Below are 94,576 nucleotides of genomic sequence, written 5' to 3' on the forward strand. Positions count from 1 at the left end.
GCCCGGTCCCATTCCGAACCCGGAAGCTAAGCCTGACAGCGCCGATGGTACTGCAACCGAAGGGTTGTGGGAGAGTAGGACACCGCCGGACTAACTTCAGGACAGGGTCCTGACCAGGGTTGAGAACCCCAACAGGTTCTCCCCGGTCAGGGCCCTGTCTCTTTTCATGTCCATGGACCGACTAGAATGGTCCGTTGGCTCACCTGACGGGTGGGCGCAAGTGTCGAAACTTTTCAATAGTGGCAGGAGGCCAGGTGTCCGAGTTCGGTCGACGTGACTCAGATGATGGCGCGTCCGGCCGGTCGGGTCGCCGGGACGACAGTCCCCGCGGAGGCCGGTCTGACGCGCAGCGAGGTGACCGGCGCGGTTCCGCCGGCGGCAGGCAGGACCGGGGCGGCCGCGATGGCGGCTACCAGGGCCGCCCGCGCAGGGACGATCGCGGCGCCCGCGGTTCCGGTGGCAGCTACGCCGGCAAGCCCGCGCGCGGCGGCGACGGCTCCCGTGACCAGCGCTCCGGTGGCAGCCGGTTCACAGGTCAGGGACGCGACGAGAGCCGTCCGCGCTACAACAACGACGACCGTCGTGGCCCTGGTGCCGGCGACCGTCGTGACGACCGGTCCGGTGGCCGCGACAACGATCGTCGCGGCGGCTTCCGCACCGACGACCGGCGCGACAGCCGCGACTACAAGGGCGGCGACCGCGGCGGTTACCGCTCGGACAACCGTGGTGGCGACAACCGTGGCGGTTACCGCTCGGACAACCGGGGTAGCGACAACCGTGGCGGTTACCGGTCCGACAACCGCGACAGCCGTGGCGGCGACCGCGGTGGATACCGCGGCGGCGACAACCGTGACAACCGCGGCAGTGACAATCGCGGCGGTGACCGTGGGGGCTACCGGTCCGAGAACCGGGGTGGCGACCGCGGTGGTTACCGCTCGTCCGACAACCGCTCCGACAATCGGTCGGACAGCCGTTCGGACAACCGTTCCGAGGGCCGGTACGAGAAGCGCTCCGACAGCCGCCCGGCTCGTTCCGGCTACGGCTCGGACAACCGCGGCCGTTCCGACGACCGCCCGTCCGGCAACCGTTACGAAGGACGCCCCCAGGGAAAGTCCTACGGCGACCGTGACAATCGGGGTGGCGGTGACGACCGGCGTCCGTCCTATCGCGATGACCGCGGTGGCTCCCGTTCCGGCGGCTACAGCGGCGACCGCCGTCCCAGCGGTGGTGGCTACGAGCGCAAGAGCTTCGGCGACCGCGACAAGCGCGGTGACGACAAGCGCGGTGCCTACCGTCCGTCCGGCGACCGTCCCGACCGCCGCTCGTCCGACCGGCCGGAGAAGCGGTACGACGACAAGCGCGGCGGCTTCGACCGCAAGCGCGACGACCGTCCCCAGCGTGACCGTTCCGAAGGCCGCAAGGACTTCCGTTCGTCTCCGCGCACCGAGGACAGGCCTGTCGACGACGAGACCTTGGCGCGTGAGCTGCTCGAGGCTCCCGAGCTGCCCGAAGGCATCGAGTTCTCCGACCTCGACGAAGAAGTCCGCCGGGAACTCCGCACCCTGCCCAAGGCACTCGCGGAAACCGTCGGCAAGCACCTGGTCGCGGCCGGTGGCCTCGTCGACGAGGATCCCGAAGCCGCCATGGAGCACGCCAAGTACGCGAAGGCCAAGGCGTCGCGGGTCCCGATCGTCCGTGAGGCGCTCGGCCTGGTCGCCTACCACGCGGGCAACTGGTCCGAGGCGCTGTCCGAGCTGCGGGCCGTCCGCCGGATGACCCGGGCCGACGACCACATCGCGATCATCGCCGACGCCGAGCGTGCCATCGGTCGCCCGGAGCGGGCCCTCGACCTCGCGAAGGAGGTCGACAAGGAGCGCCTGTCCAAGGCGACCCAGATCGAGCTCGCGATCGTCGCGGCCGGCGCGCGGCGTGACCTCGGTCAGCTGGACGCCGCCGTCGTCTCCCTGCAGGGTGACGACCTCAAGGCGGAGAAGCGCGACCCGTGGAGCGCCCGGCTGTTCTACGCCTACGCCGACAACCTCGCCGCCGCAGACCGCAAGGACGAGGCGATCCGCTGGTTCCTGAACGCGGCAGAGGCCGACGAGGAGGACGAGACCGACGCCGCCGAGCGCGCCGCGGAGCTCACGAATGGCTGACGCCCTGTCGGCCGGGTACGACGCGGTCCTGTTCGACCTCGACGGCACGGTCTATCACGGCAGCACCGTGGTCCCGGGCGCACCGGAAGCGCTCCGGGCGCTTCGGGACCACGGCACGGCCGTCCGTTGGGTGACCAACAACGCCTCCAAGGCACCCGCGGAGGTCTCCGCACACCTGGAGGCACTCGGACTGCCCGCCACCCCCGAAGAGGTCCACACGAGCTCTCAGGCCGCCGCCGCCCTGCTGGGTGAGCGGCTGCCTCAGGGCGCGGTGGTTCTCGTCGTGGGCACGGACTCGCTGGCAGCCCAGATCGAGTCCGTCGGCCTGAAGACGATCCGGGAAGCCGGTCCGGACGTGGCCGCTGTGGTGCAAGGGCACTCGCCGCAGAACACCTGGGCCGCTCTCGCGGAGGCGTGCCTCGCCATCCGCGCGGGCGCGCTGTGGGTGGCGACCAACGTCGACGCGACCCTGCCCAGCGAACGCGGACTGCTCCCGGGCAACGGGTCGATGGTGGCCGCGTTGCGCACCGCCACCGGCGTCGAACCGCTGGTGGCCGGCAAGCCCGCGCCGGGGCTGTTCACGACGGCGGCGCGGGACGCGGGTGCGGAGCGTGCCCTCGTCGTGGGCGACAGGCTGGACACCGACATCGAGGGCGCCGTCGCGGCGGGGATCGACGCGCTCTGCGTCCTGACCGGCGTCGCCGACGCGGCATCCCTGATCTCGGCGAGGCCCGAGGAGCGTCCGCGCTACCTCGCGTGGGATCTGTCCGGATTGGGTAGCCGCGCGGACCTTCTCGAAATCGGGCACAAGGACGGCTGGCGCGTCACCGCACAGGGTGACGTGCTCGAAGCCGACGGTGAAGGCGACTCCCTCGACCTGTTGCGCGCGTTGTGCGCGGCGGCCTGGGACTCGGGGATCACCGAGGTCCGTGGTGTGGGCGACACCGCCCGCGCCGCGCTCGCCGAGCTGCGCCTCGGCTGACCAGCGCTGCTAACTTGGTGGGGTGCAAGACCACTTCCACCCCGTGCCGCGACCGCCGGTGCCGGGCCCTCCGCCGGTGCCCGGGCCACCGGCGGTCCAGGCCGATCAGTTCGCGCAGCAGGACACGGATCCCCGAGCCGGGATCGACGAAGCCGTGGCGGGTCTCGACGACCTCGCCGCGCTTCCGCTCTCGGAGCACGTCGACCGGTTCGAGGCCGTGCACACCGAGCTGACGGTGGCGCTGTCCACCATCGACAAGGTCTGACCGCGTGCCCAAACGCGCCCGCCTGGACGCGGAGCTCGTCCGGCGGGGACTCGCCCGTTCCCGGGAGCAGGCGTCGGCGTTGATCGCCGAAGGCAAGGTCACCGTGCGCGGCATGGTGGCCACCAAACCCGCGACTGGGGTCGAGTCCGGCGCGCCGATCGTGGTGCGCGACGGCGACGACCCCGGCTGGGCCTCGCGCGGCGCGCACAAGTTGCTCGGCGCGCTCGAAGCTTTCACCCCGCAAGGTCTTTCCACCGAGGGAAAACGCTGTCTCGACGCGGGCGCCTCGACCGGTGGCTTCACCGATGTCCTGCTGCGCAACGGCGCCGCCACGGTGATCGCCGCCGACGTCGGCCGCGGCCTGCTGGACTGGCGCCTGCGCACCGACGACCGCGTGGTCGTCCTGGACAAGACGAACGTGCGCAACCTGACCCCGGAAGACCTCGGCGGGCAGGTCGACCTCGTGGTCGGGGATCTCTCGTTCATCTCGCTCAAACTCGTGCTGCCCGCGCTGGCCGCCTGCGCGCGGGACGGCGCGGATCTGGTGCCGATGGTGAAACCGCAGTTCGAGGTGGGCAAGGACCGGCTCGGCAGCGGCGGCGTCGTCCGGGACCCGGAGCTGCGCGCCGAATCGGTGCTCGGTGTGCTCGCCGAGGCCGAAAAACTGGATCTGAGCCTGCGCGGCGTCGTGGCGAGCCCGCTTCCCGGGCCGTCGGGGAACGTCGAATACTTCGTCTGGCTTACCCGTGGGGCGGGGGAGACCGACGGCACCGACGCCGAGCGGCTCGTCCGGACCGCAGTCCTGGAGGGACCCCAATGAGCGATCGCGAGGTGCTGCTAGTCGTGCACCCGGACCGGGACGCGACCCGGGACGCGGCACGCGAGGTTTCGGCCCGTTTCGCCAAGGCGGGTGTGCGGCTCCGGGTACTCGACGAAGACGTCCGGGAGATGCTGGAAGCCGACGGCGGGATCGGCGCGCCCTGCACGGTCATGGCGCCGGAGCAGGACCCGGCCGCCGGCACCGAGCTGGTGTTCGTGCTCGGCGGCGACGGCACCCTGCTGCGGGCAGCGGAACTGGCGAGGCCGAACGGCGTTCCGGTCCTCGGCGTGAACCTCGGCCGGGTCGGCTTCCTGGCGGAGGCCGATTCGGACAAGCTCGCCGACACCGTCCAGCGTGCCGTCGACGGCGACTACCAGGTCGAAGAGCGGATGACCGTCGATGTCGTCGTGACCGTCGACGGTGAGGAGACCGTCAACACCTGGGCGCTCAACGAGGCCAGCGTCGAGAAGAGCTCGCGTGAGCGCGTGCTGGACGCCCTCATCGAGGTCGACGGAAGGCCCGTGTCGTCCTTCGGCTGCGACGGCGTCCTGTGCGCCACCCCGACCGGCTCGACGGCGTACGCGTTCTCCGCGGGCGGGCCGATCATCTGGCCGGACGTCCAGGCCCTGCTGGTGGTCCCGAGCAACGCGCACGCGATGTTCTCCCGGCCGCTGGTCGTCTCGCGGGACTCGGAGATCACCGTCGCCATCGATCCGGACGGTTCGCCCGCCGTCCTGACCTGCGACGGATCGCGGACCTTCGATCTTCCCGCCGGTGCGGCCGTGCGGGTCACCTGCGGCCGGGTGCCGGTGCGCCTGGTCCGGTTGTGGGAAGGCCCGTTCACCGACCGGTTGGTGCACAAGTTCTCATTGCCGATCAAGGGCTGGCGGGAGCGGCACGCTCGCTGACGGATGTCATGAAAGGGTCGTTCAGGACTTTTTTGTCTTGAACGACCCTTTCCTGACGTGCCGGGTGCGGGAATGGTCGGGGTGGGCCGCTACGGTGGGCGTCGTGCTGGCCGAGATGCGCATCCAGGGCCTCGGAGTCATCGAGGACGCCCTGCTGGAACTGCACGCGGGCTTCACCGTCGTCACCGGTGAGACGGGTGCGGGCAAGACCATGGTCGTCAGCGGGTTGCACCTGCTCTCCGGCGGCCGAGCCGAAGTGTCCAAGGTGCGGACGGGAATGCTGAAGGCCTTCGTGGAAGGCCGCTTCGAGCTGGGCGGTGCCGAGGGCGCCACCCGGATCGTCACCGACGCCGGGGCGGAGGTCGACGAGGACGGCAGTGTCATCGCGCTGCGCGCGGTCTCGGTCGACGGCCGGTCCCGTGCCCACCTCGGCGGCCGTTCGGTGCCGGTCGGGGTACTGGCCGATCTGTCCGAGCAGCTGATCGCCGTCCACGGGCAGAACGATCAGCTGCGGCTGCTGCGGCCCGCCGAGCAGCGGGCGGTGATCGACCGGTTCGCCGGTGAAGCCGTCACCGAACCGCTCGAGCGGTACCGCGCGGTCCGGGACGAGTGGCTCGCCGTCGTCGCCGAACTGACCGAGCGTTCCACCCGCTCCCGCGAGATGGCGCAGCAGGCCGACCTGTTGCGCCACGGCCTCGCCGAGATCGACGCCGTCGCGCCGGAACCGGGCGAGGACACGGAACTCACCGAGCAGATCAAGCGGCTCGCCGCGGTCGACGAACTGCGGGCGGCGGCCAGCGCGGCGCACGCCGCCGTCGCCGGTTCGGCGGACGGGGATCCGGACGCGCCCGGCGCGCTGGGGCTGATCGGCGAGGCGAGCCGCCATCTGACCGGTTCCGAAGACGCCGTGCTGCGTGAACTCGGGCCCCGGTTGGACGAGGCGTCGGTGCTGCTGTCCGAAGTGGGCACCGAGCTGGGCAGCTACCTCGAAACGCTCGACGCCGACCCGGCGTTGCTGGAGAAGGTGCTCGCGCGCCAGGCGGACCTGAAGCGGCTCACGCGCAAATACGCGGCAGACGTGGACGGCGTGCTCGCCTGGGCCGACGACGCCCGCCGCCGGATGTCCACGATGGACACCTCCGAAGAGGCGTTGGCCGAGCTGGCCAAGCGCCGCGACGAACTCGCCGTCACGCTGGCGGAACACGCGCTCACGCTGTCGGAGGCGCGGGTCGAGGCCGCCGCCGAACTCGCCGAGGCGATCACCGCCGAGATGTCCGGGCTCGCCATGGGGCAGGCCGAGATCGAGATCACCGTCGAGCGGCGCGCGGTCGACGAGAGCGACGCGCACGCGGTGAAGGTCGGCGGCAGGCTCGTGCACGCCGGGGCCGACGGCGTCGACGACGTCGAGTTGCTGCTGCGGGCGCACAACGGCGCCCCGCCGCTCCCGGTGCACAAGGCCGCTTCCGGTGGTGAGCTTTCCCGCGTGATGCTGGCGATCGAGGTCGTCCTCGCGCACGCGGACACCGTGCAGACACTGGTGTTCGACGAGGTCGACGCCGGGGTCGGCGGCCGGGCCGCGGTCGAGATCGGCAGGCGGCTCGCGCGGCTGGCGCGCAGTCACCAGGTCCTGGTGGTCACGCATCTGCCGCAGGTGGCCGCGTTCGCCGATCAGCATCTGGTGGTGGACAAGGGCACCAGCGGCGGAGTGACCCGCAGCGGCGTGCGCGTGCTCGAACAGTCGGAGCGTGTCGTCGAGCTCGCCCGCATGCTCGCCGGAATGGAAAGCACCGAGACCGGCCGGGCACACGCGGAAGAACTGCTCGCCGTCGCCGAGGCCGACAAGAGCACGCCGGACAAGCCCAAGGCCCGTCGCGGTGGGAAGCGAAAGAAGACGAAGTAGCCTCTGCCTGAGCGAGTCCGTGAAGGCCTCCTTCCCTACCTTCAGGGTGGGGAAGGAGGCCTTCACTACCACTGGGCTTGAACCACTCAGGTGCGGTTGCGAAAGCCACTTTCGCAACGCGCCTCCGTGAGGCCGTAGCCGAACCAGTGTGGGTTAATCGGCGTGTTTCCATCGGCGTGGCGGACGCAGAAGGCCGCGCGAATTTGTCACTATCGGTCGCATGAAGCTCACCGGCTTGCTCTCGCGTAACCAAGAGACCCTCCCCGGGATCACCGGCGTCGCCAGGGTCGACCGGCGTACGCGCGAGCTGCTCCGCCGGCTGAGCCCCGGCGACATCGTCGTCCTCGACCAGCTCGACCTCGACCGGTCGACGGCCGATGCCTTGGTGGAGGCCGAAGTCGCGGCGGTGGTGAACGCCTCGCCCTCGATCTCCGGCCGTTTCCCCAACCTGGGCCCGGAGATCCTGCTCGAGGCCGGGATCCCGCTCGTCGATTCGGTCGGCGGTGAACTGCTGCGCAAGGTGAAGGACGGCACGAAACTCCGCCTGCACGAAGGCGTCGTCTACATCGGAGAGCGGCAGCTCGGCTCGGGTGTCCAGCAGACGCGGGAAAGCGTCGCGGACCAGATGATCGAGGCCAAGGCCGGGATGTCCACCCAGCTCGAGGCGTTCTCCGCGAACACGATCGAATTCCTCCGCCGGGAACGCAGCCTCATCCTCGACGGTGTCGGTGTCCCGGAGATCCGGGTGCCGCTCAAGGACCGGCACGCCCTCGTGGTCGCGGGCGGCAACGGGCACGCCGAAGACCTCAAGAAGCTGAAGAAGTACATCGCCGAGCACCGGCCGGTGCTGATCGGTGTCGACGCCGGGGCCGACACGCTGCGCGCGCAGGGATATCAGCCGGACGTCATCGTCGGCGACCCGCACGGGATCGGCGCCGAGACCCTGCGCAGCGGTGGCGAGGTCGTGGTCCCGGCGCAGCCGGACGGGCACGCGCCGGGTGTCGAGCGCATCCAGGACCTCGGGATCGGCGCGGTCACCTTCCCTGCGACGGGTAACGCCGAGGATCTGGCTCTGCTGCTGGCCGACGCGCACGAGGCGAGCCTGGTGGTCACCGTCGGTTTCCAGGCGACGCTGCGGGAGTTCCTCGACCACGGCCGGTCCGGCTCGAACCCGTCGACGTTCCTCACCCGGCTCAAACTCGGCACGAAACTGGTCGACGGCAAGGCGGTCGCGACCCTGCACCGCAGCCGGGTGTCCATCGGCGCCATCGTCCTGCTGGTCGTCGCGACCCTGGTGGCCGTCGCGGCCGCACTGCTGGTGTCCGACGTGGGTTCGGTCTACCTCGACTGGATCCGCGACACCTGGAACTCGTTCATCGCCTGGGGCAAGGGACTCTTCACGTGATTTCACTGCGGTACCACATCGTTTCCATCGCCGCCTGCTTCCTGGCGCTCGCCCTCGGGGTGGTGCTCGGGTCCACGGCGCTGAACGGTGCCCTGCTTTCGGGTCTCGCCGGCCAGAAGGAGGATCTGGGTTCCCAGGTCGCGGATCTGGAGGCGCAGCGCAACACGCTCAACGCCAGGCTCGGCGACGCGGACGCGTTCGCCGGCGCGATGGGGCCGAAGGTCGTCGCCGGGCAGCTGGACAAGCGTTCGGTGGTGCTGGTGACCACAGAGGACGCGAAGCCCGCGGACCGCGACGCGCTCAAGCAGCTCGTCGGCCAGGCGGGTGCCGCCGTCACCGGGGAGATCCAGCTGACCGAGGCGTTCTCCGACCCGATGCGCTCCGATCAGCTGCGTGACGTCGTCTCGCGGCTCCAGCCCGCCGGTGTCCAGTTCCCGACCGCGGGCGACCCCGGCACCCTCGCCGGCGCTCTGCTCGGCTCGGTCGCGTTGCTGAACAAGGACAACGCGCAGCCGCAGTCCACGCCGGTGGAGCTGGCGGCCGCGCTTGGCGGGCTCACCGACGGCGGTTTCCTCAAGACCGGCGGAGACGTGAAGCCCGCGCAGCTCGCGATCGTGCTCACCGGTTCCAAGTACACCGGGGACGGCGCCGGTGACCGTGCGTCGACCATCGCGCGGTTCGCCGCGCAGCTGGACCGTTCCGGCGCGGGCACCGTCTTGGCGGGCGACGCGGGATCCGCCGACGGCACCGGCGCGATCGGCGTCGTCCGCGCCGACACCTCGTCGACCTCGATCCTGTCCACTGTGGACAACGCGGAGACCGCGGCCGGCCGGGTCACCACGATCTTGGCGCTGCGCGAGCAGCTCGAAGGCGGCGCGGGCCGCTACGGCATCGCGGGCAATGCCCAGGCTCCGGCCCCCGGTATCGCGGCCGACGGCAACTAGTCCCCCTTTCGCATTTCGTCCTCTGAATGCGGTACTTGCGTGTGCAACTACCGCATTCAGAGGACTAAACGCGGGGCCAGAGGCGGGTTTTCGGGAGTGGGCGGGCGTAGGAGCCGGCCCGGCTGGTCTTGAGGTTCAGCGCCACCAGGGATTCGGCCAGCCGGACCGCGGCCGCGACGCCGTCGATCACCGGGATGTCCAGCATCGCCGAGATCCGGCGATCGAGGCCGGTCATCCCCGCGCAGCCGAGGACGAGGACCTCCGCACCCGCGTCGCGGGCGCGCCGTCCGGCGGTCAGCAGTGCCGATTCCGTCCGGCGTTCGTCGGTCAGTTCGAGCACCCCGAGCCCGGCACCGAGGACGCCGACGCAGTTCTGCGCGACGCCCGCGGCGTGCAGGCTGTCTTCGATGAGCCCGCACGTCCGGTCCAATGTGGTCACGACGCCGTAGCGTCTTCCCAGCAGGCAGGCCAGATGCGCGGCGGCCTCGGTGATGTCGACGACGGGGACGTCGAGCAGCTCCCGCGCGCCTTCCCTGCCGTGCTCACCGAAACCGGCCATCACGAGCGCGTCGAACGGCTCGTCCAGCCCGTTGAGAAGGTCGAGGACGGCTGCGGCGCTCAGGAAGCTGTCCAGCCAGCCCTCGGCGGATTCAGGGCCCCACAACGGGGTTCTGGCCAGGATCTCGGTGCCGGGACTCGCCGCGGCGCGGGCGCCCGCCTCGATCTCCTTGGTCATCGCCTCGGTGGTGTTGCAGTTGGTGACCAGGATCCGCATCACGCGACCCGTTGCTTGCGCGACACCACGAAGTAGAGGGCCGCGGCGGAAGCGGTACCGATGAACCACGAGTACGGCGCGGCCGGGGCGAAGAACGGCACCAGGGCGATGATCGCGGACAGCGCCGCGGTGGGCAGGAAGGTGACCATCGCGCGTGGGTTGAATCCGCGCTTGTAGTGGTACGGCGAACCGGGTCCGGCCACGAACAGCTTGTCCACGTCGATCCGGCCGCGTTTCACCAGGTAGTAGTCGACGATCATGATGCCGAACAGCGGGCCGAGGAAGGCGCCGAGACCGCCGAGGAAGTAGTTGACCACCGCGGGCGACGAGTACAGCTTCCACGGCAGCACGCACAACGCCGCGACCGCGCTGATCATCCCGCCGATGGTGAAGGTGATCCGTTTCGGCCAGATGTTGGCCAGGTCGTAGGCGGGCGAGACGAAGTTCGCGACGATGTTCACGCCCATGGTGGCGATCGCGAAGGTCAGCGCGCCGATGATCAGCACGGGGGTGTTGTCGATACGGGCCAGTAGTTCGGCAGGGTCGGTGATGGCTTCGCCGAACACCTGGAGGCTGCCGGCGGTCACCAGCACCGACAGCAGCGCGAACGCCGTCGAGTTGATCGGCAGTCCCCAGAAGTTGCCGCGCCGTACCGTTTTCTGGTTCGGGGCGAACCGCGAGAAGTCGCAGAAGTTGAGCATCAGGGTGCCGTAGATGGACAGGATCAGGCCGACGGCGCCGAACCACTGCCGTACTTGCTCCCCTGTGGACAGTGCCTTCGGGTTACTCGTCAAGGAGATGTTCCAGTCGGCGGCGGCCAGGATCCACACCGCGAGCGCGATCATCACGACCCAGATGCCGGGACCGCACCAGTCCTGGAACTTGCGCACGGCCTCCATGCCGCGGGTGAGCACGAGCGCCTGCGCGAGCCACAGCGCGATGAAACAGATCCAGCCGAGGGCGTGCAGGCCGAGGAAACCCACCTCGGTCAACGGTTTCAGACCCGGATCGATCGCGAGCACGAGCAGCGTGATGGCCACGGACGCGAGGTAGGTCTGGATGCCGTACCAGAAGATCGCGATGATCGCGCGGATGAGCGCGGGCAGGTTCGCGCCGAAGGTGCCGAAACTGATGCGGGCGACCACGGGGAAGGGGACGCCGGTCTTCTGGCCGATCCGGCCCATCAGGTTCATGCCGAAGTAGATGAGCACGAAACCGGTCAGCAGCGCGGTGAACACCTGCCAGGCCGAGAGCCCGAGGACGAACAGGCCCGCCGCGAAGGTGTAATTGCCGAGGTTGTGCACGTCCGACATCCACAGCGCGAAGATGTCGTAGACCTTCCAGCGGCGTTCTTTCGCCGGGGCGAGATCTTCGTTCCAGAGCCGGGGATCGGCGTTCTCGGTGGTAGGCGCTTCGGACCGGGTTGCTGGGGCGGCGGTCATGCGGGCCTCCGATCGACGGGGACATCCGGTCGATTTGGTATCCCAAAATTTGGCATCCCAAATATCACCCCGCGGTGGCCCGCCGTCAAGGTTTCTGCCGATAAACTCGGGTTACGAGCTGTTACGGCAGTATTGAACGAGGGGGTCGGGTGGCCGAGGAAGGACCGCGTCAGCCGCTGGCCGCGACCCGGCAGCGGGTCCGCGACGAGCTGCGTGAACGTATCCTCGCCGGACGGCTGAAGCCGGGGGACAGGCTGGTCGAACGCGAGCTCGCCGAGGACCTCGGAGTTTCGCGGGTCCCCGTGCGCGAGGCCATCCGCAGCCTGGAGGCCGAGGGCTTCCTCGCCGTCCAGTCGCCGCGGCGCATCGTCGTGCGCCAGCTGGCCAAGGCCGACGTCGAGGAGCTGTTCGACGTCCGTGAGGCACTCGAAGGACTCGCCGCCGGACTGGCCGCCGAACGGGCGGGCAAAGCGGAACTCCGCGCGCTCGAACGGCTGCTCACCGACGCCGCCCGCGCGACCGAAAGTGGTGACCCGGCCCGGATCACTCTGCTCAACACCCGCTTCCACGACCAGATCGTCGCGCTCGCCGGCAACGGGCTCCTGCACGAGATCCTCCGCCCGCTCGAGGGCAGGCTGCGCTGGCTGACCAGCCAGAACGAGCACTGGGGTGAACTGCTCGACGAGCACCGCCGCCTCTACGACGCGATCGCTTCGGGCGACGCCGACCGCGCGCGGGCCCACGCCGTCGAACATGTGCGGGTGAACCGGGCGGTCACGCTGAAGGCGTTGTTCCCCGAAGATGACGGAGAACGCTCCGCCGGGTGAACCGGGAATGTCAGACTCGCGGCATGATCACCGACGAACAACGGGCCGCCCGCACCGCGCGGGCGGTGGCCGCCGCGGTTTCCGCGGGACGTGACCTCGGCATCGCCATCACCGGACCCGAGGTCCTGTACGACGTTTTCTCCGTCATCGTGCGGCTGGCGCCTTCTCCGGTCGTCGTGCGCGTGCCGACCGTGCTGCCGCGCACGACCACGCTGGAGACACAGCTGACCGACCAGCGGCGCGAACTCGCCGTCGCCACCTGGCTCGGCGAGAAGGGGCTTCCGGTCGTCAAGCCGAGCCCGCTGGTACCGGCGGAACCCGTGCAGCGCGACGGTTTCTCGATGACTTTTTGGGAACTGATCGAGTTCGTCGAGGACGCGAACCTTGCCGTGGAGCACTCGGCCAAGCTCGTCGCGAAGCTGCACGCCACGCTCCGTGACTATCCCGGCGACCTGGCGTTCCTGAACGGGCTCGACCCGTTCATCCCCGACGGCCTCGCCCAGCTCGAAGGCAGGCCGGAGCTGCTCGACCCCGCCGACCTCGACCGCGCCCGCCGCGAATGGGAGGTCTTCCGGTCGCTGCTGGAATCGGAGGAGGCCTTCGCCAAGGCGTTCCCCGGTGCCACCGTGCAACCGGTGCACGGTGACTCGCCGGGCTACAACCTGATCGTCACCACCGAAGGCGAGCTCTACTCCGACTTCGAACTGGTGAACCGCGGCCCGATCGAACGCGACCTCGCGTTCAACGGTCCCGAAGGCATCGAGGCCTACAACGCCGCCGCCGTCGGACTCGGCCTGCGCGAGGTCGACGAAGGCGCGCTGCGAACCTTCGAGGCGGTGGGCCTGCTTCAGGTGGTCGCGTGCCTGTCGATGGCGCCCGAGCTGCCGATGCTGGTGGACGGTCTCAAGCCGATGATCGACCAGTGGCGGGGAACCCCCTTCGCCGGAGGGCTCGGCTAGCCGAGCATCGAAGTCCAGGCTTCGGCGAATCCGGGGAAGGTCTTCCCGACCGTCCCCGGGTTCTCCACTTCGACCCCTTCGACCTTCAGGCCGAGCACCGCCGCCGCCATCACCAGCCGGTGGTCGTCGTAGGTGCGGAACTTCCCTCCGTGCAGCGGCGCCGGCGTGATCCGCAGCCCGTCCTCGGTCTCGCGGACGTCGGCGCCGAGCGACGACAGTTCGGTGGCGAGCGCGGTCAGCCGGTCGGTCTCGTGGCCGCGAAGATGCGCCACCCCGGAGATGACCGACGGTCCCTCGGCGAAGCACAGCAGCGCCGCGATCACCGGCGTCAGCTCGCCGACGTCGTGCAGGTCCAGTTCGACGCCGGGAATCGCGCCGCTGCCGGTGACCGTCAGGCCCGCCGCGTCGAGTTCGGCGGTGGCGCCGAGAACGGGCGCCAGGCTGCGCAGCCAGTCCCCGGGTTGCGTCGTCCGCTGCGGCCAGCCCGCGATGCGCACTGTGCCGCCGGTCGCGATCGCGGCGGCGACGAACGGCGCCGCCGTCGAGAGGTCCGGCTCGACGATGTACTCGGGGCAGGAAAGCCGTGTCGGCGCGACGTGGAACTCGGCGCCCTCGCGGTCCACAGTGGCCCCGAACCGGCGGAGCATCTCGACGGTCATCGCGATATGCGGCTCGCTCGGCACCTGGCCGCCCACGAGGCGCACGGTGACACCCTGCTGGAACGACGGCCCAGCGAGCAGCAGTGCGGACAGGAACTGGCTCGACGCCGAGGCGTCCAGGTCGACCCTGCCGCCCCGCAAGCCGCCTTCGCCGTGGACGGTGAAGGGCGGCGCCTCGCGGTGGTCGTCGTCGATGCGGGCGCCGAGGTCGCGAAGTGCCTTCAGCAGCGGCCCGATGGGACGGCGGCGGATGGCCTCGTCGCCGTCGAACAGCGCCGGGCCGGTTCCCAGCGCGGCGAGCGCGGGGGTGAACCTGGCGACCGTGCCCGCGTTGCCGAGCTCCACCCGGACGGTCTCGTCGGGATGGACGCGGCCGGGGCCGAGCGGGTGCACGAGGTAGCCGCCGATGCTGCCCTGCGAGTGGGCGCCGAGTGCGTAGATGGCGCCGAGCATCAGGCGCGCGTCCCGGGAGTCGAGCGGGGTCCGCACCCGCGTCGGCGCGCTGGCGAGCGCGGCGAGGACGTAGGCCCGGTTGGTGATCGACTTCGAACCGGGGACACGGATGTCCGCGTCGAGCGGGCCTTCCGCGACCGGTGCGGTCCAGGTGTCGTGCGCGTCTGTCACGCCGCGAGAGTAGCGGTTTTCCACTCCAACGGACGCTTGCGGCGTGGCCGGTGAGCGCTTCGGCGGGCGTGCGATAAGGTGGAAGCCCGTGGGACTTCAGTCGCGGGCTACCAAGTATGTCTTTGTCACCGGAGGCGTTGCCTCCTCTCTGGGTAAGGGACTCACGGCTTCCAGCCTGGGTCAGCTCCTTACCGCACGTGGGCTCCGGGTCACGATGCAGAAGCTGGATCCGTACCTCAACGTCGATCCGGGCACGATGAACCCGTTCCAGCACGGTGAGGTGTTCGTCACCGACGACGGCGCCGAGACCGATCTGGACATCGGGCACTACGAGCGTTTTCTCGACCGGGCTCTCGACGGCAAGGCGAACGTCACCACCGGGCAGGTGTACTCCGAGGTCATCGCCAAGGAGCGCCGCGGTGAGTACCTCGGCGACACCGTGCAGGTCATCCCGCACATCACCGACGAGATCAAGGCGAGGATCACCGCCGCGGCGGGCGCCGACGAGGACGGGAACAGCCCGGACGTCGTGATCACCGAGGTCGGCGGCACCGTGGGCGACATCGAGTCGCTGCCGTTCCTGGAGGCCTGCCGTCAGGTCCGCCACGACGTCGGCCGCGACCAGTGCTTCTTCCTCCACGTCTCCCTGGTCCCGTACCTCGCCCCCTCGGGCGAGCTGAAGACCAAGCCGACCCAGCACTCGGTCGCCGCATTGCGCAACATCGGTATCCAGCCCGACGCGCTCGTCTGCCGCGCCGACCGTGAGCTGCCGGAGGACCTCAAGCGCAAGATCGGCCTGATGTGCGACGTCGACACCGAAGCCGTCATCGCCTGCCCCGACGCGCCGTCGATCTACGACATCCCGAAGGTGTTGCACCGTGAGGCGCTCGACGCCTACGTGGTGCGCCGCCTCGGGCTGCCGTTCCGCGACGTCGACTGGACCGTGTGGGGCGACCTGCTCGACCGCGTGCACAACCCGTCGGAGACGGTGCGGGTCGCGCTCGTCGGCAAGTACATCGACCTGCCGGACGCGTATCTGTCGGTCACCGAGGCGCTGCGCGCGGGCGGGTTCGCCCACCGCGCCAAGGTCCAGATCTCCTGGGTCCCCTCGGACTCCTGCGAGACCCCGGCCGGCGCGGCCGCGGCGCTGTCCGATGTGGACGGCGTGCTGGTGCCGGGCGGCTTCGGCGTCCGTGGCATCGAGGGCAAGGTCGGCGCCATCGCCTACGCCCGCACCCACGGGCTGCCGCTGCTGGGCCTGTGCCTCGGCCTGCAGTGCATGGTGATCGACGCGGCGCGGAACCTGGCGGGTATCAAGGACGCGAACTCGGCCGAGTTCGAGGACGGCCCGAACCCGGTCATCTCGACGATGGCCGACCAGCGTGACGTCGTCGCCGGCGAGCGCGACATGGGCGGCACCATGCGGCTCGGCGCCTACGTCGCCAAGCTCAAGCCGGGCTCGCAGGTCGCGAAGGCGTACGGCAGCACCGAGGTCTCCGAGCGGCATCGTCACCGCTACGAGGTCAACAACGCTTACCGCAAGCGCCTTTCCGACGCCGGTCTGGTGTTCTCGGGTACCTCGCCCGACGACCACCTGGTCGAGTTCGTGGAGCTGCCCGCCGACAAGCACCCGTTCTTCGTCGGCACCCAGGCGCACCCGGAGCTCAAGAGCCGCCCGACCCGTCCGCACCCGCTGTTCAGCGCGTTCGTGAAGGCCGTCGTCGACCGCAAGGTCGCCGAGCGGCTGCCGGTCGAGCTGCCCGAGGCCGCTCAGACGGTGGCCCGGTGAGCGAGCCCGGTAAGCACGAGTTCACCGTCGCGTCCACAAAGGACGTCCACATCGGACGTGTCGTGGGGCTGCGGGTCGACGAGGTCGTGATGCCCGGCGGCGGCACCGCCCGTCGTGAGGTCGTCGAGCACCTCGGCGCGGTCGCCGTCGTCGCGCTCGACGAGGACGGCGCGGTCACGCTGATCCACCAGTACCGTCATCCGATCGGGCGGCGGCTGTGGGAACTGCCCGCCGGGCTGATCGACAAGGCGGGGGAGGACCCCGTCGGCGCGGCCCAACGCGAGCTGGTCGAGGAGGTCGGGCTCAGCGCCGAGCGCTGGGAGACCCTGATCGACGTCGCGGCGTCGCCCGGCTTCACCGACGAGGTCGTCCGCGTCTACCTCGCCCGCGACCTGTCCGAAGTGGACAGGGAGGTCCTTGGCGACGAGGAGGCGGACCTCGTCATGCGGAAGTTCCCGCTCGCCGAGGCGGTCCGGATGGCGCTGGCCGGTGAGCTGGTGAACGGGTCGACCGTCGGTGGCGTGCTCGCCGCGCACGCGGTGCTTTCGGGGGCGGCTTCGTCGCGGCCCGCCGACGCGCCTTGGGAGGACAGGCCGACGAAGTTCGCTTCGCGCGGTCTCTAGCCGCTCGCTCGTGACATGAAAGGCCCCTTCATTGCAAATTTTGCAATGAAGGGGCCTTTCATGTCAGTTCCGAGGCGTTCAGTCCCGGAGACGGCGGCCCTGCGCGTCGGTGCCGCCGTTCGCCAGCAGCACGATCCCGTCGACCAACGGCCAGACCGCGCCGATGCCGCAGGTGACCACCACGACCGCCAGTTGCCCCAGCGCGAGCCCGACATGGCCGGTGTAGAAGCGCCCGATCCCGAACGGCAGCACGATCTGCAGTACCCCGGCGGCGACCTTCGACTTCGGTGAGTACGGCGCGACCGCGGCGGGCTGCTGGTACACGGGCACGAACGGCGGCGGGTCGAACCGCGGCGCCAGGTACGCCGGATGCGGCGCGGGAAGGTCCTGGAACAGCGGCCGGAGTTCGCCGAACGTCACGGCCTCGTACGCGGCGAGGACGCGGCCCTCGTACTCGTCCGGCGTGATCCTTCCCTGGCTGTAGTGGTCGGCGAGCAGCCGCGCCGCCTCCTCGCGCTCGGCGGTGCCGGCGCGCATTTCGTCCGGGTCCGGTTGCTGGGACATGCTCCCAAGGTAGCCCGTTTCACACCCGCGACGCGGTACGCGCGGCGAACCCCCGAACGGGTCGCGGTCGTCCTAGAGTGTCCGTGTGTCACGGGCCGGCGGTACCGGAGTCGCCCAGGTGGTCGCCGCTTACCTCGACCATCTGGTGGTCGAGCGCGGAACCGCGAGGAACACCCTCGACAGCTACTCCCGCGACCTGCGCCGGTACACCGCGTACCTCGGCGATGCCGACGTCGAGTGCTTCGACGATGTCACCTCGGCGCACATCACCTCGTTCGGCGCGGCGCTGCGCGAAGGCGACGAAGAGCATCGGCCGCTCGCCGCGTCCTCGGCGGCCCGAGCGCTGGTCGCGGTGCGAGGGCTGCACAAGTTCGCGCACGCCGACGGCATCACCGAGCACGATCCGGCTCGCGAGGTCCGCCCGCCCGCCGCGGCCAAACGGCTGCCCAAGGCGCTGCCGGTGGCCGACGTGCTGAAACTGCTGGAAACCCCGCCGCCCGAGGGCGAACGCCCGCTGCGGGACCGGGCGCTGCTGGAGCTGCTCTACTCCACCGGCGCGCGGATCTCGGAGGCCGTGGGGCTCGACGTCGACGACATCGACGACACCGAACGGACCGTGCTGCTCGACGGCAAGGGCGGCAAGCAGCGCATCGTGCCGATCGGCCGTCCCGCGCTGGAAGCGGTGCACGCGTACCTCGTCCGCGCGCGGCCGGCGCTCGCCACCCACGGCAGGGGGACGCCGGCGATGTTCCTGAATGCCCGCGGTTCCAGGCTTTCCCGGCAGAGCGCGTGGCAGGTTCTCAAGGACACCGCGGAATCCGCGGGGGTCACGGCGGGCGTCTCTCCGCACACGCTGCGCCATTCCTTCGCCACGCATCTTCTCGAGGGCGGCGCCGACGTCCGCGTCGTGCAGGAACTCCTCGGCCACGCTTCGGTGACCACCACCCAGGTGTACACGCTGGTCACGGTCAACACGCTCCGCGAGGTTTACGCGACGGCACATCCCCGCGCGCTCGGCTAGGCACTTTCCGGTAAGTCATGTTCGCGGTCTTTCAGGACAGCCTGGACAGCGCCTAAACGACCCGGTCAGTCCCGGCGTGCCTCGTTGGCTCGACTCCCGGATCGCGCATAGGCTGCCGAGGATCCTGCCGAAGAGGAGCTTTCGCGTTATGTCGACACCGAACGAGCCGGCGAAGCCGTCCGCGTCCGCCGGTTCGGCTGCCGCGAGCCTCAGCCAGGTGACCATCGCAACCCCCGCCGAACACGACGGCGACGAACCGTCGGAGGACACGATCTCTTCCCGCGGCCGCAAGGCCAAGCGCGCCAAAGAAACCAAGCAGCAAGAACTCGAGAGGGACGCTATCGGCCCCACGGGCCGTCCGTTCCGCGAGATCCCCGATCCGCCGCCGCTGGACCGGCATGGTCCCGCACTGGTGATGGCCATGTGCAACCAGAAGGGCGGGGTCGGCAAGACCACCTCGACCATCAACCTCGGCGCGGCGCTGGCCGAATGCGGCCGCCGGGTACTGCTGGTCGACTTCGATCCCCAGGGCGCGCTCTCGGTCGGCCTCGGCATTCAGCCGCACGAGCTGGACCAGACGGTCTACAACGTCATCATGGAGCGCTCGGTCAGCATCGCCGACGTCATCCGGAAGACCCGGGTGGACGGTGTCGACCTGCTGCCGAGCAACATCGACCTGTCCGCGGCCGAGGTCCAGTTGGTCGCAGAGGTAGGGCGCGAACACACTTTGTTACGGGTCCTTCGTCCGGTCATGAACGACTACGACTATGTTCTTGTCGACTGCCAGCCCTCGCTAGGCCTGCTGACGGTGAACGCACTGACCGCCGCGGACGGTGTGATCATCCCGCTGGAGTGCGAGTTCTTCAGTCTGCGAGGCGTAGCGCTCCTGATCGACACCATCGAGAAGGTGCAGGAACGCCTCAACCCCAAACTGGACATCACCGGGATTCTCGCCACCATGTACGACCCGAGAACCCTGCACTCGAAGGAGGTCATGGCGAGAGTGGTGGAGGCATTCGGCGACACCGTGTTCGACACGGTGATCAACCGCACCGTGCGGTTCCCCGAGACGACGGTCGCGGGCGAGCCGATCACGACCTGGGCTCCCAAATCAGCGGGCGCGGCGGCCTATCGCGCGCTTGCCCGTGAGGTGATCGCTCGGTGAGCAGGCGAGCTTCCCTGCCCGGAGCGTCCGAACTTTTCAGGATCACCTCCAGCCCCGCGCTCGATCTGCCGCCCGCGCCCGAACAGCCCGCCCCCGCGCAGGGGAACGGCAACGGGAACGAGACGGGGAACGCGCACAAGGAACAGCTGACCCGTGCCGCGCGCAGCGGGTCCGGGCGGACCAAGCACGACGCGAAGATCACCGTCTACGTCTCCGGCGACGAACTGCTGGCGATGGAGCAGGCCAGGCTGAACCTCCGGGCGAAGCACGGCCTCGTACTCGATCGCGGCAGGCTGGTCCGCGAGGCGGTGGCCGTGCTGCTGGCCGACTTCGACGCGGCGGGCGAGGACTCGGTCCTCGTCCAGCGTCTGCGGGCGGGCAGCGAGGACGGGAAAGAGACCGAGAGCTGATGGACGACCCGGCTGCGGCTGCTCCCAGCGGCTCAGAGCCGGTCGAGCGGACAGAGGCAGACGAGACCCCCGCCGTGCACGAGACCGTGCACGGCGGGATGGTCCCCGAAGGACTGGCCAGTGAAGAGCTGAGCACGTCCAAGTTCAAGGTGAACCTGTCGAACTTCCAGGGCCCCTTCGATCTGCTGCTCCAGCTGATCTCGCAGCACCAGCTCGACGTCACCGAAGTCGCGTTGCACCAGGTCACGGACGATTTCATCGCCTACACCCGTGCGCTCGGCACGGAGTGGAACCTCGACGAGACGACCGAGTTCCTGGTCATCGCGGCGACCCTGCTCGACCTCAAGGCGGCACGGCTGCTGCCCGCCGCCGAGGTGGAGAGCGAAGACGACCTCGCCCTGCTCGAAGCACGGGACCTGCTGTTCGCGCGCGTGTTGCAGTATCGGGCGTACAAGCAGGTCGCGGCGCTGTTCGGTGAGCTGGAGGCCGGCGCGCTGCGGCGGTATCCGCGGTCGGTCGCGCTCGAAGACCGGTACATGGGGCTGCTGCCCGAGGTGATGCTCGGCGTCGACCCGGCGAAGTTCGCCGAGATCGCCGTCGCGGTCTTCCGGCCGAAGCCGCCGCCGACGGTGTCGATCGCGCACATCCACATGGGCCGGGTCTCGGTGCGCGAACACGCCGCGCTGCTGCGGCTCAAGCTGGCGGAACGAGGCGAAGCGACCTTCGGTGAGCTGGTCGAAGACTGCGAGCACACCGTCGAGATCGTGGCGCGGTTCCTCGCGCTGCTGGAGCTGTACCGGGAGGCCTCGGTCCAGTTCGAACAGCTGGAGGCGCTCGCCGAACTGCACGTGCGCTGGACCGGCGGGTCCGTGGAGGAGGCGTCGGTGGCGGCCGAGCACGATCGCGCCGCCGCTGAGGACGAGGAGTACGGGTGAGCCCCGAAGAGACCGAGAAGACCGAAGAGACCCCGGAGGCCGAAGCGACCCCGGAGACGGCCGAGGCCCCTGCCGTCGAGCCGGAGGCCGAGACGGAGCCGCCTGCCGACGAAGGGCTCGTCGCGGCGGGCGACGGCGACTACCCCGACGTCACCTCCGACGAGGCGCTCGAAGCGGCGCTCGAGGCGTTGCTCCTGGTCGTCGACTCGCCGATCAACGAGGAATCGCTCGCCGACACCGTCGGGCAACCCGTGTCGCGGGTGACCGTGGCGCTGCGCACGATGGCGCAGAAGTTCACCGAGCGGACCAGCGGAATCGACCTGCGCCGAGTCGGCGAAGGGTGGCGGTTCTACACTAGGGACGTCTATGCCCCGTTCGTGGAGAAGCTTCTGCTCGACGGCCAGCGTTCCAAGCTGACGCGAGCCGCACTGGAGAGCCTCGCCGTGATCGCCTATCGGCAGCCGGTGACCAGGGCCAGGGTCGCCGCCGTCCGAGGGGTGAACGTGGACGGGGTGATCAGGACGCTGCTGGCGCGCGGCCTGATCGAGGAGATGGGGACCGACCCCGAAACCACAGGCACGCTGTACGTGACGACCGAGCTGTTCCTGGAGCGACTGGGCCTCTCGTCCCTGGCCGACCTTCCGCCCATCGCTCCATTGCTACCCGAAGTGGACACCATCGATGACATCTGACCCACATCCCGACGGCATTCGGCTGCAGAAGGTCCTTTCGCAGGCAGGCGTCGCCTCGCGGCGCGCGGCCGAGGACCTGATCGTGCGCGGTCGCGTGAGCGTGGACGGCAAGGTGGTCACCGAACTCGGCCGCCGGGTCGATCCGGACAACTCCGTGATCCACGTCGACGGCACCCGCGTCCAGGTCCGCGAGGACCTCGTCTACCTCCTGCTGAACAAGCCCAAGGGCGTGCACAGCACGATGAACGACGACCGCGGCCGTCCGTGCGTCGGCGACTACCTGCGCGGCCGGTACGAGGAGACGCCCGGCATCGTGCACGTCGGCAGGCTCGACGAGAACACCGAAGGACTCCTGCTGCTCACCAACGACGGCGACCTCGGCCACCGGCTGATGCACCCGTCGTTCCGCGTGCTGAAGACCTACTTCGCCGAGGTCGAGGGCATCGTCCCGCGCGGGCTCGGCAAGGAACTGCGGGCGGGTTTCGAGCTGCCGGACGGCATCGTCAAGGTCGACCAGTTCCGGGTCAAGGACATGCTGGCCGGGCGCACCCAGATCGAGCTGGTCATCCACGAAGGACGCAAGCACATCGTGCGGCGGCTGATGGCGGCCACCGGGCACCCCGTGCGCAAACTGGTCCGGACCGCGCTGGGCGACGTCCAGCTCGGTGCCCAGCGGTCGGGTTCGATCCGGCGGCTGAACCGCGGTGAGGTCGGCTCGCTGTACCGGGCTGTCGATCTGTAGAACTTTCCGCTCTACTGCACAAGTGATCTCCGCGTTTAGCTCTTCCTGATGGGCTTTCAGCCGACGGGGAAGGGCTCAACCGTGAAAACAGTTGTGCTGGCAGGGATCTTGGCGGTCGCCGCGGCCGTGGTCGCGGCACCGCAGGCCGCGGCGAAACCGCGGAGCAGCGAACCGGTCTACGACTTCGCCCAGGCCGTCCGCGAGACGGCCTGGGTGGACATCGGGCTCGACGGGGACGGCGACGGCCGTTCGGACCGGGTCGCCGCGGACATCATCCGGCCGAAGGAACCGGCGGCGCAGGGCAAGAAGGTCCCGGTCATCATGGACGCGAGCCCGTACTACTCGTGCTGCGGGCGGGGCAACGAGAGCGAGCTCAAGACCTACGACTCGGCGGGCAGGCCGGTCGGCTTCCCGCTCTACTACGACAACTTCTTCGTCCCGCGCGGGTACGCCGTGGTCCTGGTGGATCTGGCCGGTACCAACAAGTCCCGCGGCTGCACCGACATCGGCGGGCCGTCGGACGTCAATTCGGCGCGCAAGGTCGTCGACTGGTTGAACGGCCGCGCGAACGGCTACACGACGGCCACCGGTCCGGCCAGGACGAACGCGACCTGGTCGACGGGCGCGGTCGGCATGATCGGGAAGTCCTACGACGGCACGGTGGCCAACGGCGTCGCCGCGACCGGCGTCGACGGGCTCAAGACCATCGTGCCGATCGGCGCCATCAGCTCCTGGTACGACTATTACCGCTCCGACGGCGCGAACCTGCGCCAGGGCAGCCCGGCGGGGTTGGCGCAGACCGTGTCCCGGCGCAACGGTGGGCAGAACTGCGGTGCGGCGAACCAGAAGCTCACCGCGGGAGCGACCTCGAACGGCGACTACAACGCGTTCTGGCTCGACCGGGACTACGTGCAGAGCGCTTCGAAGGTGAAGGCGAGCGTGCTCGCTTCGCACGGCCTTGGTGACTTGAACGTCAAGACGATCAACTTCGGGCAGTGGTGGGAAGCGCTGAACGTCGAGCGCAAGATCTGGCTGACGCAGGCCGGCCACGTCGATCCATTCGACTACCGGCGGTCGGCGTGGGTCGACACCCTGCACAAGTGGTTCGACCACTATCTGCTCGGCGTGGACAACGGTATCGAGAAGGCACCGGGCGCGAGCGTGGAACGCGAGCCCGACGTCTGGGTGGACCAGCCGGCATGGCCCGCGGGCAGCGCCGTCACCCTGCGCCCCGCGTCCGGCAGCACCCCGGGGGTCGGCACGCTCGGCACGACCGCGGGGACGGGAACGGTGTCGTTCACGGACTCCTCCGGTCAGTCCTCGAACACCTGGGCCGCGAAGCCGACGGAGACTTCGACCGGGCGCGTGCTTTTCAGCACCGGCGCGCTGGCGAAGGACCTTCACGTGTCCGGAACGGCGAAGGTGACTGTGACCGCGACGCCGTCGACGTCCACGGCGCGGCTCTCGGCGGTCCTCGTCGACTACGGCCCGGCGACGATCCGGAACTACACGGGACCGAAGGAAGGCATCAAGAACGAGCTGACCCAGTCGTGCTGGGGCGCGAGCGCGCCCGGTAACGACGCCTGCTACCTGAACACGAGCACCGACGCCGTCTCGGTGGGGCTGAACATCATCAGCCGGGGGTGGGCGGATCTGGCCAACCACCGTTCGCTGAGTCAGGAATCGCCGCTGACGCCGGGGCAGCCGTACACGATGACGTTCCGGCTGGCGAGTACGGATCACGTCGTCCCGCAAGGACATCAGCTCGCGCTGATCATCGGCGGGACGGACGGCTCGTTCATCTCGGGACCGGCGCAGTACCCGAAGATCACGGTGGATCTGGGCAAGACCTCGCTGGCGCTGCCTGTCGTGGGCTCGGGTCCGTCGGCGGTTCCGGCGGCGCTTCCGGTGGCTCCGGTGGGGATCGCTCCCGCCACCATTTCGGGGCTTGAGCGCGGCTAGGCGAATGCCATGAAAGGTCCTTTCCTTGCGAAATTTGCAAGGAAAGGACCTTTCATGGCATCAGCGTGCGGCGGTCACGACCCATACGCCGCCGGGGATCCGCACCCCCTGCGGGGTCTCGAACTCGCCGAGTGCGCCCCGCACGCCGTCGCGGAGGCCGGCGAGTGTGGCCTCGTCCACGCCCCGCAGGTTGTGCTGGGTCGGGGCCATCGAGAAGACGAAGTCCGTCGCGTCGTCGGCGTCCACCCCGAAGCCCATGTCCGCGTCCACCGGCCTGATCTCGATGTCGCGGAAGCCCGCCGCCGTGAGCACTTCGGTGATCCGCTCGGGCGTCAGCAGCGAACCCATCCCGCGTGCGGCGGGGGAGGGCTCGCGGAGGTAGGGCGCGAGCGCCGCCGTCGCCCGTGCGTAGGCGCTGTCGACGTCGCCTGACCGTGGCCCCACGAAGGCCAGCCGCCCGGCCGGAGCCATCGCTTCGCGAAGATGCTCGAACGCCGCGACCAGGTCGGAGAAGAACATCACGCCACCCCGGCTGATGACGACGTCGAAGCCGGGCCCGTCGAACGGGTGCACCTGCGCGTCTCCCTGCTCGAACGCGACGTTGGTGATTCCTTCGGCCGCCGCGTCCAGGCGAGCCCTTTCCAGCTGTGGCGCCGAAAGGTCGATGCCCAGCGCGTGCCCGCTGCCCGCTTTTCTCGCGGCCAGCCGGGTGGTGAGTCCGGCGCCGCAGCCCACATCCAGGACGGCGTGACCGTCACCGATGTCCGCCGCGTCGAAGAGCGGCGCGTCGAAGGCTTCCATCATCCCGTTGTAGCGATCCGGGCGATCCGCCCAGAGCCTGCCCTCCCAGCCGTTCCACGCTTCGGCCTGTTGCTGATTGACGATCGCCGTCATCCCTGGCACCCCATCCGCGTCGTTACTAGAGTTGGACTCTAGTGATTGACTCTAGAGATAGACTCCAGTCATGAGTGGTGTCAAGGGCGCCCGATCCGAACGGGCGGCGGAAACCCGGCGGCGGATCATCACGGCCGCCACGGAGCTCTTCCTCGCCGACGGGTACGGCGCGACCACGCTTCAGCAGGTCGCGGACCGTGCGGGCGTGGCGGTCCAGACCATTTACTTCACCTTCCGCAACAAGCCGACGCTGCTGAAGGAACTGGTCGACGTCGCGATCGCCGGCGACGACGGTCCACTGGCGACGATGGAGCGGCCGTGGTTCGCGCGGGTGACGGACGCGCCGGACGCGCGTGGGGCGCTCAACGCGCTCGTCACCGGCAGCCGCGCCGTGCTCGAACGGGTCGCCGCCGTCACCGACATGGTCCGCACCGCGACCGCGGCTCATCCCGAGCTGCGCGAATTATGGCCGGATCAAGAGGATCCGCGCCACGTCGTGCACGCGACGGCGGCGAAGGCTCTGATGGGGAAGCCGGGTGCTGTCACCGGTCTCGCCGTCGACAGGGTGGCGGATGTCCTCTACGCGCTCCTCAGTCCGGAGATGTTCCTGATCCTCACCCGTGACCGTGCTTGGCCGCTGGACGTGTGGGAGCGCTGGGTGGAGGACACGCTGGCCGCGCAGTTGCTCGAGCGGGCCTAGACGAATGCCATGAAAGGTCCTTTCCTTGCAAAATTTGCAAGGAAAGGACCTTTCATGGCGCGTGGGGGCGGGGTCAGCCGGTCTGCGAGGCCGGGCTCTTCGAACCGAAGGGCTTCCGCTGCAGTGCCCGCGCCACCGGTTCGACGATGCGCGCGGCCGTCGGGCCGAGGATCGCCATCAGGAGCACGTACGCCGTCGCGAGGGCCGCGAGCTCGCCGGTCACCGCGCCCGCCGCCACCGCCAGCCCGGCGATGACGATCGAGAACTCGCCTCGGGCGACCAACGCGGCTCCGGCACGAGCCCGGCCCATCTTCCCGATGCCTTGCCTCCGCGCGGCCCACCAGCCGGTGCCGACCTTCGTGAGCGTGGTCGCGACCGCCAGGACGACCGCCCAGCCGAGCACGGGCGGGATCGAAGCCGGGTTCGTGTTGAGCCCGAACACGACGAAGAACACGGCGGCGAAGAGATCTCGCAGCGGTTCGAGCATGTGCGTCGCGTTCTCCGCCGTCGACCCCGAGATCGCGATGCCGAGCAGGAACGCGCCGACCGCGGCCGACACCTGCATCGCCGAAGCCAGGCCGGCGACCAGCAGGGCCGCGCCGAGGACCTTGAGGAGGAACACCTCGCGGTCCGGGCTGTCCACCGCCGCGGAGACGTACCGGCCGAATTTCAGCGCGATCACCAGGACGACCGTGATCACCATCAGCGAGATCCCGACAGCCTTCAATCCGCCGAGGAAGCTCACCCCGCCGAGCACCGCGGTGAGGATCGGCAGGTACAGCGCCATCACCAGGTCCTCGAACACCAGGATCGACAGCACCACCGGGGTTTCCCGGTTACCGAGCCTGCCGAGGTCGCCGAGCACCTTCGCGATGATCCCGGACGACGAGATGTAGGTGACGCCCGCCATGACGATCGCGCCGATCGGCCCCCAGCCGAGGATGAGCGCGACGATCGCGCCCGGCGCGGCGTTCAGCACGATGTCCACGAGACCCGCCACCCACGAGCGTTTCAGCCCGGTGAACAGCTCGGCCGCCGAGTACTCCAGGCCCAGTAGGAGCAGCAGCAGGACGACCCCGATCTCGCTGGCGAGGTGGGTGAAGTCGCCGATGTCGCCGAGCGGGATCAGCCCGCCCTGCCCGAAGCACAGGCCACCGATCAGGTACAGCGGGATCGGGGACATCCCGATCTTCCCGGCGAGGCGGCCCAACGCGCCCAGCCCGAAGAAGACCGCCCCGAGTTCGATCAAGGACAGTGCGGTGTGATCCATCGGCGATCAGCCGTACTTCAAGATCTTGACGGCGGCCTCGAGACCTTCGGACGTGCCGACCGCGACGAGGACGTCGCCCGCGGTGAGGTTGAAGTCCGGCGTGGGGGAGGGGTGGACCTGCCCGGCCCGCATCACCGCGACCACCGAGACGCTCGTGCGTGTCCGCATGGCGGTGTCGCCCAGCGTCCGGCCGTCGAACGGCGAGGACGCCTTGATCGGCAGCTGCTTGGTGTTGATACCGGGCAGGTCCCGGTGCTCTTCGGTCAGCTGGGCGACCAGCTGGGGCGCGCCGAGCAGGTTCGCCAGCGCGCCCGCTTCGTCGGTGGTGAGCGGAAGTGAGGCCAGGCAGGCGTCGGGATCGTCCGTTTTGGACACGATCAGCTCGACGTGTCCATCGCGATGGGTCACCACGCCGACGCGGCGGCCGTTGCGGGTGGCGAAGTCCTTGCGGACGCCTATTCCGGGGAGCGGGGTCACTTCGACGTTCACGTGAACAACAGTAACTCACCGTTCGTTTCGCGCGGGACGGATCAGGAACAGCGCCGAGATCCCGAGCATCAAGGCGCACGTCGCGCCGTGGATGCCGAGGGCGGCGCCCATGGATCCGTTGTGGGTCAACACGATCAGCATGTCGCCGAACGGGATGAACGCCAGCGCGAGCATCGCCCAGCCCAGTGCGCGGGCGTTCCGGAACAGGAGCAGCGCGAGCACCACGAGCGCCGTGCCGATGTCGCGGACCCCCTTGACCGCGAGGATCGGGTCACCCTCGGACGGCATCACCGGCAGTCCGAATCCGCCCGTCTGGGACGCCGGGAAGAACACGTAACCGCTCCCGAAGTAGAGGACGAAGAGCACGAGGGCGGCGGACAGGACGTAAGCGATCTTGATTCTGGTCATGATCTCCGACTCCAAAAGCTAGCAGTGCTAGGAACGAGACGGACTTTAGCGCTAGCGCTGCTAGCTTGTCTAGCGGTGCTAGCATGTTCGTATGGTCACCACCCCCCGGCGCGAGCGGGACCGCTCGCAACGCGAACAGCTGATCGTCACCACCGCCCGCGAGATCGCCGAAGAAGAAGGCTGGGACGCGGTCACCACACGTCGGCTGGCGGCGAAGATCGAGTACAGCCAGCCCGTGCTCTACAGCCATTTCTCCGGCAAGGGGGCGATCATGGCGGCCGCGGCGCTCGAGGGATGCACCGAAATGGCCGCCGACATGCGGAAGGGGGCAGGGGCGGCGGAGGGCTCGCGGGACGCGCTGCTGCGGCTGGCCGAGAACTACTTCGACTTCGCCGACCGCAAACCCGCGCTCTACGACGCGATCTTCACCCTCGCCAGCGAACTGAACTTCGCCAGCCCGGACAGTCCAGCGCCGTTGAAGGACGCGTTCGGCGCGCTGCTCGAAGTCGTGGGCCCGGTCTCCGGCGAATACGACCCCGGCCTCTACACCGAGACCTTTTGGGCGGCTTTGCACGGCCTGGTCACCCTCGAACGCAGCCGGCGGCTCCCGGCGCCCGCGCGCGCGGAGCGGATCGGCATGCTTGTCGACCGGTTCGCCGTGGGCGGCTGAGGCGTGTCGCGTGCCACCAGGCAGAATGGTCGTCGATCAGGTGAGCGACGAATGAGCTGAGGAGAGTTTCGGTGACGGGAGCCCTGCGTGGTGTGGTCGCGATGGACGGCCCGTCCGGAACCGGGAAATCCACGGTTTCGCGGAAGCTCGCGACGAAGCTCGGCGCCGGTTACCTCGACACGGGCGCGATGTACCGCATGGTCACCCTCGCCGTCCTGCGCGCCGGGGTCGACCCGGCCGACGCGGACGCGGTCGCCGACGTCGCCGTGAAGGCCGAACTCGGCATCGGGACCAGCCCCGACGAGGCGACCGTGACCCTGGCGGGCGAGGACGTCGCCGCCGAGATCCGCGGCGCGGACGTCACCACCGCGGTGTCGCCGGTTTCGGCCGTCCCGGCGGTCCGCGAACTGCTGGTCACCCGGCAGCGCGAGATCATCGCCGAGGTGCTCGGCCGCGTCGGCGGCATCGTGGTCGAGGGGCGCGACATCGGCACGGTCGTCTCGCCCGACGCCCCGCTCAAGATCTTCCTCACCGCTTCGGCCGAGGTCCGCGCCGCGCGGCGCAGCGCGCAGGACTCCGCGGCCGGTCGCGAGTCCACCGTGGATGTCGCGAAGGCGGCGGTGGAGCGGCGCGACCATCTCGACTCCACGCGGGCGGCGTCGCCCCTGCGCGCGGCCGAAGACGCCGTCGAGGTGGACACTTCGGCGCTCAACATCGACCAGGTGATCGTCGCGCTGGCCGAACTCGCCCTGCACCGTGGTCTTCTCGAAGGGTGCCCCGCCGAGGCCGCCAGATGAGCGCGAAGGGACTGCCCGAAGGCGCGAGCGGCCCGATCCACACCTTCGGCAGGGGGATCTCGAAGTTCATCGTCCGGCCCGCTTTCCGGGTCCGGGTCCACGGTGGCGAGCGGGTGCCGGCGTCGGGTCCGGTGGTGTTCATCGCCAACCACAGCTCGATGGTGGAACCGCAGCTGCTGTTCGGAATGTTGTCGCGCCGCACGGCGTTCCTGGTCAAGGAGGAACTCTTCCGGGGGTTCGTCGGCTGGTTCTTCCCGAAGCTGGGCCAGATCCCGGTGAAACGGGGGGCGGTGGACCGCAAACCGCTGATGATGGCGGTCAAGGTGCTCGAGGACGGCGGTGCGGTGGGGATCTTCCCCGAGGGCACCCGCGGCCTCGGTGACGCCGAGAACTTCGAGCGCGGCGCGGCCTTCCTGGTCCGCGCCGGGAACGCGACCGTGGTTCCGGTCGCCACTCGGGGGACGTACAAACCCGCCGGCGCCAAGAGGCGTTGGCGGCCACGCGTCGACATCATGGTCGGCGAACCTTTCACTCCCGCGATCGGGAAGGGAAGGACAGGGCTGGAGGAGGGAACCGAGCGGCTTCGCATCGCGCTCGCGGACCTCGTGAAGGCACTGGACGAATGGCGCTTGGAGCACGGGCTCCGAGACACGCGACAGGATTGAGTACATGACAGAGCTAGACGGAGTCGGCGAGATCGACGGCTCCTGGTCCGACGAATCCGAATTCACCGCGCTCGACGCCCAGATCGCCGCGGGCGAGGCCGAGGAGGAGGCGCAGCTCGCGCAGCCGGTCCTCGCCGTCGTCGGCAGGCCGAACGTGGGCAAGTCGACCCTGGTCAACCGCATCCTCGGCCGCCGCGAGGCGGTCGTGCAGGACGTCCCCGGCGTGACCAGGGACCGCGTCGCCTACGACGCCTTCTGGGCGGGCCGCCGGTTCACGCTGGTGGACACGGGCGGCTGGGAGCCGGACGCGACCGGGCTCCAGGCCTCGGTCGCCGCGCAGGCCGAGATGGCGATGGCCACCGCCGACGCGGTCCTGCTGGTCATCGACGCCAGCGTCGGCGCGACGGCCACCGACGAGGCCGTCTCCAAGGTGCTGCGCAGGTCGAAGAAGCCGGTGCTGCTCGCCGCCAACAAGGTCGACGACGACCGTCTGCTCGCCGACACCGCGTCCCTGTGGTCGCTCGGCCTCGGCGAGCCGTACCCGGTCAGCGCGCTGCACGGCCGCAGCTCGGGCGACCTGCTCGACGCCATCGTCAAGGCGCTGCCGGAGATGCCGCGCGACGGTGACCGCGCCACCACCGGCCCGCGCCGGGTCGCGCTGGTCGGCAAGCCGAACGTGGGCAAGTCGAGCCTGCTCAACAAGCTGTCCGGCGAGGAGCGGTCCGTCGTGGACTCGGTCGCGGGCACCACTGTCGACCCGGTCGACTCGCTGGTCGAGCTGGACGGCGAGACCTGGCGGTTCGTCGACACGGCGGGCCTGCGCAAGCGGGTCAACTCGGCCAACGGGGCGGAGTACTACGCGTCGCTGCGGACCAAGACCGCGATCGACGCGGCCGAGGTCGCGATCGTGCTGCTGGACGCCGCCGAACCGCTTTCCGAGCAGGACCTGCGGGTGCTGACGATGGTCGTCGAGGCGGGCCGCGCCTGTGTGCTCGCCTTCAACAAATGGGACCTCGTCGACGAGGACCGCCGCCACGCCATGGTCCGTGAACTGGACCGCGGCCTGGTGCGGGTGCCGTGGGCGGACAAGGTCAACATCTCGGCGCTCACCGGCCGGTCCGTGCGCAAGCTCGCGCCCGCGCTGCGGACCGCGCTGAAGTCCTGGGACCAGCGGGTTCCCACCGGTCAGCTGAACGGCTGGCTCGCCGACCTCATCGCCGCGACCCCGCCGCCGGTGCGCGGTGGCAAGCAGCCGAAGGTGCTGTTCGCGACCCAGGCCGGTATCCGGCCGCCGACGCTGGTCCTGTTCACCACCGGCTTCCTCGAGGCGGGCTACCGGCGGTTCATCGAACGGAAGTTCCGTGAGCGTTTCGGTTTCGAAGGCAGCCCCGTACGGGTGAATGTCCGGGTACGGGAAAAGAAGCAAAGGCCCAAGGCAGGCGGAAAAGCGGCCGGAAAACCAGCGGGCAAACCAAAAGCGCGCTGATTTCTCACGATGTAGGTGAATATTTCACTGGGTGGACACGCCGATGACCTCGGGTTTCGGCGTGTCCCCCGGTGAGGTTCGACACTCTGCCGAGACCCTCCCGAGATATGCCGTTCACCTGCGGTAAAGTGAACGGTCTGCTAGCGGGCGCCTCATTCGGAGAGCGAGCCCGAATGACGCACTTCGCGAAAGGTGTGTGATGGGCTTGAGCGCCCATGGTTCTTTTCTGCCCAGCTCCGTCCTGCCCGTGGTGACTCGATGACCCTGACCGCCGATTCCCGTCCGATCGCCTGCGTCGCCGAAGTCACCGTCGCCCCGTCCCCGGCTCCCGTCGCCGACCGAGCCCTGTTCTGGTCCGGTCTCGGAGCCGGTGAGCGCACCCTGCTCGACATCCTCGCCGAGACCGCCGCCCGCCACCCCAACGCGGGCGCGATCGACGACGGCGAGACCACGCTGTCCTACCGCAAGCTCGTCGAGGAGATCGACGCCTACGGCCGCAAGCTGACCGCCAACGGTGTCGGCGTCGGCGACCGGGTGGGCGTCCGGATCTCTTCCGGCACCGCGGAGCTCTACGTCGCGATCCTCGCCATCCTGTCCGTCGGCGCCGCCTACGTGCCGGTCGACGCGGACGACCCGGACGAGCGCGCGGAACTGGTCTTCGGTGAGGCCGATGTCGCCGCCGTCGTCTCCGATGGCGGCGCGATCACCGTGCTCGGCTCGCCCGGTGGGGTCGAGGGCACTCCCGCACCGGCCGACGACGCTTGGATCATCTTCACCTCCGGCTCGACCGGGAAGCCGAAGGGCGTCGCCGTCTCGCACGCCTCGGCCGCCGCCTTCGTCGACGCCGAAGCGCGGCTGTTCCTCACCGAGGAGCCGATCGGCCCCGGCGACCGCGTGCTCGCCGGCCTGTCGGTCGCGTTCGACGCGTCGTGCGAAGAGATGTGGCTCGCCTGGCGCCACGGCGCCTGCCTGGTCCCGGCGCCGCGTTCGCTCGTGCGGACCGGCGTCGACCTCGGCCCGTGGCTGGTCGCGCAGGGCATCACCGTCGTCTCGACCGTGCCGACGCTGGCCGCGCTATGGCCCGCCGACGCGCTCGAGGACGTCCGCCTGCTGATCTTCGGCGGCGAGGCCTGCCCGCCGGAACTGGCCGAACGCGTCGCCGTCGAAGGGCGCGAAGTCTGGAACACCTACGGCCCGACCGAGGCCACCGTCGTCGCCTGCGCCGCGCAGATGACCGGAGAGGGGCCGGTCCGGATCGGCCTGCCGCTGGTGGGCTGGCAGCTCGCCGTCGTCAACGAGGCGGGCGAGCCGGTCGCGATGGGGGAGACCGGCGAACTGGTCATCGGCGGCGTCGGCCTGGCCCGGTATCTGGATCCGGAGAAGGACGCCGAGAAGTTCGCGCCGTTGCCCTCGCTGGGCTGGCGGCGCGCGTACCGCAGCGGTGACATGGTCCGCGCGGAGGCCGAGGGCCTGCTGTTCCTCGGCCGTCTCGACGAGCAGGTCAAGCTCGGCGGCCGCCGGATCGAACTCGGCGAGGTCGACGCCGCGCTCCAGGCGCTGCCCGGCGTGCAGGGCGCCGCGGCCGCGGTCCGCCGCACCAAGGCGGGAAACCAGGTGCTCGTCGGGTACGTCGTGCCCGCCGAAGGAGTCGAGTTCGACCACGACGAGGCGGCGACCCGGCTGCGTGAGCAGCTGCCCGCCGCGCTCGTGCCACTGCTGGCACTGATCGACGACCTGCCGACGCGTACTTCCGGCAAGGTCGACCGCAACGCGCTGCCCTGGCCGCTGTCCACTGTGGACGCCGCGAAATCCGGTCTGTCGCCGACGGAGAGCTGGCTCGCCGAAGGCTGGGCGGAGATCCTGGGCGTCTCGGTCGACAACCCGAAGGCCGACTTCTTCACCAACGGCGGCGGAAGCCTGACCGCCGCGCAGCTGATCGCGCGGATCCGCACCCGGCATCCGCAGGTGTCGGTGAGCGACATCTACGCCAACCCGAAGCTCGGCGCGCTCGCGTCGATGCTGGACGCGCTGAGCGGGGAGAAGACCGAGCGCCGTGACATCGCGCCGACCCCGCGCAAGGCCGGGATCATCCAGTCGCTGCTGATGATCCCGCTGATGGGCCTGGTCGGCCTGCGCTGGACGACCATCGCCGCGACGCTGTCGAACGTGCTGTCGCTGGCCGGTTTCGCCTGGGCGCCGACGCTGCACTGGGCCTGGATCGCGGCCGCTTGGATCGCGCTGTTCAGCCCGGCCGGGAGGATCGCGATCTCGGCGACCGGCTCGCGGCTGCTGCTGCGCGGAGTCCGTCCCGGCAGCTACCCGCGCGGTGGGAGTGTCCACTTGCGCCTGTGGACCGCCGAGAAGCTCGCCGAGTTCAGCGGCGCGGACAGTGTCGCGGGCGCTTCCTGGATGACGACGTACGCCAAGGCCCTCGGCGCGCGGATCGGCAAGGACGTCGACCTGCATTCCCCGCCGCCGGTCACCGGCATGCTGAAACTCGGCCGCGGTGCCGCCATCGAACCCGAGGTCGACCTGACCGGGCACTGGGTGGACGGCGATCTCGTGCACATCGGCAAGATCCGAATCGGCGCCGACGCGCGGATCGGCGCGCGCAGCACGCTGTTCCCCGGCGCCCGGATCGGCAAGGGCGCGGAGATCGCGGCCGGGTCGACCGTCCGCGGCAACGTGCCCACCGGGCAGCGCTGGGCCGGTGCCCCCGCCGCCCGTGCCACGAAGGATTCGCTGAAGTGGCCGTCGAGCCGCCCGCCGCGCTCGCGGTTCTGGGCTTCGGTCTACGGCGCGACCTCGGTCGCTCTCGGTCTTCTGCCCGCTGTCGCCGCGCTTCCGGCGGTCGCGGTGCTCGGCTACGCGATAGCGGGGACGGCTTCGCTCGGCGCCGCCCTCGGGCAGGCGCTGCTGTTCACGCCGCTCGCGACCATCGCGTACTTCCTGTCCTACGCCCTACTCGTGCTCGTCGGCGTCCGTTCGCTGAGCATCGGCATGGTCGAGGGTTACCACCCGGTGCACGGGCGTGCCGCGTGGCAGGTCTGGGCGACCGAACGGCTGATGGGCATGGCGCGGGAGGGACTGTTCCCCTTGTACGCCAGCCTGTTCACTCCGGTGTGGCTCCGGATGCTCGGGGCGAAGGTCGGCCGCAACGTCGAGGCGTCCACCGTCCTCGCGCTGCCGAAGATGACCCAGGTGGACAGTGGCGCGTTCCTCGCGGACGACACCATGGTCGCCACCTACGAACTCGGCCACGGCTGGCTGCACGTCGCGCCGGCGCGGATCGGCAAGCAGGCGTTCCTCGGCAACTCGGGGATGGCCGCGCCGGGACGTTCGGTGCCGAAACGCGGTCTGGTCGGTGTGCTGTCGTCGGCCCCGCTCAAGGCGAAGAAGGGCTCGTCGTACCTCGGGATGCCGCCGCTGCCGGTCCGCCGGTCGGTCGGCGAGGCCGACACGAGCCGCACGTACACGCCGCCGCTGCGGCTGAAGGCGGCGCGTGCGCTCGTCGAACTGTGCCGCATCGTGCCGGTGATGTGCGGTGTCGCCTTGACCGTGCTGGTGGCCGCCGGGATCTTCGCGCTGGCGGCGGCGTACGGCTTCCTGGTCGCGGTGCTGCTCGGCGGGCCGCTGCTGCTCGCCGCCGGTGCCGTCGCCGCGCTGACCGCCACCGCGATGAAGTGGCTGCTCGTCGGCCGGTTCCGCGCGGTCGACCATCCCTTGTGGAGTTCGTTCGTCTGGCGCAACGAACTCGCCGACACCTTCGTCGAGGCGCTCGCCGTGCCGTGGCTGATCGGTTCCCTCGGCGGCACGCCGCTGCTGCCGGCGTGGCTGCGGACCATGGGCGTCAAGATCGGCCGCGGCGTGTGGCTGGAGACGTACTGGCTGCCCGAGTCGGACCTGGTGAGCCTCGGCGACGGCGCGACGATCAATCGCGGCTGCGTCGTGCAGACGCACCTGTTCCACGACCGGATCATGACGATGTCGCCGGTGACCCTGGACGAGGGAGCGACGCTCGGGCCGCACGGTATCGTGCTGCCTGGCGCGAGCATCGGCGCGCGGACGACGGTCGGACCGGGCTCTTTGGTGACCCGGGGCGACGCGGTTCCCGCCGATTCGCGCTGGCTGGGGAATCCCATCTCGGCCTGGACCAAGTAGGAAGCGGGGTTCGTTCGCGGGTGATTTCGAAGGCCTCCGCACAGCCCTCGCCCGGCTCGGACATTTCCGGTGACTCCTATCTGCCCCGTCACGGTAACGGCGGTTACCGTGTCCGGCACTACGATCTGGAGCTGGACTACAAGATCGGTCCCAACCGGCTGTCGGCCTCCGCGGCCATCACCGCGGAGGCGACGCAGGCGCTGTCTCGGTTCACCTTGGACTTCGGCGAGTTCCGGATCAACCGCGTGCTGGTCAACGGGAAACCGGCCAAGTACACGCGGCGCGCGCACAAGCTGCAGGTGAAGCCGGCGAAGTCGCTGGCACTCGGCAGCGAGTTCGTGGTCGAGGTCCACTACGTCGGCAACCCGGGGCCGCTTCCCGGGCTGTGGGGCGACATCGGCTGGGACGAACTGACCGACGGCTCGCTCGTCGCGAGCCAGCCGGTCGGGGCGCCGTCGTGGTTCCCGTGCAACGACCATCCCTCGGACAAGGCGACCTATCGTGTCGCGCTGACGACGTCGTCGCCGTATCTCGTGGCCGTCACCGGGAACCTGGTGGAGCGGCACGAACGCGCGAGCACCACGAAGTGGGTCTTCGAACGACCCGAGCCGACGCCGACGTACCTGATGAGCGTCCAAATAGGACGGTACGACGACGTCGAACTCGTCTCCGGTCCCCAGCCCGGCTGGTTCTCGCACCCCGCCGTCGAGGCCTTCCGGATCAACCTCGACGGCGGCTCTGTGGTCACCTCGGTCCCGCAACGGGCCGCCGTGCCGCCACGCCTGCGCCGGGCGTTCGCCCGTGATTTCGGGCGACAGGGCCGGATCATGGACTCGCTGCAACGACTGTTCGGGCCGTACCCCTTCGGCGAGTACGTCATCGTCGTCACCGACGACGACCTCGACGACCCGATCGAGGCACAGGGTATGTCGATCTTCGGCGCCAACCACGTCGACGGGCGGCGCACCCACGAACGACTCGTCGTGCACGAACTGGCGCATCAATGGTTCGGCAACAGCCTGACCGTCGCCGACTGGCGGCACATCTGGCTGAACGAAGGCTTCGCGACCTACGCGGAATGGCTCTGGTCCGAGGAATCCGGCGGGCAGAGCGCGCACGAGTGGGCGAAGACCTGGCACGCGCGGATGACGGTGAAGCCCGCGGATCTGCGGCTCTCCGACCCCGGCGTGGCGCGGATGTTCGACGAGCGCGTGTACAAACGCGGCGGCCTTCTGTTGCACGCCTTGCGTTTGACCGTCGGCGACGCGGTGTTCTTCCCGCTGGTGAAGGCTTGGGCGACGGAGAACCGGCACGGTCTGGTGACCACCGCGGCTTTTGTGGCGCTTGCCGAACGCTTCGCTGGTCGCTCGCTGGCTGGGTTCTTCGACGCTTGGCTGGACGCTCCGGCGCTGCCTGCGTTGCCGTCCGTCTGACCCACGTGGGTCCGATTCAGGTGCCGCCGGCGATGATCTTGGGGTGCGATCCGGGGACGGGCTCGCAGCCCTGACAGCGGCTGCTGCCCGGGGTGGTTCTGCTCTGCGATGGCCCACCTGCCGGTAAATCGGTGGTTCGCGACCAGGCGCCTCGCTACCGTCTCCCTGTCGACTGGGGGAGGGGCGATGGGAAGGAAGAGTCCGCAGGAGAAGAAGCGGCTGAGCTACGCCAAGGATCGCCGCAACCGCTACGGCGAGAACGACAAGTCCTCGCGCAAGAACATCCCGCGCCACAAGCGGCGGGTGAACCGGGCGAACCGGCATCGTGAGCAGCAAGTGCTCAACGGTGTGCGTGGCTCCGCGGACATCGAGGGTGCCGCGATCGCCGAGGAGAGCTTGCTCAAGACCCGGCCGCAGCGGTGGCAGAAGTCGGCCGGAGTCACGCTCGGCGCGCTCGTCCGGGGGAAGCTCGCCATGACGGACGAGCGAAGGGTCTTCGAGGCGGAAACCTTGTCGCCATTGAGCAACGACGAACTGGGCGAGATACTGTCGGCGGCGGTGCACATGCTGCCGCTCAGATACGCGGCGATCCTGCATCTTCTGTACTACGCGGGTCTTCGCGCCGGCGAACTGTCCGCCCTGGCTCTGCGGGACGTGTCGGCCGACACGGTCATCGTCCGTGGACCGCGGCAGCGTACGGTCCCGATTCCGCCTGAGCTCCGGCCTCTGCTCGATGCCTACCTTCGGGAGCGTGTCGACGAGGGGCCGACCTTCTTCCTCAGCGACAGCTGCGGTCGTCCTGTGCCGCCTGCCACCGTCAACAGCCTCGTGGTCGTCTTCGGATTCCTGATCGGCCTGCCGGGGTTGTCGGCGCGAACGCTGCGCAAGACCTTCGCCGTCAACCTCCTCCGGGCCGGGGTCGATCTCGACGACGTCGCCGCGATGCTCGGGCACGCGTCGCCTGTAGCCACTCGGGCCTACCTCGCCCTCTGAGCAATAGGTCGGATGTATCTGCGGCTTTCTGGGTGAGCGCTCTGGTCAAACTGGGAATATCTCTGGAAACATGCCGGTCGCCAGGACTTGATCTGCGGTAAACGTAGTATGAATCTGGAGGCGACCCATGGCCGAGCTGTCCAGGCGATCGATGCTGAGGGTCGCGGCGGGGGCAGCCGCGCTCGGTGGCCTTTGGACTCAGGGGGCTCCGCCGGCGCTCGCCGGGCAGGACGTCCATCGCCGGATCGTCGACGACGCGCGCATGCTCTGGAAGCGGATGCCGAAGAACTGGCAGGAGGGCCCGTTCCTCGCCAACGGCTTCCTCGGCGTGCAGTTCTACGCGGGCGCGCAGCCGAACGTCCTCAAGGTGATGCTCAGCCATTCTCAGGTCCAGGACCAGCGCGGGCAGTGGGAAGCGGGCATCGGGTACTCGCGGCTCCCGATCGGCTACCTCACCCTCACCTTCGAGGGCGCGATAACGGCGGTGGACTGGCACCTGGACCTGTACAACGCCGAACTCGGCGGCACGATCACCACCACCCGGGGTTCGGTGCGGTTCTCCGCGCTGGTCCACAACGACCAGGACCTCCTCCTCGTCTCGCTCACCGGGGAGGCGTCCGCGGAATGGGGGTTCACGCCGCTCGAATCGGCGACGACCAGGACGATCCGCAAACCGCCCGAGTACACGGCCAATCCCGTTCCGAAGCTGGCCAGTGCGGGCGGGACCCGGTATTGCGAGCAGCCGCTCCACGCGGGCGGCGGGTACACGACGGCGTGGCGTGAGCGGACGATCGGCACGCGACGGCTCCTGGCGGCGACGGTCGCGTACGCGTTCCCCGAACCGACTCACACCGCCGAGGCGATCAGGAGGGTCGATCGAGCGTCGGCGGTGCATCCGGACGGCCTCGTCGCTGTCCATCGACACTGGTGGAATGCCTTCTACCGCCGCAGTTTCGTCTCCGTTCCGGACAAGCGGGTCCAACGGTTCTACTGGATCCAGCTGTACAAGACCGCCTGCGCCACCCGCGCGAACGGACCGGTCGTCGCCGAATGGGGGCCGTGGTTCCCGGAGGTCGGCAACAGCTGGACGGCGGTGTGGTGGAACCTCAACGTCCAGGTCACGTATCCGATCGTCAACAGCAGCAACCATCCCGAACTCGACGCCGTCACCGCGACCTTCCGTCGTGACCACGCCAACCTCGAACTCTCGGTCCCTCCCGCGTACCGGGACGGTGACACGTACGCCCTCTCGCATCCGGGGGACTGGCGGCTGCGGCCCGGCGGCACCCGCGCGGTCGGGATCCCGGGGCCCGCCACCAAGAACGACCAGACCGGCAACCTGATCTGGGGCTTGCACAACGTGTGGCTCGCGTACCGGCACAGCATGGACGTTCGCGTCCTGCGCGACGTCCTGTATCCGACGCTCGCCAAGGCGCTCAACTACTATCGCCACTTCCTCGCCACCGGCCCGGACGGCGTCTTGCACCTGCCGATGACGAGGTCACCCGAGTACGCCGACGCGGCCGACTGCACCTATGACCTGTCGTTGATCCGCTGGGCCGCGCGGACACTCGTCGAATCGGCGGCCAAGCTGCGGATCGACGACCCGCGGGTACCGGTGTGGCGGGAGATCGGCGAGAAGCTGGTGCCGTACCACCAGGATCCCGCCCAGGGCGTGCTGATCGGCGATGGTGTCCCGCTGGCCGACTCGCATCGGCACTTCTCGCATCTTCTCTGGCTCTATCCGTTGCGGGAGAAACTCTGGGACCGTCCCGGTGACCGGGACATCATGCGCCGCACTTTCGCGCACTGGTCCAGTGCCCAGGCGAAATGGCACGGGTACAGTTTCGCGGCGGCGTCGTCGATGAGCTCCGTGATGGACGCGCCCGAGGAAGCCCTGCGGTACCTGAAGATCTTCCTCGACGGGACCGTCGTGGCCAACACGCAGCTGACACCGAACACGATGTACCGCGAGGGCGCGAACCTCGCCATCGAAAGTCCCATCACCGCCGCGCAGTCCATAGTGGACATGCTGTTGCAGGGCGATCACGGAGTGCTCAAGGTCTTCCCGTCGGTCTCGTCGACGTGGCCGGACGCGTCCTTCGAGAGCTTGCGCGCGGAGGGTGCCTTCCTCGTGGACGCTTCCCGCGCGAACGGCGCGACCGAATGGATCCGTGTCCACAGTGAGGCGGGGGAGCCGCTCACGCTGCGGCACGGGATCCCCGGCGACATCGACGTCCGTGACGGGCGCGGACGGCGGCTTCCTTGGCGGCACGCGGGTCCCGGCGCGATCTCGATCCCGCTCGGCCGCGGCGGGACGGCCGTCGTCACGCGACGCGGTACGCGTCCGGCGCTGGAGCCAAGGGACGTTCCTGGCGATCGTGGAACTCCGGCATGGGGGGTCTGAAGATGGACATCACACGCAGGACGATGCTCGGCGGGGCGCTGGCGGGCGTGGCGGCGGCCGGATTCGCGCCGCCGGTGTCTGCGGTGGAGAACGACTTCGCGCTCGGCGGCCTCGACTGGCCCGGTTTCCTCGGCACGGCGGACCTGATCTGGCGCCGCATGCCGAAGACCTGGTACGAAGGACCCTTCCTGGGCAACGGTTTCCTCGGCTCGGGCAGCTACGCCGAACCGGGCCGCAACGCCGTCCGCTTCACCGTCCAGCACAGCGAGGTGCAGGATCACCGGCCGGAATTCGGCTCGCTGTTCGGCCTCGCGCGCCTGCCGATCGGGTACTTCACCCTCGAACCGGTCGGCGCGATCACCGGGATCGACTGGCGAATGGACCTTTGGAACGCCGAACTCAGGGGCACGATCACCACGGCCGCGGGCAGTCTCGCGCTGCGCGCGATCGTCCACACCGGACAGTCGCTGCTGGCCGTCGAGATCGAGCCGTCCGAGGGGGAGCGCGGCTTCGAGTGGGTCTTCCACCCGGCCGAAGCGGTGAGCCCCAGAACGGATCCGAAGTTCGGTAAGCCGCCGCCCGCCGGGTATGTCGCCAACCCGCCCGCGAGCCTGGAAAGTAGCGGTGACACCAGGCTTTCCGTGCAGACGCTGCTGTCCGGCGGGGAGCACGTCACGGCGTGGCGCGAGGTCACCCGCGGATCGAAGCGGACGCTGTACACGTCCGTGGCATGGTCGTTCCCGAAGCGGACGGCCGCGCGAGAGGCGTTGAAGACGGTCCGCCGGGCAGAGCCGTTCTCCGCGTTGACGGTCGGACATCGTCGCTGGTGGCACGACTACTATCGGCATGGTTTCCTGTCCGTTCCGGACACCCGGCTCCAAAGTTTCTACTGGATCCAGCTGTACAAGATCGCCTCCGCCGCGCGCCGCGAAGCGCCGGTGATGGCGACCTGCGGACCGTGGCTGGAGCCGACCCCGTGGCCCGCGACCTGGTGGAACCTGAACGTCCAGCTCGAGTACTGGCTCATCCACGGGTCCAATCACCTCGAACTGGACGCCGTGAGCCACGCGCTCGGCAAGTTCCGGGCGAACCTGACGAGCCAGGTCGCCGAGCCCTACCGACACGATTCTGCGGGCATCCCGCGCACGACCGACATGACCCTGCTCAACGGCGCGGTCGGTACGAACGCCGGGTTCCCGGTGGGCATCCCGGGTAAGGAGACGCCGACTCCGGAGGTCGGCAATCTCACCTGGGCGCTGCACAACGTCTGGCTGTCCTATCGGCACACGATGGACCGGCGCCTTTTGCGCGACACGCTGTTCCCGCTGCTGCGCAAGGCGATCAACTACTACCTTCATTTCCTGGCACCGGGGCCGGATGGGAAACTGCATCTGCCGGCGACGTTCTCCCCGGAGTACGGCGTGAACGCGCCGGACTGCACCTACGACCTCGCGCTGATCCGGTGGGGCTGCAAGATCCTGCTGGAGTCGGCGGCGGAACTGCGCGTCGACGACCCGCTCGCGGGGCGGTGGCGGGAAGTGCTGGCCACGCTGGTCCCGTATCCGGCCGACGCCAACGGTTACATGATCGGCGCGGGTGTGCCGTTCGCGAAATCGCACCGGCACTACTCGCACCTGCTGCAGATCTACCCGTTGTACGAGATCACCTGGGAGCGGCCGGAGCACCGGCGGATCATCGAGACCTCGCTCGACCACTGGGTGGGCTTCGAAGGCGCGTTGCAGGGCTACACGTTCACCGGCGCCGCGTCGATGTCGGCGCAGATGCTGCGCGGCGAGAAGGCGGCGTTCTACCTCGGTGAGCTGCAGCGGCGTTATATCCAGCCGAACACGATGTACAAGGAATCCGGTCCGGTGATCGAGACGCCGCTTTCGGCCGCGCAGTCGCTGCACGACATGCTCGTGCAGAGCTGGGGCGGGGTGATCCGGCTGTTCCCGGCCGTGCCCGCCGCATGGGCGGACGCCGCGTTGCGCGATTTCCGCACGGAGGGCGCGTTCCTGCTCAGTGCCTCCCGGCAGGCCGGGAAGACACGCTGGGTCAAGGTCACGAGCGAGGCGGGGGCGCCGTGCGTGCTGCGGACGGACATGGACGGGGAGCTGACCGTCCGCGACCGGTGGGGGCGGCCGAAACGCTGGCGGCGGCTACCGAACGGCGACGTCCACCTCGACCTGCGGCGTGGGGAGGAGGCCGTCGTGCATCGCGCGGGCGACCGGCCCGACCTCGAGATCCGGCCCGTCCCGGCGAACGGGAACAGCGCGTCATGGGGGATGCCGTGACGTCGTGAGCGGCGATACGCGAGAGTGTTCCTGTACTTCTTCCGGACGACAGGAGCACAGATGTCCCAGCCACCGCAGCCGGGCGAGCCCGAAGGTCAGGCGCCCGACGCCGGGGCTTCGCAGGGGCAGCATCCCCAGCAGCAGTATCAGCAGCCCTATCCGCAGCAGCCATACCAGCAGCAAGGCTGGTACGGCGCGCCGCAACAACAGCCGCCGCCGTCGTCGTCGAACAAGACGGCGCTCTGGGTAGGCCTGGGTGCGCTGGGACTCGTCGTGATCGTCGCCGTCGTGGCGATCACCGGCTTCGTGGCGCCGGGGTTCTTCCTGTCGGACTCGAAGGACAAGAGCACGGCCGCGTCGTCGTCCTCGTCGGCTCCGACGTCGAACTCCGAGGACACGGCGACGCAGAGTCCGGTGAACATCCCTTCGAGCAGGGTTCCGGTGCCGCAGCGCAGCACGCCGCTGGCGGATCCGACGGACTGCGCGTTCCCGGCGGATTCCTCCGGTCCCGTGCCGAAGAAGGTGAACCCGCCCGCGGCGGGCCCGACCCCGGCGTCCGGCACGATGGCCGTCACCCTCAAGACGACGGCGGGCGAAGTCGGGCTGTCGCTGGACCGCGGGCTCGCGCCGTGCACCGTGGCGAGCTTCCTCTCGCTGGCGCAGCAGGGTTACTTCGACGGCACCTCGTGTCACCGGCTCGGTACCACGGGACTGCAGATGCTCCAGTGCGGCGACCCGGAAGGCTCCGGAATGGGCGGGCCGGGATACACCGTTCCGGACGAGGTCTTCTCCGGACTCAAGTACGGGCGGGGCATCCTCGCCATGGCGAAGAAGCAGGCGCCGAACTCGGGCGGCAGCCAGTTCTTCATGGTCTTCGGTGAAGCGGAACTGCCGCCGGAGTACACCGTGTTCGGGAGCATCTCGGACGCCGGACTCCAGACCCTGGACAAGGTCGCGCGCGGCGGGGTGGACGACGAGAAGGGGCCGGGCGACGGGACCGGACCGCCGCGGATCCCGGTGACGTTCCAGTCGATCGCGGTGGGGTGACACGGTTTCCCGCCCCGGTCGTGAGTGGTGAGGACGGTTCTATTGAGGGGTAAGGCAAATGTGTCGGGTGCGGTGGGCGGTCCGCTCATGGCCGCCTTCGATCGTGCCGCGAAAGCCACGTCGGCGGCGTAGCGAAGGGCCCCTTCCCTACCTTCAGAGTAGGCAAGGAGGCCTTCACCACCACCTGGGTCGATCACTTTGAACTGACGGTGCGAAAGTGGCTTTCGCAACACGCCACATTTGCCTTACCCCTCAATAACCGTCCTCACCACTCACGAGGTTTCAGCACCGGCAGGACGACCCGCTTCGTGCACTCAGCGGGATGGCGGGTACCGAACACCGAACCACTGCTCGGCGTCGTACTCCTCGAACCGCTCCACCTCAGTGAAACCGAGCTTCGCCGCGACGCGCATCGAGCGTTCGTTGGCAGTCTGTGTGCAGAGCACCACCGGTTCGCCGGGCAGCGCGTCGGCGAACCAGTCGAGCGCCGCCGCGCACGCCTCGGCGGCGTACCCGCGTCCCCACGCCTGCGGCAAGATCAGGTAACCGAGCTCGGTCTCCCCGGCATCCGGACGGATATGCCCCGGACGTTCCAGGTCACGCTGATCGAGCGTGATCATGCCGATCATCGATCCGTCGAGTTCGATGACGAAGAGCCCCGGGCGCCGGCCCGGCACGTCTGGTCTCGTGCGCTCGAGTTCGTCCCGCGGCCGAGCGCCACCGATGTAAGTGCCCACCTCCGGCGAGGCGAAGAGCTCGATGAACGCCGCACGGTCTCGGGCCTCGGACCCGCGGAGTACGAGCCGCTCGGTCTTGATCGGGGCAGGAGGCCAGGCGACCTGACCGAGCTTCGTCATGGGCGGCAACGTAGCGCACGCCGCTACTCCGGTGCCTGGAAGCCGCCGATCTCCTGCTCGAGCAGTTCGGCCAGTCGCAACGGGGTGCGGTCTTCGAACATCGGACCGATGAGCTGCACCCCGACCGGCAGGCCCTCGGGGGACCGGCCCGTGGGTATCGCGGTGGCGGGCAGGCCGGGCATGGTGGCCAGGCCAGCCCAGACGAGCTGATCGAAGTACGGGTACTCGACGCCGTCGATGGCGATGCGCCGTTCCATCGGATTGGGGTGGTGGTCGTGCGGGAACGCGGGCGTCGGCGTGATCGGGCACACCACGGCGTCGAACTGGGCGAACAGTCGCCGCCAACCATGGCGATGGACTTGCCGACGCTTGTCCGCCTCCATCCAGTCGCTATGGCTGAACAGCATGGCGCGCAGCCGTACGGCGTCAAGGCTCTGGTCGTCCGTGCCGGCCCGCAGCCGCTCGAGCGATTCGATGGGGAAACGCGCGACGGAGCCCGAAATCAGCAACTCCATGTAGAGCTTCGCGGCCTCGGTCAGATCGGGCAGCAGCGGACTGCGCCGTGCGACGCGGGCGCCACCGTCGACGAGCGCGTCGGCCACCCGGTGCACGCCCGCTCGCACGGCGGACCCGGTCGGAATGAGCGGATGGTCGTCGAGGACCAAGACCCGGAAATCGCGGAGCCGCTCGTGGCGGGCGGGCGGCAGTGCCGAACGGTGCGCCACGCCGTGCGTCAACGGGTCCGGTCCGGCCATGACGTCGAGCAGGAGCGCGAGATCGCGGGCGGTGCGCGCCATCGGACCGACGACCGCGAGGTCGAATTCGGCCGGGAAGGCAGGCTCGGACGGCGGGACCATGCCGCGGACGGCCGCCAGTCCGAGCGTCGGCTTGTGCGCGTAGACGCCGCAGAAATGCGCCGGGGTGCGCAGCGAGCCAGCGAGGTCGGAGCCGATGGACAGCGCGCCGAACCCGCACGCCAATGCCGCCGCCGACCCGCCGGAGGACCCGCCCGGCGTCCGATCGTGGTCCCACGGGTTGACGGTGGTGCCGTAGATCTCGTTGAAGCTCTGGATGTCCTGCAACCCCAGCGGCACATTGGTCTTGCCGAGCACCACCGCGCCCGCGTCCTTGAGCCGCGACACCTGGACCGCGTCCTCGGCGGGCATGTGGTCCCGGTGCGGGGGCATGCCCCAGGTCGTGGGCAGCCCGGCCATGTTGTACGACTCCTTGACCGTCACCGGGACGCCGAGCAGCGGCCGGTCCTCACCCTGCGCCCGTGCCCGGTCGGCATGGTGCGCGGCGGCCCGCGCGCGGTCGAAGTCCGGCACGCAGATCGCGTTGATCACCTCGTCGTCGCGCTCGATCCGGGCGATCGCCTCGCCGGTCAGTTCCGCCGATGTCACCGCACCGGCGCGCAACGCGACAATCATTTCTTCGGCCGTCTGAAAGGTCGATTCCATGAATTCGACGCTATCGGCGTGCCGTCGGGGGCACGAAATTCCTAGTCATGCAACAGAAAGGCCCGTTCGTGGACTCGTTCTGCGGCCGTAGGCGGATCGGCGCAGGTCACGGTGCTGAAAGCGGGTCGACTCCGCCTGTGCGGGCCATGAAATTCCGCTTTGCGCAACGGGACGGATGTCTCACTTGCCTGCCGCTGGCCGCTTGGTCGTGTGTTCGGACTTTTCGCTCCAGCGAAAAGGAGTTGGAGCCTCTGGGATGTACTACCCATCCTGGCTTCGATGGCCCAAAGGGGATCCGGTGATTCACGGAAGGAGAATGATGTCGCTCAAACTCGTCTTCGTACGTCTCGCGACGGCGCTGCTGATAGCGGGTGCATCGACAAGTGTGGTGACTGCTCCGGCGATGGCCGGGACGGCCGGCGCGCCGAGTGATGGCGTCGTCACCGTCGAGGCGAAGAAGGGGCATTGGCAGTGGGCGCACTCGCGCTACTGGTTCGTCGACGGTGTCAGCATGTGGGCGGCCCGCGCCAATTGCCACGCCTGGGGGAGGTATGGCGTCAAGAAGGACTGGTGGCCCAAATATCAATGCAGGTTGAAGTTCATGCATTACAGCCTGTACGAGTGGGTGTCGTAGCGAGCCATGGAAACGCGCGATCAGGCCTGGTTCGGGATCGGCCGGGCCGTCCGGACCGCGCCGAGGTGATCCTATGTGGTGGCAACGCTTCGCGTGGCGAAACTCCGCACTGGGAAGGTCTGCGTGGTATGACCGATCGTGTTCCGTGGCAAGCCGACGCCTATTTCGACCTCACCCGCCGGGCGTGTTTCGTCTGCGAACTTCTCGTAGGCAACGCCGAATACCCGCATCACGTCGCGTACCGGGACGCCGACGCCGTGGTCTTCGCCAGCCGTTTTCCCTCCGTGTTCGGGCACTTCCTGGTGGCCCCGGTCGAGCATCGCGAGCACGTCGTCAGCGACTTCACCGTCGATGAGTACTTGGCCATCCAGCGGGTCGTGCATCGTGCGGGTAGCGCCTTGAGCGCCCTGCTTTCGATCGAACGGCTCTACGTGTTGTCCTTGGGCAGTCAACAAGCCAACAGACATGTCCACTGGCACCTCGCGCCTCTGCCTCCTGGCGTCCCGTACGACCAGCAGCAGACCGCGATATTCGACCCGGCGCGCGGCTACCTGGACATCCCCGGGGACGACCTGGCCGATCTCGCGCGCCGGCTCGGGGAACGTCTGACCGGCTGACCGCAGGCCTGGGCAGGATTCCCGAAGCCACGTCCAAGTGTCATGAAAGGGTCGTTCAGGACGAAAAGTGTCCTGAACGACCCTTTCATGACATTCCCAGACGGCGTGACCGGCCAGTCGCGGCTCAGAGCGGGTTGTGCGCCCCCAGTGGCGCTGTGCAGAACGGTCCGCCGACGTACTCCGCCGCGACCCCGGTCGGCGCGGGCAGGTCGGCCAGCTGGTCGGCGTAGGTCTCCGCGTTGTCGAGCGATTTGTAGCCCAGGGCCTCGGCTTCGGCGAGCGAGTAGACCCGGCGCGTGTTGTCCGAGACGCCCCAGATCAGCCGGTAGCCGGGGGAGGGGTAGCTCAGGCAGGCCTCGAAGAGGCGCGCGCCGTCGTCGGGGGAGAGCCAGGTCGTCAGGCCGCGCGGGCCGAGGACGAGCGGGCTTTCGAAGCAGGAGCCGATCCGGATGACGATCACGTCCATGCCGAACCGCGAGTGGTACAGGCTGCCGAGCGCTTCGATGGCCGCCTTGCTGACGCCGTAGTAGGTGTCGGGCCGGGGCGTGGAGTCGGCGGGGAGGCCGTGCTCGCCCGCTTCGTCGTTGCGGCGGAAGCCGACGGAATGGTTGCTGGAAGCCAGGATCACGCGCGGCACACCGGCGGCTCGCGCGGCTTCGAGGACGGTATGGGTGCCGTTGATGTTGACGTCGAGGGTGGCTTCCCACGAGTTCTCGCGGCTGTGCCCGCCCAGGTGGATCAACGCGTCGACACCGGCGCACGCCTCCGTCATCGCCTCCGGGTCGGTCACCGAGGCGGTGATCAGCTCGACGCTCTCGCCGGCCTCGGCTTCGGGCTGCGGAGCCAGGTCGAGCAGCCGCAGTACCCGGCCGGATCGGCGCAGCCGCGGCCGCATCAGGGTGCCGACGATGCCCGCCGAGCCGGTGATCAGGACGCGCTGGTCTGCCATGTGAACCCCTTGTCAGTGAAAGAAAGTAGGGAATGATCAGCGGATGCCGGCGCGACGCAGTTGCTGGCCGAGTTCCGCGGTGATTTCGGCGAGGAGTTCGCCGACGCGCTGGGCATCGGCGTCGGTGACCTCGGTGACCGGCATGGAGCAGCTGATCGCGTCGGTGCCGGGGATGCGGTATGGGATCACGGCCGCGACGCACCGGACGCCGAGGCTGCCTTCCTCGATTTCCGCCGCATAGCCGCGTTCGCGGGTCTTCGCGCATTCGGCGTGCAGCGCTTCGACGGTGGTGATGGTGTTCGGGGTGAGCGCCGACAGCTCTCCGGTCAGGAGCCCGTCGATCTCGTCGTGCGTCAGCTCGGCCAGCAACGCCTTCCCCAGCGCGGTCGCGTGGGTGGGCAGCGTGCGGCCGACCCGGGACACGAGATGCGTCGAGTGCCGTGACTCGCGCGTCTCCAGGTAGACGACGTCGGTGCCCTCGCGGCGCGCGAAATGCGCGGTGTAGCCGGTCTTCTCCCGGATCCGCTCCAGCGCCTCGGTCGCGTACGGGACGACCGGGTCGCGGTCCAGATAGGCCGTGCCGCAGATCAGTGCGCGGACGCCGAGGCGGTAGCGGGCGGTGTTGGTGTCCACCTCCAGCCAGCCTGCTTCGAGCAGGGTGCGGAGCAGCCCGTGCAGGCTCGACCTGGGGAATCCGGTCCGCGCGTGGAGATCCGACAGCGAGAGCCAAACGTCGTTCGCGGCGAAGGTCTCGATGAGGTCGATCGCCCGCCGGGCCGATTTGACCCCGGCGGGTTCGGCGGCGGGCGCGCCGTTCGCCACTGTGACAGCGGCTTCCTGCTGTGGCATCCGCGCTCCTCCATCCGGCCGTTGACTTGTGACTCCGGCCATATTAGCGTCCCGAACAGCGTTCTTATGGATGAACATAATCACTATAACAGACTCCGTTCATGGATGTGAACAGGTCGGGCTGGGCCTTCGTGAACGCGGAGAGGAGTCAACGGTGCACGTACTCGACTGGGCGATGGTCTGCGCGTATTTCGCGTTGATGGTCGTGATCGGCTGGTGGTCGCACAAGCGGATCCACGATGTGAAGGACTTCTTCACCGCCGGGGGCCGAATGCCCTGGTGGCTGACCGGGATCTCGCATCACATGTCCGGCTACAGCGCGGTGCTGTTCGTGGCCTACGCGGGCGTGGCCTACACGAGCGGGATCACCGTCTACTTCTGGGGCATGGCCAGCATCGGCATCGGTGTCGGTATCGGCAGCTGGCTGTTCGCCGCACGGTGGAACAGGCTCCGGTCGAAGCTGGGGGTGGCGTCCCCGCTCGAGTACCTCGCGCGGCGGTTCAACGTCCCGACGCAACAGGCGCTCGCGTGGAGCGGCAGCCTGCTGAAGATCTTCGACATCGCGGCGAAGTGGTTCGCGATCGCCACGATCCTCAACGTCTTCGCCGGGGTGGACTACACCTGGGGCATCATCATCACCGGTTCGGTCACGCTGGTCTACTGCACCGTCGGCGGTCTCTGGGCCGACGCGCTCACCGACTTCGGCCAGTTCGTGATCCAGGCCATCGCGGCCATCGCCATGCTCTGGGTGGTGCTGGGCAAACTCGGCGGCGTCTCCGGTCTGTGGACGATGTGGGGCGACCTCCCGCCGAGCCACCTCAACCCGACCACGTCGAAGTTCACCACCGTAGTGCTACTCGTCTACGTGCTGGTGAAGACACTGGAGTACAACGGCGGTATGTGGAACCTGGCGCAGCGCTACATGGCCGCGCCGGATACGCACGCGGCACGCCGGGGCGCACGGCTCTCCTCGATCCTGTACCTGGTGTGGCCGCTGTTCATGATGTTCCCGATGTTCGCGGCACCGCTGCTGATCCCGAACATCGAGAACCCGGACAACGCCTACGCGATCATGACGACGACCTTCCTGCCGCCGGGCCTGATCGGGCTGGTGCTGGCAGGCATCTTCTCCCACACGATGGCGATGGTGTCGTCCGACGCGAACGCGATCTCCGCGGTCATCACCCGCGACATGCTGCCGGTGCTGATCAAGAAGACCCGGCGGTGGACCGAAGCGCAGGGTCTGCTGGCCGCCCGTATCACGACCGCGATCTTCATCGTGCTGACCATGGCGGTCGCCACGCAGGCCCCCAAACTCGGCGGTGTGCTCGGGATCGTGGTGCTCTGGGTCGCGGCCCTGATGGGCCCGATCTCGGTGCCGCTGCTGCTCGGCATGCTCCCCTGGTTCCGCCGGTCCGGCTCCCGTGCGGCGCTGATCTCGTGGGCGGGCGGTCTCATCGCCTACGCGATCGCCTACTACGGCTACAACGCCACCCTCGCGGTCACCGTGTCCACCCCGATCCTGGTCTCGCTGGGGCTGTTCATCGGGCTCGGCTACCTCATGCCCGAGCGCAAGGCCTCCACCGACGAGCTCATCGACACGATCGACCGCGACGACGACGTCCTACCCCGCAAGTCGCAGGACGGCACCACCGTGCCCGCCTGACCGGGCCCGTACCCGGGACCATCCACAAAGAACGAAAGAGAAATCCATGGCACAGCCCAAGATCGAACTCGACGGCCTACTGGCGTTCCCCTTGACCCCCTTCACCGAGGGGCTGGAACTCGACCTCGACGCGTTCGCGGAAACCGTCGAGAGCCACGTGGCCGCCGGAGCCGGTGCGCTGTTCGTCGCCTGCGGTACGGGCGAATTCAGCTCGCTGTCCCCGGACGAGCACGCAGCGATCCTGCGCAAGGCTCGTGAGGTCGTCGCCGGGCGTGTGCCCGTGTGGGTCGGCGCGGGCGGAGGCGCGGCGTCGGCCCGTGCCGGGATCGCGGCGGCGGAGGCGGGTGGCGCGGACGGCGTCCTCCTCCTGCCGCCGTACCTGGTGACCGGCCCGCCGTCCGGTCTGGTGGACCACGTCCGGTACGCCGTCGGGGACTCCTCGATCCCGGTGATCGTCTACCACCGTTCCACCGGCGTGTTCACCCCGGACTCGGCCGTGGAACTGCTCGGCATCCCGTCGGTGGTCGGCATCAAGGACGGCTTCGGCGACGTCGAGCTCATGAGCCGGATCATCACCACGATCCGCTCCGTCGGCACCGACCGCGCCCGGGATTTCCTGTTCTTCAACGGTCTTCCGACGGCGGAGGTCTCCGCGCGCGCCTACGCCGCGGTCGGCGTGGCGCGGTACTCCTCGGCAGTGCACTGCTTCGCCCCCGAGATCGCGGCCCGCTTCCACCGTGCGCTCGCGGAGAACGACGACGCCGTCATGGAGGCGCTGCTCGCCGGGTTCTACCTGCCGCTGGTGGCGCTGCGGGACGAAGGGAAGGGCTTCGCCGTGTCACTGGTCAAGGCCGCCGCGCGCCTGCGGGGTGACAAGGTCGGTTCGGTCCGGCCGCCGCTGGTCGAGCCCACCGCGGACCAGATCGCCCGCCTGGAGAAGGTCATCGACGGCGGGTTCGCCGTCCTCAAGTCCGTCGAGGCCGGTGCCTGAAGATGAAGGTTCTCGACGTCGTCCTGACCCCGGTCGCCTTCGCCGACCCCCCGCTGCTCAACGCGATGGGCGTGCACGAGCCCTTCGCGCTGCGCGGTGTCGTCCAGCTGATCTGCGAGGACGGTGTGGTCGGCCTCGGTGAGTCCTACGGTGACCTCGCGTTCCTCGACCAGGTCCGGAAGGTGCTCCCGGAACTGAAGGGACACGACGTGTTCGACCTTCCCGGCCTCCGCCGGAAGGTCGCCACCACCCTCGGCGAAGTCGTCTTCGCCGACGCGCACGGGCTCACCGGCGGCTTCTCCGTCAGCAAGACCGTCGCCAGCGTGTACTCGCTGTTCGAGGTGGCCGCGCTCGACGCGCAGGGCCACTATCTCGGCAGGCCCGTGGTGGACCTGCTCGGCGGCAAGGCGCGCGACGCCGTCGACTTCTCCGCCTACCTGTTCTACAAGTTCGGCGCCCACATCGGTGCCGACGAGGACTCGTGGGGCGAGGTGACCACGCCGGAGGCGCTCGTCGGCGAGGCACGCCGCATGGTGGAGGAGTACGGCTTCGGCTCCATCAAGCTCAAGGGCGGCGCCTTCGACCCCGACCAGGAGATGGACGGGATCCGCGCGCTCGCGGACGCGTTCCCGGACCACCCTCTCCGCATCGACCCGAACGCGGCGTGGACCGTCGAGACCGGGATCCGGGTCGCCGAAGAACTCGACGGCGTCCTGGAGTACCTCGAAGACCCGACGCCGGGCATCGAAGGCATGGCGCGGGTCGCGGAGAAGGCGAACATGCCGCTGGCCACGAACATGTGCGTCGTGCGCTTCGCGGACATCGAGCCGGCGTTCCGGCAGCGAGCGGTCGGCGTAATACTTTCGGACCATCATTACTGGGGTGGCCTGCGGGACACCCAAGCCCTGTCGACCACGGCGGAATGCTTCGACGTGGGGCTGTCCATGCATTCGAACAGTCATCTCGGGATCAGTCTGGCCGCTATGGTGCACGTGGCCGCGGCGACGCCGCACCTGACCTACGCCTGCGACACCCACTGGCCCTGGAAGACGGCCGACGTCATCGCCCCGGGTGCGCTGGAGTTCGTCGACGGTGCGGTCGCGGTGCCCGACAAGCCCGGGCTCGGGGTCGAACTCGACCCCGACGCGCTGGCGCGGGCCCATGAAGACTATGTCCGAAGTGGACAGACCAAACGGGATGACGTGACCTATATGCGGAAGTTCGTCGGAAGCTTCGAACCGAACACGGCACGGTGGTGACGAGGTGAAGGTCACCGGATACGCCTACCCCTGGGACGTTGTCGACGATCCCGGCTTCGTCGAGCGGGTACGGGAGCTCGGCGTCGACGAGGTCGCCGTCGCCGTGTCGTACCACAGCGCCCGCGCGGCGACGCCCTGGTCGCCCGAGCGCACCTCGGTCGTCGCGCGCCACGCGGCGCTGTACCGGCCGGTGCGCGAGGAGGCGTGGGGTGAGCTGAAGCCCGCCGAGCCGGACTGGGTCGAAAGCCGCGACAGCGCGGGCGACGCCGTCCGGACGCTGAACGAGGCGGGGATCCCGGCCGCGGCGTGGCTCGTGCTGACGCACAACTCCCAGCTGGGCACGGAGTTCCCGGATTTCACCGTGCGCAACTGCTTCGGCGAGCGGTATCCGTGGGCGCTGTGCCCCGGCCAGCCCGCGGTCCGGGAGTACGCGGCGAACGTGACGGCCGAAAGCCTCGCCGGGCTCGACTTCGCGACGGTCATCCTCGAGGCCTGCGGTCCGCTCGGCGCCGTGCACCAGCACCAGCACGAGAAGACCGACGGCGTCTGGTCGCCCGCGGTGGCCCGGCTGCTCTCGATCTGCTGCTGCGACGCCTGTCTCGACGCTTGGGCCGCGGCGGGGCAGGCCCCGGCGAAGGCGCTGGGCAAGCTGCGGGCCGAGGTCCGGCGGTTGATCGACAGCGGTGACCTCCGGGCGACCGAGGACAAGATCCTGCCCACCCTGCGGCAGGTCCTGCTCGACACACGGCAGCGGGCGACCGACGCCCTCCGGCGCGAGGTGATCGCGAAGATCCCTTCCGGGCCCCGGATCGTGCTGCACGGCGCGATGGACCCGTGGGTCACCGGCGCGCTGCCGGGGCTGACGCCGTCGGCCCCGGACGACGTCGACGCGGTGGTGCTGCAGAACTGGGCACCCGGCAGGCCCAGCGTGGGCGCCGTCGCGGCGGCGCGGGCGAAACTGCCGGAGAAGGTCGCCGTCGGCAGCTACATCACCGCGGTGGCGGCGGGCCCGGTCCCCGACATCGAGGCCTACACCATCGAACTCGGCAAGGCAGGCGCCACCGAGCTGCACCTGTACCACCTCGGCCTCGCCGGCCCGGGGCGCTGGGCGGATCTCATCGCCGCCGTCAGCGCCGCGCAAGAACTCTAGGAGACGCAAGAAAAATGAGCCAGGCAACGGATCCCGCCACGCTCGAACAGATCCTCGCGGCCGCCGCCGATGCGGCAGGCACAGCGGCGGCCGCGACCCCAGTCCAGCGCGCCGGATGGCTGAACGCCGCCGCGGACGCCCTCGACGCGGCCGCGGACGAGCTGATCGCGCTGGCCAACCGGGAGACGCATCTCCCGGCCTCGCCGCGACTGCAGGGAGAGCTGAAGCGCACGACTTTCCAGCTGCGCCTGTTCGGCGAGGTGCTGGCCGACGGCGCGTTCCTCGGCGCCACCGTCGACCACGCGGACGCCGCGTGGCCGATGGGACCGCGGCCGGACATCCGGCGGCTGCTCACCCCGATCGGACCGGTGCTGGTGTTCGCCGCCAGCAACTTCCCGTTCGCGTTCAGTGTCGCGGGCGGGGATACCGCGTCCGCGCTGGCCGCCGGTTGCCCGGTCGTGCTCAAGGCGCACTCGGGTCACCCGGAGCTGTCCGCCCGCACCGGCGACGTCCTGCGTGAAGCGCTGGTCGGGGCCGGCGCGCCGGAAGGGATCTTCGCGGTCATCCACGGCCAGCAGAACGGCGTCACGGCGCTGAAGGACCCGAGGATCCAGGCGGCGTCGTTCACCGGTTCGGTGCCGGGCGGGCGCGCGCTGTTCGACATCGCGACCTCGCGGCCGTCGCCGATCCCGTTCTACGGTGAACTCGGCAGCGTCAACCCAGTCGTCGTCACGCGGGCCGCGATCGACGCGCGCGGTGAAGCGATCGCCAAGGGCTACGCGGGTTCGTTCACCCTCGGTGCCGGCCAGTTCTGCACCAAGCCGGGGCTGCTGTTCCTGCCCGAGGGTCACGGCCTCGAAGACACGCTGCGCGAGGCCGTCGCGGCGATCCCGGCGCAGCCGATGCTCAACGAGCGTATCGCGGCCGGATTCGCCGACGGGCTGGCGAAGCTGAGCGACGTCGCCGGTGTCGAGGTGCTGTCGGAATCCGTTGGCGCGGAAGGGATCTCGCACGGTGCGACCCTGCTCGCCACCACCGCCAAGGCCTTCCTGGCCGACGCCGACACCGTCCGCGAGGAATGCTTCGGCCCCGCGTCGCTGATCGTCACCTACGCAGATCAGGACGAACTGATCAGCCTGCTCGGCGTGATGGAACCCGGCCTCACCGCGACCATCCAGGGTGAAGAGTCCGATGTGGACTGGATTCGCCCGGTGCTCCCGTCGCTGACCCGGGTCGCCGGTCGTCTGCTGTGGAACGACTGGCCGACCGGGGTCACGGTCACCTGGGCACAGGAACACGGTGGTCCCTACCCGGCGACCACCGCGCCGACCAGCACCTCGGTCGGCACCGCCGCGATCGAGCGGTTCCTGCGACCGATCGCCTGGCAGGGCTTCCCCGACACGCTGCTGCCGGAACCGTTGCAGGAGAACAACCCGTGGGACCTGCCCCGCAGGATCGACGGGAAACGCCAGTAAACCTCGTGAGTGGTAAGGACGGTTAGAACAGTCCTTACCACTCACGAGACCCACCACCCGCCGCCGCCCTTGATCCCGTCTCGACCCCCTTGGGAGGCACCGTCATGTCCGGATTCGGTCACTTCGACAGGAGAACGGCTTTGAGGGGAGGCGCGGCCGCGGCCGCTTCGGTGGCGCTCACGACCGCTCTCGCGAGCCCTTCGTCAGCGCGGCCCGCGGCTCCGGGTTCGGCCCCCATCGTCACCGGCTATCGCGAACTGCAGATCGGGATCAACCGGCCCTCGGCGGAACGCACCGCCGCGCTGGCGAACCTGGACCGGGTCGCGAAGGCCTACCACGACAGCATGACGGTCGGCGGCGGTCCACTGTGGAAAGACCTTCCGCTCGGTCCCGGCAGCGAGTTCACGACGTCGATGTACGCGCGGCTCCGCGCGATCGCGGTCAACTGGGGGACCCCGGGAGGCGCGCTGGCAGGCGATCCCGCCGTGCTCGCCCGGATCAAGGGCGCGCTGGAACTGCTGTACACCAGCGATCAGTACAGCGAGAAGACCGCCGAGATCGGCAACTGGTACACCTACGAGATCGGCATCCCGCTCTACCTGCTGCACATCCTCGCGACGGTCGCCGACGAACTGACCGAGGACGAACTCGCCAAGTACCTGAAGCCGGTGCTGAAGTTCTCCGGCGATCCGAACCGCCGCACCAACAATCCGAGCGTCGTCGAGACCGGCGCCAACCGTGCGGACAAGTCGACGATCTCCATCGTCTCCGGCGCGATGCTCGGCGACGTCGAACGGATCAAGCGGGGCGTCGGCGCGTTCACCGACGTCGAAGGCGGGGGAGCGGCAAGTGTCATCGCCAAACTCCACCGCGCGGCGGGCGACGGTTTCCACACCGACGGCTCGTTCCTGCAGCACGACTCGGTGCCGTATCCCGGGCATTACGGGATCATCCTGCTCACCGCGGTCGCGTCCGCCATCCACGTCACCAAGGGCACGGAGTTCGCACTGCCCGCCGACGTGCGCGAGGCGACGTACGCGCTGGTCTCCGACACGTTCGCGCCATTCGTCTACGCGGGTGCGATGATGGAGTCGGTCCGCGGCCGGTTCCTTTCGCGGCAAGGGGAATCCGCGTACGACATCGGGCACCAGCTCACCGGCGCCGTGGTCCTGCTGGCGCGGTCGGCGAGCGGGAAGCGCAAGGAAGAGCTCGGTGGCCTCGCCGCGAAGTGGATCACCGAAGACACTTTCGCGCCGTACCTTGAAATTCCCGATCCCGAACGGTTCGCGCCGGGGCCGGACCTCGTCGGCATCCCCGGTATCGAGTTCGCGCAGGAGCTGCTGGCGACCGAGATCCGGCCGGCGCGGACGGTCGCGGCGCATCGCGTGTTCGGCCAGCAGGACCGGATGGTGCACATCACCGAAGGCTGGTCGGCCTCGCTCGGCGTCGCCTCGACCCGGATTTCGCGGTACGAGTCGATCAACTCGATGAACCTGCACGGCTGGTACGTCGGTGACGGTTCGCTGTATCTGTTCCTGCCCAAGGCGAAGGGACATTTCACCGACGCCTACTGGCCGACGGTCGACCCGCTGTTGCTCCCGGGCACCACCACCAAGACCGGCCCGACCCCGAAACTGGAGTCGGTGCCGCTGACGAGCAAGGATCATTGCGGTGGTGTCCGCTGGGACGCGCGGCACGGCGCGCACGCCCTCGACTTCATCTCCCAAGACGGCACACTGACCGCGAAGAAGTCGTGGTTCTTCACGCCGTCGGGGGTGCTGTGCCTCGGCGCCGGGATCACCGACTCCTCCGGTGAGCGGATCCGCACCACGATCGAGAACCGCAACCTCGGTGAGAACGGCTCCGGTGTCCTGCTGGCCGATGGCCATCTCGTCGACGGCTCGGAGTCCTTGCGGCGCAAGCGATGGCTACATCTGGAGAAGGTCGGCGGCTACGTCCTGCTCGACGACGCCGAGGTCACCGCGCTGCGCGAGGACCGGACGGGGACCTGGCGCGACATCGACAAGGGCGCCAACACCAAGGGCACCACGGTGCCGTACACGCGGCGCTACCAGAAGCTGGTCATCGAACACGGGGCCAAGCCGTCGAACGCGAGCTACGCCTACGCCGTCCTTCCCACCGCGTCGGTGCTGGAGACGATCGCCTCGGCCTGGTCGTGGCGTGTGCGGTCCAACACCGCGACCGTGCAGGCCGTCCGGCTGTGGGACGCGACCCTGCTGGCGAACTTCTTCGCCGCGGGCTCCGTCGACGAGGTGTCGGTGTCCGGTCCGGCGTCGGTGGCGCTCGGCCGGACCCGCGACGGCTGGCGGATGGCCGTTTCGGACCCGACGCAGCGGCAGGACGTCCTGCGCGTGACCGTGCGGCGGAAGACCGTCGAGGTGCCGGTGAAGGACACCTTCGGCGCCACGCAGGTCGTCCGCGTTTAGGGGATTGAATGCGATGCGTCAGGTCGGCACCTGTGGGGATTCCCGGCCGCGGTCAATCTCAGGCTGGTCCGTGAAGGGCCCCTTACCTACCTTCAGGGTAGGTAAGGAGGCCTTCACGGCCGGACGCGCCCGCTCCTGCCTCTGACTCGATCGTGCCGACGATCCCCGGCCGACTGTCATTTAGGTCACGTTCTGACCTGAATGGTCCCTACGGTCATCTCATGACCGACATCGAGCAGTTCCGCATCGACATCCCGCAGTCCGATCTGGACGACCTGACCGACCGGCTGGCCCGCACCCGCTGGCCGTCGGCGCTGCCCGGTGCCGAGTGGAGCAGGGGCGTCCCGGTCGCGTACCTCAAGGACCTCGCCGAATACTGGCGAGACGGCTACGACTGGCGCGCGTACGAGAAGCGGCTCAACGACTTTCCGCAGTACACCACGACCATCGACGGACATCGGATCCACTTCCTGCACGTCCGCTCGCCGGAGCCGGACGCGATCCCGCTGATCATGACGCACAGCTGGCCGAATTCGATCGCCGAGTTCCTGAACGTCCTCGGACCGCTCACCGATCCGCGAGCCCACGGCCTCGACCCGTCGCGCGCCTTCCACGTCGTCGCGCCGTCCCTGCCGGGCTTCGGCTTCTCCCCGTTTCCCGAGCCGGCCGACGAGCGGCCGTGGGACATCGCGCGGGTGGCGCGGACCTGGGCGGAGCTGATGAGCCGTCTCGGCTACGAACGCTATGGCGCGCACGGGAACGACGCCGGAGCGCTGGTGACGCCCTGCCTCGCGGTGCACGTGCCCGAGCATGTCATCGGCTCGCACATCACCTCCGGACTCGGCGTGCCGACCGGCGATCCTGCCGAGTTCGAGGGGCTCACCGAACGGGATCAGGCGGATCTCGCGGGACTGTTGGAGCGTTTCGCGGGCGGCAGCGGATACGCGCCGTACCTGTCGAACCGGCCGCAGACGCTCAGTTTCGGCTTCCTCGATTCGCCGGTCGCGCAGCTGGCGTACCTGGTCGAACGGTTCAAGGAGTTCGACGGCTGGCCCGAAGGCGCGGCGCCCGCCGAGCCGATCGACCGCGACCTGCTGCTCACCAACGCGACGCTGTACTGGCTGACCGGGACTGGCGGCACCTCGCTGTGGCCGTACTACGAGGGAGCGGCCGCGATGCCGATCGACCAGACCGTGGTGCCGACCGGCGTCTCCCACGGCGGGCCGTCCGCGCTGCGCACGATCGCCACCCGCAAGAACGACATCGTGCGCTGGGCGGATCACGAGAGCCCGAGCCATATGGTCGCGATGGCCGTCCCGGACGACGTGGTGACCGAACTCCGCGAATTCTTCGGAAATCTCGCGAAGTGATGTCGAGCGGTGGTCGTCGGCTCCGACCCAGGGACGAAGCTAAAGTGCGAGCGACCCCATGGAGGAACCTGATGACCACCTCGTTCGAGACCGTGACCTCGGCTGACGGCACCGCGATCGCCTTCGAGCGCACGGGACAGGGCGCGCCGGTGATCCTGGTCGGCGGCGCGTTCAACGACCGGACGACCGTCGCCGGACTGGCCGCGACACTGGCCCCGCATTTCACCGTGATCGCCTATGACCGGCGAGGGCGGGGCGACAGCGGCGCGGGCGCGGTTTATTCGGTGGAACGCGAGGTCGAGGACCTTGCCGCGCTGGTCGAGCACGTCGATGGTTCGGCGGCGGTGTTCGGGCACTCGTCGGGTGCCGTGCTGGGGCTGGAGGCGGCGGCCAGAGGCGTCGCCATGACAAGCCTCGCCGTGTACGAGCCGCCGTATGTCGTCGACGACAGCCGTACGCGGCCCGCGCCCGACCTCTTCGACCGCGTCCGGGCGTTGATCGCCGACGGCGACCGCGACGGCGCGGCCGAGCTCTTCCTGGTCGAAGGGACGGCCACCCCGGCCGAGGTCGTGAAAGGGATGCGGGACGACGCGTTCTGGGCGTGGTTCACCGGACTCGCCCACACACTGCCCTACGACCTCGCGCTCTGCGGTCCCGGAAACGTGCTGCCCGCGGAAAGGCTGGCGAAGATTTCGGTGCCCACGCTGGTCATCGACGGTGGGGAGAGCGACGCCTGGATGCGGGCGGGCAGCCGCGCGGTCGCCGACACGGTCCCCGGCGCGCGGTACGCCACCGTCGAGGGGCAGGACCACGGCGTCCTCCACCAGCCGGACAGCTTGCGCGATCTGCTCAGCGAGTTTTTCGGCTGACAGGCTCGGCCTGTTCGAGCAGTTCGGCCAGCGCGGTCAGTGGCGGGCTGACGTGGCCGGTCCGCCAGACGAGACCGAGCTGACTGGACGCTTCCAGGCCGCGGACCGGGACGTAGCGCAGATCGGTGCGGGTGTGCTGTTCCGTCAACGGACGGCACACCAGCATCGCGTGCATCCCGGACGCCGCCAGCGCCATTCCCTGCTGGACGGTCGTGATCCCCGCGGTCGAGGGAATCGGCGTTCCCGACGGAGTGGCGGGCGGGGTGCGCGCGGCCTTCCAGTAGCCGGGGCCGTCACCGGCGCGGTGGAGCAGGTCGAGTTTCGCGAGATCTTCCCGATCGATCGACTCGCGCTCCGCGATGGGGTGACCGGTTCCGACCATCACGTACTGGTCTTGCGGCGGGAACCGGAAGCCGACCGTGAGCTCGGGTTCGTGGACCGGGAGTTCGGCGATGACGGCGTCGATCTCGCCGTCGAGCACGGCGGTGAACGGTGAGCCGAGCGGGACGTCGTGGGTGTGCACGGCCACGCCGTGCCGATCGCGCAGCGCGCGGAAGATCGAAGTGACCTCCTCGTAGACCATGCCGGTGAACCCGACCCGCAGTTCTTCGACGGCGCCGCGCATCGCCCGCTCACGCGCGCGCTCGAAGGTGCGGAGCAGCGCGCGGTAGGCGGGCCGGATCTCCCTGACGAACTGCGCGCCGACGCGGGTGAGCCCGACCTTGCGGCTGGTGCGCTCGACCAGTCGCGCGCCGACCCGTGTCTCCAGCGTGGCGATGAGCTGGCTCACTCGCGATTGCGAGTAGCCGAGCCGCTCTGCCGTATGCCCGAAATGCAGTTCCTCCGCCAAGGTGAGCAGGCATTCGATCTGCTGCAGATGCGCTTGGTGCATGGTCGGAAGCGCGTCACCCATACTCGGACGATAACACCGGATCGATGAGCCTGACTCATCGATCGATGAGGAAAGCGTCGTTGTTCCGGGTGCCGCGCGGTGATGGGCTGGACGGCATGAGTTCCTTTGTCTCTCACCCGGATCCGGTCCTTCCGGAGCGGACTTCCCTGCCGCGATGGGCCGCCGTCGGCGTGCTGACGCTGAGCACGTTCCTGGTGGTGACTTCCGAGATGCTGCCGGTCGGAATGCTCACCCCGATGGCGGACGGTCTCGGTGTCTCCGCGGGTGCGACCGGTCTCAGCCTGACCGTCACCGGTCTGGTTTCGGCGGTCACCGCTCCCGTGGTGCCGCGGCTGCTCGGGGATCTCGACCGCCGCCGGGTGCTGGCCGCGGCCGTGGCGGTGCTGGCCGTCGGCAACGGGCTGACCGCGATCGCCGTCGATTTCGGGCTGCTCATGGTCGCGCGGATCGTGCTCGGTGTCGGTATGGGCGCGGTCTGGGGGATGGCTTCTGCCGTGGTCGTCAGGCTGGTCACGGCTCGCGACAGCGCACTGGCGGTTTCGTTCACCGTCGGGGGCGTCGCCGCCGCCTCGGTGCTCGGAGTGCCGTTGGGCACGTTCGTGGGGAACGCTTTCGGCTGGCGCGCGGCCTTCTGGTCGCTCGCGGTGTGCGCGTCGCTGCTCGTTCCCGCCTTGCTGCTGGCCTTGCCCGAGCTACGCCGTCCCGTGGTCGTCGAAGGGACCGGCACCGGACGGCACCGCTCGTTGTTCCGTCCCGCCGTGGTCACCGGCCTCGCCGTGGTGGTGCTGCTGGTGACCGCGCACTTCGCCGCGTACACCTATGTGCGTCCGGTCCTCGAAGAACTGCCCCGGATGCCGGCGGGCGCGATCGCGTCTCTGTTGCTCGTCTACGGTGTGTTCGGGCTGATCGGCAACTTCGTGGCCGGAGCCGCGGCCGGGCGCAGGCCTCGGCCGACCGTGCTGCTACTGGCGTCCGGTATCGCGGTCGCGCTCGGGCTTCTGGCGCTTTTCGGCGCCTCCACGCTCATCGCCTGGGTCGCGATCGCCCTCTGGGGGATGGCCTACGGCGGACTGTCGGTCGGCGCGCAACTGTGGATGACCGCCCTCGCGCCGGATCGCGTCGAGCACGTCACCGGTCTCTACGTCGGCGTGTTCACCGGTTCGATCGCCCTCGGCGCTTTCGTCGGCGGCCTGGTCGTCGAGGGGGCGGGTGTCGTGCCGTTGCTGTGGAGTACGGCGGCGCTCGCCCTGGTCTCCCTGCTGGTGGGTTCGGTGGGCAGGCCCATCGCGGCGTAGTGGTCTCGTGCGGCGCGGGTCTGCCCCAACCCGGCCAGCGCGCGGGCTTCCTGCAGCCGGTAGCCGATCCGCCTCGCCGTTTCCAGCGCGAGCCGGTGCTGCCCGAGGCCCGTCGTCGTCTCGCCGACCGCGAGGCAGGCGGTTCCGAGGCTGTTCGCCGCCATGGCCAGCAACAGCGGATGGTTGAGCCGGGTGAGGATCGCGCACGCGCGTCCGGCCTGCTCACGCGCGTCGCCCGGACGATGGGCGAGCAGCAGGGCGTCGGCGAGGTCGATCCGGCTCCACGCCTCGCCGAACAGGTACCCGAGCTCCCGCGATGAGTCGATCGAACGCTCGATGGTCGCGAAGGCTTCGTCGAAGTGGCCGAGCCGGGCGAGGACGAGGCCGAGCTGGGCCGAACTCAGGATCGTGCCGCGGTCGTCCTCGCGCAGCGCCACCGACCGCCGGGCCGACTCCAGCGCGTCGGCCAAGTCGCCGAGGACCTCCTGCGTGTTGCTGAGGTTGGTCCACAGCGTCGCGGCGGCGTCGGTGTTGCCGTCCGCGACAGCCAGGCCGTCCCGGTAGAACCGGATCGCTTCGGCGTAGTGGCCGAGCATGCTGTGCAGGGCGCCCGCCCGGGAGAGCGCGATCGCTTCGGCCGCGCGATCGCCGGATCTCCGGACGACGTCCAGCCGCTCCATGGCGCAGTCCATCCCCTCGGTGAGCCGGCCGTTCTCCCAGAACGCCAGGGTGAGGCTCGCCAGGCTCAGCTGGACCGCGTGCGGATCCCCGATCCGGCGGGCGGCGGCGACCCCGGTCCGCGCCACGGCGAGCAGCTCGTCGAGATACCCGCGTTCCCGAAGGTGTTCCGTGGTGTCCTCGGCGATCCGCCAGGCGTACTCGTCGAGACCGGTGTCGAGCGCGTGGCGCGTCACCGCGACCAGGTTCGCCCGCTCCTCGCGGTACCAGCCGGGGCCGCCGCCGTCGCGGTAGTGATCGAGCAGCCTGGTCATCGCCGGACCCGATTCCTCGTCGCGCGCGACGGTGCGGGCGTGCTCGGCGATCAGGTCGTGGAACGCGTAGCGGCCGAGCGCGGGCTGCCTGAGCAGGTGGGCGTCGAGCAGGTCCTCCAGCAGCCGTTCGGCCTCGTGCTCGCCGGTACCGGCCAGCGCGGCCGCCGCGGGTACCCCGATGTCGGTGCCGGGATTCCGCCCCAGCAAACGGAACATGCGCTGCTGCGCGGTGTCGAGCTCCCGGTAGGACAGTGCGAACGCCGCGGCCACGTCGCGTCCGCCGACCTTCAGCTCGGCCAGCCTGTCGTGTTCGGATCCCAGCCGTTCGGCCAGGGTCTCCACGGTCCATTGCGGACGATTCTGCAACCGGGCCGCCGCGATCCGGATCGCCAGCGGCAGGTTCCCGCACAACGCGGCCACGCCCGAGCCGGGTCGTCCGGACGCCGCCGCGAACAGGGCGCCCGCCTGTTCGTCCGGCAGGACTTCGAGACTGATCGACGCGGCACCGTCGACCGCGGCCAGCCGGCGCCTGCTGGTGACCACGAGCGCGACCGTGGTGGAACCCGGCACCAATGGTCTCAGCTGTTCGGCGCTCGCGGCGTTGTCGAGCACCACGAGCAGTGACCGGCCCGCCGTTCGGGTGCGCCAGAGCTCGGCCCGCCGCTCCACGCCGCCGGGGAGCCTGCTCGCCGGGATGTCCAGCTGGCCGAGCAGGGCTTCGAGCGCGGCCTCGGGCGAGAGCGGTTCACGGGCGGGGGAATGCCCGTGCAGATCCACGAACAGCTGCCCGTCGGGGAAATCGGCGGCGAGCCGGTGCGCGACGTGGACGGCGAGCGAGGTCTTGCCGACGCCGGCCATCCCGTCGACGGCCACCGGGCGGCCGAACCGGATGGTGTCGAGCAGACGGCCGATCTCGGCTTCCCTGCCGGTGAAATCCGGGACGTCGTAAGGGAGGAAGCACCGGGTCTTGCCGTATTCCGGCTCGTCGCGGAGGATCCGCTCGTAGAGTCCGCGCAGCTTCGGCCCGGGGTCGATCCCGAGTTCCTCCACCAGCCGCGTCCGCGCCTGCCGGTAGACGTTCAGCGCGTCGGCCTGCCTGCCCTGCTGGTGCAGCGCGCGCATGAGCAGCCCGGCGAACGGCTCCCGGAGCGGGTGTTCGGCGACCAGCGCCGTCAGTTCAGCGACGGTGTCCTCCCCGGCGGAGATCTCTTCGTCGAGGCAACGCTCCACAACGGACAGACGACGCTCGTCGAGTTCTTCGGCCTCGCCGCGCAGCGCCATACTGTCCACGCCGGACAGAGCCGGGCCGTGCCAGCAGCCGAGTGCTTCACGGAACTCGCCGCGCGAGACGTGCTCCTCGAACGTGCGCAGATCGAAGGCGCGCGGGCGCAGGACGAAGCCCGGGCCTTCGGCGGTCAGGACGTCGTCGTCGGCGCCCTCGGCGACGAGTGCGCGTTTCAGCGCGGTGGTGAGATTGCGGATCTGCCGGGTGGCCGTGGCGGGCGGATCCTCGTCCCAGACGACGTCCACCAGCCGGGAGACCGAGACGACGCGATCGGCGCCGAGCAGCAGCGCGGCCAGGATCCGCTCCTGCCGTGAGCCCGCCAGTTTCAGCGCCCGCGCGCCGCCGCGGACCTGCACCGGACCCAGTATCCGAAACTCCATCGCACCCCCTTCCGCGAGGTTAACCGGCCGCCCGCCCGCGCCGGTGCGGAAGTGATGCAGCTGTGATGCGCCGTCCGGCGAACCTGCTGAGGACGGAATACGGGACGTGATGAGGAGAACCCATGCGCAAGCGGTATTACGCGGCGTTGGCCGGGCTGGTCGTGGCCGCGGCGGGAATCGGCGTGCCCGCCGCGGCGGCGGCCAGTGACCAACGGGCGGAGACGGAGCGGCAGGTCTGTCAGCGCGCGTTCGACCGCGCGGTCTGGGAGGACATGGACAGCTTCAACAAACGCGACGAGGCCCGCTACCGGGCGATCATCCACCAGAACATGGTCACCATCGGTCGTAAGGGCCAGACGATCATCGGCTACGACGCCAACGTGGACCCGGTGGTCGATGTGCAGTTCAAGCTCCCGTACGAGTGGAGCATGCCGTGGACGGTGACCCACACCGTCGTCGAGGACTGCAAGATGGGCTACGCGATCCTCGACGCCTACTACAAGGCTCCGTCACAGAACATCGACCGGCACTACACGATCAGCCTGACGCTGGTGCGTGAGCACGGCAAGTGGCTGGTCATCAAGGACACCGTGACCGACGTGCTGCCCTGAGGGAGGTCGTGAGTGGTAAGGACGGTTCTAACCGTCCTTACCACTCACGAGGTGACCCTAGGGTTTCCGGCCCACCCCGGCGTACGGCAACGCGTTGATCTCCGGGTCCTCGGACATGTCGCCTGCTCCCTGGGGGTTCCACATCGCGCAGCCGACGACGCCGGGCTCGACGACGTCGAATCCGTCGAAGAACGAAAGCACCTCGTCGTGGGTCCGGGGGATGGGGTCGTTCTGGGTGCTCTTGTACGCCTCGATGGCCTCGTCGAGGCCGCTCGAGTTCGCGTCGGCGGCGACGTGCGAGATGGCGAGGAAGCTGCCGGGGGCGATTCGCTCCCGATAGCGGGCCAGTATCGCGTGCGGATCCCATGAGTCCGGCACGAAATGCAGCAGCAGCAACATGAACAGGCCGACCGGCTGGTCGAGGTCCAGCAGTTCCTTCGTTTCGGGAGCGTCGAGGATGTCGTTGACGTCGCGGAGGTCGGCCTGGATCGCCGCGCACCGGTCGTTGCCGCGCAGCAGCAGTTTGGCGTGGGCCACGGCGACGGACTCGCGGTCGACGTAGACCACCCGGCAGGACGGGTCGATCCGCTGGACGATCTCGTGGAGGTTGCCGACGGTCGGGATGCCGGAGCCGATGTCGAGGAACTGCCGCACGCCCGCGTCCACCATGTGCAGCGCGGCGCGCCGGAGGAACGCCCGGTTGAGGCGGGCCGCGTCGCGGATCCCTGGCATGATCTTCAGGATCTGCTCGCCGAGGACACGGTCGGCCTGGAAGTTGTGGTCGCCGTTGAGCCAGTAGTCGTAGACCCGGGCGGGATTCGGCACGGTCGTGTCGACCTCGGGGGGTACCCAGCTCAGGTTCGAAGTCACCGTCGTCGCCGCCGTTCGGTTGGGATCCGTTGGGGCACAGGAGTCTAGCGGGCTCACGGGAACTGGCCGCCATCGTCCGATCGTGTGGATGTCCGACGGCGGAGCCGTCTTCGCGCCCTCGTGGCCCTAAAGTGGCTGGGTTCAGCGCCCAGACACCGGGGAGACGAGCACGATGGCACCACCTCCGGACGTCGCCGTCGCACCAGGCCGGTGGCCGCTGCTGGGACATACCGTGCCGATGCTGCGTGATCCGGTGAAACTGTTGTCCTCACTGCGATCGCACGGCGACGTCGTGCGGCTCGACTTCGGCCCGATGCCGGTCTACCTGGTCACCACGCCGGAACTGGCCTGGCGGTTGCTCGCCGTCGACGCGGCGAAGTTCGACAAAGGCATCGTGTTCGACAAGATGCGGCCGTTGTTCGGCGACGGGCTCGCGACCTCCAACGGAGCCTTCAACCAGCGGCAACGACGGATGATGCTGCCCGCCTTCCAGCGAAGCCGTATCGCGCTCTACGCCGAGACGACGATGACGAAGGTCGCTGTAGACCTTGCGGACGCGTGGAAACCGGGCGAGGTGGTCGAATTCGACCGGCGCATGCAGGATCTCGCGCTGACCGTCTCCGGGCGCACGCTGTTCTCCACCGAACTCGGCGACGACGCGCTCGCCGAGATCCAGCGGTCGATCCCGATCATGTTGAAGTACGTCATGGTCAGGGCGTTCTCGCCGAAGTTCGTGGAACGCCTGCCGATCCCGGCCAACCGCGAGTTCGACGCGGCGGCCGCACGCCTGCGGCGGGTCATCGGCGACGCCGTCGTCCGGGCGCGCGAGAAGGGCGGCGATCAGGGCGACCTGCTGTCGATGTTGTTGCTGGCCGAAGACGACGAGACCGGCGAGAAGATGACCGACCGTCAAGTAGAGGACGAGGTCATCACGATCCTCACCACCGGCGCCGAGACGACGGCCGTCGCGCTCGCGTGGTTCTTCCACGAAATCGGGGCGCGGCCGGAGATCGAGCGCCGCTTCCACGCGGAGGTCGACGAGGTGCTGGCAGGCGGGCCCGCGCGGTTCGAACACGTGCCGCGCCTGGTCTACACGCAGCGGATCATCAACGAGGTCGTCCGCCGCACCCCGCCGGTGATCCTGATGCGGCGGGCGCGCGAGGACGTCGAACTCGGCGGCGTGCGCGTCCCCGCCGGTACCGAGGTCGCGGTCAGCCAGCACACGCTGCACCGCGATCCGCGCTGGTTTCCCGATCCCGGCCGCTTCGATCCGGATCGCTGGGAGCCGGAGCGCGCCGCGGAGGTACCGAAGGGCGCGTTCATTCCCTTCGGCGCCGGAGCCCGGCTGTGCCCCGGACATCAGTTCGCACCCACCGAGATCGCGTTGGTGGCGGCGACGATCGGCGCCCGGTGGCGGATGGAACCGGTACCGGGTGTGAAGGTCTTTCCCAAGATCAAAGCGACGATGCAGCCGAACCGGTTGCCGATGATCGCGCGGCCGAGAACCTCGGGCTGACGGTGAGCGTCCGATCACCCCGTGTAGGGTTCATGCTCCTTCCGAGCGTCCCGATTCCGGAGAGGGTTCTGTGAGAATGCCGCTCAAACTGGCCACGGCGGTGGCCGCCTGCTGCGTGCTCCTCGGTGGTTTCCTGGTCGCGGCCCCGGCCGAAGCCGTCGACGTCCGCTGTTCCGATCTGGATCTGCCGGTCACCGGCCCGCTCGGCGAACCCGCCACGGTCCACGGCCGGCTCTGCCTGCCCGGCGGTCCGGCACCCGGCGCGGTGCAGTTGCTGGTGCACGGCGGTACCTACAACAGCGCCTACTGGGACCTGCCCTACGACCCGGATCGCTATTCGTACCAGCGGGACATGGCCAAGCACGGTTACGCGACCTTCGCCGCGGACCAGCTCGGTACGGGCGGGAGCAGCAAACCGCCCAGCCTTCCGCTCCTGCTGCCGGTGCTGGCGCGCTCGATGCACGAGGTGATCGGCCATCTGCGCGCGGGCCGGGTCGGCGGCACGCCGTTCGAGAAGGTCGTGATCGTCGGGCATTCGGTCGGTTCCGGCATCGTCGCGGCCGAGGCTTCGACGTATCAGGACGTGGACGGCGTGATCCTCACCGGAATGACGCATCTGCCATCGGTCCCCGCGCTGACCTTCGGGGTGCTCTTCGGCCTCCAGCCCGCGTTCACCGACGGGAAACTCGGTTCGCTCGGCAGCGATCCGCTGTATTTCACGACGAAACCGGGAGCACGTGCCGGACTGTTCTACGCGACGGAAAATGCCGACCCCCGGGTCATCGAAGCCGACGAGGCGACGAAGGATCAGGTTTCGGTCCCGGGAATGGGAACGGTCGCCGTGTTCGGGATCGTGCTGCCCGCGACGAAAGCGATCCGGGTGCCGGTTCTCCAGGCGGTCGGCTCGAAGGACATCCTGTTCTGCGGCCTTTTCGCGCTTCGGGACTGCTCGAGCGGCGAGACGCTGCGCCCGGCGGAAGCGCCGTTCTACCGGCCTGAGGCACAGCTTTCCACGTATGTTCTGTCCGGTGCCGGACATTCGCTGGCCTTACACCGCAACGCGTCCGAATATCGGGACGCCACCCGCGTTTGGCTGAGGGACAAGGTGGGAGTTGCAGTACCGTAGGGTGACCACCCGATTGGATGATCGGCGAACCGTGAGTACGGTTAGAGAATCGTGGAAGATGGTTCTCCACCACGGAATACGAAAGCGACCCCAGGACCGGCGGACGTGACTGCCCCACTTTCGGACGGCGAAGAGTTCCCCGTATCGCCGGACGCCCCGAAGAGAACTTCATCCTCCGCATCCCCGAAGCGGAAGAACACCGCGCCGACCCGCGCCACGCTGGCCCGCAAGTGGGCTTACCTGGTCACCGGTACGGCGTATCTTCCGTATACCCACGCGCAGATCGAAGAGCATTTCGCCGCTCTGCTGGACGAGGTCTTCGCGGCGGTGCTGAGCGAAGACGCCGAGCCCGCGCAGGCCGCCGAAGCCGGCGCGCGGCTCGTCGCGCTCAGATGCGTCGGCCCGGACAGCCTCCGTCGCACGATGGAGGTGCTCGGCAAGGGGCTCTTGCACGAGCCGGAGTTGCGGAGCGTGAAGTCGCTCCCCGAACGGGTACTGCAGGTGCTCGGCGCGCTCGCGGCCGGTTATGGCGAGGCGTTGCGCGAGAGCATCCAGACACAGCAAGAGGATCTGAGCCGCACCCTGGTCACGCTCGAACGCGAGACCCGGCGCGAACTGGTGCTGACCCAGGCACGTTTCGAACAGCTCTTCACCGGTTCGGCCACCGGCGTGGCCGTCACCAGGGTCGACGGCCGCGTCCAGCGGGTGAACCCCGCGTTCGCCGAAATGCTGAACCGGCCCGTCGCGGACCTGACCGGGCTCAACCTCTACGACCTCGTGCATCCGGACGACGCCGAGGGACTGCGCGAGGGCTACCGGAAGCTGCTCGAAGGCGAGAGCCAGCGGCTCGAGCTGTCGCGAAGACTCGTAGCCGAGGACGAGGAACCGACGTGGGCCGGTTTCTCCGGCGCTGTCATCCGCGACCCGGCTGGCGAGGCCCAGCAGCTGGTCACCCTGGTCGACGGGGACACGGACGTCTCGTTGCTGCAGCGGCAGCTGAGCCGTCAAGCCCTGCACGACCCGCTGACCGGCCTGCCGAACCGGCAGTGCTTCGGAACGCGCCTGGAACGGGCACTGCAGCACGCCGACCCGTCCTTCGGCGTCACCGTCTATCACCTCGACCTGGACGGTTTCTCCCTGATCGCGGGCGGGCTCGGCCAGAAACAGAGCGACGACCTGCTGAAGAACGTCGCCGCGAAGCTGCGGGCCGTCGTCGGCGGCGAGGACGCGCTCGTCGCCAGGATCGGCGGCGACGAATTCGGCATCCTCATCCAGAACACCGCGGCCAGCCCGGACGTCGCCACCGTCATCGGCATGATCAACCAGGAGCTCTCCGAACCGGTCTACCTCGAAAGCGGCAGCGGGGTGGCGGTCTCGGCCTGCGTCGGGGTCGTGCACCGGCCACCGAGAGACATCGCGCCGAACGAGCTGCTGCGCGTCTCCGGAATGACGCTGCGCCGGGCGCAGGCCAACGGCTACCGTCAGTGGGCGCTGTCCGATTCCGTTCTCGACATCAGGGAACGGCACGAGTTCGGCTTGGCCGTTTCCATGGCGGGTGCCTGGGAGACCGGCCAGATCGAGGTCGGCTTCCGGCCGCTGACCTGGCTGGCGGACAGCAGGCCGGCGGGTGTCGAGGCGAGGCTCGCGTGGAACCACCCGCGCCACGGCCGGATCGGTCACGACACCTGCGCCCGCTTCGCCGACGAGACCGGTCTCATCACGCCACTGGGCGAATGGCTCATCCGCATCGCCTGCGAGGAGTCGGACGACAGGCTCCCGATGGTCGTGGGACTGACCCCGCACCAGGCCGCCGATCCCGATCTCGTCGGGTCGGTGCGGACCATCCTGACCGCGACCGGAGTCGGGCCGTCACGGTTGCGGCTGGGCTTCCCCGTCGGCGCGGTGCTCGCCGAACTCGGCGAGACGGTCGACAACCTGCATCTCCTCGCCGAGATCGGCGTGGACGCGGAACTGCAGGACTTCGGCGCGGCCGGTGACGTCGTCTGCCTCGTCGACGTACCCGTGCGGACGGTCCGGATCGCGGCCCGGCTGGCGGAGCGGCGGACGGAACCACTGGCGGAACGTTCGCTGCGGAACCTCATCGACACCGCGACCATGGCGGGCGCGACGGTGATCGCGGACGGGATCGACTCGACCGGCGACGCCGGATGGTGGCAGAACGCCGGTGCCCACATCGGAGCCGGAAGGTATTTCGGCTAGGCCGATCTCGTGTGCTCGGAGCCGTAACTCGCGTGCTTGGAGCCGTAACTCGTGAGTTCCGCCTCCAAGCACGTGAGTTCCGGGTTTGAGCACGCGAGTCACGATTTCGGTTAGGCCGTTTGCCGCAGCCGAAGGCGCTAAGTTACCCGAGGGTTGACGTTCGCGGGCGGATTGGGCAACATCCCAGGTCCTCACCCCGCACCTCGGAGGCATGCACATGCAGGTAGGCCCGAGGCGTGGCGGGCGTTTCAACGCGCCCGTCGTCGTCTTGAGCCTGTTGCTGGTGATCGCGCTCGGTACCTGGTGGGGCGTGGACTATCTGCGGGCCCGGTTGGCGGGCAACGGTTGTGACGCCCTGACGCCGGTCGAGATCACCGCGGCGCCCGACGTGGCACCGGTGCTCACGCGGCTCGCGAAGACCGTGCCGCAGGAAGAATGCTTCAGTGTCAACGTGACCGCGCGCGAGTCGGCCGAAGTCGCCGATCTGCTCGGGACCACCGCCTCCGGCGGGCCCGACGTCTGGGTTCCCGAGTCGAGCACGATGTTGTCGCAGGCCAGGGACGCCGGCGCGTGGAACCTGCCGGAATCCGGTCAGTCGGTGGCGAATTCCCCGGTGGTGCTGGGACTTCCCGACGAAACCGCGCGGCGGTTCGGCTGGCCGGGGAAGGCGCCTTCCTGGCAGGAGATCCTCGACGGCTCCCCGGTCGGGATCCCGGACCCGGCGCGCGATCCGCTCGGCGTCGGCACCCTGCTCGCCCTGCGGAAGGTGACCGAGAAGGAGCCCGATCCGGCCGCGGCCTTCACCGCCGCCATGCGGAAGCTGAACCCCGCGCCGGGCCAGGCCCCGGCGGCTGCCCCGGCGACCGAACAGGCGGTACTCGCACGGAATCTGGTCGCCGCGTACCCCGGTGTCCCGGTGCAGGGGTTCGACTACCCATATGTCGTGCTGCCCAAGGCATCCGAAGCGTCGAGGACCGCTGCGGAACGTTTTCTGCGGCTGCTGCTCGATCCGCTCGCCGGGAGCATCTTCGCCGACGAAGGATTCCGGGCGCCCAGCGGTCAGTTCGCCGTGCCGCGGGCGCAGGACAGCCGGACCGACCCGGCGCCGCATCCGCCGGGACCGCCGCTGGTGACCGACCTGTACGCCGCGCTGCAGGCCTGGGCCGGGACGAACCTGAGCGCCCGGGTCCAGGTGCTGCTCGACGTCTCCGGTTCGATGGCCGCCTCCGTGCCGGGTACGGGGAAGAGCCGGATGGAGCTCACCCTGCAGGCCGCGACGCAGGGGCTCGGACTCTTCAAACCCTCCACGGAGCTGGGGTTGTGGCTGTTCTCGACCAAATTGGACGGTGACAAGGACCATCGGATCCTGTTGCCGATGAAGACGATCGCCGAGCAGAAGTCGTCGGGCGGGGTCGAGCGGCTGCAAGCCGTGCGGCCGAAAGCCGGTGGCGCGACCGGGCTCTACGATTCGATCCTCGCCGCGTACCAGAACGCCAGGCAGAACTGGAAACCCGGCCGGATCAACCTGGTCGTCGTCCTCACCGACGGGCGCAACGAGGACGGCGAGACGATCGGGCTGCCGCGGCTGCTGGAGGAACTGGGCGAACTCCAGGACCCGAGGAAACCGCTGCCCGTCATCGGGATCGGCATCGGGCCGGATATCGACGCGTCCGAACTGCGGCGGGTTTCCACCGCCACCGGCGGGGATTCGTTCACCACCCCCGATCCGAGGAAGATCTCGGACGTCTTCTACCAGGCGCTGAGCAAGATCATGTGCCAGCCGCCGACCTGCAAGAATTGAGGCGACCCGTGGCTCTCCGGGGGAAAAGACCTTCGCCGGTCACCTTGGCCGCGTTCGCCGCCGGTGTGATTCCGTTCGTGCTGCACGCGTGGGCCGCCCTGCACGGCAGCCTCGCACAAGACGATTTCGTCATCACCTACCACGCCGCGAAGTCGGGCCCGTTCGACTTCGGCTACTTCTTCCAGGATTACCACGGCCATCTCGCGCCGGGCGGATTCCTGCTCGCCGACGTGCTGACCGCGTGGGCGCCCCTGAACTTCGCCGCGCTGATGGCGCCGGTCCTGGTGATGCAGGCGGCGTCCTCGGTGCTGTTGTGGGCGATACTCGTGCGCTGCTTCGGGCGCCGGTGGGGGATTCTCGTCCCGTTCACGATGTTCACGACGTCGACCTTGCTGCTCGTCCCGACGTTGTGGTGGGCGTACGCCATCCAGATCGCGCCCGTACTGCTGGCCGCCACCGCCGCCCTCCACGCGCACGTGCGGTATCTCGCCGACGGCGGGCGCTGGGCGATCGCCACCGTTGCCTGGACCGTGTTCGGGCTGGCCTTCTACGAGAAGGCCGTGTTCATCCCGGTGCTGATCGCCGGGATCACCGTGTTGCTCGGCATTTCCCTGCGCCGTCACCTCGTGCTGATGGGTGTCCTCGCCGCCGTCCTGGCGGGCTACGCCGTCGTTTTCCTGGCCTTGACCACGAGCCAGGTCGGGCAAGGCGGCGGTGCGGTCACCGTCGGCACGGTCGCGGACATGACGGGCCGGATGCTCGGTGACACCCTGATCCCCGGACTCGTGGGCGGGCCTTGGTCGGGCCCGGGGCCCGGGGCGACGTTCGCCGCTTCACCCGTGGCGGTGCGGATTCCACTCCTCTTCCTGGCCGTCGTGGTGCTGGTCGCAGGGATCCGCGTGGGCGGGCTCCGGGCCAAGAAGGCGTGGCTGCTGCTGGGGCTGGTGTTCGTGGCGGACATCGGGCTTTCGGCGGCCACCCGGCTCACCGAGGTCGGCCCGGAACTGGGCAGCGATCCCCGCTACGTCGCCGATCTGGCGCTCGTCGTCGTGCTGTGTCTCGCTTTCGCCTTCCTGGAACCGAGGCCGCTCGACCGGCCTTCGGATATCGTGCCGTCCGCGGCGAAACGCCCGATCGCCCTGGCGCTGTGCCTCGCCCTGCTCGCGAGTTCCGCCGTGGGGTTCTCCCGGCTGGCGCCCGGACTGCGGTTCGACCACTCCCGTGAGTTCCTCGCCAACGCGCGGGCCTCGATCGAACGGGACCCCGATCTCGTGCTGTTCGACACGGCGGTGCCGAACGACGTCCTGCACGGCTGGTTCGGCGAAAACGCCCGCACGTCACGGGTGGTGGGGCTGATCCCGGGCTTCCTGTTCGACCAGCCGACGAGCCGGATGTCTCTTTTGGACGATGCGGGCACCGCGCGGACGATCACCGGTGTGGAACCGGTTTCCCGCGGCGTGCCCGGCCCGGTGGCGGGCTGCGGGTACACCGTCGGCGAGCACCTGGTCCGCGTTCCGTTGGACACGCCGGTTCTCGGTCGCCACCTGCTGCGGATCGACTATTTCACCTCGGACGGCGGCGAAGGGTTCGTGGACCGCGACGGAATCCGCGTGCCGGTGTGGTTCCAGCCCGGCCTGCACACGATGTATCTGCCGATCGAGGGCCTGTTCGACAAGATCGGCTTTCAGTTGTCCGCCAAGGGTGCTCCCGTCTGTCTCAGGAAGGTCGACGTCGGCAAGCCGCTCACTCAGTAGGGGTCGTACGGGCTGTCGTGGCCGAAGACCCTGGCAACGGGCGCCAGCCGGAGCCGCAGCAGGACCTTGATCCCGACGTTGCGCAGGAACCACGGCATCTGGGCGAGCACGCGCAGTCTGTCCTTGAGCGACGGTGGGGAGAGCCGGAACCGGGCCAGCGACGTCGCGCGGTCGAGATAGGTGTAGCGCCGTCCGAAGAGGACTTTCGCGATGGTGCCGAGGGTGACGCCGATCGACGAAAAACAGTCGTGGACCAGGATTTCCCGGCCATCGGCCAGGTTGGCCGACCAGCGCAGGTCGTCGGTGTAGGTCCAGTAGTCGTGTTTGCCGTCGATGTAGAGCAGCTGGATCGGACGGTCCCAGGTCGGGCGGAGTTTCGTGCTGTACTCCGCCACGAGCTCCACGACGTCCTCGACACCCGCCTTTCTCAGGTTCGCCTCGAACCGTTGGCGTGTCGGCGATCCGCCGAACAGGCGGCCGTCGACGAACGGATCGACGGCGACCACCCGCGCGCCGACCGTGCGGGCGGCACTGGCGAGCACGATCGTCGAACGGCCCTGGTGGCTGCCGATTTCGACGATCAGTTCGCCTTCGGATAGGTGGCGGGCCGCGTTCCACAAGGCCAGGCCCTGATCGCGGGTCATCCAGCCTTTGACCGGCTCGGCGAGCGACCACGCTTCTTCGAAACCGTCCGTCAGGGGTCTTTGCTTCTGCGTGATGACGCACCTGCTCAGGTCGCGGGGACGAATGGGTAGGCGCATAGTAGCCACGTTTCCGCCTAGTATCTACCGGATGGTAACCCCCGGGGCGCTCGTGAAACGGCCGAGCACGTGGATCGTGCTGGCGCTGACCGTGCTGTCCTTTGTGCAGCGTCCCGGCAGGACGACCTTCGACACGAAACTCGATCTCGCCGTGGATCCGCTCGCCTTCCTCGGCAGGGCGCTGCACCTGTGGAATCCCCAGGCGACGGCGGGGGAGTTGCAGAACCAGGCATACGGCTACCTGTTCCCGATGGGACCGTTCTTCGCGCTGTGCCAGGCGGTCGGGATCCCGGTGTGGATCGCGCAGCGGTTGTGGTGCGCGATCCTGCTCTCGGTCGCCTTCGGGGGCGCCCTGCTGGTGGCCCGCGCGCTGAAAATAGGGAACGAACGGACTCGGCTGATCGGAGCAGTCGGTTACGCCCTCGCGCCGAGGATGGTCACCGAAATCGGTTCGCTGTCCTCGGAAATGCTGCCGGCCGTCCTGCTGCCGTGGGTGCTGCTGCCGCTGATCCTCGCCGACCGCATCGGCTCGCCGCGCCGTGCCGCCGGGTTGTCCGCGCTCGCCGTGCTGTGCATGGGCGGGATCAACGGCGCGATGGTCGTGATGGCGCTCGTGCTCCCGGGGTTGTGGTTGCTGACCCGGAAATGGCGGAGCACACACGTCGCGCTGGTCATCTGGTGGTTCGTCTTCGTCGTCGGCGTGGTGCTGTGGTGGTTCCTGCCGCTGGTGCTGCTCGGCCAATACAGCCTGCCGTTCCTCGACTACATCGAATCCGCGACCAACACCACGGCGCCGATGTCGTTGTTCGAGGTGCTGCGCGGCACGAACCAGTGGGTCGCCTACGTCGTGCAGGGCACGCCGTGGTGGCCGTCGGGCTGGGCGCTGATCGACAATCCCGTGCTGATGGCGGCCACCGGGCTGGTGGCCGCGGTGGGGCTGCTCGGCCTCGCGCGGCGTGGCCTGCCCGAACGGCGTTTCCTGGTGCTCGGCGTCCTGACCGGGCTGACGCTGCTGACCGTCGGCTATGTAGGGACGCTCGACAGCCCGCTGGCGGAACCGGTGCGGGATCTGCTCGACGGCCCGCTCGCGCCGTTGCGGAACGTGCACAAGTTCGAACCGGTGCTGCGACTGCCGTTGATGCTGGCGTTCGTCCACGGCATCACGAGCGCCGCGCCCGCGCTGCGCCGGAATCTGCGGCCCGTGCTGGGCGCCTTGCTGGTGGTGGCGATGGCCGCGCCGGTGTGGTTGCTGACGTTGCGGCCAGGACCGGGCTGGGACGAAGTGCCGGGATATTGGTACGACGCCATGGGCTACGTCGCCAAGACCGACGCGACGGCACGTACCCTGCTGTTGCCCGCGACCGGGTTCGGCGAGTACGACTGGGGCCGCACGGTGGACGAACCTGCGCAGCCCATCGCGGACAGTCCGTGGGCGGTGCGCAATCAGGTGCCGTTGGGCTCGGAGGGCAACACCCGCCTGATGGACTCGGTCGACGCCGCTTTGGCCGACGGCAGAGGGGATCCCGGGCTCGCGGAGTTGCTCGCGCGGTCGGGCTACCGGTTCCTGGTGCTGCGCGGCGACATCGACCGCGCCAAGGTCGGCGCGCCCGATTTCACGACGTTGCGCGCCGGGCTGGCCGGGTCACCGGGGATCGAGAAGTCGGCCCAGTTCGGGCCGCTGGAGATCTTCGAGGTGAAACGGCCGGTGCCGCTCGTCACCGCGACGTCCGCGAAGGACGTCCCGACGGTGAGCGGCGGTCCGGAGAACCTGCTGCCGCTGATGAACTCCGGGCAGCTCGACCCTGGGACACCCACGGTGCTGACCGGGGACGGCGGTTCGCCGACCGGGCCGAGGCTGGTCACCGACGGGCTGCGCCGCGCCGAACGCAACGTCGGCGGCGTGCGGGACAACCTGAGCCAGACCCTGACCGCCGGGGAATCCGCGCGGCAGCAACGAGCCGCCCTGGACGTGCTGCCGTTCCCCGGCGAGCAGCACCAGACCGTGGCCGCGTACCGGGGGATCCGTTCGGTCGACGCGTCGACGGCGGCTTCGTTCGCGGACGCGTTCGGCGGTTCGGACCCGAGCCATCAGCCGTTCGCCGCGCTGGACGGGGATCCACGCACCGCTTGGCATTCGTCGAGTTTCACCGGCCCGATCGGCGAGTGGCTCGAAGTCGAACTCGACACCCCGCGGCTGGTGAACTCGGTCGATCTCGCGATGGTCGACGACATCCGCGTCGGCTGGCCGCCGACCCGGATCCGGATCACCACGGACAACGGTTCCGTCGATCACCAGGTCGTCCGGGGCGCGGGGGCGCACACCTACCCGGCGCCCGCGGGGGTGACGCGCAAGGTGCGGATCACGTTGCTGTCGCTCGTGGTCGGCAGGCAGGACGGCAACGTCGGGATCTCGGAACTGAAGATCCCCGGCGTCGACCCGCAACGCGCGCTCGAAGTCCCCGCCGACCTCGGGCCTGGCCCTGCGCCGGGCTTCGCGTTCACCAGGGGCGCGCAACCGCGTTACGCGTGCGTGCCCGACGGAGGGCATGTCCGCTGCGATGCCAACGCGGGCCGCGACGGTGAAGAACCGGACGGGATCCGGCGGCTGTTCTCGACGACGTCGCCGAGCGCCTACGAGTTCGGCGGCACCGTGCTGCCCGCCGGCGGTGGCCGGTTCCCGGTGACCTTGCCCGGCGTGCAGGTATCGGCGACTTCGCAACTGGGCGGGGATCCCTCGGCGAGCGGATTCGCCGCGGTGGACGGGAATCCCGCGACCACGTGGCTGCCCGACGTCACCGACCTGCGGCCGACGTTGACCCTGGACTGGGCGAAACCCCAGACGATCTCGGGAATCCGCGTCGCCGCCGACACCGGCGCGCCCGCGCGGTTGGAACTGACCACACCGACGTCGAGCCGTTCGGTCGAACTCGACTCCTCCGGTGCCGCGACCTTCGCCCCCTTGGAAACCTCGCAGCTGAAGATCACGTTCGCCGGCCTCGACGACGACCAGCGGACGCGGAACTCGCTGGGTATCGGGAGCCTGTCCCTGACCGGTGCTGAACTTCCCGCCCCGGCAGCGGAATTCACCCTGCCCTGTGGATCGGGGCCGAACGTCCGCCTGGACGGCTTCGACTACGACACGTCCGTACGCGGCACCCTCGCCGACTTCGTCGCGCACCGGCCGCTGACGCTGTCCGCGTGCCCCGATTCGGCGGGCGGCGTCGACCTGGCGGCGGGCGGGCACGAACTCCGGACCGATCGGTCCGAGTCCTTTGTGGTCCAGGACCTGTGGCTCAAACCCGCCGGCCGTGCCGTTTCGCCCGCTACGCATCGTGCAGTCACCGTGGACTCCTGGGACGCGACGTCCCGGTCGGTCACCGTCGCGGATGGTGACGAGTCCATTTTGGCCGTCCCGGAGAACGCGAACGCGGGCTGGACCGCCTCGCTGAACGGGACTCCGCTGGTGAAGACCCGCGTCGACGGCTGGCAGCAGGCGTGGTTCCTGCCCGCCGGCTCCGGTGGCGTGGTGCAGCTGGAGTTCGCCCCGGACTGGAAGTACCGGTCGGGTCTGCTGATCGGCGCGGTCGCGATCCTGCTGGTGCTGATCGGTGCGCTCTGGCCCGCCCGCCGTCGACGTCTTCCGGTGGAGGCGGGCTCCGGGCGGCTGGTCCCGGTGGTCCTCATCGGACTGCTGGCCGTACTGGGCGGGATGCTGCCGATCGTGCTGCTGATCGCCGTCCTGCTCGCCCGCCAGTTCAGCGAACGCGCGCCACGGTACCTCGCTGTCGGCGGCATGGTCGTGGGAACGATCGTCGCGGTGGTGGGGCGGCTGCTGGGGCACGGTCAGGAGTGGGCCTACGGTCCGGTGACCCAGGCTTCGCTGCTGCTGGCGGCGGCGGCGATGGTGGCGACTTGTGTGCCTTGGTTCGGTGGACGTTCACTTGAGACGGACGTCGGGCCGAGGTCGTAGGCGGGCACTGTCCAGTGCCGCCCGAAGTTCGGCCGCGACCCTGCCGGGCTCCGAACGCAGCCGTGAGGGCAGCGTCTGGAGTACGACGATCCCGGCCGCGGCATAGCGGGCGTTGCGGGCAAGCGTGTCCCGAAAGCCGGCATCTCCCGCGTGGTACCCGAGGGAATCGATTTCCCAGGCGAAGCCCAATTCGTCGCACCAGCCGTCCGGCTGGGCGATATAGGTGCCGTTCGCGTCGAAGATCTTGACGTTCCAGCGGCATTCGGGAAGATCCGATCGTTGCCAGAGACGCCAGGCATCGGCTTCCGCGACCGACCGGGCACCGCCCAGGATCGGCAGGAGCATGCTTCTCAACGGCTCTGCGCCTGGCCGTCTGCCTTCGTCGAGTTCGTCCGCGAGCGCCCGCGGAAGGCAAAAGCCGCGCTGGACGGACTCGGCCATCATCGCCGTGACGGTGTCCTGATCCGGTGTCCTCCGCGCCGCGTCGATCACGGCTCGGGGTACTGGAGCTGTCGGGATGCCGGACCGTGGCCTGGGATTCGGGAGACGTCGTGACCGTTCGACGTGGACGAAGCCGCTGTTCGTGACCGAGCGTTCCGCCGGGACGAGAACGTGGACCTCCTCGGTGTCCGGGAGATTGCGCAGGCCATATCGCTCCAGGGCCCGTACACCGGTCAGGATCGAGCCGCTGCCGGAATGCAGCAGGGCGGCGTGGATCTGCTGTTCGTCGGTGGGCTCGCCGTTCTGGAGCAGCACGACGCCGGGCAGCAGCATCCGCCACGTCCCGCCGGGCTCGCAGCGTCGCGAGACCGTCCGGCGCGGCATGCCGACGGCTTCGAGTTCCTTCGCCGTGATCACCCGCGAACCGCTGGTGATCAGTGGGTGGCGAGCCCAGTCTCCCCTTCGCACGGGACCAGCATGGAGTCGATCACCGACATAACCCGGCGCCCGGCTTCGTGACCGGACCTTTGATGCGTGACTGTGTGGATTTTGGGACATCTGACGTCCCAAAATCCACACAGTGCCGGTCAGGCGCGACGCGACCGCAACTCCAGGACGGCACCGGACAGAGCCAGACCCCCGGCACAGCAGGCAGCGACGGTCACCACCTGAACAGCCGACGAGTGCAGCCAAGCGGTCACCAGCACCGTTTCCACCACGACGGTCGTCCACATCAGCACGGTCACCCGCCGGTCACCGGCGGCGAGGCGCGAAAAGAGCAGGATCTGCACCAGTGCGAGCATCGAGCCGGCGAGGGCGAACGGCCAGACCGGCATGGTGCTGGCGGCGTAGCCGGAGCCGCCGATGAAGGAGAGCAGGCGTGGGCCGGCGACCACCGAGACGAGGAGCACGACGGCGTCGAGGGCGGCGCAGACGGCCAGGGCGGCGGGCAGGATGCGGCGGCGGTCGTCGCCGTTCGCGAAGCGGGGGAGTACCAGCACGCCGACGGCTTGGGGGAGCCAGTAGGCGATCTTCGTGACGATCGCGCCGAGTGCGTATTCGCCGGCTTCGGTGGCGGGGAGGGTGTGGCGCGCCAGCACCAGGTCGAGGTTCACCAGCAGGACCAGCGCCAGCATCGCCTGCGCCGCGTGCAGGACTTCGCCCGCGTGCCAGCCCGCCTTCCGCGGTCGCTGCCGTCCACAGAGGACCCAGCCGCAGAAGATCACCAGGTACGAGCCGATCGCGGTCCCGGCCAGCGCGCCGGTGGCGTCGCCGCCGATCAGCAGGCCGATCAGCGAGCCGCCGACCTTGCCCGCGCCTTCGAGCGCCATGAGTCCGGCCAGGAGGGCGAAGCGGCCGCTGCCCTGCAAAAGGCCGTGGAAGAGGCCGAGCAGCGTCAGCGGGCCGAGTGTGACGGCGAGCAGCAGCGCGGGCACCACGGAATCCAGGTGCAGCACGAAGACCAGTACCGGCGCCAGGAGCAGGCCGATGGTCGCGACGATGGCACTCGTCGTGAGGCCGAGCGCGAGGAGTGTCCCACTGTCCTGCGGTTTGCGGGCGACCCGCAGCGCGACGACGGTTTGCAGACCCATCGCGGGGACGACGCCGATCACCAGCACCGCCAGCAGCGAGCTCAGCTCGCCGAACGCGCTCGGCGCGAGCAGCCGGGCGGCGATGATGCTCAGCGCGTAGGCGCCGGCGTTGTTGGCCGCCAGCGCGAGCGAAACGAGGATCGCCGCGACACGCTTGTCGGTCCTGGTCTCCTCGACGTCTACGCTCAACGGTGCTCCCATTACCGGCGAGTAATCGAGCGACCATAACCGCGATCGCGGCGGAAAGGGAAGAGCAGTTGGACGCACGGCGCGAACGTCTCGCCTTGGCAGCGGTGTCGGCCGGGCTGGCGTCGCTGGTGTTCCTGCCCGTGCTCGGACGCGGCTTCGTGCTGAGTTACGACATGGTGTTCGCCCAGCGTCAGTCGCTGATCCCGGACGCGCTCGGACTCGGTTCCGCCCTGCCGCGATCGGTTCCCGCGGACGCCGTGATCGCGCTCGCGACCGCGGTCGTCCCCGGCGACGTCGTCCAGAAAATCATTCTGCTGCTCTCGCTGTTCCTTGCGGCATACGGCGCAGGGCGGCTGGTCCCGACGGAGCAACTCGGTACGCGGATCGTCGCGGCCACCGGGTACGCGTGGACGGCCTATTTCGCGGAGCGGTTGTTCATCGGGCATTGGCCGCTGCTGCTCACGTACGCCTGCCTCCCGTGGATCGTGCGCGCCGCGCTTTCCCTGCGCCGGAACGAACCGAGGGCGCTCGCGGGGCTGGTGCTCGCCTGTGCCCCAGCGGTGCTCACGCCACCCGGAGGTGTACTGGCCGCGCTCACCGCGATCGCACTGGCCGGACCGCGAAAACTTGGCCACACCGTCGGTCTCGCCGTCGTCCTCAACCTTCCGTGGCTCGTCCCGACACTCCTGCACGACGGCGGCACGCTGTCCGATCCGGCCGGGGTGGCCGCCTTCAGCGCCCGCGCGGAAAGCTGGGGCCCGGCGATCCTGAGCGTGCTCGGGCTCGGCGGGATCTGGAACGGTGACGTCGTCCCCGGCAGCCGGGGCGCGCCGATGGCCCCGGTGCTGATCCTCGTCACGGTCGCCGTGGCGCTGGCCGGGCTCCGCCCCCTCGCGCGAAAGTGGGGGACACCGCCGGCGAGAGCGCTGCTGCTGCTGGGAGTTCTCGGTGTCGTGCTCGCCGCGCTGGCGACACTGCCGTTCGGCGAGCCCGTGCTCTCCTGGGCGATGGGGCACGTCCCCGGCGCGGGACTGCTGCGGGACGCGCAGAAATGGGTGGCCTGGTGGGCGCTTCCGGTCGCGCTCGGGTTCGCGCTGGCGGTCGAAGCCGCCGCCGCGCGCCTGCGGACCGGGGCGGCGCGTGGGGCGCTCGTCGTGGCCGCCGCGCTCTTTCCCTTGCTCACCATGCCCGATCTCGCCTGGGGCGGCTGGGGAAGGCTCGAAGCGGTGCGCTACCCGGCGGACTGGAGCGAAGTGCACCGGGTGCTGGCGGAAGACGGCCGGCCCGGCGACGTCGTCACGCTACCGCTGTCCACGTTCCGGAGTTTCGCCTGGAACGACCACCGGACACAGCTGGATCCGGCGCCGCGGGCACTGCCCGAGACCGTGCTCGTCGACGACACGCTGCGCGTCGGCGGCGAGGAGATCTCCGGCGAGGATTCCAGAATGGACCGTGTCCGTGCCGCGCGGTCGGCGGAAGACCTGTCATCGGCGGGAATCGGCTGGATCCTGGTCGAACACGGGACGCCGGGCCGAGTAGACCCGCGGTTGCTGACCGGCGCGGAACCGGTGTGGTCCGGTGACTGGCTCACGCTTTACCGCACTCCCGGTGAGCCCGCCGTGACCGGGACGCGATCGCCGATCCCCGTGGTGCTGGCAAACGGAGTAGCGCTGTTATCGATCGCGGCCGCACTGTTGTGCCTTAAGTTACCGGTGCGTACATTGAGCCGACGCAGGAATTCCCTGTCTTGGAAGGAGTAGGTCTTGGGCACCCTCATCGGCGCGGCAGCCGCCGTCATCATCGGGCTCGCGACGGCCGCGGGCGGGAGTTACGCGCTGACGAACACCGCGGATCCGGACGCCGCACCCCAGGTGCAGGCGAAGATCAAGGAGCAGTTCAACCCGAACTCGAGCCCCGAGCACGTCATTTACGGCAACCGCTGAGCCGGTGTCCGAGCTCGCTTCCGACCACGCCGGCCGGGTCGTCGGGCTCTACGGCGACCCCACCGTTTCCTGGAGCATCCTCCTGGAAGCGAGACTGTCTTCGGTGCTGACGCCGGAAAAGGCGCGGATGCGGCTGGCGGTCGCGGTCGAGGAACGGCCGTGGCTCGGAGCCGCTCCCGAAGTCGTGGCCGTTTCCGGCGAAGAACTTCCGGCGATCCGCGATCGATTCGCCGAGACCTCGTACGAACGCGGTGCGCCCTTGATCCGGGTCGCGGTCGGTGTCGACGAGCCCGTCGTGCTGATCGCCGCGCATCACGGCGCCCTCGACGGTCTCGGCCTGCTCGCCGTTCTCGGGCTGACCCTGGACATCCCGATCTCGTCCGCCGCCAAGGGAATCGGCGCACGCACGGCCGATCGATCCTTTCTCGTTTCCGCCTTCCAGCGCCTCGCGGAAGCACTTTTCGCGCCTCCGGCGAGAATCACCCCGGAACGGGCCGAAAGCCGCCCAGGAGACGTGTTCAGCGCGAGGATTCTCCCTCGCTCGCGGCTCGGGTCTTCGGCCTTCGCGGCGGCCGCCGCCAAGCTGACCGAGACGTGGAACGCCCGCCACGGCGAGGAAGCCATCAGGGTGGTGGCCGCGGTCGGCGCGTCCTGTCGAAGTGGAGCCGCGCCCGAACCCTTGCACGACAGCGCGTTCTTCCGGTTGCGACTCGGCGGGAAACCCACGGTCGCCGAAGTGGGCGCGCTGCTGGCCGCGCAGCCGCCGGAACCCGATTTTCCCGCCCGCAGCAGCAGAATCGCCCGGCTGGGCACCCGGCTGCTGGCGAGCAGGCTCGGTTCGACCTACCTGGTTTCCAATCTCGGCGTCGTTTCGGCGGCGGACGCGGTCACGTCGATCGCGTTCTATCCCGCCGCCAGCGGCCGCTCAGGCGTGGCGTTCGGTGCGGTGACCGTCGGCGAGACGAGTACCGTCACCGTGCGCGCACGCCGCAAGGACTTCGACGACGCCGCCACGGCCGACCTGGCCGACGGGATCGTGGAAGCCTTGCGGCGTCAGTGTCTGTAGGCGAACCCGCCGGTGATTCGACACAGCGGGTTCACGGCTAGGGTCACGTTCCGGACAAAACCTCAGCTCCGCCAACAGGCGTAAGGACCCTGGGATGGGGGATGGCCACCCCGGCCACGTCGCGCACGAGTGATTCGAAACGGTTCACGCTGTGTTCCCAGTCGAACAGGCTCGCCCAGGTGATGCCGGCCTTGCCCATTTCGGTCCGCCGCACCCGGTCGGCGAGCAGACCGTCGACCTGCGCGGTGAAATCGGCGAAGTCGTCGGCCAGCAGCCCGGTTTTGCCCTCCACGATGGATTCGGCCACCCCGCCCGCCGCCCGGTAGGCCACCGAGGGCACGCCGTGCGCGGCGGCCTCCATGATGACGATTCCCCAGCCTTCCTTGACCGACGGGCAGAGGTGCAGCCAGGACCGTTCCAGGATCTCGTGCTTCTCGTCCTCGTCCACCCAGCCGTGCAGCCGCACGCGGTCTTCGACGCCCCGGTCGCGGGCGTGTTTGCGCAAGACCTCTTCCCACGGTCCCTGGCCCACGATCTCCAGCTTCAGCGTCGGCCAGCGCCGGCTCAGTTCCGCGACGACGTCGATCGCGTGCTCGATCCGCTTGTGCGGCACCAGCCTGCTGACCGCGACCAGCGTCGGCTCGGTCTCGCGGACGGCCTTGCCGCGCGGGGGAGTGTCCAACCCGTTGGGTACCACGGTGATCCGCGAGCCTTCGATACCGAGTCCGGCCAGTTCGCCCTTGGTGATCTCGGAAACCGTGACGTAGCGGCAGTGCCGGAACAGCCACGGCGCCAGCCGCGACTCGATCCACCAGCCGATACGGCCCAGCGTCTCGCCGAGCGCGCTGATCCACTGTTCCTTGTGGACGTGGTGCACCAGCACGAGAACCGGGCAGCCGGCGACGAGCCTGGCGAAGAACGGCATCCCGTTCTGGACGTCGACGACGAGGTCGGCGTGCGCTTTACGGATCGCCCGGAGCGCATGGAGATAGACACCGAACTTGTTGCCACGGCGGCGGTAGCGGACACCGTCGCGCCATTCCCCGGCGTTCGCGCCCGGGTACGCGGCGCACTGGATCTCGACCCGGTATCCGGCTTTGGCGAGTCCCTCGGCCATCTGCTCGACGTACCGCTCGGAGCCGCCGCCCTCCGGATGCCCGGTGTCGCGCCAGTTGACGAGCAGCACACGTGGCCTTTCCATCGTGGTTCTCCCAACCTGTTAGCGACAATGCTAGGTTACCGGTGCGTACACGGTAGAGGAATCATTCTCGGAAAGCGATGGTTCGATGGTCGGTAATCGGTCGGTGACCCCAGCAACGATGCCTCATCGCGCCACTTTGCGCAGATCGGTGACGTTGTTCCGGGCCTTTCTCACCGAACAGACGGATCCGGACGGTTTCTACTCGGTGCTCGCCGACGACTCGGTCCGTCAATTGGCGCGGCACACTCCGTTGAACGGACGGACCATCGTCGACGTCGGTGGCGGGCCCGGCTATTTCTCTGATGCGTTTCGCGCCGCCGGAGCCACGTACCTCGGCATAGATCCCGACGTCGGAGAGCTGACGGCGCGCGGAGAGGCAGGTGAGAACATGGTCCGCGGCAGCGGGACGAAACTGCCGGTGCGCACCGCGTCCGTGGACGTCTGCTATTCGTCGAACGTCCTCGAACACGTTTCCGAACCCGAGGTCATGCTGGCCGAGATGTGCCGGGTGACCAAACCCGGCGGCACGATTTTCGCCTCGTTCACGCCGTGGTATTCGCCGTGGGGCGGTCACGAGACGGCGCCGTGGCATTTCCTTGGCGGCCACTACGCCCGGCGGCGTTATCTCGAAAAGAACGGCAAGGAGCCGAAGAACAAATTCGGGGAGAGCCTTTTCGCCTTTTCCGCCGGCGCGGCCATCCGGTGGGGGAAGGCCGCGCCGCTCGCCGATCTTCAGGAGGTCTACCCGCGCTACCACCCCTCCTGGGCCCAGTGGATCGCGCACGTCCCCGGGATCCGGGAAGTCGCGTCGTGGAATCTGGTGATGGTGCTGCGCAAGCGTCAGTGACGTGAGGGGGCGGGGCGGCGCTTCACCAGCAGGAAGACCCCGAGCGCGAGGAAAGCCGCGCCGCCGATCCCGAGCACGATCGGCCCGGTGCTCCCGATGAAGTCCAGCTTGCCCTTGTTCTCGTCCACCTGCTTGACCATCGCGTCGACCGTCGCGTCGGTGAAGGCCAGCTTGCCGTCGAAGACCACCGTGGGCGTGGGATTCGCGGCCGACCGCAGTTCCTGGTGCGACCGCTGTTCCTGCTTGACCTGGATCCCCGTCACCGGCTCGATCCAGCTCGTGATGGTGCCCTGGTAGAACTGGCCCGCCTCGACGGAGTCGCCGGCGGCGCCGATGAGCGAGCCCGGCACCTTCTTCGTCGAGATCTTCGTGTCGGGGATTTCCTGGACGAACTTGTAGACCTCGACGCCCTTGATGTCCTCGACACCCTTGAACCGGGCCTGGACGGGGCGGCCGGTGTTGTCGTCGTAGACCTGGTAATCCTTCTGTTCGGTGCCGAAGGGGAACTTGAAGTTCAGGCCGGGCTGCGGCTTGTACTCCTGGACCTCCTCGGGCTTCTCGCCCTCTTTTTCGGGCTTCTCCTTGAGTTTGGTGACGAAGCTGCTGTTGGCCGAGCACTTCGCCTCCTGGTCGCCGCCCGGCGGGACGTACCCCTCCGCGGTGCGGCGGTCGAAGCAGACCTGGCGTTTGCTCGCGCTGACCACGGTCTGGTCGCTGGTGTCGACGACCGAGACGGCCATCAGCCACACGGCGACGTCCGTGCCCTCCCGCATCTCCGGCGGCGCGAAGTTCGCCACCACGCGGGCGGTCGCCTTCAGCTTGGCGTCGTCACGGATCTCCGTGACGGTCTTGCCGCCTTCGGTCTTCACCGCGAGCACCTTGGACGCGGTGCCTTCGAGGACCGACGTCGATTCCTGGTTCAGCGGCACCTTGGCGAGCTCGGGCTTCACGTAGGTCGGCAGCAACACCGCGCCGGCGACGGCGAACACCCCTAGTGCCAAGAAGATCAGGCTCAACGCTCGACGCAACGGTCCTCCTGGTGAGACCACGGAAAAATCAACATTACCCATCGGTAATCAGTCGCCAGATACTGGCTCCTGGGCCGGTCAGCGTCAAAGGTGTGACCGGCGGTCATAGGCACCGCGTGCGACCGGAAGGCGGTACGCGCGCCGCCATTCGGCGCAGGCAGCCAAACATGTTTGTTCCCGGGAACAACGTGAGCGGGACCACCATCGGACGACTTCCGGTGCGTGGAAAGGAACTCTGTGCCGCAGGACCTGAACGATCCCCGCGCGCTGGACATCGGCGCCTACTCGGATTCGATCACCGACGTCGAGCTCCGCGACGCGGTCGCCGACGTCGCCGCGCTGCTTTCGTTGCACGGCAACGTGATCCGTGATCTCGACGCCAGGAGATCACGGTGGCGCCCCGGGCGGCGGTCCCCGCATCCCGACATCGTCGTGTCGGCGGCCAGCAGACGTCCACAGTGGACGAGATCGGCGAACCCCGAGGTGACCCTGCCGGTCGCCACGACCGCGCGCGGCCGGACCCTCGCGGTGCGGCTGACCGCGCGGCCCGGTCTCGGGCACACGCTGCTGGACCTCGCGAGGATCATCGACGCCGACATGGCGCCGGAGAGAAGGAGCTAGGCGTCCGCCAGCCGGACCGCCTCCAGCGCGACGTAGAGCTCACCGACGTCGACCGGGTCGGACAGATCGCGCCGGGTCAGTTCCTGCACCCGGCGCAGCCGGTACCGGACCGTGTTCGGATGGACGATCAGCCGGTCCGCGGCCTCCTTGGCCGAGCCGTGCCCGGCGAACCACGCGACCAGCGTGTCGAGCAGGACCTGCCGTTCCGGCTTGGGCAGCACCAGGAGCCCGGCCAGCACCGAGCGCAGGACGTCCCGCGACATCTCCGGCGCGCTCGCGACCAGCGTGGTGACCGGGGAGTCGCCGAAGACGGCGACGCCGGCGGCACCGGTGGTCAGTGAGCGGCGGGCGATCCGGGCGCGGTGTACCGCGTCCGGTATCTCGAGGAATCCGTTGAACGGCCTGCTCATCCCCACCGCCAGGGGCAGGGTGCCCAGTACGTCGCGCAGCCGCCGGACGTCCTCGACGCGGTCGATCACGACCAGGCCGACCTCGGCGCCGGGCCGCCAGGCCGATTTCCAGCGCCGGGCTCGCAGCAGGGCTTCGACGCCGGGCGGTTCGTCCGGTTCGATGGATTCGGTCACGACGGCGACGAAGGTGCCCGCCGCCGGGAGGTCGAGTTCCCTTGCGGCGTTCTCGAGCTCGGCCTGGGTGGCGAACCGGCCCTGCAGCAGGCCGTCCAGCAGGGCGAGCTTCTCCTGGGAGAGTTCGGCGGCGACCTCGCTGTACGCGGTGGTCAGCGCGTCGGAGTAGAGGTCGATGGTCTTCCACACGTTGGAGTTGATCTCCACCGTGCGGGCGGGGTTGATGAAGCCGGGGCCGGCCAGCTCCAGCAGACGCTCGTAGACGAAGATCCCGCCGATCCGGAACGCGCGGAGCACGGACGGCAGCGGGATACCCTGCCTGGCCTGGGCCAGCCCGGTCTTGCGGGCCGCGTCGAGCGGGAGTCCCCGCCCCTCGACGAGCGCGGTCAGCGCCCGTTCGAGATTCGCGCGGCAGACCTTGCGCAACTCGTCCGGCGCGGTGCTGTCCACCTGGTGATAGAACTCGTCCTCGTCGCTGAGGAGCTGGGCGAGGCGATCACTGAATTCGGGCAGCCGGGTGAGCATCGCCTGCATGAGCACACGCTGCTCCCGGGGTGCGGGAGTAGCGAGAGCTTCGGTGCCCATCCGTCAACTCTAACCCGATCGAGTGGCCGCTTTTTATCACGATGCGACGAAAGGGTGGTTTCACGAGCTGAGCTCCGTTGACAACCTGCGGAGTGTGTCGCGGGCTTGCCGCAGCTCATCGGGGGTGACACCGCTGTCGTCGAGCACGGCGCGACGCCGGGATTCACTCGCGTCCCACAGGCGCTCCAGCAACCGTGTGCCCGCGGGCGTGATGGCGTACAGGGGCGAGTGGCGATGGGCGGGATTCGGCTCCGCGCGAAGCTGGCCCGCCTCGGTGAGGTCGTCCGCGACGCGTTGCACGGCTTGGCGGACCTGTCCGAGTCGCCGCGCTATGGCGGGGACGGCGAGCGGTTCCTCGGACACCGTACTGAGCACGTGCCAGCGGGCGACCGTGGTGCCCGGTCCGGTGGCCTCCCGCTCGCTGATCCGGCGGCTCAGGCCCGCCACTTCGTAGACGTCCGCGACTACGCCGAGGACGGGAGTGTCCGGACCGTCGACGGTGAATGGCATTTCGGCTGGGCGCTCGACGGCCGTGCGCTGGCCGACGTGTGGATCAGTCCCGCCCGGGGCGAGCAGGGGCGATGGGGTGGACGGGGAGTGGCGGATGAGTCTGCGCTTCTACGACGAGAAAATCGGCGCGTTCCGGTCGACCTGGCTCGGCCCCGGCAAGGGCTGGGTGATCCCGTTCCTCGGGAAGCCGACGGAGGACGGCTTCGAGATCGAAGCCGACACCGACGGTGTCCGGCGCCGGTGGATCTTCTCCGAGCTGACCGGCGAGAGTTTCTCCTGGCGGGCGGAGGAAACGCTGCCGGACGAGGACCCCTTCGTCCGGCAGCGTTTCGAGGCCACTCGCGCGCTCAGTGGTTGATCTTGAACCACGGCTGCGACCAGCCGAGATAGGTGTAGTTCCACGCGTTCTTGATCTCCGAGATCGTGGTCTCGGTGAAGCTGCCGGGGCCGTGGATGTCGTTCGACAGGAACTTGCCGCCGCCGATGGAGATCATCGTGTGCCCGGTGCCGCCGTTGCTGAAGAACGCGAGCCCGCCCGCGGGGACCTGGGTGTCACCGGGGTGCTTGTACGAACCCGGGATCTGGGTCCAGTGCACGTAGGCGGTTTCCGAACCGCTCGCGGTCCAGCCGTAGGCCCACGCGTTGATCCGGTCGCACCAGCGGTAGTAGTTGGGATCGTTGTTCGTGTGCACGTGCGCCTTCGCCCACGCGACGGCTTCGGCGCAGGTCCGCGGGTTGCCGGTGCCCGCAGTGGAGCAGGAAAGGGTGCTGCCGGCACAGTCCGGGGCGACGCGGCCGTCCGAACCGGTGTAGACGTAGGCGTCGCTGATGTAGCCGCCCTTCGACGGCACGTAGTCCCAGATGTCGGTGGTGCCGTACTTCCCGGTCACGGTCGAGCCGTTCGTCTGGCAGTCGATCGTGACGGCGGTGCCGCTCGCGACGGTGCCGACCGAACTCGCGCTGGTGCTCGGGCTCGACCGCACGGTCACCGCCACCCCGGAGTCGGTGTTCACCGTGCCCGTCGCCGCGAGCGCCTCGCCCGCGCCGCCGAGCATGATCGCCCCGGCCAGGGCGATCGTGCCCACCGCGCCTCTGGCGATCCTCGATCGGATCTTCATCTCTGTCCTCCAGTGGTTTCCCCGAATAGGGGGACAGGATGGCGGATCCCCGTACAAGGCGCGTACAAGAAATCAACGGTCCGAAGTGGACGGTTCTATACCGGGACGAGCTCCGGTTCGGCGGCCTGTCCGATGATCGGGACATCATTCGCGTAATGGGCGTTCCGCTCGGTGAGCAGTGTCCGAAGCCGCGCGAGCGCGCGGAACTGGGCCGCGCGGACCGCTCCCGCGCTCGGCAGGCCGAGCCGTTCGGCCGTCTCCTCGGCCGAAAGCCCGAACACGAACCGGAGCGCCAGCACCTGCCGGTGCGGCATCGGCAATCTCGCCAGCAGGACACCGGCCTGCAGCCGGTGTTCCAGGCGTTCGATCTCGTCCGGGTCGCGGCGGGTCCAGAGCGGCAGCCCGTCGCCGATCTCCGGGACGGAGGCGACCGGTTCGCGGGAACGGCGCCGGTGTAGATCGGCCACCTTGTGCCCGGCGATCCCGAGGGCGAACGCGAGGAACCGGTCCGGGCGGTACCGGTAGCGGGGCAAGGCGATCAGGACCGCCTGCAGTACCTCCTGTGCGCAGTCCTGTGCGTCGCAAGCGCCCGTTCCTGCGCTCCCGAGCCTGCTCGCGCAGTAGCGGAACACGTGTGGGCAAAGGAAACGGGTCAACTCCTGGATCGCGTCCGGATCACCGGCCACGGCCGCCCGGACCACTCTGCTGTCCGGGTTGGGCAGTCGTCCCGCCGTGGCGGCGGCACGGGAGTCCGCGGGGACCGTCGATGGCGCTACCTCGTCCAAGTCTGCACTCCTGGTTCAGGGGAACTGCCTGCCAAGGTGCGCCCGTCATCGGGGACTGGGACTTCGTGCGCGGTGGTCCAGCTTGCCGCTCCCCGAGAGGGATGTCCACACGACGTGCCGGAAGTCATCCGAACCGCGCAATGTCTACTGTGGACACTGGTCGCGTGCCACCTTGAAGCAGGACAGTACTGGGGGATAGGCGGTGGTATCGGTGCTGAGGAGATCCGACGTCCAGACCAGGCAATGCGCGAGAACCCGGATCCGCTGGTCGAGATCGGCGTTCTCGCAGGCCTCGTCGATCTGGTCGGCGCAGGTGACCCGGTCGTCGCGGACGCTGGCGGCGATGGCGCGGACGATCGCGGCCACGCCGGGATCGAGCCGGTCCGGCCGGACCGCCATACCCGCGTGATCCCGCAGTCGCAGGGTGAACGGTTCACCGATCCGCAGCGACCGGCGGCGATCCTTGGCCGCCAAGGAGAACGTGTCGACCAGTCGTCCGACGACGTCGCCGAACGCCGGTGCGCGCCGGGTGGAGGAAGCGATGGACACCAGCGCGGTGGCGAGCCGGTCGGCTTCACCCGATCTGGTGAGCGAAAGGAGGTCGCGGGCGACGATGTGCGCGCGTTTGGCAGTGAGTGTCATGTCGGGCCCCTCGTTCGTCGTGCCGATTCCCGTTACCCCGCGGTGCGAGCGCTAAACCCGAAGGCCCGCCGATTGGCGCTGGTGGGGGTGCGGGTTGCGCCGTTCGGCTCACGTCGCGGGTTCTGTAACGGTGAGAGACCGGAAGACGTCGCCTGGTGCGACCGGTCGTCGGCGGGCGGAGGCCATGCTGTCGAGTCTTCTTCCCGGACCGCGGGAGCTCCGGGCACCGCTCGCCGCGGGATACGTCTGACTTCTCGGCCTCTGGCTCGCCCTGCGGCCGGGCCTGCCTCCATCGGCTCAGGCTTCCGGCGACGAGGACTTCCGCGACAAGGTGCTGCCCCACATCCGAGGTCTCCAGGAGGTCGCCCGCCGGGTGGGCGGGAACCGCCGGAGATCATCGCCGGTGCACGGACACTGGTGAACACCGGCGCCGGGCCATGGACGACTACCTCCACCGGTGGCATCTCCTCGGAACCGTCGTGCGGCTCGACGTCGTGGGCGGCGGCCGAGCAGAATCTCGCGGCCGCGCTCGCCGTGGAACGGGGTCGTGCCCGGCTACTACGCCGGTTATCCGAACGCTCGGGCGCCGATGGAGACGCAAGGACGGATCGCGACCGTCGCGCCGAGCGAGTCCACGCCGAAACCGAAGTTCCAGCGACCGTCCACAAGGGACACCCTCCTTGAATCCGGTGCCCGGTTTGAGGCATTCGCGCGGGTTCGCGAGGGAGTCGTGAGTGATAAAGACGGTTATTGAGGGGAAGGGCAAATGTGGCGTGACCGAGCCTCTGCGGTGAAGGACCCCTTCACTGGCTCAAGGCATAGGCGGCCTTCGCGGCCGTGGTTCTGGACTGGCCGACAGGAGCCGACCGCGCCCCCCGAGTGTTCCACCAAGGACACTTTTCGCTGACTCGATGTCCGAGTGATGCCCAGATGGTCGATTTCACAAGGGGGTCGTGGGGGGGGGTTTTGGGTTGGAAACCAAAAAACCCCCCCCCCCCCCCCCCCCCCCCCCCCCACCCCCCCCCGCCCCCCCCCCCCCACTCCCCCAACAACC

The 94,576-nt window shown here is 69.2% G+C and carries 78 protein-coding genes, 1 rRNA gene and 1 pseudogene; 55 read left to right on the forward strand and 25 right to left on the reverse strand.

Annotated features, from left to right (window positions below; translation table 11 throughout):
• The 9 genes from rrf to AC069H_RS38530 form a co-directional block, all read left to right on the forward strand.
• Nucleotides 1–91, forward strand: a 5S ribosomal RNA gene (gene rrf, locus AC069H_RS38490); the annotation flags it as partial.
• A gap of 163 nt (nt 92–254) precedes the next feature.
• Nucleotides 255–2,156 (forward strand): tetratricopeptide repeat protein, encoded by a 1,902-nt coding sequence (locus AC069H_RS38495; protein WP_478235596.1) that lies wholly within the window; start codon nt 255–257, stop codon nt 2,154–2,156.
• On the forward strand, nt 2,149–3,138 hold the full coding sequence (locus tag AC069H_RS38500) for an HAD-IIA family hydrolase (RefSeq protein ID WP_478235597.1): 990 nt from the start codon (nt 2,149–2,151) through the stop codon (nt 3,136–3,138). The genes AC069H_RS38495 and AC069H_RS38500 overlap by 8 nt, the downstream gene beginning before the upstream one ends.
• Before the next feature lie 58 nt (nt 3,139–3,196).
• Nucleotides 3,197–3,403 (forward strand): hypothetical protein, encoded by a 207-nt coding sequence (locus AC069H_RS38505; protein ID WP_039924600.1) that lies wholly within the window; start codon nt 3,197–3,199, stop codon nt 3,401–3,403.
• 4 nt (nt 3,404–3,407) lie between these two features.
• Nucleotides 3,408–4,223, forward strand: coding sequence for a TlyA family RNA methyltransferase (locus AC069H_RS38510; RefSeq protein WP_257485873.1), 816 nt, complete (start codon nt 3,408–3,410; stop codon nt 4,221–4,223).
• Nucleotides 4,220–5,131: an NAD kinase gene (locus AC069H_RS38515; RefSeq protein ID WP_072026471.1), complete on the forward strand. Its 912-nt coding sequence runs from the start codon at nt 4,220–4,222 to the stop codon at nt 5,129–5,131. The genes AC069H_RS38510 and AC069H_RS38515 overlap by 4 nt, the downstream gene beginning before the upstream one ends.
• A 103-nt stretch (nt 5,132–5,234) precedes the next feature.
• Nucleotides 5,235–7,031: a DNA repair protein RecN gene (gene recN / locus AC069H_RS38520; protein ID WP_478235647.1), complete on the forward strand. Its 1,797-nt coding sequence runs from the start codon at nt 5,235–5,237 to the stop codon at nt 7,029–7,031.
• A gap of 220 nt (nt 7,032–7,251) precedes the next feature.
• Nucleotides 7,252–8,436, forward strand: coding sequence for a putative cytokinetic ring protein SteA (gene steA / locus AC069H_RS38525; RefSeq protein WP_340685737.1), 1,185 nt, complete (start codon nt 7,252–7,254; stop codon nt 8,434–8,436).
• The gene (locus AC069H_RS38530; protein WP_340685736.1) at nt 8,433–9,380 is read left to right on the forward strand and encodes a copper transporter; all 948 of its coding nucleotides are present in this window, start codon (nt 8,433–8,435) and stop codon (nt 9,378–9,380) included. The genes steA and AC069H_RS38530 overlap by 4 nt, the downstream gene beginning before the upstream one ends.
• A gap of 64 nt (nt 9,381–9,444) precedes the next feature.
• Here the strand turns inward: AC069H_RS38530 and AC069H_RS38535 are convergent, their stop codons facing one another.
• Complete coding sequence (locus tag AC069H_RS38535) at nt 9,445–10,155, reverse strand: aspartate/glutamate racemase family protein (RefSeq protein WP_360087007.1); 711 nt, start codon at nt 10,153–10,155, stop codon at nt 9,445–9,447.
• Nucleotides 10,155–11,597, reverse strand: a complete 1,443-nt coding sequence (locus AC069H_RS38540) for an NCS1 family nucleobase:cation symporter-1 (protein ID WP_478235598.1) — start codon at nt 11,595–11,597, stop codon at nt 10,155–10,157. The genes AC069H_RS38535 and AC069H_RS38540 overlap by 1 nt, the downstream gene beginning before the upstream one ends.
• 149 nt (nt 11,598–11,746) lie before the next feature.
• Between AC069H_RS38540 and AC069H_RS38545 the strand changes: the two genes are divergently transcribed.
• Nucleotides 11,747–12,424: a GntR family transcriptional regulator gene (locus tag AC069H_RS38545; protein WP_340685733.1), complete on the forward strand. Its 678-nt coding sequence runs from the start codon at nt 11,747–11,749 to the stop codon at nt 12,422–12,424.
• Between the two features lie 23 nt (nt 12,425–12,447).
• Nucleotides 12,448–13,383 carry an aminoglycoside phosphotransferase/kinase family protein gene (locus tag AC069H_RS38550; protein WP_478235599.1) on the forward strand — a complete coding sequence of 312 codons (936 nt, stop codon included), beginning with the start codon at nt 12,448–12,450 and terminating at the stop codon, nt 13,381–13,383.
• On the opposite strand, the gene aroA is transcribed toward AC069H_RS38550, so the two are convergent.
• Nucleotides 13,380–14,666 (reverse strand): 3-phosphoshikimate 1-carboxyvinyltransferase, encoded by a 1,287-nt coding sequence (aroA, locus tag AC069H_RS38555; protein WP_478235600.1) that lies wholly within the window; start codon nt 14,664–14,666, stop codon nt 13,380–13,382. The genes AC069H_RS38550 and aroA overlap by 4 nt on opposite strands.
• An 88-nt stretch (nt 14,667–14,754) precedes the next feature.
• On the opposite strand from aroA, the gene AC069H_RS38560 reads away from it, so the two are divergent.
• Nucleotides 14,755–16,455, forward strand: a complete 1,701-nt coding sequence (locus AC069H_RS38560; protein ID WP_478235601.1) for a CTP synthase — start codon at nt 14,755–14,757, stop codon at nt 16,453–16,455.
• Nucleotides 16,452–17,078: an NUDIX domain-containing protein gene (locus tag AC069H_RS38565; protein WP_478235602.1), complete on the forward strand. Its 627-nt coding sequence runs from the start codon at nt 16,452–16,454 to the stop codon at nt 17,076–17,078. The genes AC069H_RS38560 and AC069H_RS38565 overlap by 4 nt, the downstream gene beginning before the upstream one ends.
• Nucleotides 17,079–17,156: 78 nt before the next feature.
• On the opposite strand, the gene AC069H_RS38570 is transcribed toward AC069H_RS38565, so the two are convergent.
• Nucleotides 17,157–17,642: a DUF1707 domain-containing protein gene (locus AC069H_RS38570; RefSeq protein ID WP_478235603.1), complete on the reverse strand. Its 486-nt coding sequence runs from the start codon at nt 17,640–17,642 to the stop codon at nt 17,157–17,159.
• 118 nt (nt 17,643–17,760) lie between these two features.
• Between AC069H_RS38570 and xerD the strand changes: the two genes are divergently transcribed.
• The 7 genes from xerD to AC069H_RS38605 all read left to right on the forward strand — a co-directional run bounded on the left by xerD (nt 17,761) and on the right by AC069H_RS38605 (nt 24,569).
• Complete coding sequence (gene xerD, locus AC069H_RS38575; RefSeq protein WP_478235648.1) at nt 17,761–18,663, forward strand: site-specific tyrosine recombinase XerD; 903 nt, start codon at nt 17,761–17,763, stop codon at nt 18,661–18,663.
• A 148-nt stretch (nt 18,664–18,811) separates the two neighbouring features.
• Nucleotides 18,812–19,828 (forward strand): ParA family protein, encoded by a 1,017-nt coding sequence (locus tag AC069H_RS38580; protein ID WP_478235604.1) that lies wholly within the window; start codon nt 18,812–18,814, stop codon nt 19,826–19,828.
• A complete protein-coding gene (locus tag AC069H_RS38585) occupies nt 19,825–20,238 on the forward strand; it encodes a cobyrinic acid a,c-diamide synthase (protein ID WP_478235605.1) in 414 nt (137 codons plus the stop codon). Before AC069H_RS38580 ends, AC069H_RS38585 begins: the two co-directional genes overlap by 4 nt.
• Nucleotides 20,238–21,173, forward strand: coding sequence for a segregation and condensation protein A (locus AC069H_RS38590; RefSeq protein ID WP_478224875.1), 936 nt, complete (start codon nt 20,238–20,240; stop codon nt 21,171–21,173). Before AC069H_RS38585 ends, AC069H_RS38590 begins: the two co-directional genes overlap by 1 nt.
• Nucleotides 21,170–21,865, forward strand: a complete 696-nt coding sequence (gene scpB / locus AC069H_RS38595; protein WP_478224874.1) for an SMC-Scp complex subunit ScpB — start codon at nt 21,170–21,172, stop codon at nt 21,863–21,865. The genes AC069H_RS38590 and scpB overlap by 4 nt, the downstream gene beginning before the upstream one ends.
• On the forward strand, nt 21,855–22,607 hold the full coding sequence (locus AC069H_RS38600; protein ID WP_007035528.1) for a pseudouridine synthase: 753 nt from the start codon (nt 21,855–21,857) through the stop codon (nt 22,605–22,607). The genes scpB and AC069H_RS38600 overlap by 11 nt, the downstream gene beginning before the upstream one ends.
• A gap of 93 nt (nt 22,608–22,700) precedes the next feature.
• Nucleotides 22,701–24,569: a Xaa-Pro dipeptidyl-peptidase gene (locus tag AC069H_RS38605; protein ID WP_478235649.1), complete on the forward strand. Its 1,869-nt coding sequence runs from the start codon at nt 22,701–22,703 to the stop codon at nt 24,567–24,569.
• A gap of 60 nt (nt 24,570–24,629) precedes the next feature.
• Here the strand turns inward: AC069H_RS38605 and AC069H_RS38610 are convergent, their stop codons facing one another.
• Nucleotides 24,630–25,463: a class I SAM-dependent methyltransferase gene (locus tag AC069H_RS38610; protein ID WP_478235606.1), complete on the reverse strand. Its 834-nt coding sequence runs from the start codon at nt 25,461–25,463 to the stop codon at nt 24,630–24,632.
• A gap of 70 nt (nt 25,464–25,533) precedes the next feature.
• Between AC069H_RS38610 and AC069H_RS38615 the strand changes: the two genes are divergently transcribed.
• Nucleotides 25,534–26,163 (forward strand): TetR/AcrR family transcriptional regulator, encoded by a 630-nt coding sequence (locus tag AC069H_RS38615; RefSeq protein ID WP_478224872.1) that lies wholly within the window; start codon nt 25,534–25,536, stop codon nt 26,161–26,163.
• Between the two features lie 73 nt (nt 26,164–26,236).
• On the opposite strand, the gene AC069H_RS38620 is transcribed toward AC069H_RS38615, so the two are convergent.
• The 3 genes from AC069H_RS38620 to AC069H_RS38630 are packed head-to-tail and all read right to left on the reverse strand — an operon-like array spanning nt 26,237 to nt 28,330.
• Nucleotides 26,237–27,433 (reverse strand): cation:proton antiporter, encoded by a 1,197-nt coding sequence (locus AC069H_RS38620; RefSeq protein WP_478224871.1) that lies wholly within the window; start codon nt 27,431–27,433, stop codon nt 26,237–26,239.
• Between the two features lie 6 nt (nt 27,434–27,439).
• A complete protein-coding gene (locus AC069H_RS38625) occupies nt 27,440–27,922 on the reverse strand; it encodes a cation:proton antiporter regulatory subunit (protein ID WP_125786286.1) in 483 nt (160 codons plus the stop codon).
• Between the two features lie 15 nt (nt 27,923–27,937).
• Nucleotides 27,938–28,330, reverse strand: coding sequence for a DUF4267 domain-containing protein (locus AC069H_RS38630; RefSeq protein ID WP_478224869.1), 393 nt, complete (start codon nt 28,328–28,330; stop codon nt 27,938–27,940).
• A 91-nt stretch (nt 28,331–28,421) separates the two neighbouring features.
• Between AC069H_RS38630 and AC069H_RS38635 the strand changes: the two genes are divergently transcribed.
• From AC069H_RS38635 to AC069H_RS38680, 10 genes are all read left to right on the forward strand, one after another.
• Nucleotides 28,422–29,000, forward strand: coding sequence for a TetR/AcrR family transcriptional regulator (locus AC069H_RS38635; protein ID WP_478224868.1), 579 nt, complete (start codon nt 28,422–28,424; stop codon nt 28,998–29,000).
• A 92-nt stretch (nt 29,001–29,092) separates the two neighbouring features.
• Complete coding sequence (gene cmk, locus AC069H_RS38640; RefSeq protein ID WP_340688489.1) at nt 29,093–29,797, forward strand: (d)CMP kinase; 705 nt, start codon at nt 29,093–29,095, stop codon at nt 29,795–29,797.
• A complete protein-coding gene (locus AC069H_RS38645; protein ID WP_340685715.1) occupies nt 29,794–30,462 on the forward strand; it encodes a lysophospholipid acyltransferase family protein in 669 nt (222 codons plus the stop codon). The genes cmk and AC069H_RS38645 overlap by 4 nt, the downstream gene beginning before the upstream one ends.
• 4 nt (nt 30,463–30,466) lie before the next feature.
• Nucleotides 30,467–31,948, forward strand: a complete 1,482-nt coding sequence (gene der / locus AC069H_RS38650) for a ribosome biogenesis GTPase Der (protein ID WP_478224866.1) — start codon at nt 30,467–30,469, stop codon at nt 31,946–31,948.
• Between the two features lie 258 nt (nt 31,949–32,206).
• Complete coding sequence (locus AC069H_RS38655; RefSeq protein WP_478235607.1) at nt 32,207–36,109, forward strand: Pls/PosA family non-ribosomal peptide synthetase; 3,903 nt, start codon at nt 32,207–32,209, stop codon at nt 36,107–36,109.
• Between the two features lie 20 nt (nt 36,110–36,129).
• Nucleotides 36,130–37,542 (forward strand): M1 family metallopeptidase, encoded by a 1,413-nt coding sequence (locus AC069H_RS38660; protein WP_478235608.1) that lies wholly within the window; start codon nt 36,130–36,132, stop codon nt 37,540–37,542.
• Nucleotides 37,543–37,728: 186 nt separating this feature from the next.
• Nucleotides 37,729–38,535, forward strand: coding sequence for a tyrosine-type recombinase/integrase (locus tag AC069H_RS38665; RefSeq protein WP_478235609.1), 807 nt, complete (start codon nt 37,729–37,731; stop codon nt 38,533–38,535).
• A gap of 127 nt (nt 38,536–38,662) precedes the next feature.
• On the forward strand, nt 38,663–40,942 hold the full coding sequence (locus tag AC069H_RS38670) for a glycosyl hydrolase family 95 catalytic domain-containing protein (RefSeq protein WP_478235610.1): 2,280 nt from the start codon (nt 38,663–38,665) through the stop codon (nt 40,940–40,942).
• A 2-nt stretch (nt 40,943–40,944) separates the two neighbouring features.
• A complete protein-coding gene (locus AC069H_RS38675) occupies nt 40,945–43,236 on the forward strand; it encodes a glycosyl hydrolase family 95 catalytic domain-containing protein (protein WP_478235611.1) in 2,292 nt (763 codons plus the stop codon).
• Between the two features lie 60 nt (nt 43,237–43,296).
• Nucleotides 43,297–44,283 carry a peptidylprolyl isomerase gene (locus AC069H_RS38680; RefSeq protein WP_478235612.1) on the forward strand — a complete coding sequence of 329 codons (987 nt, stop codon included), beginning with the start codon at nt 43,297–43,299 and terminating at the stop codon, nt 44,281–44,283.
• A 314-nt stretch (nt 44,284–44,597) separates the two neighbouring features.
• Here AC069H_RS38680 and AC069H_RS38685 read toward each other — a convergent pair whose 3' ends face one another.
• Together AC069H_RS38685 and AC069H_RS38690 are read right to left on the reverse strand one after the other, a co-directional pair.
• Nucleotides 44,598–45,140, reverse strand: coding sequence for a GNAT family N-acetyltransferase (locus tag AC069H_RS38685; protein WP_478235613.1), 543 nt, complete (start codon nt 45,138–45,140; stop codon nt 44,598–44,600).
• Nucleotides 45,141–45,163: 23 nt separating this feature from the next.
• Nucleotides 45,164–46,600 (reverse strand): amidase, encoded by a 1,437-nt coding sequence (locus tag AC069H_RS38690; protein WP_478235614.1) that lies wholly within the window; start codon nt 46,598–46,600, stop codon nt 45,164–45,166.
• A 316-nt stretch (nt 46,601–46,916) separates the two neighbouring features.
• Here AC069H_RS38690 and AC069H_RS38695 point away from each other — a divergent pair, with 316 nt between their 5' ends.
• Both AC069H_RS38695 and AC069H_RS38700 read left to right on the forward strand, forming a co-directional pair.
• Nucleotides 46,917–47,234 carry a hypothetical protein gene (locus AC069H_RS38695; RefSeq protein WP_478224853.1) on the forward strand — a complete coding sequence of 106 codons (318 nt, stop codon included), beginning with the start codon at nt 46,917–46,919 and terminating at the stop codon, nt 47,232–47,234.
• 128 nt (nt 47,235–47,362) lie between these two features.
• Nucleotides 47,363–47,851: an HIT family protein gene (locus AC069H_RS38700; RefSeq protein ID WP_478224852.1), complete on the forward strand. Its 489-nt coding sequence runs from the start codon at nt 47,363–47,365 to the stop codon at nt 47,849–47,851.
• Between the two features lie 124 nt (nt 47,852–47,975).
• Here the strand turns inward: AC069H_RS38700 and AC069H_RS38705 are convergent, their stop codons facing one another.
• Both AC069H_RS38705 and AC069H_RS38710 read right to left on the reverse strand, forming a co-directional pair.
• On the reverse strand, nt 47,976–48,800 hold the full coding sequence (locus tag AC069H_RS38705) for an NAD-dependent epimerase/dehydratase family protein (protein ID WP_478235615.1): 825 nt from the start codon (nt 48,798–48,800) through the stop codon (nt 47,976–47,978).
• Between the two features lie 36 nt (nt 48,801–48,836).
• A complete protein-coding gene (locus AC069H_RS38710; RefSeq protein ID WP_378437356.1) occupies nt 48,837–49,649 on the reverse strand; it encodes an IclR family transcriptional regulator in 813 nt (270 codons plus the stop codon).
• 154 nt (nt 49,650–49,803) lie between these two features.
• Here AC069H_RS38710 and AC069H_RS38715 point away from each other — a divergent pair, with 154 nt between their 5' ends.
• From AC069H_RS38715 to AC069H_RS38750, 8 genes are all read left to right on the forward strand, one after another.
• On the forward strand, nt 49,804–51,315 hold the full coding sequence (locus tag AC069H_RS38715; RefSeq protein ID WP_478224849.1) for a sodium:solute symporter family protein: 1,512 nt from the start codon (nt 49,804–49,806) through the stop codon (nt 51,313–51,315).
• Nucleotides 51,316–51,361: 46 nt separating this feature from the next.
• The gene (locus tag AC069H_RS38720) at nt 51,362–52,306 is read left to right on the forward strand and encodes a 5-dehydro-4-deoxyglucarate dehydratase (protein ID WP_478235616.1); all 945 of its coding nucleotides are present in this window, start codon (nt 51,362–51,364) and stop codon (nt 52,304–52,306) included.
• A gap of 2 nt (nt 52,307–52,308) precedes the next feature.
• Nucleotides 52,309–53,565: a glucarate dehydratase family protein gene (locus AC069H_RS38725; protein ID WP_478235617.1), complete on the forward strand. Its 1,257-nt coding sequence runs from the start codon at nt 52,309–52,311 to the stop codon at nt 53,563–53,565.
• 4 nt (nt 53,566–53,569) lie between these two features.
• Nucleotides 53,570–54,715, forward strand: a complete 1,146-nt coding sequence (locus AC069H_RS38730) for a hypothetical protein (RefSeq protein WP_478235618.1) — start codon at nt 53,570–53,572, stop codon at nt 54,713–54,715.
• Between the two features lie 14 nt (nt 54,716–54,729).
• On the forward strand, nt 54,730–56,190 hold the full coding sequence (locus tag AC069H_RS38735) for an aldehyde dehydrogenase (NADP(+)) (RefSeq protein ID WP_478235619.1): 1,461 nt from the start codon (nt 54,730–54,732) through the stop codon (nt 56,188–56,190).
• Nucleotides 56,191–56,294: 104 nt separating this feature from the next.
• Nucleotides 56,295–58,637, forward strand: a complete 2,343-nt coding sequence (locus AC069H_RS38740; RefSeq protein ID WP_478224843.1) for a polysaccharide lyase 8 family protein — start codon at nt 56,295–56,297, stop codon at nt 58,635–58,637.
• A gap of 221 nt (nt 58,638–58,858) precedes the next feature.
• Nucleotides 58,859–60,007, forward strand: a complete 1,149-nt coding sequence (locus AC069H_RS38745) for an epoxide hydrolase family protein (RefSeq protein WP_478224842.1) — start codon at nt 58,859–58,861, stop codon at nt 60,005–60,007.
• Between the two features lie 71 nt (nt 60,008–60,078).
• Complete coding sequence (locus tag AC069H_RS38750; protein WP_478235620.1) at nt 60,079–60,876, forward strand: alpha/beta fold hydrolase; 798 nt, start codon at nt 60,079–60,081, stop codon at nt 60,874–60,876.
• Here AC069H_RS38750 and AC069H_RS38755 read toward each other — a convergent pair.
• On the reverse strand, nt 60,857–61,789 hold the full coding sequence (locus tag AC069H_RS38755; protein ID WP_478224840.1) for a LysR family transcriptional regulator: 933 nt from the start codon (nt 61,787–61,789) through the stop codon (nt 60,857–60,859). The two genes, AC069H_RS38750 and AC069H_RS38755, sit on opposite strands and share 20 nt — an antisense overlap.
• A 224-nt stretch (nt 61,790–62,013) precedes the next feature.
• Here AC069H_RS38755 and AC069H_RS38760 point away from each other — a divergent pair.
• A pseudogene (locus AC069H_RS38760) lies at nt 62,014–62,907 on the forward strand (MFS transporter); the annotation flags it as partial.
• Between the two features lie 20 nt (nt 62,908–62,927).
• On the opposite strand, the gene AC069H_RS38765 reads toward AC069H_RS38760, so the two are convergent.
• Nucleotides 62,928–65,741 (reverse strand): AfsR/SARP family transcriptional regulator, encoded by a 2,814-nt coding sequence (locus AC069H_RS38765; protein WP_478235621.1) that lies wholly within the window; start codon nt 65,739–65,741, stop codon nt 62,928–62,930.
• Nucleotides 65,742–65,863: 122 nt separating this feature from the next.
• Here AC069H_RS38765 and AC069H_RS38770 point away from each other — a divergent pair, with 122 nt between their 5' ends.
• Complete coding sequence (locus tag AC069H_RS38770) at nt 65,864–66,352, forward strand: hypothetical protein (RefSeq protein WP_478235622.1); 489 nt, start codon at nt 65,864–65,866, stop codon at nt 66,350–66,352.
• Between the two features lie 57 nt (nt 66,353–66,409).
• Here the strand turns inward: AC069H_RS38770 and AC069H_RS38775 are convergent, their stop codons facing one another.
• On the reverse strand, nt 66,410–67,222 hold the full coding sequence (locus tag AC069H_RS38775) for an SAM-dependent methyltransferase (protein ID WP_478224837.1): 813 nt from the start codon (nt 67,220–67,222) through the stop codon (nt 66,410–66,412).
• A 172-nt stretch (nt 67,223–67,394) separates the two neighbouring features.
• On the opposite strand from AC069H_RS38775, the gene AC069H_RS38780 reads away from it, so the two are divergent.
• The 5 genes from AC069H_RS38780 (at nt 67,395) to AC069H_RS38800 (ending at nt 75,639) form a co-directional block, all read left to right on the forward strand.
• Nucleotides 67,395–68,738 carry a cytochrome P450 gene (locus tag AC069H_RS38780; RefSeq protein ID WP_478235623.1) on the forward strand — a complete coding sequence of 448 codons (1,344 nt, stop codon included), beginning with the start codon at nt 67,395–67,397 and terminating at the stop codon, nt 68,736–68,738.
• 76 nt (nt 68,739–68,814) lie between these two features.
• A complete protein-coding gene (locus AC069H_RS38785) occupies nt 68,815–69,864 on the forward strand; it encodes an alpha/beta hydrolase (protein WP_478224835.1) in 1,050 nt (349 codons plus the stop codon).
• A gap of 105 nt (nt 69,865–69,969) precedes the next feature.
• Complete coding sequence (locus tag AC069H_RS38790; RefSeq protein ID WP_478235624.1) at nt 69,970–72,084, forward strand: EAL domain-containing protein; 2,115 nt, start codon at nt 69,970–69,972, stop codon at nt 72,082–72,084.
• A gap of 211 nt (nt 72,085–72,295) precedes the next feature.
• A complete protein-coding gene (locus tag AC069H_RS38795; RefSeq protein ID WP_478235625.1) occupies nt 72,296–73,885 on the forward strand; it encodes a substrate-binding and VWA domain-containing protein in 1,590 nt (529 codons plus the stop codon).
• An 8-nt stretch (nt 73,886–73,893) separates the two neighbouring features.
• Complete coding sequence (locus AC069H_RS38800; protein WP_478235626.1) at nt 73,894–75,639, forward strand: hypothetical protein; 1,746 nt, start codon at nt 73,894–73,896, stop codon at nt 75,637–75,639.
• Here the strand turns inward: AC069H_RS38800 and AC069H_RS38805 are convergent.
• Nucleotides 75,633–76,400, reverse strand: a complete 768-nt coding sequence (locus tag AC069H_RS38805; protein WP_478235627.1) for a class I SAM-dependent methyltransferase — start codon at nt 76,398–76,400, stop codon at nt 75,633–75,635. The two genes, AC069H_RS38800 and AC069H_RS38805, sit on opposite strands and share 7 nt — an antisense overlap.
• Nucleotides 76,401–76,431: 31 nt before the next feature.
• Between AC069H_RS38805 and AC069H_RS38810 the strand changes: the two genes are divergently transcribed.
• Nucleotides 76,432–80,370: an alpha-(1->3)-arabinofuranosyltransferase gene (locus tag AC069H_RS38810; protein WP_478235628.1), complete on the forward strand. Its 3,939-nt coding sequence runs from the start codon at nt 76,432–76,434 to the stop codon at nt 80,368–80,370.
• Here the strand turns inward: AC069H_RS38810 and AC069H_RS38815 are convergent.
• Both AC069H_RS38815 and AC069H_RS38820 read right to left on the reverse strand, forming a co-directional pair.
• Nucleotides 80,338–81,279, reverse strand: coding sequence for a hypothetical protein (locus tag AC069H_RS38815; protein WP_478235629.1), 942 nt, complete (start codon nt 81,277–81,279; stop codon nt 80,338–80,340). The genes AC069H_RS38810 and AC069H_RS38815 overlap by 33 nt on opposite strands.
• 119 nt (nt 81,280–81,398) lie before the next feature.
• On the reverse strand, nt 81,399–82,592 hold the full coding sequence (locus tag AC069H_RS38820; RefSeq protein WP_478235630.1) for a lipopolysaccharide biosynthesis protein: 1,194 nt from the start codon (nt 82,590–82,592) through the stop codon (nt 81,399–81,401).
• A 68-nt stretch (nt 82,593–82,660) separates the two neighbouring features.
• Between AC069H_RS38820 and AC069H_RS38825 the strand changes: the two genes are divergently transcribed.
• The 3 genes from AC069H_RS38825 to AC069H_RS38835 are packed head-to-tail and all read left to right on the forward strand — an operon-like array spanning nt 82,661 to nt 85,601.
• Nucleotides 82,661–84,352, forward strand: coding sequence for an MmpA family trehalose lipid delivery protein (locus tag AC069H_RS38825; protein ID WP_478235631.1), 1,692 nt, complete (start codon nt 82,661–82,663; stop codon nt 84,350–84,352).
• Nucleotides 84,353–84,355: 3 nt separating this feature from the next.
• Entirely contained in the window at nt 84,356–84,535 is a 180-nt protein-coding gene (locus AC069H_RS38830; protein ID WP_016335312.1) for a hypothetical protein, read from the forward strand.
• Nucleotides 84,536–84,539: 4 nt separating this feature from the next.
• Nucleotides 84,540–85,601, forward strand: a complete 1,062-nt coding sequence (locus AC069H_RS38835) for a hypothetical protein (RefSeq protein ID WP_478235632.1) — start codon at nt 84,540–84,542, stop codon at nt 85,599–85,601.
• Between the two features lie 43 nt (nt 85,602–85,644).
• Here AC069H_RS38835 and AC069H_RS38840 read toward each other — a convergent pair whose 3' ends face one another.
• Nucleotides 85,645–86,802 (reverse strand): glycosyltransferase family 4 protein, encoded by a 1,158-nt coding sequence (locus tag AC069H_RS38840; protein WP_478235633.1) that lies wholly within the window; start codon nt 86,800–86,802, stop codon nt 85,645–85,647.
• A gap of 148 nt (nt 86,803–86,950) precedes the next feature.
• On the opposite strand from AC069H_RS38840, the gene AC069H_RS38845 reads away from it, so the two are divergent.
• Complete coding sequence (locus tag AC069H_RS38845; protein ID WP_478224824.1) at nt 86,951–87,649, forward strand: class I SAM-dependent methyltransferase; 699 nt, start codon at nt 86,951–86,953, stop codon at nt 87,647–87,649.
• On the opposite strand, the gene pgfA is transcribed toward AC069H_RS38845, so the two are convergent.
• Nucleotides 87,643–88,677 (reverse strand): cell envelope lipid trafficking protein PgfA, encoded by a 1,035-nt coding sequence (pgfA, locus tag AC069H_RS38850; protein WP_478235634.1) that lies wholly within the window; start codon nt 88,675–88,677, stop codon nt 87,643–87,645. The two genes, AC069H_RS38845 and pgfA, sit on opposite strands and share 7 nt — an antisense overlap.
• 237 nt (nt 88,678–88,914) lie before the next feature.
• Between pgfA and AC069H_RS38855 the strand changes: the two genes are divergently transcribed.
• Nucleotides 88,915–89,298 (forward strand): hypothetical protein, encoded by a 384-nt coding sequence (locus AC069H_RS38855; protein ID WP_478235635.1) that lies wholly within the window; start codon nt 88,915–88,917, stop codon nt 89,296–89,298.
• Here the strand turns inward: AC069H_RS38855 and AC069H_RS38860 are convergent.
• Together AC069H_RS38860 and AC069H_RS38865 are read right to left on the reverse strand one after the other, a co-directional pair.
• Nucleotides 89,295–90,467, reverse strand: coding sequence for a PucR family transcriptional regulator (locus AC069H_RS38860; RefSeq protein WP_478235636.1), 1,173 nt, complete (start codon nt 90,465–90,467; stop codon nt 89,295–89,297). The two genes, AC069H_RS38855 and AC069H_RS38860, sit on opposite strands and share 4 nt — an antisense overlap.
• A 60-nt stretch (nt 90,468–90,527) precedes the next feature.
• Nucleotides 90,528–90,977 carry a MarR family winged helix-turn-helix transcriptional regulator gene (locus tag AC069H_RS38865; protein ID WP_478235637.1) on the reverse strand — a complete coding sequence of 150 codons (450 nt, stop codon included), beginning with the start codon at nt 90,975–90,977 and terminating at the stop codon, nt 90,528–90,530.
• A 94-nt stretch (nt 90,978–91,071) separates the two neighbouring features.
• Here AC069H_RS38865 and AC069H_RS38870 point away from each other — a divergent pair, with 94 nt between their 5' ends.
• Nucleotides 91,072–91,335, forward strand: a complete 264-nt coding sequence (locus tag AC069H_RS38870) for a hypothetical protein (RefSeq protein WP_478235638.1) — start codon at nt 91,072–91,074, stop codon at nt 91,333–91,335.
• Here AC069H_RS38870 and AC069H_RS38875 read toward each other — a convergent pair.
• From AC069H_RS38875 to AC069H_RS38885, 3 genes are all read right to left on the reverse strand, one after another.
• Nucleotides 91,325–92,095, reverse strand: coding sequence for a hypothetical protein (locus tag AC069H_RS38875; RefSeq protein WP_478224818.1), 771 nt, complete (start codon nt 92,093–92,095; stop codon nt 91,325–91,327). The two genes, AC069H_RS38870 and AC069H_RS38875, sit on opposite strands and share 11 nt — an antisense overlap.
• 95 nt (nt 92,096–92,190) lie before the next feature.
• A complete protein-coding gene (locus AC069H_RS38880) occupies nt 92,191–92,880 on the reverse strand; it encodes a sigma-70 family RNA polymerase sigma factor (protein ID WP_478235639.1) in 690 nt (229 codons plus the stop codon).
• Between the two features lie 144 nt (nt 92,881–93,024).
• A complete protein-coding gene (locus AC069H_RS38885) occupies nt 93,025–93,522 on the reverse strand; it encodes a hypothetical protein (protein ID WP_478235640.1) in 498 nt (165 codons plus the stop codon).
• Nucleotides 93,523–94,576 lie beyond the last annotated feature (1,054 nt).

It is taken from the genome of Amycolatopsis sp. NPDC043887 (assembly GCF_056435665.1).

Coding starts and splice junctions, on each gene's coding strand:
- AC069H_RS38500 (WP_478235597.1), top strand. CDS start 2,149: ATGGCTGACGCCCTGTCGGCCGGGTACGACGCGGTCCTGTTCGACCTC.
- AC069H_RS38515 (WP_072026471.1), top strand. CDS start 4,220: ATGAGCGATCGCGAGGTGCTGCTAGTCGTGCACCCGGACCGGGACGCG.
- steA (WP_340685737.1), top strand. CDS start 7,252: ATGAAGCTCACCGGCTTGCTCTCGCGTAACCAAGAGACCCTCCCCGGG.
- AC069H_RS38535 (WP_360087007.1), bottom strand. CDS start 10,155: ATGCGGATCCTGGTCACCAACTGCAACACCACCGAGGCGATGACCAAG.
- AC069H_RS38540 (WP_478235598.1), bottom strand. CDS start 11,597: ATGACCGCCGCCCCAGCAACCCGGTCCGAAGCGCCTACCACCGAGAAC.
- AC069H_RS38550 (WP_478235599.1), top strand. CDS start 12,448: ATGATCACCGACGAACAACGGGCCGCCCGCACCGCGCGGGCGGTGGCC.
- AC069H_RS38570 (WP_478235603.1), bottom strand. CDS start 17,642: ATGTCCCAGCAACCGGACCCGGACGAAATGCGCGCCGGCACCGCCGAG.
- AC069H_RS38580 (WP_478235604.1), top strand. CDS start 18,812: ATGTCGACACCGAACGAGCCGGCGAAGCCGTCCGCGTCCGCCGGTTCG.
- AC069H_RS38590 (WP_478224875.1), top strand. CDS start 20,238: ATGGACGACCCGGCTGCGGCTGCTCCCAGCGGCTCAGAGCCGGTCGAG.
- AC069H_RS38600 (WP_007035528.1), top strand. CDS start 21,855: ATGACATCTGACCCACATCCCGACGGCATTCGGCTGCAGAAGGTCCTT.
- AC069H_RS38610 (WP_478235606.1), bottom strand. CDS start 25,463: ATGACGGCGATCGTCAATCAGCAACAGGCCGAAGCGTGGAACGGCTGG.
- AC069H_RS38615 (WP_478224872.1), top strand. CDS start 25,534: ATGAGTGGTGTCAAGGGCGCCCGATCCGAACGGGCGGCGGAAACCCGG.
- AC069H_RS38620 (WP_478224871.1), bottom strand. CDS start 27,433: ATGGATCACACCGCACTGTCCTTGATCGAACTCGGGGCGGTCTTCTTC.
- AC069H_RS38630 (WP_478224869.1), bottom strand. CDS start 28,330: ATGACCAGAATCAAGATCGCTTACGTCCTGTCCGCCGCCCTCGTGCTC.
- AC069H_RS38635 (WP_478224868.1), top strand. CDS start 28,422: ATGGTCACCACCCCCCGGCGCGAGCGGGACCGCTCGCAACGCGAACAG.
- AC069H_RS38645 (WP_340685715.1), top strand. CDS start 29,794: ATGAGCGCGAAGGGACTGCCCGAAGGCGCGAGCGGCCCGATCCACACC.
- der (WP_478224866.1), top strand. CDS start 30,467: ATGACAGAGCTAGACGGAGTCGGCGAGATCGACGGCTCCTGGTCCGAC.
- AC069H_RS38655 (WP_478235607.1), top strand. CDS start 32,207: ATGACCCTGACCGCCGATTCCCGTCCGATCGCCTGCGTCGCCGAAGTC.
- AC069H_RS38665 (WP_478235609.1), top strand. CDS start 37,729: ATGGGAAGGAAGAGTCCGCAGGAGAAGAAGCGGCTGAGCTACGCCAAG.
- AC069H_RS38670 (WP_478235610.1), top strand. CDS start 38,663: ATGGCCGAGCTGTCCAGGCGATCGATGCTGAGGGTCGCGGCGGGGGCA.
- AC069H_RS38675 (WP_478235611.1), top strand. CDS start 40,945: ATGGACATCACACGCAGGACGATGCTCGGCGGGGCGCTGGCGGGCGTG.
- AC069H_RS38680 (WP_478235612.1), top strand. CDS start 43,297: ATGTCCCAGCCACCGCAGCCGGGCGAGCCCGAAGGTCAGGCGCCCGAC.
- AC069H_RS38685 (WP_478235613.1), bottom strand. CDS start 45,140: ATGACGAAGCTCGGTCAGGTCGCCTGGCCTCCTGCCCCGATCAAGACC.
- AC069H_RS38690 (WP_478235614.1), bottom strand. CDS start 46,600: ATGGAATCGACCTTTCAGACGGCCGAAGAAATGATTGTCGCGTTGCGC.
- AC069H_RS38695 (WP_478224853.1), top strand. CDS start 46,917: ATGATGTCGCTCAAACTCGTCTTCGTACGTCTCGCGACGGCGCTGCTG.
- AC069H_RS38700 (WP_478224852.1), top strand. CDS start 47,363: ATGACCGATCGTGTTCCGTGGCAAGCCGACGCCTATTTCGACCTCACC.
- AC069H_RS38705 (WP_478235615.1), bottom strand. CDS start 48,800: ATGGCAGACCAGCGCGTCCTGATCACCGGCTCGGCGGGCATCGTCGGC.
- AC069H_RS38710 (WP_378437356.1), bottom strand. CDS start 49,649: ATGCCACAGCAGGAAGCCGCTGTCACAGTGGCGAACGGCGCGCCCGCC.
- AC069H_RS38720 (WP_478235616.1), top strand. CDS start 51,362: ATGGCACAGCCCAAGATCGAACTCGACGGCCTACTGGCGTTCCCCTTG.
- AC069H_RS38725 (WP_478235617.1), top strand. CDS start 52,309: ATGAAGGTTCTCGACGTCGTCCTGACCCCGGTCGCCTTCGCCGACCCC.
- AC069H_RS38735 (WP_478235619.1), top strand. CDS start 54,730: ATGAGCCAGGCAACGGATCCCGCCACGCTCGAACAGATCCTCGCGGCC.
- AC069H_RS38740 (WP_478224843.1), top strand. CDS start 56,295: ATGTCCGGATTCGGTCACTTCGACAGGAGAACGGCTTTGAGGGGAGGC.
- AC069H_RS38745 (WP_478224842.1), top strand. CDS start 58,859: ATGACCGACATCGAGCAGTTCCGCATCGACATCCCGCAGTCCGATCTG.
- AC069H_RS38750 (WP_478235620.1), top strand. CDS start 60,079: ATGACCACCTCGTTCGAGACCGTGACCTCGGCTGACGGCACCGCGATC.
- AC069H_RS38755 (WP_478224840.1), bottom strand. CDS start 61,789: ATGGGTGACGCGCTTCCGACCATGCACCAAGCGCATCTGCAGCAGATC.
- AC069H_RS38765 (WP_478235621.1), bottom strand. CDS start 65,741: ATGGAGTTTCGGATACTGGGTCCGGTGCAGGTCCGCGGCGGCGCGCGG.
- AC069H_RS38770 (WP_478235622.1), top strand. CDS start 65,864: ATGCGCAAGCGGTATTACGCGGCGTTGGCCGGGCTGGTCGTGGCCGCG.
- AC069H_RS38780 (WP_478235623.1), top strand. CDS start 67,395: ATGGCACCACCTCCGGACGTCGCCGTCGCACCAGGCCGGTGGCCGCTG.
- AC069H_RS38785 (WP_478224835.1), top strand. CDS start 68,815: ATGCCGCTCAAACTGGCCACGGCGGTGGCCGCCTGCTGCGTGCTCCTC.
- AC069H_RS38795 (WP_478235625.1), top strand. CDS start 72,296: ATGCACATGCAGGTAGGCCCGAGGCGTGGCGGGCGTTTCAACGCGCCC.
- AC069H_RS38805 (WP_478235627.1), bottom strand. CDS start 76,400: ATGCGCCTACCCATTCGTCCCCGCGACCTGAGCAGGTGCGTCATCACG.
- AC069H_RS38810 (WP_478235628.1), top strand. CDS start 76,432: ATGGTAACCCCCGGGGCGCTCGTGAAACGGCCGAGCACGTGGATCGTG.
- AC069H_RS38840 (WP_478235633.1), bottom strand. CDS start 86,802: ATGGAAAGGCCACGTGTGCTGCTCGTCAACTGGCGCGACACCGGGCAT.
- AC069H_RS38860 (WP_478235636.1), bottom strand. CDS start 90,467: ATGGGCACCGAAGCTCTCGCTACTCCCGCACCCCGGGAGCAGCGTGTG.
- AC069H_RS38865 (WP_478235637.1), bottom strand. CDS start 90,977: ATGCCATTCACCGTCGACGGTCCGGACACTCCCGTCCTCGGCGTAGTC.
- AC069H_RS38870 (WP_478235638.1), top strand. CDS start 91,072: ATGAGTCTGCGCTTCTACGACGAGAAAATCGGCGCGTTCCGGTCGACC.
- AC069H_RS38875 (WP_478224818.1), bottom strand. CDS start 92,095: ATGAAGATCCGATCGAGGATCGCCAGAGGCGCGGTGGGCACGATCGCC.
- AC069H_RS38885 (WP_478235640.1), bottom strand. CDS start 93,522: ATGACACTCACTGCCAAACGCGCGCACATCGTCGCCCGCGACCTCCTT.